A 115,343-nucleotide genomic window follows, 5' to 3' on the forward strand; every position below is an offset into this window, starting at 1 on the left:
CGTACCAGCCAGCCCCAGGGCGCCCACAGGGCACCCAGCAGCGCGGCGAGGACGAACGTGAAGACATGCAGGTTCGGCAGGAGCCAGTGGTGCATCGCCAGCATGAACCCGAACCCGCCCCACCAGCCGTCGTACACCGCCCGCTTCCCGTTCGGCGCGGAGCGCAGCAGCGCGATCCACGGCACCAGGGCGACATATGCGAACCACCACAGTGACGGGGCGGGGAAGGCGAGTACGGGCAGCGCACCGGCCAGCGTGGCGGCGGCACGGCGCCGCCACGGGGAGGCGAGCCAGTGGCTGATCGTCTTCATGCGGCGCCTCCCTGCCCGGTGGTGTTTCCAGTGTGCTCGCCGACACTGACAACGGGACAGAGCGCCTCGGCTCAGTCGATCATGCGTGTCGTGGCCGGGGCGGGTGCCCGGCGCCACTTCTCCTCGACGACCACCTCGCGCAGCCGCCAGCCGTCGTACGTCCGCAGCAGCCCGAAGGCGTACCGCCCGCCGCACACGAAGTCGGGAGCGCCACCCGAGCCACTGCCATCGCCGCCACTGCCACCGGCGAACCGCATGGGATTGACGTAGTCGGCCCTTACCCGGGCCGTGTCGCCCGTGTCCTGGTCCAGGATCCCGAAGCGCACCCGGCGGTTGACGATCAGATGCTGCCGCATCGGGAACTGCCGCATACTCTCCGCGAGCCACGCGACGACCGTCCCGGCGTCCCCCTCGATCCCGCCGGCCGAGCGGTAGTCCGCCCGTCCGTCGGGGGTGAACAGTCCTCGGTACGCCTCCCAGTCCCCGTCGTCCACCGCCACCGCGTAGTCGGTGATCAACTCGTCGACGGCCAGCCGGTCCATTACGGTGGCGAGCTCCACACGCTGCGTCATGGGTTCAGTGTTGGGCATGGGGTGGGCCGCGCCAAGCGGTGCGCGGGGATATTCGGTGGCCGGGGGCGGGACCGAGGACGGAACCTGTTCCGGTGAACGATCAAAACGAGCGGCGAGAACCCGAGTTCCGTGTCCGTGCCCGCCACACGGAGTCCACGGTCACGGTCTACCAGGCGTACCACCCCGGGATCGGCGGGCCCGCGGCCCGGAACGGCCGCTTCCCCTCCTCTTGGAAGCGTGACCGCATGACATGGATCAAGCCGTCGTTCCTGTGGATGATGTACCGCTGCGGCTGGGCCGAGAAGGAGGGCCAGGAGACCGTGCTGGCCGTCGAGATCAGCCGGGAGGGCTTCGTCTGGGCGCTGCGGAACGCGTGTCTGTCGCACTATGCGCGCGGTCTGCATGAGAACCAGGCCGCCTGGAAGCGGGAGCTGAGGCGTTCGCCCACACGCGTGCAGTGGGACCCGGAGCGCGATCTGCGCCTCAACCCGCTGCCGTACCGGTCGTTGCAGCTGGGGCTCGCGGGGGAGGCGGCGGAGCGGTACGCGGACGAGTGGATCGTCGGCATCGAGGACGTGACGCCGCTGGCGAGGGAGATCCACGCGCGCGTGAGGGCGGGTGAACCGGAGCGGGCGGCCGGGATGTTGCCGGAGGAGCGGCCGTATCCGCTGGACGAGGACGGGCTGGCGCAGTTGCGGGCCTAGAGTGATCGGTGATCTTCTTGGTGGGAGGCACTCATGACACGTCCCGTCACGGTCGTCACCGGCGGCAGCCGGGGTATCGGCGCCGCGACCTGTCTGCGGCTCGCGGCGGACGGGCACGACGTCGTCGTGGGCTACGTCCGGGACGCCGAGGCGGCGGAGGCGGTGGCGGACGGCGTGCGGAAGGCCGGGGCGCGCTGTGTGACCGTACGGGTGGACACCTCGGTCGAGGCGGACGTCGAGCGGCTCTTCGAGACGGCCGAGCGGCAACTGGGGCCGGTGACGGGCCTCGTGAACAACGCCGGCGTGACCGGGCCCCTGGGGCGGCTCGCCGACGCGGACACCGCGGATCTGCGCCGGGTCGTGGACGTCAATCTGCTCGGCACGCTGCTGTGTGCGCGGCGTGCGGCGCAGCTGATGACGGCCCGGGGGAGCGGCGTGATAGTGAACGTGTCGTCGGCCGCGGCCACCCTCGGCAGCCCCGGGGACTACGTCCACTACGCGGCGACCAAGGCGGCTGTCGACGCCCTGACGCTGGGCCTGGCCAAGGAGTTGGGCCCCGACGGCGTCCGGGTGAACGCGGTCGCGCCCGGCGTGATCGAGACCGAGATGCATGCCGCGATGGGCGACCCGGACCGGGCGAGGCGGATGGCAGGGACGACGCCGCTACGGCGGCCGGGGCAGGCCGAGGAGATCGCCGCGGCGGTGGCATGGCTGATGTCGCCGGACGCGTCCTACACGACGGGAGCGGTCCTCCGGGTGTCGGGCGGGCGCTGAGCCGGGTACCTCAGGCCGCCTCGATGACCTCGCCGCGGATCGCGGCCGCCCACTCGACCACCAACAGCTCGTACTCCGCGCGCTCTTGAGCCGACAGGGTGCCGCCCGCGCGCAGCCACAGCGCACGGATCTGCTCGTTCACCGCGGCAGCAGACCGCACGGAACCAGGGACCATGGAATCGGGGGACATGCGCACCAGCCTAGGGGCAAGAACTGACGGTGCGCTACCGGACGGCTACTCATCACGTATGCGATTGGTCACGGATTTTCGGGCGCGGCGCCCCTGCTGACGGCTGCTCAGTCGGTCCAGACGACCACGCACTGCCCGCGCCGCGCGGCTTCGCCGTAGAACTCCCGCATCGAGGCGAAGTGTTCCACGAGATGGCTCCGTACGTCCCCGTCGAACCCGCCGTCGAAGCCGCAGCCGGCGGCCGCGTCCAGGGTGTTGGTCGGCAGGTCTGCCAGTAGGCCGTCGAGATCGACGGCGTCGAGGGCGTGGGCGATCTCCGCGACGGCGGCAGGCGCGAGGAGTTGGGGCGGGGCATCGAAACCGTCGTACACCTCGTCGTGGTCGAGGAAGCCGACGTCCCCACCCGGGTCGCCGGAGATCGCCCGGTCGAGCAGCGCGATCACGTGCGCGTCGGCGCCCGTCGCGCGGCAGTACCGGACGAGGCCCCATACCGCCCATTTCGCGTCGAGGAGATCCTCGGCCGGTGGATGCCAGCCGGGGGCCGCACCGGGCGAGTCGAGAGCCGAGTCGCGGCAGTGGTCCAGGTACTCCGGGCTGACGCGGGCGAACTGCTGGGTGAGCGGCATGGGAGCACTTGGCGGTGCGTCAGCCCGCCGACTCCGCCGCATGCGGGCTGAGGGCGCCCGTCATCACCAGCACGATGATCACGATGCCCAGCGCGATGCGGTACCAGACGAACGGCATGAAGCTCTTGGTCGAGATGAACTTCATGAACGAAACTATGTCGACGTGTCCTGAGCGGCTTTGACCTGCTGGTTTCCACCACTTTTCAAGATCGAATGGTAGAGCAGTGGGAGATGGCACCTTCCAGTGCTCTCTTTCGCTGGCCACGAACGGCGCAGCCTCCTGCTTTGCAGCGAATCAGCAATCTCCTGCTCCATGGCCAGGGCAACATGCGAGTGGAGACCTTCCATGCCGGCGACCTCGTGGCCCATGCGGGTCTCCACGGCGATGCGACTGTGTCGATCTTCGTCCAGCCACTCCTTGCCGCCGTGACGAAGCAGGTACAGCCGCTTTCCGGCGTTCGTGGTCGCGGGGAACCGGCCCCTGACCCGCGGCCAAACTGTCCGACAAGGCACTGGCCGCAGTGCGCGCCTGGGTCGCTCATCAGCCCGGATGAGATTTTCGGCAAGGGCAGGATGTATGAGGCCGACTGGGACGATGAGGACGACAACGTGCCCCGGATGGGCTGATCGGCACGTGAAGAGCTGTGCGGCGGTGACCTGCATGCCCTGGCGGTCGCTGGAGGCGCTCCAGCGGTCACCGCACCCCAGCGGGCGCTGGCCGTGTTTCTGCGTCTGCCCGCCGGGTGATCCCGCGCCGGGGTACCGCTGCTGTGGCACTCGTGCCTGTACGGGGCGGTGTAGCCGGTGGTCGGGTGCACGGTCGCCTCAGGTTGTCGGTGCCGTCGGCTAGCGTGCGAGGTATGCGCTACTTCAATACGGCCGGGCCGTGCGTCTCCACGCGTCACTACATGGTGCCGGCCCAGGAGCGGCTGCCCAGGGCCCGCGGGTACATCGAGCAGGGCCAGTACTTCGTGGTGCATGCGCCACGGCAGACCGGGAAGACGACGGTGCTGGCGGCGATGGCCCGGGAACTGACGGCCTCGGGCCGGTACGCGGCGCTGCACTTCTCGTGCGAGAGCGGGGAGGTGGCCGGGGAGGACTACGGTCAGGCCGAGTTGCTGGTGCTGGAGGCGATTCGGCGGTCCGCGGAGTCCGCTGGGCTTGCTGATGGGCTCGCGCCCCCCGCATCCTGGCCCGACGCGGTGCCCGGGTCCCGGCTCACGCGGGGGCTGACTGAGTGGGTGCGGAGCTGTCCGCGTCCGCTGGTGCTGTTCTTCGACGAGATCGACGCGCTGCGGGGGGAGAGCCTGCGCAGTGTGCTGCGCCAGTTGCGCGATGGTTTCACTGTCAGCCGTGGCGGCTTCCCGCATGCGGTGGTGCTGTGCGGGCTGCGGGATGTGCGTGACTACAAGGCGGCCTCGGGCGGGGATCCGGGGCGCCTTGGTACGTCGAGTCCGTTCAACATCAAGGTGGCGTCGCTGCGGTTGGGCGACTTCACCGAGGCCGAGGTCGCCGAGCTGTACGGGCAGCACACCGCGCAGACGGGCCAGGATTTCACGGTGGATGCGCTGGAGTGTGCCTTCAGCTTTACCCAGGGGCAGCCGTGGCTGGTCAACGCGCTGGCCCGGGAGGTCGTCGAGGAGATGGGGGTGCCGTCGGACACGCCGATCACGGCCGGGCACATGGAGGAGGCGAAGGAGCGGCTGATCCTGGCGCGTGCGACGCATCTGGACTCGCTGGCCGCCAGGTTGGGCGAGGACCGGGTGCGGCGGGTGATCCAGCCGGTGATCGCGGGCGAGCTGCTCCTGCCGACGGACACGTACGACGACGATCTGGCGTACGTGCGCGACCTGGGGCTGGTCGCTCCGGACGCGCCGGTGCGGGTGGCCAATCCGATCTACCAGGAGGTCATTGTCCGGGTCCTGGGGAACAACACGGAGGGCCAGGTCGTCGCCGCCCCGAGCAGCTTCCGGCTGCCGGACGGCCGGATCGACATGGACAAGCTGCTGTGCTCCTTCGCCGAGTTCTGGCGGGAGAACGGCGAGATCCTGGCCACCGCCTCGACCTACCCGGAGGCCGCGGCACAGCTGGTGATGATGGCCTACCTGCACCGGATCGTGAACGGGGCGGGTTTCATCGACCGGGAGTACGGGGTCGGCCGGCGGCGCGTGGACCTGCTGATTCGCCAGCCGTACACCGCTGCCGACGGTTCGCGGGCGGTGCAGCGCGAGGCGCTGGAGCTGAAGGTGTGGCGCCAGGGCCGCACCGACCCCCTCGCCGAGGGGCTGGCACAGTTGGACGACTACCTGGACCGCATGGAGCTGTCCACGGGCACCCTCGTCGTCTTCGACACCCGCCCGCAAGCAGCCCCGGTCCACGAGCGCACCGCCTTCTCGCAGCAGACCACGCCCTCCGGGCGCACCGTCACCCTGCTGCGCGCCTGACGGCCGGGAGACCTCAGCCAGACCGTGGTGACTACGCCCTGGCACGGGCAGGCAGGGACAGATCGGCCGGGGAAGGACCAAGGAGAGCATCGGCAGGGGAGCTCGAGGTCTGAGCCGCAGGATGATCGGGAAAGCGACCTGACTGCCGACCAGGAAGCCGACAGGTTGACTGCAGCGCCTGGCCGCGCCACTCGTCCTGGACATCTTCACCGCATTCGACGTCGTCCTCGAAATCCACGCGGTCAGACCCACCGCCCGTGCGCTCACCAGCTTTCTCCCAGCCGTCTTCGACCAGCGCGGACACTTCGCCACGCGGAGCGAGGTACTACAGGCGGGTGCCGTCTGCCCGATTCCCGGACGGCAGCTGTTTCCCCACACCCACTTCGCCGCTTACGCCTGGCCTCCCGATAGAGCAGCCGCGGTGTGTGTGACGGGAGCATCCCACCGCCATGACCTGCCTACCACTGGCCCGGGGATCAGCGCATGCGACCGAAGTCACGAATCGAGCACGGCTGACCACCAAGTTTCGACAGGATCCTTGACGATACCTCGGTTCCTTCCTACGCTCCGTGGGAGCGTTCCCATGCTCGTCCGAGTGAATGATCATCTTCTGGCCCTCAGAGGCATTGGTTCGCTCGGCACCCCCACGCATCGGAGGCCATCGTGACCGACGTACGCCTCGGCATCACGCCATCACCGCGAAGAGCAGCGATCTGGTTCCCAGAGGTTGACTGTTCGACGGCATCCCCACCGTCGCACTGACCGCCACGAGGCCCCCCGCCGCTCCATGGCACCCAGTACCGCGCCGGCCTGGCAGAACACGGCCGACAACCAGCCCCGCAGCCTGGGTGCTTCATCGGCAACAGCACGCCCACTCCGCCACGCCCCGGCGTCTGCGCTGCCTGAACCCCGCACGCCTGACCAGTGGCGGGCACGAACCGGGCGCGCTGACGTCGCGGGCAGCTACGTCGGCGGCGAGGCAGGCAGTCACCTGACCGCACCTCTCGGAGCGCTCCCGGCTCACGAAGGAAGGGACTGGCATGCGCAGTGCCCCGCACTTACCGTTCTTCCGGATTCTTCTGACTCTGCTTCTGCTCGCCCTCGGCGTGACCTTCGCGCCCGCGGTTGCTGCCGCGCCCACGGCTGCCCCCGTACGCATCATGCCGCTGGGTGACTCGATCACCGGCTCGCCCGGCTGCTGGCGTTCGGTGCTGTGGAACCGTCTGCGCAGTGCCGGTCACTCGAACATCGATTTCGTCGGCACCCTCAGCCAGCAGGGCTGTGCCCAGGGGTTCGACGGCGACAACGAGGGTCACGGCGGTGAGCTCGTGACCAACGTGGCGAACCAGAATCTGCTTCCCGCTCGGCTCTCAGCCACGCGTCCCGACATCGTTGTCATGCATTTCGGCACGAACGACGTCTGGAGCGGCATCTCGCCCGACCGCATCCTCTTCGCCTATACCAGGCTGGTGACTCAGATGCGGGCGTCGAACCCGAACATGAGGATCCTCGTCGCGCAGATCATTCCGATGAACCCCGCCAACTGCACCGGCTGTGCCCGGCGCGTGGTCGACCTGAATGCGCGGATCCCCGGCTGGGCCCGGGCGACGAGCACCTTCCGCTCCCCGGTGACCGTGGTCGACCAGTGGACGGGCTCCAACACCTCAGGCGACACCTACGACGGGGTACACCCGTCCACCTCCGGCAACACGAAGATCGCCGCCCGCTGGTATCCCGCCCTGGCCGCCCTCCTCTGAAAGTGCCGAGCGGCCCGGACAACGGTGGTCCCGCCTACGTGGCCGCCCGCGCGGCGGTCTCCTCCTGGAAGGGCGGTCACCACGGCGAGAGGACGACGAGCAGCACGTCCGCGTCCCACGTCACGGCCGGCACCCGCACCGCCGCCGTCAGTTGCACGGCACAGCAACCGCCTCCTGAGCACACAGTCCTTCTCCTCTTGGAGCCGCCGCCATGAGATTCCGCACGCGAACCGCCCCACGAACGGCCGCCGCCCTGGCCGTTCTCCTGGGTCTCCTCGTCCCCCTGCTCGGTCTCGCCGCCCCGGCCCAGGCCGCGCCCAGCGGCTTCCGCGTCCAGAGCGGCCGACTGCTGGAAGCGTCGGGCAACGACTTCGTGATGCGGGGCGTCAACCACGCCCACACCTGGTATCCGGACCGGATCAGCACCCTGTCCCACATCAAGGCCAAGGGCGCCAATACCGTCCGCGTCGTCCTCGCCAGCGGTGACCGCTGGCCTCGCAACAGCGCCGCCGACGTGGCCAACGTCGTCGGCCAGTGCAAGCAGAACCGGCTCATCTGTGTTCTGGAAGTCCATGACACCACGGGCTACGGCGACCAGAGCAGCGCGATCACCCTGTCCCGCGCCGCCGACTACTGGATCAGCGTGAAGAGTGCCCTGACCGGCCAGGAGAAGTACGTCATCGTCAACATCGGCAACGAGCCGTACGGAAACAGCAACCACACCAGGTGGACGGCCGACACCAAGGCCGCCGTCCAGAAGCTGCGGAGCGCCGGGTTCAACCACACCTTGATGGTGGACGCGCCCAACTGGGGCCAGGACTGGGCGTTCACGATGCGCGACAACGCTGCGTCGGTGTTCGCCGCCGACCCGGACCGCAACACGGTGTTCTCGGTCCACATGTACGGCGTCTTCAACGCGGCCGCGAAGGTCAATGACTACCTGAACCGTTTCGTGGCAGCGAAACTCCCCCTCGTGGTCGGGGAGTTCGGCCACAACCACTCCGACGGCAACCCCGACGAGGACGCCATCCTGGCCGCCGCCCAGCGGCTCCGTCTCGGTTACCTGGGCTGGTCGTGGAGCGGTAACAGCAGCGATGTGCGGTACCTGGACCTGGTCACCAATTTCGATCCCAACCGGCTCACCAGTTGGGGCCGACGCCTCTTCAACGGAACGAACGGCATCGTCGCCACGGCCAAGGAGGCATCGGTCTTCTCCGCCAGCGTCACGAGCACCAACCCCGCCGTTTCCCGGCTCCATCACTGACACAACCCGATCCTGTGTATGTCATGGGCACGCCATACGCAACCGTTGCCCGTTCGGCGCGACGCCCGTAACCACGGCAAAGGCATGGAGGAACAGGACGATGTACTCGAGCATCACCGACGTCCCGGCGTCCGGCGACGCCCCCACCCGCCCGACGAGATCCGGCAGGAGGAGCAGGACGGTCACGCTGAAGGCCGCCGTGGTCGCGGCCGTGACCGGCCTGATCACCGCACTGGTGGGGATCCAGCCGGCGTCGGCGCAGTCGCCGTCGGCCGCGGCCAACCCATACGAGCGGGGCCCGGTTCCCACGGTGAGCAGCGTCGCGGCCCAGCGGGGCACGTTCGCGACCGCGGAGGTGACCGTGCCGCCCGGGAACGGCTTCAACGGCGGGAAGATCTACTACCCGACGGACACCTCGCTGGGCACGTGGGGTGCGGTCGCGGCCGTGCCCGGTTACACCGCCCGGTGGTCCGCCGAAGGCGCGTGGATGGGGCCGTGGCTCGCGTCCTTCGGGTTCGTCGTCATCGGCATCGACACCAACAGCCCCAACGACTACGACACGGCCCGCGGCACCCAGCTGCTCGCCGCGCTGGACTACCTCACCCAGAAGAGCCCGGTGCGCGATCGCGTCGACCCCAACCGGCTGGGCGTCATCGGTCATTCCATGGGCGGTGGCGGCGCCATCAGCGCAGCCGAACGCCGGCCGTCGCTGAAGGCAGCCGTCCCGCTCGCGCCCTTCTCACCCTCGCAGAACCTTTCCACCTTGCGGGTCCCGACGATGATCATGGGCGCACGGGACGACGGCACGATCACCCCGTCCTACCTCAACGGGCTCTACGGCGGCATGCCGGCCTCCACGCAGAGCGCCTACATCGAGTTCACCAGCGGCGGCCACGGCTTCCCCACCTGGGGCAACTCCAACGTGACGCGCCGCATGATCCCCTGGCTGAAGATCTTCCTCGACAACGACACCCGTTACACCCAGTTCCTGTGCCCGTCGCTGGCGGACAGCAGTGGTGTCTCCCGGTCCCAGACCAAGTGCCCGTACGTGCCGCCGGGCACGAGCAATCCTCCGAGCGGCGGGCAGATCGTCGGCGCCGGCTCCGGCCGCTGCCTGGACGTGGCGAACTCGTCGCAGGCCAACGGCGCCCAGGCCCAACTGTGGGACTGCGCAAATCGGCCCGGTCAGAAGTGGGCGCGCACCGACGCCGGTGAACTGCGCGTGTACGGCAACAAGTGCCTGGACGCCGAGGCCTCGGGAACGTCCGCCGACACACGGGTCATCATCTGGGACTGCCACGGCGGGCAGAACCAGCGCTGGAACGTCAACGCCAACGGCACCATCACCAGCGTCCCATCCGGCCTGTGTCTCGACACGAACAGCAGCGGCACCTGGAACGGCGCCCAGACCGTCCTGGGGAACTGCAACGGCGCGCCCACCCAGCGCTGGACCCTCCGATAGCCCTCCGGTAACCAGGACTGGACCCGACCCGAGGCAGAAGGAGACCGAAGTGCCGCTCAGCGCCCGGCACTTCAGCCGTTGCAGGCGCTGCCCTGCGGCCCGGATACCCGGCGGGCCGCAGGGGGACGGTTGCGACGGCGTCGCCGTACTCCAGCGGGCGGGCGCAGCCCTGGGCATGGTCGTTGCACCGTCGTGTGCGCGTTCTATGCGGGACGCTCGGTACAGCACTCGCTGTGCATGACCGGCCTCGGCCGCGTCTCGGCGACCGGTGGCCGGCAGCGTTCGCAGCGGCGACTGCCGACCCGGTCACATTCCCCTGGCTCGCGTCGCAGACGGCACGGGGCACCAGCCCTCGCAACTTGTCCTGACTGACCTCCCCGAGACATCCCCGCACCATCTGCCTCAACGGCCGGACACAGGGCCCCCGGGCAGGCGCGAACTGACGGGGTAGCCCTTCGGTACCAACCGCCCGGTTCGACCTGTCGGTCAGCGCAAAGAGCACAACCATCTGGGACGACATCGGCCATCGGCGCACAAAGGGCTCGGGCCCACGCTCGACGCCCTCGGATCCGCACGACCGATCGAGGAGAAGCCCATGCTCAGACTCATCCGCGCGGTGCTGTCCGCGGCCCTGGTCGCCGCCGCGGTACCTCTCGCTCTCTTACCCGCCCCCCAAGCGCTGGCGCTCGACAACGGCCTGGCCCGCACCCCACAGCTGGGCTGGAACAACTGGAACAGCTTCGGCTGCGAGGTGAGTGACCGTGTGATCCGGCAGACCGCCGACGCGATGGTCTCCAGCGGCATGGCCGCAGCCGGCTACCAGTACATCAACATCGACGACTGCTGGTCGACACGGAATCGAGACGCCGGCGGCAACCTGGTCGCGGACCCCGTCAAGTTCCCCAACGGCATGAAGGCGGTCGCCGACTACGTGCATGGCAAGGGGCTGAAGCTCGGCATCTACTCGTCGGCCGGCCTGACCACCTGCGCCGGCTACCCAGCCAGCCTCGGCAACGAGCAGCGCGACGCCAACCTGTGGGCGTCCTGGGGCATCGACTATCTCAAGTACGACAACTGCGGTGACCACCAGGGCCGCAGCGGCCAGGAACGCTACACCGCCATGCGCGACGCTCTCGCCAGGACAGGCCGCCCCATCCTGTACGCCCTCTGCAACTGGGGCCACGACCAGGTCGGCACCTGGGGCCCCGCCACCGGCAACTCCTGGCGCAACACCGGCGACATCCAGGCCAACTGGAACTCCGTGATGGGCATCCTGGACGCCCAGCCCGGCTGGGCGGGCTTCTCCCGCCCCGGTGCCTGGAACGACCCGGACATGCTGGAGGTCGGCAACGGTCTGTCCGACACCGAGTCCCGAGCCCACTTCAGCCTCTGGGCACTGCTGAATGCGCCTCTGATCGCCGGCAACGATCTGCGCACCATGAGCGCCACCACCAAGTCGATCCTGACCAACACCGAGGTCATCGGGGTCAACCAGGACTGGGGCGGCCGACAGGGCAACCGCATCGTCGACAACGGCAACACCGAGGTGTGGGCCAAACTGATGGCCAACGGCTCGGTCGCGGTGGTCCTCCTCAACCGCGGCGGCGGCACGGCCACCGTCTCCACGTCCGCTACGCAGCTCGGCCTCGGCTCGGCGTCCAGTTACTCGGTACGCGACCTGTGGGCGCACACCACCAGCACGACCGGCGGCTCCATCAGCGCCTCCGTCCCCGCCCACGGCGCCGCGATGTACGTGGTCTCCGGCGGCGGGACACCGCCCGGCAGCGGCACCTACTCGCTGAAGGGGCAGGGCTCCGGCCGCTGCCTGGACATCACCGGCGGCTCCCAGGCCAACGGAACGCTCGCCGGGATCTGGGACTGCAACAGCGCCGCCAACCAGCGGTTCACCAGCACCAGCGCGGGTGAGCTGCGGGTCTACGGCGGCGCGAAGTGCCTGGACGTAGCCGGCGCCGCCACCGCCAACGGCACCGCCGTGAACATCTGGGACTGCAACGGCCGGTCCAACCAGCAGTTCCGCCTCCAAACCGACGGCACCATCACCGCCGTCCACTCCGGGAAGTGCCTCGACGTCAACGGCGGGGCGACCGCCAACGGCACCAAGGTCCAGATCTGGGACTGCCACGGCGCAGCCCACCAGAAGTGGACCCGCGTCTGACCGATCGCTGCCGACCGAGACCGTCTGGGCCGAGACCACGTGTCCGGCCCGGGCGGCCGACCGCCCGAGACGGTCAACGCCTCTGCGCAGCGCGATGTCCAAGCTCGGTGCCCACACCCGCTTCGAAGCGGTCGTCGCCGCACGCCGCGCCCGCTTGCTTCCGTAGGGATCCACCTTTGGGTGAAGACCCGGAATGGAGCGAGAAGCCATGGAGGACGCCTCAAAGGCGCTCGGAGTCTCACGGGCAAAGGGGGACGACCTGAACCGCACCAGTTGGAAAACCTCACGCCGCCCGTCCGAACCCAGCGGCTCTGCGACGCGGCCAGCAGGCCCAGGACCTCGCCGAGTCGTCGGTGGAGTCCCGGGTCGGTGACGCGGCCGTTCTCGTCGATCGTGGCCCGGTCGCCAGGAGCCTTACGCAGGCCGGCTCGACGATGTGTGTCTCATAACCTTCTTGATCATGCTGCACGGGCGGGTGAAGCAAGGAGGGGGGTGTCTCAATGAGGTCGACGCCGCGCTGTCGCCGGGGGCGCCGACGCCATGGTCACGTGTCGGCGTTGGCCCCGCATCGTTCGCGGAGGATGTGAGCGGTCTGTCGGCACCAGTCAGCCGTCTCCTGCTCGAAGCGGAGGCCGCGCAGGCAGGTCAGGTATGGCCCGATCCGGTCGCCGGAGTTCAGGAATGCCTGCTCATCGGCGTCGCCGCGCTGGCGTTCCATGTACCTCTCGAAGATGTCGATCTTGGCTGTTGCGATGAGCGCCCGCTCTTCGAGCTGTTCGATCACGGCCTTCGCGGACGTGCTGTCCACGGCCCGCACCTTGACCAGAAGGTCGTCGCGGACAAAGGCCGGCTTGGCGCTGGATTCGGCGAACCGCTCCAGCTCGGCGAGGCCGGCGCTGGTGACCGAGAAGAGTCGCTTGGTCGGACGGGTCTCCTGGATCACGGCGCGACCCTGGATCAGGCCGTCCTTCTCCATTTTGGTCAGCTCCAGGTACAGCTGCTGGGGCAGTGCGTGCCAGAAGTTGGCCATGCCCGCGTCGAACGTCTTGGCCAGTTCGTAGCCGCTGGACTCGCCGTCCAGTAGTGCGGCCAGTACCGCGTGTCGCAGAGCCATGGTCGTCGGCCTCCTGTCCGTGTCGCGCCGTGGGGCCCGTGTGAGGCGTCGGCGAGGTGTCGACGCTCACATCATACTCTGTTTCGCTATTACTCATATTCTTGAGTATGGTGATCGTGCAGCGCGCCCCCGGAGCTCCCCGCCACCCGGGCCCGCTGCACAGAGCCCGGCTCGCCAGCGCCGGACGGCACGCCATCGTGAGAGGACCGCAATGAACCCCAACAACGGCTTCCAGGGCGCCTATACGCCGGTCACCGAGGAGGTCACCTCCTTTGACCTGCCGGTCACCGGCACCATCCCCGCCGAGCTCAACGGCCGCTACCTGCGCAACGGCCCCAACCCCATGGACCTCGACGAGCCCCGGCTCCACCTGTTCACCGGAAACGGCATGGTGCACGGCGTACGACTGCGCGAGGGCAAGGCCGAGTGGTACCGCAACCGCTGGGTGCGCTCGGCGCCCGTCGCCGAGGCACTCGGCGAACAGCCCCGCCCCGGCGCCTTCGTGCGCCGCGACGCCGGCCCCAACACCCACGTCATCGGCCACGCCAACCGCACCCTCGCCCTGATCGAAGGCGGCTCCCGGCCCTACGAACTCACCTACGACCTGGACACCGTGGGAGCCTGCGACTTCGACGGGACCCTGCGCGACGGCTTCGTCGCTCACCCCAAGCTGGACCCCGCCACCGGAGAACTGCACGCCGTCACCTACGCCATCGGCGGCGACACGCTGACCTACCTGGTCGTCTCCCCCCTCGGCAAGGTCGTGCGCAGCGTGCCCGTCCCCGCTCCGCACGCGCCGTTGATGCACGACTTCGCGCTGACCCGGAAGTACGCCGTGCTGTATGACCTCCCGGTCACCTTCAGCCAGGCTGCCGCAGATTCCGGCAACGCGTTCCCGATGAACTGGAACGAAACCCGCGGCGGCCGCATCGGCCTGCTGCCTCGCAGCGGCACCGAGGTGCGCTGGTTCGATGTCAATCCATGCTTCGTCTTCCACACCCTCAACGCCTACGACCAGGGCGACACCGTCGTGGTCGACGTCGTGCGCTACCCGAAGATGTTCGTCGGGGCCGACCTGAAGGGCAACAGCCTTCCCACGCTCGACCGCTGGGTCATCAACACGGTCACCGGGAAGGTCACAGAGACGCGCCTCGACGACCACCCGCAAGAGTTCCCCGTGGTCAGTCCGGCCGTCGTCACCGGCGCCTACCGCTATGGATACTCCGCGGTCACCCTGGACCTGATCCGCTACATGGGTCCGGCCGGCAACCTGGACGGCCTGCCCGTCGACGCGTTCACCGACTCGCTGATCAAGCACGACCTAGACCGGCAGACCGCCACGGTCCGCAGCTTCGGCACCGGTCACTACACCAGTGAGGCGTACTTCGTGCCCGCGCAGAACGCGCGGACGGAGGATGACGGCTACGTCCTCGCCTACGTCTTCGACCCCGAGCGGGGTGCCACCGATCTGGTCATCCTCTCCGGGCAGGACTTCACCGGCGCCCCGATCGCCACAGTGCACCTGCCGGTGCGCGTCCCGCTCGGCTTCCACGGCAGCTGGGTACCCGACCCCGCCTGACGGCGAGGATGTTCATGAGCGTCTCGCGGCGGGGTCTGCCCCACCGCCTGACTGACCCTGGGCCCTCAACAGAGTCTGCCGGCCTTGCCTGACCGGCTGTCGCAAGGTCCTGGCGTGGCTCCGCTCGCCCGCGGCTGGCAGGGCAGGTCCGACCCGGTCGACGCCGATGCGGGGGCCCGCCCCGCCCTCGCCCAGCGCCGCACCGGCATGCCCAAGCAGCGCGAGGCCGAGTGGAGGCCCTGCGGGATCCTGCGCGTCGTCCGCCGCAGCGCGATCCACCAACGTGCTGACGTGTCAAGGCAGATGAAGACGCTCATCATCACGGTCCGGAGGAACTACGCGGCGTTCTGCGGGACCTGGGAGACCGGCAGATGATCGCTACGTGCGCCGCCTCACGGCCGGACGCGAAGCGGACCGGCGAGCCGGTCGTCGCGGCCAGGCTCGCACTGCGGACGCAGCGGGGCGCCGATCCACAGGTCGGCCGTGTACCAGGCGCCGCCCGCGATCGGCAGCCTCGCCGCCACCGACAGCAGCACCCCGTACCCCACGGCACCGAGCAACGCCCCGGCCGCCCCCGTCAGCACCGCCTCGGCGGCCGTCAGCCCCGCTATACGGCCCGGCGTGGCGCCGATCAGGCGCAGCGCGGCGAGCCGCTGATCGCGGCGGGAGACCGACAGCCGCGCGGCGGAGGCCCCCAGCACCAGCAGCGGAACGACGACGAGGATCGTGGCGAGCCGGGCCACGGACGCGTACGTCCCGCCCATGCCGTCCGTCAGCGGCGCACCGGTGAAGGTTGCGACGTGGGTGGGGGAGGCGATGTCGTCGGCCCGGCGCGGATCGGCGTAGCGCTCGGTGGTGACCGCCGGGTCCATGGAGCGGTGCCCGACCACTGCGACGAGCTCGCCGGGATAGGCCAGCGCCGCGCGGCCCAGGGTTCCGGCGGGCGTGCCGGGGACCGGGTGGCGGTCGTCGGGCAGCCGGTCCAGCAGCGCGCCGAGTGCCGGGGAGACCCACAGTTCGCCGGGGGCGGGGAAGCGGTCGAGACCGGGCGGGGCGGGGGTGGTGCGCCCGGGCAGCCGTGCGACGTCCACGACGGTGACCGGTACTCCCTGGGAGAACGTCGTCCCGAGCGCCTCGACGGCCACCGGGTGGGAGGACTCCACCGGGTTGCGCCAGTCGGTGTGGTCCGGTGCTGGAAGCCCGGGTTCATCGCGAGGCTCAGCAGGAGCAGCGTGGTGGACACGGCCGCCGCCGCGATCGCGAGGCCGGTGGCGAGCAGGCCGGTGCGGCCGCCGGCTCGGGTGAGCCGCCAGGTCAGCGCCCAGGTGGTGCGGTCCAGTGCCCTCATCGCCGGCACCCCGCCTCCGCCTCGGCCCTGATTTCCGCCTCTGCCGGGATCCCGGCCAGCCGCCCGTCGCGGACATGCACCGTGCGGTCGCACCCGCGGGCCACGTTCGCGTCGTGTGTGACGACGACCAGGGCGGCGCCCTGGCTGCGGCTGACCTCCACCAGCAGGCGGATCACCTCCATGCCTGTGGACTGGTCCAGCGCGCCGGTCGGCTCGTACGCGAAGATCACTTTCGGGCGGCCGACCAGGGCCCGTGCGATGGCCACCCGCTGCGCCTGACCTCCGGACAGCTGCCCAGGACTCCGTTCCTCCAGGCCCTGCAGGCCCAGCGGCCCGAACCACTGCCGGGCCTGCTCGACGGCCGCCCGGCGTACCGTGCCGCCGAGCATCAGCGGCAGCGCCACGTTCTCGTCGGCGGGCAGCTCCGGCAGCAGCTGGCCGGACTGGAAGACGAAGCCGAAGGCGGTGCGGCGCAGCTCGCTGCGGGCCGGTTCGCGGAGCTGGTCGACCCTCCCCCAGACTTCGTCCGGGGGGACCCCCATCTCGCTTCGCTCGCCGTCCAGCAGGACCTCGCCGGAGTCAGGCCGTTCGATCCCGGCCAGGCAGTGCAGCAAGGCGGATTTTCCGGACCCGGACGGCCCATGACGGCCAGTGACTCGCCGGCCGCCACGCCGATGTCGACCCCGGCCAGGGCACGGGCCATGCCGTAGGACTTGAACAGGCCGGTGCCGGTCAGGACGGAGGAGGAGGTGCTCATCGGGCGGCCTCCCCGTTGGAAGCGATGATCATCAGATGCATGCCGTCCACGATCGGGGCGCCGGGCACCCGGTGGACTCGGCCGGATGGCCGGTTGTAGTGGCCGGGCATCGGCCATTCGGCAGAGTACGCCGGTCGTCTTCGCTTCCGTATCCTGCCGGGCGTGTACTCCGAGACTCCGTTGTTCCGCCGGGCCCGCCGGGTGCTGACCGCTGCCGGCTGCATCCTTCTCACCGGGCTGTGGCTACTGGACGTGTTCGCCGGCCGGGCACCCGACTACCGCTGGACGAGCTGGCTGCCGATGGTGTCCGGCCCCCTGGCCTGCGTGGCGCTGCTGTGGCCCGGCCGCCGGCCGAGCGCGCAGGTACGTGCCGCGCTCGTCGCCGGCGGCTCGCTGGCCCTGACGGTCGGGGTCGGCGCGTTCGCGGCCCCGGACGGTGCCGGCACCTGGGGGCTGCTGGAAAACGTCGCCTTGCTGGTGCTGCTGTCACGTGCGGTGCGGGCGGTACCGCGGCCTTGGACCGCGGCGGCCGTGTCGGCCGCGCTGACCGTGGCGGTCATCGTGATTCCACTGCGTCAGGTATTCACTGACAATGCGGCCGCCGTCGGCTGGTGCCTGCTGATGACGTTCGCCGCCGCCGCGGCTCTCGCCTGGGGCCTGCGCGCGCGGCTGCTGGAGGAGCGGCGGGTACGCGACATCACCGCCGTGCGCCAGCGGGAGCGCCTGGAACTCGCCCACGACCTGCACGACTTCGTCGCGCACCACGTCACCGGCATCATCGTCCAGGCCAATGCCGCACTGATCCTCCAGCACACCGCGCCCGAACAGGTCGGACCCCTGCTGGAGAACATCACCCGTTCCGGATCGGAGACCCTGGACTCGATGCGCCGCCTGGTGCGGGTGCTGCGCGAGGACGACCACGCCGGCGTCCGGCCCGGTGAGGTGTGGGCCGAACTCGACCGCCTGGTCTCCGCGTTCTCCGAGAACGAAACGGACGTCCAGCTCCACGTGGCCGCGGCGGCCCGCGAGGTGCGACTCGCCCCCGAGGTGGAAACCTCCGTGCACCGCGTCGCACAGGAGGCACTGACCAACGTGCGCCGGCACGCCCCCGGCGCCGCCGTGGCCGTACGGGCCGACATGGACGGCCGCCGGCTGCGGGTCGAGGTGCACAACACGGCACCGACGGCACGCCTCCCCGTCCCGGTCGGCGGATGCGGCGGCTTCGGGCTGGTCGGCCTGCATGAACGCGTCAAAGCGGTGGACGGCGCACTGACCGCCGCCCCCACCGACGACGGCGGCTGGCGGGTGACCGCCGACTTCCCTGTGCTGGCCGCTGTGGCAGGATCACCGGCGTGAATGATGCCGCGATCCGGGTACTGATCGCGGACGACCAGGAACTGGTCCGCATGGGCTTCCGGCTGATCCTCGGCGCCCAGGTCGGCATCGAGGTGGTCGGCGAGGCCGCCGACGGCGCCGCCTGCGTGGAACTCGCCCGCCGGCTCCGGCCGGACGTGTGCCTGGTCGACATCCGGATGCCGAAACTGGACGGCCTGGACGTCACCCGGGCCCTGGCGGGCCCGGGGGTGCACAACCCGATGCGGGTCGTCGTGATCACCACCTTCGACCAGGACGACTACGTGCACACCGCGCTGCGCAACGGGGCCTGCGGCTTCCTGCTCAAGGACGCCGCTCCTAGCCTGCTGATCGAAGCGGTGCGGGCCGCCGCCCGGGGCGACGCGCTGGTCTCCCCCGCCGTCACCGTCCGGCTGCTGAAAGAACTCGTCCCCACGCGGCCCGAGCCGGATGCCGCCTGCCCGCTGACCGAACGGGAACTGGACGTGGTCCGGCTCGTCGCAGTGGGTCGCACCAACCAGGAGATCTGCCAGCAGCTGGTGCTGTCGCTGTCCACCGTCAAGACGCACCTGGCCAACATCCAGCACAAGATCAACGCCCGCAACCGGGTCGAGATCGCCGCCTGGGCGTGGGAGCGCGGCATGATGCGGGCGCGATAGAGGCGGCCGCACACCGCATGAAGCCTTCACCACCGAGAGCCCGTCGCATGTCTCCGTGTGGCAGAAGGCACAGGCTCAGCAGGTCGTGCCCGGTTTCACCGGCTCCAGGTCGATGAGGTAGCCGTCCACCGCGTCGTCCACACAGCTGCCACCGCGCCCGTACGCGGTGTGGCCGAGTCCGTCGAAGGTGAGCAGCATGCCCTGGGGCAGCTGGTGGGCCAGGCTCTGTGCCTCGTGGTACGGAGTGGCCGGGTCACCGGTGGTGCCCACGACGAGGACCGGCGGAAGTCCGTCGGCCTTCACCCGGTGCGGGCCGGGCCCACGCTGCGGCCAGCCCTTGCAGTCGAGCGCGGCGACGACGCTCTCGGCCCCGAAGTCGCCGTCTGTCCGGAGTGCCTGGTCGAGGGCCTTCCAGTACTCCTGAGGGCTCTTGGGATGGGGAATGTCGACGCAGTTGACGGCGATGAGGGCCGCATCGGAGTTGTCGGACGAGTCTTCCTCCCCGGCTTCCTCGGAGGCGATTCCCGCGAGCTTCGTCCCGTCGCCGTCTGCGGCGTCGCTCAGCCCGCGCGAAAGGGCCTCCCACTGGTCCTCCGGCCAGTACATGGACATGGTGACGGCGGTGTGCAGGAGGTACGTGTCCAGGTCCCCCTCGCTGTCGTCGACGGGCAGCGGCTCCTTCGCGGTCTCCTCGTACAGCCTCTTGAGCAGCTCACGGATGCCGTCCGGACTGTCGGCGGGGCAGAGGTCCCCCGCCACCTCGGCGCAGTTTTCGGCATAGTCGTCGACCGCCGCGTGGAAGCCCTCGGCCTGACTGCGGGCCGCCTCGGACCAGTCGAGGGACGGGTCGACGGCCCCGTCCAGCACCATGGCACGGACCCGGTGCGCGAACAGCTCGCCGTACGCGGTACCGAGGGCGGTCCCGTACGACCAACCGAGATAACTTAGCCTGTCCTCGCCGAGCGCGGCGCGCAGCACGTCCATGTCCCGGGCGGCGTCGGCCGTTCCGACGTGCGGCAGGATCGCGCCGCTGTGTTCCTCGCAGGCCGCGAGGGTGCTCTCCGCGTCGGCCAGGGCGACCCGGCGCTGCTCGGCGGTCGCGGGGTAGAGCGGCTCCGGCTCGACGTCCCCCTCGCTGGTCTCCTCCTCGTCGGCACCGCACTCCAGGGCGGGCACGCTGCCCGCCACTCCGCGCGGGTCGAACCCGACGATGTCGAACCGGTCCTGCAGCCGGTCGCTGAACGCCACGACCCCGCCGTCCTGGAGAAAGGCGACGCCGGACTCGCCGGGCCCGCCCGGGTCGAACACCAGGGACCCGATCCGCCGCTCGGGATCCGCGGCGGTGACCCGGATGAGCGGCAGGGTGAAGGTTCTGCCGTCGCCGGGGTCCGCGTAGTCCATGGGGACCTTCAGCGTGGCGCACTCCTCCTCGCCGCAGGGCTTCCAGTGCGGCTTCTGCGTGTAGAAGGAGCGCAGGTCGACGCGGGTGGCAGGGTCGTTCACCGCGGCCTTCGGGGACGGGGGGTCCGGCGTACAGCCGCTCAGCGAGAGGGCGGTGGCGAGAACCGCCACCACGGCGGCGATACGGTCCGGCGTGGCGCCGATCAGCCGAAGCGTGGCGAGCCACTGGTCGCGTCGGGAGGACGGCCGCGCGGCGGACACGCCCAGCACCCGCGGCGGAATCACGACGAGGACGGAGGCGACCCAGGACTTGAACAGGCCGGTGCCGGTCAGGACGGAGGAGGAGGTGCTCATCGGGCGGCCTCCCCGTTGGAAGCGATGATCATCAGATGCATGCCGTCCACGATCGGGGCGCCGGGCACCCGGTGGACTCGGCCGGATGGCCGGTTGTAGTGGCCGGGCATCGGCCATTCGGCCGAGTGGGAGAGCTGGCTCTTCAAGCCCGGATCGGCGTTCTGCCCGCATGCCCGGCAGCCCGCAACATGGGCGGGTTCGTCGCCATGGCCCCTCACTTCCTTCGGATCACCCTCAGCGTGGAGGATGCCTGCGGAGCCCGCGCTGGCCCGACAGGTGCCCTCCGATGGCCTGGCCGTGCCGGTATTTCGAGACGCATTCCTACCGCCCGGTCTTGAAGGACTGCTTCCGGCGCGGTGCACGCTGGACGGCGGCACCGAAGCCGCAGCTCACGGACGAACTACATATCAGGAACGGTGTCCAGCACGTTGCCGTCCTGGTCGACAGCCCGCCACAGGTAGCGGACCTATCCGTTGATCTTGAGGAGAACCTCGTCCAGGTGCCACTTGTCGCCGGGCCCCGGCTGCCTGCGCTGCAGCGCGTTGGCACTGGACGATCAAGCTGGCCCTGCGCGGGATGGTCGACGCCGCGGTGAGCAACGGCGGGCTCATCGACACCGCCTTCGCTCCCGAGGCCGTCACCCGGCTCCGGTACGGCATGCTCGGCATCTTCGGCAACTCTCTGCGGCTGGACGCCGCGCCGCGCCTGGCTGAACTCCAGGCCGCTTTGGGCGAGTTCTCCCTGCGCGCACAGGGACTGCTGGACGACTGGGGCAGCGACCCGGTGCCACTGCTGTATGTCAACGGAGACAACGACCAGCACGTCCCCGCCGACGAATCCAGGCCGCTGGAAGCCCGCCCGGCTCTTCCAATTCTCTGCGTCCCTCAGCGGCGCACGGGCTGCGCCTGCGACTCGGCCCGGAGGTTCACCGGGTGTCGACGCGGGCTGCCGGGAGTACGGCGACGACCTGCCAGCCGTGGGCGTTCTCGCGCGGGCGGGCCTGGATACGGCCGCCGAGCGCGGTGACGCGTTCGTTGAGGCCGACGAGTCCGAAGCCACCGCCCCGGGCCGCCTCGGGGAGACCGGCGCCGCCGCGGCCGTTGTCGCGTACCGAGACTTCCAGCTCGCCGTGGGCGTGGCGCAGGGTGACGGTGACCTCGGTGGCGTCGGCGGCGTGGCGGCGGATGTTGGTCAGGGCCTCCTGTACGACGCGGAAGGCGGCGGCCTGGATCTCGTGCGGCAGGTCGTCGGGGACCGAGGGGTCGCGGTGCAGTACGGCCCGGTGTCCGTCGACACCGCCGACTCCGTCGAAGCCGTCGACCAGGTCGGTGAGAGCTGCCAGGTCACCGGGCGGGCGCTGGTCGGCGATCTCGGCCGGGTCGTCGTGGTTGCGCAGTACGCCGACTGTGCGCCGCATCGACGCCAGCGCCTGGGTCGCGGCGCCCTCGATGCTGGCGAGCACCGGGTCGAGGCGCTCGGGTCCGGTGGTGGCCATCATTCGTGCGACCTGCGTCTGCACCAGGATCCCGGTGACGTGGTGGGCCACGAAGTCGTGCAGGTCGGCGGCCATGGCGAGCCGCTCGGCGCGGCGGGTGTCGGTGACGGCCCGGGCGCGGCGGTGGTCCAGGGTACGCAGGTAGGCGGCCATGCCCGCCATGCAGCCGGCCAGCAGCACAAGCACCGTAATCAGGCCGATGATGCCGTCGTCCGGTTCGACGATGTAGTACGGCACCGGGAGCGCGAGCAGCACGACGCCGTCGAGCAGGCCGCAGATCAGCGCCCAGGCGGGCGGGCAGGTGCGGACCGCGGTCATCAGCAGGCACAGCAGCACGGCGGCCTGGCCGGGACCGAAGCCGCCCGTCCGTCCGGCCACGATCAGGATCAGGACGTGCACGCCGGCGGTGAGGGCGGGTACGCCGGTACGCACCTGCGGGGTGAGCCAACCCGGCCGACGGCGCTCGGGCCACAGCAGCGCCGCCAGCCCTATGACCAAAGAGAACAGGAGCAGCCAGGGGCTACCGGGGTGTTCCGCCAGGGCCAGGTAGAGGAAATCGCCCCAGCATGCCACGAAGAGGACCCCGACGGCGCCGATGCGGACGCAACCCGGCCTCCTCCGACGCACCGGCCGGCCGGTGCCGCCGCTTGCGGAGTCCTTGATGTCGATCGCGAGGTTCACGCGGATCACAGTAGGCAGCCCCGGTGCCACCGGTATCAGCCGAATGGCCGAGGAAGGGTCCTCAGCCGACGTGAACCCTGGCTGTTCGGCCGATACGGCCGCCCGGGCCCACCGGAGAGATTGGGGTCGCACGCCTTCCCAGTCGACCCGCGCCGCGAGGACGACGGGGACAGGAGCGCCTCCGTCCTGGTGGCCGTGGTGAAAGCCCGGAGACCTCCATCATCTGGAAGTTCGAGCGCTGGAAAGGGGCCGCTGCGCATCATGAGCATCGTCCTGGCCGGTTACGGCCTCATCAAGAAGTACGGCTCCACCAACGCCCTGGCCGGCGTGGACGTGGAGGTCGGCGAGCGCGACTCGCTGGCGATCATGGGCCCGTCCGGGTCCGGCAAGTCGACCCTGCTGCACACCCTGGCCGGGATCATCCGCCCTGACGGCGGCCAGGTACTGCTGCGGGGCGAGCGCATCGACAACCTCGGCGAGAATCGGCTCAGCGCGCTGCGCCGCAAGCGGTTCGGGTTCGTCTTCCAGTCCGGCCAGCTGCTGCCCGAGCTGCCCGCCGAGGAGAACGTCGCCCTGCCGCTGATGCTGGAGGGAGTGCCCCGCAAGCAGGCAGTCCAGCGCGCCCGCCGCTGGTTCGCGCCGCTCGGCCTGGCCGGGCTGGAGCGGCGCCGCCCCGGGCAGCTCTCCGGCGGGCAGGCGCAGCGCGTCGCGATCGCCCGCGCGCTGGCAAGCGAGCCGGACGTGGTCTTCGCCGACGAGCCTACCGGCGCCCTCGACCAGACCACCAGCACGGAGGTCATCCAGCTGCTGACCTCCGTCACCCGTGAGCAGGGCGCGGCCCTGGTGATGGTCACTCACGACGCCGACGTGGCCGCCCACTGCGGCCGGATCCTCCAGGTCCGGGACGGCCGGATCAGCAGCCACGGCCAGTACACGATCGCCTGACCGCACCACGCCGCACCGTCCACGTCCCGGAGACTTTCATGCCTTCCCCCGTCCTGCCCCTGACCTGGCATCTCGCCAAGTCCTCCGGCCGCCGCGGCCGGCAGAGCCAGCTGCTGGCCGTCGTGGTCGCCGCCGTCAGCACGCTCGTGCTGCTACTGATGATCGCGGTGAGCCTCGGCTCCGGCGAGCGCGCCGACCGAACCGCCTGGCACACGCCTGCCGCCGCCTCCGCCGGACAGGGCACCGCGATCCAGGCGCTCACCACGACGTACGCCCGCCACGAGCCCGTCACCGTGGTGTCCCTGGCGCAGCTCCCCGGCCGTAAGACCACGCCCGCCCCACCCGGCCTGAGCACCTTCCCGAAGAAGGGCGAGGTGTACGTTTCCCCCGCACTGGCCGCCCTGATGCGCGAGCTGCCCGCGGACCAGTTGGCCGACCGCCTCCCCAAGCCGGCGTCGTACGGCACGATCGGCGCGGCCGGCCTCGCCTCCCCCGACGAGCTGGTCGCCGTCGTGGGACGGGCGCCGTCCAACCCGGCGGTGTCCAAGGCGGCCCAGGGCGACAACTTCTACGACGAGGGGCAGACCGCACGCGCCGTGGTCGCCGGCTTCACCTCCGCCAAGGCGAGCCTGTCCACCGGCGCCGACCAGCAGATGGCGGTGCTGGGCGTGGCGCTGCTGGTGGTGCCCGTGATCGTGCTGGCCTCGGCGGCCGGACGGCTGGGGGCGGCCCGGCGCGAGCTGCGGCTCGCCGCGCTGCGGCTGGCGGGGGCGACCCCACGGCAGATCATCGCGATGACGGCCGCCGAGGCGGCGGCCGTGGGCGGGGCCGGAGCGCTCACGGGCGCCCTCGCGTACGCGGCGCTGCTGCCCGCCCTCGCCGAGATCCCCTACGGCGTCGGCACCTGGTACACCGGGCAGTTGTGGGTGGGCCTTCCCTGGTTCGCGGCCGTGGTGCTGACGGTCACCGCGCTCATCACAGTCAGCGCCGTGACGATGCTGCGCCGGGTCGCCACCTCTCCACTGGGCGTCGCCCAGCAGGCCAACCCGCGCCGTACCCGCATGATCCGGCTCGCGCTGTTCGTGGCGGTACTGGGCTACGTCATAGTTTCCACACAGGGCGGCCAACTCGGACCCCGGCAACTGGTCGCCCTGCTGGCGCTGTTCTACGGCGCGTTCTGGCTGCTCGGTCCCTGGGCCGTGGACCGGCTGGGCCGGATCGTGGGCCGTTTCGCCCGCCGGCCGGCGACCCTGCTGGCGGCCCGCCGGCTCAGCGACGACCCCAGCGGCGCCTGGCGCACCGTCAGCGGCCTGGTCCTGGCCGGCTTCGTCGCCGGGTTCTTCTCCGTCAGCCAGCTGTCCATCGGCTTCCCCGACCAGCCGGGCCAGGTCGCCGTGCTGACCGCAGACTCCGCGGCCACCCAGCGCGCCGCCGCCGAAGCCCGCACGCTCCTACGCGACGCGGGCGTCACCGCCACCGTCACCGTTTCCTCCGAGGACGACTTCGACAACCCGCTGCACGGCAGCCCGGGCCTGATCGCCCACGTCACCGGCGGCCAGGACCAGCTCGACACCGCCGTCACCGCGCTGACCCCCCTGGGAGCGGGCAGACTGCCGTTCACCCAGGCCTACCCCAATGCCGGGGACGACGTACCCATGGACCGCCTCGGCGTGGTCAGCACCGCCACCCTGGCCATGAGCTTCCTCGTCGCGGCCGCCTCCGCCGGCCTGACCGCCGCCGCCAACATCCTCGACCGGCGCCGCGTCTACGCTCTGCTGCGGCTGGCCGGCACCCCCCTGAAGATGCTGGACCGCGCCCGCACCCGCGAAACGGCCCTCCCCCTGGCCGTCCTGGCCGGCGGCACCACCGCCATGGGCGTCTACGGCGCCTACCAGCTCAACAAGTTGGCCGACAGCACGATGAACACCTCCGGCGCCCTGCAACTGGCCCTCTGCGTGGCCCTCGGCACGCTCGCGATGCTCGCCGCCATCAGCGCCAGCAGGCCACTGCTGCGCAAAGTGACGGCAGGGCCGGTCCAGACCGCGGACTGACAACCGCCGGGTCGGCTGCACCCCGCGAGGTGCAGCGAACCCGGCATCACTGCCCGGGTTCGGACGGGACGGCGACACCGCGCTGGAAATCGGCGCGGGAGGGGCCGGTCCGTCCGCCGGGGTTCAGCGGCTGCCCCTGCAAGACGCCGACGGCAGTGGTGCCCCATCGCGTCGGTGCCCGCGCATTAATCTGATGAAGCTCCCGAAGGAGACCTGATGGCCACGACCACGGGGGAACGACGCATCCCGCCGCCGCCCCGGACACGGTGGGATACGGACACATCGGAGTGACCGATGACCGTGCCACACACCCCTGACGCGGACACCCACGCGGAAGGCTGCGCCTGCCCACGACCTCGCACGCGCCGGCTCGGTAGTGACCGCACAGGGAACATGCCTCCCCCTGCTGCCGCTCGCGATCTGTGCCGGCACGTTCACCCTCCTGTTGGGCGTCATGGCTTCGGGCGTCGCGGCTCCGCACCGTAGGGGACATCTGCTGCCCCCCGTTTTGCCGCCTCGGGGCAGGCCGTGGACACCTACGAGCCCACGCTGGAACCCATGCTGCACACCCTCGGCGCGCTGACGATGTCCGGCGCGATCGGAGGACTGAGAGCAGCCACTCACCCGCCGCGACGGTCTCCGCACGTGAGGCATGATCGAGCCATGACCAGCCCCGCCCTGAGTGCCCCGCCCATCCGGGTCCTGATCGCCGACGACCAGGCGATGGTGCGCACCGGTTTCCGGTTCTTCCTTGACGCCCAGCCGGACATCACCGTCGTCGCCGAGGCCGCCGACGGGGAGGAGGCGGTGGCGCTGGCGCGACGCCTGCGGCCGGACGTGTGCCTGCTGGACATCCGGATGCCGAGACTTGACGGCCTGGCGGCGACTCGGCTGCTGGCCGGGCCCGATGTGGTCGACCCGCTGCGGGTGGTCGTGGTCACCACCTTCGACCTGGACGAATACGTGTACGGTGCGCTGCGCGGCGGCGCCTGCGGTTTCCTCCTGAAGGACTCCGGGCCGACCCTCCTCGCGGAGGCGGTCCGCGCCGCGGCGAACGGCGACTCCCTGGTCTCGCCCTCCGTCACGGTCCGGCTGCTGCGGCACCTGACCGCGCCGGAGCGCAAAGTACCCGCCGAGCCGTCGGCAGCGCTGACCGACCGCGAGCTGGATGTCGTCCGGCTGGTCGCGATCGGCCGGACCAACGCAGAGATCGCAGCCGAACTGTACGTCTCCCTGTCCACCGTCAAGACGCACATTTCCAGCGCCCAGTTCAAGCTGGGCGTCCGTAACCGCGTGGAGATCGCCGCCTGGGTGTGGCAGCACGGGCAGCTGCGTCCGGAACCCGGGACCTGACGTGCGCAGCCTGCGCCGGCGGGGCGGCTGCCACGGCCGGCAGGGGTGTCCGTCTCCTCCGAAGCCGCCGCGGCTGTTCGTCTCACCGGGATGCCATGGCCCGCAGTACCAGGGATGACAGCGGTGCGGGCAGGATGCGAGTCCCGTCGCGGGAAGCAGTCCGCGACCTGCGCCATCGCGTTCCCGAAGGCGGCCGTCCACTCCTGCTGGGCTATCGTGGCCTCCACGGCCACCACGTCTTGCGTTGTCTTCACAAACGACCATGATCGCGGTGGCCGTTCCCATGCCCGCGCCACCCCTGACCTGCACAGACACGTCAACGATCAAGACTTACAGCTGTCGTGTCAGTCCCCGAGACCGACTGCGCGCCGGTTACGGTCGGTGATCGCAGCGCAACAAGATGGGTCAGATCCGAATCGGTAGGCCGCTGGCGGAGAGATCTAATGGCAGCCGTCAGGAACAAGGAACTGGCCGTTGACATTCGGAGGTAGACCGTGCTGCACTGACTCGCCAGGCTCCCTGGGAAGTGGCCGGAAGGCAAAAGCAACCACCACCGCCCATCCGAAACGGTCGGACATCCATCTCGAGCGGTGGGTGAAATCGGCGACGAATCCCGCTGTGCCTGATAACAGGCGGTCATGGTTGAGTGCGGAATTGGTCCCGGAGGGCAGACATTCGGCCGCTGCATTCGAGCGGGTAGGCGCGTGATCAAAGGTTTGGACCCAGATGCACACCGACGAAATCCAGCAGATCGTCGATGGGCTGGCAGAGAGGCTCGGCCGTTCCGTTGCCGTCGATGACCCGACCCTGCGCCTGATCGTGGCAAGTCGGCATTTCGGGGATGAGGACGCAAGCCGTGTGCAAGTCGTCATGCTGCGTCAACTGGACCGCCGGATCACAGAATGGGTGCTGGATCATGGTATCGCGGATTTCAAGGGGCCCGGTTACGTGCCGGGCAACCCAGAGGTCGGCAGCAGCAGACGTCTGTGCGTGCCCTTGCGCTGTCATGGACTCCTCGTCGGCTACCTGTGGCTGATCGACGACGACGAGACGCTGAGCAAAGAAGAGATCGATGACGCCGAGTCGGCAGCCGAGGCGGTGGCCACAGCGCTGTACCGGCGGGAGCTTCTGAACCAGCGGGAGCGGAGTCGGCGGCAGGAACTCGTGTGGGCTCTGGTGTCCACGGACCCCGCCGTGCGTGCACGGGCATGGCAGGAAGCCGTCGACGAGCAGAGGCTGTGCTCCACCGAGTACATGGTCGCTGCTGTCATCGAGGCTGCCGGGCCTCCCCGGGAAGCTGGGCCGCATGACATGGAAGCGGCACTCGAAGTCGCCGTGGAGAACGCGGTTCGCACGCAGCCGGCTGCTTCCGCGCTGTCGACCGCACAGGGACGGCGCGCGTTGTTGATCTTGGCAGGCGTCCGCCGGCCAAGCCCGGAGGCACGGGCGGCACTGGCAGCCCGGGTGCTACGTGAGCTCGACGCCCGGAAGGCTCCGGGCATCCGTTGGACCATCGGCCTCGGCACCGTCGTTTCCCGCGCCGACGATGCCGCCCAGTCCTACGAGCAAGCCCGGCTTGCTGCCAAAGCCGCCGTTCTCCTGCCGGAGCTGGGTGACATCGTGCACTGGGGCGCCCTCGGGCCGTACTCCATGCTGCTCAAATTGCCGCCAGGGGAACTGAAGCCGTCGAGTTGTCCCGTGCCGCTGCTCCGGCTCGTTGAGCAGGATCCCGGCGGTGCGTTGTTTTCGACACTTGAGTCGTATCTCGACTGTGCAGGGGACGCCGCGCGGACCGCGGAGACGCTCCATGTGCACAGGAGCACGCTGTACTACCGGCTCAGCCGGATCGAAGCGATCTGCGGCGTGGACCTGCGGGACGGGACGGCACGACTGACGCTTCACATGGGCACCAAGCTGGCCCGGCTCACGTCGCTCCGTTCGCAGGGAATGTCTGAACAGTAGCGCTTTGAACAGCTGTCGCAACGGCTCCCCGATGCGTTCGACATCCGCACGTGGTCGCTGGCACCGCGATGGACGCACTCTTACTGGCATCCAAGCGTGAGGTCAGGCGTGAAGCTGAGGTTCTCAGGCGGTAGTGGCAATCGGCGCCGGTGCTCCGATGCCGTTCACCGGAACCGGCAGTGGCATGCCGCCAACCCTCGACTCCATCCTGACGGCCGCGTGCGGTAGACCCGTATCACCATCGAACTGTGTTCTAGACCGCGCGACGAAATTCGCGCTCCTGCTCGGCAGGTTTTCCGGGGCTTGGTAACCGGGGGCTATCGAATCCTGATCGGGACTTGGATCGACGCCTTGCTCCGATCAGTTGTGAGACCAGCAGGTGACGTGAACATGTACGAAGGAAACGAGACCTGGTGAAGACATTCAACGAATCCGTGAACACTGGCGGCGATTCGGTCGATAATTCCCTTGCCCGGACGGAGCCCGCGAGTGCGAGGACACCTCTGCTGCGGCTCGAGGGCGTCAGTGTGCGCTATCGCAACCATCAGGTCGTACATGACATCTCGCTGGACGTCCATTCCGGCCAGGTTGTCGCCCTCATCGGCCCCAGCGGTGCCGGCAAGAGCAGCCTTCTGCGATGTATCAACTTCCTCGAGATACCTGCCGAGGGAACCGTACACCTGGCCGGACATCGGGTCGGTTTCGTACAGCGCGGTGACCGTTTCGTAGCAGCCGGTGCCCAGAAACTGGCCGAACACCGACGCGAAGTCGGCATGGTTTTCCAGCAGTTCAACCTCTTTCCCCACCTGTCCGCTGTCGAGAACGTGATGCTTGCCCAGGTGCACGCGCTGAAGCGATCGCAGGGTGAGGCGAGGAAACGAGCCCTGGAGGAGCTCGCACATGTCGGCCTCGCGGACAAGGCGGACGTGCTGCCCGCGAAGTGCTCGGGTGGACAGCAGCAGCGCATCGCCATCGCCAGGGCTCTGGCGATGGACCCGAAGCTGATGCTTTTCGACGAGGCGACGTCAGCGCTCGATCCGGAACTTGCCGTCGAGGTGCTGGGCACCATGCGGCGGCTCGCGTCCGAGGGAATGACCATGATCGTCGTGACGCATGAGATGCACTTCGCCGAAGAGGTGGCCGACCGGGTCGTTTTCATGGCGGATGGAAGGATCGTCGAAGAGGGGTCCGCCCATCAGGTCATGAGGCAGCCGCAGCACGAGAGGACCAGAAAGTTCCTGTCCGCGGTTCGGGGGCGATGACCTCGTGCTGCACTATCTCTCCGTTCTCGCGAACGGTATCGGCCAGACCGTCGCCATCACCGTGACGTCGTTCGTCGTTGGCGCTGTACTAGGGCTTCCTCTCGCGCTGATGCGCTATGCCGGGCCGCTTCCGGTGCGAGTGATTGGTGGGGCAGTCGTCGAAACCGTCAGGGCGATCCCGCCGATCGTGTGGCTGTTCATCGTCTTCTACGGGATCGGCTCCGGAAGTGTTCAGTTGAGCACCTTCGCGGCAGCAGTCATCGGGCTGGGGATCATCGCGGCGGCCTACCTGTCCGAGATCTACCGCGCCGGGTTGAAGGCGGTGGCCCAAGGCCAGTGGGAGGCAGCCCAAGCGTTGGGCCTGCCACGCCTTGCCATCTATCGCAAGGTGATCTTCCCTCAGATGCTGGGCGTCGTCATCCCGCCCTCTGCCACCTATGCCATTGGTCTGCTCAAAGACAGCGCGATCGCCTCGATCATCGGAGCGACGGATATCACCTTCTATGCGACCCAGGAGACGCAGGCGACGTTGCAGGGGCTCTCCATCTTCGGTCTCGCCGCACTCCTCTACATCGCTTTGAGTATCCCCATCGCCGCGACTTCCCGGATCACCGACCGGAAGCTCACCGAGAGGCTGGCGCGCTGATGTCTTCCTGGAACGAATTCTTTCCCCAGTTTCTCCCGGGCTTGTGGGTGACCCTGAAGCTGACATGTGGCGGCCTGCTTTTCGGACTTCCGCTCGGCGTCGTACTGGCCGTCGTCACCACCTCTTCTTGGCGACTCGCCAAGTGGGCGGGGATCGCGATTGTCGAACTCGGACGCGGGACCCCGGGCCTCATCGTCCTGTATCTCGTCTATTACGGCCTGCCGCAGGCAGGACTGACACTGCGCGACGTCACCGCGGCCACCGTCGCCCTGAGCTTCACCACCAGCGCGTACACCAGTGAAATCTTCCGCGCCGGTCTCGTCGCTGTCCCGCAGGGCCAGCGGGAAGCCAGCCGCGCACTCGGGCTGACCCCTTGGAAGGAACTGCGCCTGGTCGTCCTGCCGCAGGCGCTGCGCATCGTGATCCCGCCCCTGATCGGTTTCGCGATCATCCTCTACCAGGGGACCTCGCTGGCCTTCGCCATCTCCGTACCCGAGCTTCTCAGCCGGGCTTACAACGCCGGGTCGATCACTTTCCAGTACGGCTCCGCCCTGGCCCTTGCCGGTCTGATGTACGCCGTCGTCTCACTCTCCGCAACGGGCCTGGCCGGCTGGACTCGCTCTCGCGCCATCACCTCTCACTAACAGTCCGCTCCACTCTCCTCCACCCTCACCACCCCGTAGGAGTAAGAATGTCCGCCAGCATCAGACAGACGGCCGCCGCGGTCGCCCTTCCCCTCGCCCTCGGCATGACGCTGACCGCCTGCGGCGCCGACACTGGCAGCAGTGGCGCCGCGGTCAAGGCCGGCTGCAAGCCGATACACACCTTCTCCACAGTCCAGGACAAGCAGCTCACCGTCGCCGTCTACGTCTCGCCTCCCTACAGCGTGCAGAAGCCCGGCGGCGTCTTCGGCGGTGTGGACGGTGACATCATCCAGCGGATCGCGCAGATGGAATGCCTCAAGCTCGTCGAGAAGCCCGTTGCGGGGGCAGCACTGATCGAGAGCGTGAAGTCCAAGCGTGCCGACGTTGCCCTCGGTGGTATTTACCGCACCCCTGAACGTGCTCAAATCCTCGGGCTCACCAGCACTCTCTACCGGGACGGCATGGCCTTCATCGGAAAGAACAAGGCGACTACCATCGAGGACGTCAAGGGGAAGACCGTCGGGGTCATCCAGGGGTACCTGTGGAACGCCGATCTGCAAAAGGTGCTCGGCAGCAGCCACGTCAAGATCTACCAGAGCTCGGACGGCCTGGTGTCCGACCTCAAGAACGGCCGTCTGGACCAAGGCGTGCTCACCACCTCGGAGGCGGGCTACCGAGCACAGCAGAACCCGGCAGCGAAGCTGCAGGTGGGTCAAGTCGCCCCCGACGCACGTGTAGCAGCGTCGACTGCGCCCGGCGAAGTGGTCTTCGCACTCACCAAGGGCAACACGAAAATGCTGGAGGCGTTCGACGAGGACATTCAGGCGCTGCTGAAGAACGGCGCCGTCGCCAAGGCCCTGACCGGAAACGGTATCTCCGCGTCCTCCGCCGGCAGTTGAGGCGACGAGGCATCCCGGGCAGGCAGCAAGGCCACTGCGGCGTGAGCGACCACTGTGTCGCTCACGCCGCTGGCTTTTCCCACGCTTCCAACCCGCCCGGCACCAGAGCCTTGTTGTCCGACCGCGCAGTTCGGCTTCGACTTGCGGCCAACCAGTGTCTGCCCCGACGCAGCGCCCGCGTCGCCCAAAGGACCGAGATCCGGAGCGGCCGCGCCGACGTACCCATCAGCGCCTGGACAGCATCGAGCACCTGCCAACTCGCCCATGAACATGGGCTTTGAAGGATTGTCGAAACAGGTACCGCACTTTTAGAACATCGGGCTGTCGAGTTCGGGTGGTGGACTGACGACCATGAGGAGTGGAACCTAGCGACAGGAGCTCAAAAGTGACTGGGTACTCTCACATCGTCATCGGAGCGGGAGCGATCGGCTCGGCCACCGCCTACCGGCTTGCCGCCCAGGGAGCCCGGAAGGTCTTGGTGGTCGAGCAGTTCGATCTCATCAACACACTCAACTCCTCGGGCGACCACTCACGTATCATCCGCCGTGCCTATCACGACGATGCCTACGTCAACCTGACCTCGGCGATGTTCTCGGCGTGGGAAGAGATCGAGCACCTCAGCGGCCTGACCATCTACACCAGGACAGGCGGTCTCGACATGGCGCCGGCCGAAGGTCGGGGCGCTGCGGAACTGGAGGCCTTCAAGCAGCCTCTCCGTAACGCAGGTGTCCCCTTCGACGAGTTGAGTGCCGAGGACATCCGGGCAGAATATCCGCAGTGGACCATAAGTGATGACACCGTAGGGTTCTTTCAACAGGACGCAGGAATCGTCGATATTCGAAGGTCCGTCTCGGCGCACACCTCGCTTGCTTTGTCGGCCGGCGTGGAGTTCCTCGCCCGGACGAGAGTCGAAGGCATCACCGTTCGGGACGACTCCGTGACCGTGAGGACCGCCCAGGGTGACTTCGATGCGGATCACCTCCTGGTCGCCGCGGGATCCTGGACGGAGGAACTTCAGCCAGACCTCCTGGACTTCCCGCTCGTGCTGTCCCAGGAGCAGGTCAGCTACATCGCCGCGCCACATCTACGGGACTTCCTCGCAGACCGGTTTCCCGTCTGGAGCTACCACGGGTCCGAGTTGTACTACGGTTTCCCGGTGTACGGCGAGGCGGCCATCAAACTGGCTCGCGACATGCGGGGCCATTTCATCGAGAGCAAGGACCGCGTGTTCGAGGGCGACGAGAAGGAAGCCGACGTGCTGCGTGCCTTCCTCTCCCAGCACCTGCCGCGAGCTGTCGGCCCCACCCTGGTCAACAGGACGTGTGTCTACGACATGGCACCCGACCGGGAATTCATCCTCGACACCCTCCCCGGACGTCCGCACGTCGCCGTTTTCAACGGCGCGGGTCACGCAGGCAAGTTCGCCGCACTGATCGGGAAGATCCTTGCGGACCTTCTCACCGACGGCACCACCAAGCACGACATCGGCGCGTTCAGCCTGCAGCGGCCGGCGCTGACCGATCCGGGTTTCCAGTCCGTCTTCCGCCATGGGGCGTCGTGACGACACCGCGCGGCCACGTTCTCCTTCACCAAGCCGTTCACCGCGACCACGCGCAGGGACATGCCGCATGGGCAAGAATGATTTCCAAACCGTCGTCGTCGGTGGCGGTGCGATCGGCAGTGCCACCGCATACTGGCTTGCCGTCAGAGGCCAGACCGATGTGCTCGTACTTGAGCAGCACACCACCGGACATGGACTCGGCTCATCCGGCGACCACTCCCGCATCATCAGGCACAGTTACCACGACACCATCTACGGTCGTCTGACACATCGTATGTACGACAACTGGGCGAGGTTGGAGCGGGAGAGCGCACAGGGCGTCTTCGTGCGGACGGGCGGCCTCGATATCGCGATCGACGGGACTCCCGGGGCCGACATCATCGACAACTACCGTCGCGTCATGGCGTCGAACGAGATCCCTTTCGACACACTTGACAAGAAGCAACTCGGTGAGCGTTTTCCGCAGTGGAACATCCTGGAAGAGGAAGTCCGGGCCACCTATCAGGAGGACTCCGGCCTCATCGACATCCGCCGTGCCACACTCACCCACCTGGCACTGGCCGAAAGCCTAGGCGTGATCGTGAAGGAGAACACGGCGGTCCAGGTCATCGAGAGCTTCCACGGAGGTGTGCGTATCGTCACCGGGGACGCTTCCTACACCGCGGACAAGGTGGTCGTGGCCATTGGGTCCTGGGTCGACCAGATTCTCGGACCACTCGGCCAGACCTGGAACACAACCATCGCCGAGGAGCAGATCGTCTACGTCCGGACGCCCCATGTGAAGGACTTTTCCGTCGGGAGATTCCCCGTCTGGGGATGGCACGGGGACGATCTCTTCTACGGCTTTCCCACCTACGGTGAGGTCGCTGTCAAGATCGGCCGTGAAAACCTTCGCCGTTTCGTGACGCAGGAGACACGCAGCCCGGACCCGCACGAAGACGAGACCGCGGTATTGCTCGACTTCCTCAAGGAACGCCTGCCCACCGCGGTCGGGCCCGTCCTCTACGCGAAGACTTGCCCGTACGACCTGCCCCCGGACCGCCACTTCATCCTGGATTTCCTGCCGGGTCATCCCGGCGTTGTGGTGGGGAACGGGGCGGCCCACGCCGGCAAGTTCGCCGGCCTGCTGGGCGAGATTCTCTCTGAACTCGCCGTCGACGGCAGGTCGTCGTTTCCCATCGAGCCGTTCCGCGCTGACCGCCCGGCGCTCAAAGACCCGGGCTGCATCCCGGACTTCACGCTGAAGGGCTGATCATGGCACCGAGGAACCCAGAGCTCGGCACGCCGGTTCACCATGACCCGTGCATCGGGCCCGCGCCGAAGGCGGTACGGGCCCGAGCCGGAACTCGTCCGGACCGATGCCTGACGTGTCGGCGCCGAACGAGAGGAGCCTCAGGAAGACGGTCCCGGGCGGAGTTGTCAGCCAGAGGTGGAAGCGCCGCTCTCGAGGGCTGTGTAGACGACGAATATCTTGCGCAGCCGTTCGTGGACGATCCAGACTCCGGTCCAGCCCAGCGGGAAGTAGGCCGTGTCACCTGCGCTCAGCACGACGGGCTCCCCATCATCTTCGGTGACGGTCATGCGCCCCTCGACAACGGTGATTACCTCGCCTCGGTTCAGGAATTCCCAACGTGACGTGCCGGGTTCGGATTCCCAAGTACCAGAGATGATGTGATTGTCGTCGCTCTTGTAAGCGACACGGCTCCTGACGGTGATAGGGCCTGACAGAGGCGTGGCGCTAGGAGGCGCGAGAAGTGCTTCGTCGAGTTGTTCGGACGAGAGATCCGCTGCGCGGAATACCGTGGTCATGAGGGTGTCCTCTCCGTGAAGAAAAATCGAGCACCAGATGCCTTACTCCGGGCCAGTTGAGGCCCCTTCCGTCGGTAATTCAGAGGCGCGACGGTGTATTGAAGGCAGCCCGGATCATCGTTGCAAGTGATCCGTCCTGCGCGCGAGCAGCAAATGTTGGAATCTCAGGCCAGTCAGTTCGACATACGTCGAAGACGTTGGGCCGCCCGTCCGGCGGTGTGCGGGGCGTTCGGCTGGCTGACCAGACCACAGGAGTCGCCTCGGGCGGACACCTTCAACCGGCCGCACACGGGAGACGCGGCACCCCAAGAGTTCAAGAGTCGGAAGCGCAAAGAAATGGAGCCAGACCAATGTCCCAAGAAGTACGCGGCGTCATCGCATTCGGAAAGAAGGAGCCGGTGCGTGTAGAGACGATCGTTGTCCCGGACCCTGGGCCCGGTGAGGTCGTGGTGAAGATACAGGCGTGCGGGGTCTGCCACACCGACCTGCACTACCGCGAGGGAGGTATCAGCGACGACTTCCCCTTCCTGCTCGGCCACGAGGCAGCGGGGATCGTGGAGTCGGTCGGGAATGGCGTGACCCAGGTGATGCCCGGCGATTTCGTGATCCTCAACTGGCGTGCGGTGTGCGGGCAGTGCCGCGCATGCCTCCGCGGCCGGCCGTGGTATTGCTTTGACACCCATAACGCCAGGCAGAAGATGACACTCACCGATGGCAGGGAACTGTCCCCGGCGCTGGGCATCGGAGCGTTCGCCGAGAAGACCCTTGTGTCGGCCGGTCAGTGCACCCGGGTCGACCCTGCGGCATCGCCTGCGGTTGCCGGGCTGCTGGGCTGTGGCGTCATGGCCGGTATCGGGGCGGCCATCAACACCGGCAACGTCGGCCGGGGCGACAGTGTCGCCGTGATCGGGTGCGGCGGCGTGGGCGACGCCGCCATCGCCGGCTCCCGGCTGGCGGGTGCGGCGAAGATCATCGCCGTCGACATCAATGAGAACAAGCTCCTCAGCGCCCTGAAGATGGGTGCCACCCACATCGTGAACTCCGGCACGACCGACCCAGTCGAGGCGATCCGCGAGCTCACCGCCGGTAACGGCGCGGATGTCGTCATCGACGCCGTCGGCCGCCCCGAGACGTACAAGCAGGCCTTCTACGCCCGTGATCTGGCCGGGACGGTCGTGCTCGTAGGTGTGCCCACACCTGAAATGATGCTCGAACTGCCCCTGCTCGAGGTCTTCGGACGCGGCGGCGCGCTCAAATCGTCGTGGTACGGAGACTGCTTGCCCTCTCGTGACTTTCCGATGCTGATCGACTTGCACCTGCAGGGCCGACTGGATCTGGCCTCCTTCGTCACGGAGACGATCGCACTCGACGACGTGGAGAAGGCGTTCGAGCGGATGCACCACGGCGATGTGCTGCGCTCGGTGGTGGTGCTCTGATGGCAGCCCGCATCGAACGTCTCGTTACCAGCGGTCAGTTCAGCCTGGACGGCGGCACCTGGGCTGTCGACAACAACGTGTGGATCATCGGCGACGATGCCGAGGTGATCGTCATTGACGCGGCCCATGACGCCGACGTGATCGCCGCCGCACTGGGCGACCGCAGGCTGCGCGCGATTGTGTGCACGCACGCGCACAACGATCACATTGACGCCGCCCCCGCTCTGGCTGCCCGAACGGGAGCCCCGGTCTACTTGCATCCGGACGACCAGATCCTGTGGAAGCAGACGCACCCCGAGCGGGACCCCGACGGCTTTCTCACCGACCGATCCCGCCTCCGGGTGGCCGGTATCGAGCTGACCGTGCTGCACACCCCCGGCCACACGCCTGGAGGTATCTGCTTGTACGCGCCCGATCTCGACACCGTCTTCACCGGCGACACCCTCTTCGCCAGTGGCCCTGGCGCCACGGGACGGTCCTTCTCGGACTTCCCTACGATCATCCGGTCGATTCGCGACGTATTGCTGGCACTGCCGCGGGACACGGTGGTGCGCACCGGACACGGCGAGTGCACAACGATCGGTGAGGAGGCTCCGAACCTCCAGACGTGGATCGCACGCGGTCACTGAGCCTTTTCCGTCCGCCAGCACGAACAGGGCGCGCAGGAGCTGGGTCTCGGCCACCCTCGAGTGCGTCTACCTGGCCGTGGACCGAGTTCACCGTTCGCCACACAGACCAGCTCTTCCGCCACCAGAGATGGCATCCGCGGCGGCGGCCGTATAGCGAGGTCCGGGACCACCAGCGCCTCAGATTCAGCGCGTTCGTAGCGAGTCGACCAAGTCGTCGATGTAGGCGCGGAAGTCGGCGGCCATGTCGATGCTTTCAGGGTCGAGCAGCCATTGCAGCTGGAGCCCGTCCATGACGGCGATGACCTGGCGGGCGATCCGGTCCGCGTCGATATCGGGGCGGAGTTCACCGGATGCCACGCCTCCGCGCAGGCTGTCGGCCGTGGTGCGGCGCAGATCGCGGTAACGCCGAACCGCCCAGGGAGCGGCTGGGTGGCCGTCGGTGACGGCCTCGCCCGTGAGGACGGTGAACAGGCGTGTCAGCTCCGTCGTGCGGGAGTTGTGGTCCACGATCCGGACAGTGTCCTCGAGGCCGGCAACGCCCTGCGGGCTGCCCTCGGACTCCCGGCGCTCGTTCTCGATGCGGTCACGCTCGCGAAGGATCTCGACGAGCAACTCGTCCTTGGTCCCGAAGTGGTGCCGCAGGCCGGTCTCCGAGATCTCGCAGCGCTCGGCGATCCGCGCCATCGAGGTGCCGCGGTAACCGCGTTCAGCGAACTCCAGCAGGGCGGCGTTGAGGATGCGCTCGCGTCGCACCTGCCCGACCGCGTACGACCCGCGGCGATTTTGAGGCTTACGGGTACCGGTGGCTGCTGCGGAATCCATGGTGAGCAGCATAGCCATCAGAATATAACGCAATGGTAACAATCAGTGGACACCCACTGTTTTGACGAGCTGGCCCGCCTCTACCGTCACCGCATCCGTTCACGAAAGGGCCCCACGTCAATGACCCTCGTCTCGTCCGAAGCCGAGCTGCACCGGCGGATCGCCCACCTCACACTGGAACGGCGGGTCGCCGTGCTCACCGGAGCCGCTGACGGCTGGAGCACCCTGCCGCAGCCGGACGCCGGGCTTCGGCGGCTCGTGCTCTCCGATGGCCCGCGGGCGTCCGCGGTGGGGGCTTCGGCGGGGACACGGTCTCGCCGCTGTTCCCGAACCCGACCGCGCTCGCCGCTGCCTGGGACGAGGAATCAGCTCACCGGGCCGGTGAGCTGATGGGCACGCAGGCACGGGCCATGGGCGTGGACTGGCTGCTGGCCCCGGTCCTCAACCTGCACCGGTCGCCCTTCGGCGGGCGGCACTTCGAGTGCTTCTCGGAGGACCCTCGACCCTCTGCTGACCGCACAGATCGCGGCGGCCTACGTACGCGGTGTGCAGTCGGCCGGGGTCGTGGCCACGGCCAAGCACTTCGTCGGCAACAAGTCGGAGACCGAGCGGCTGACCTACGACTCGCGGATCGACGAGAGAACGCTGCGCGAGGTGTACCTGGCACCGTTCGAGACCGTCGTCCGGGCCGGGGTCGGGGCGGTCATGGCCGCGTACAACTCCCTCGACGGCACGCTCGCCACCGAGCACCGCCGACTGCTGACCGAGCTGCTGAAGCAGGAGTGGGGCTTCGACGGCGTCGTGGTGTCCGACTGGCACGCCGCCCGCTCCACCGAGGCGACCGCACTGGCCGGTCTCGACCTCGTCATGCCCGGCCCGGACGGGCCGTGGGGGAACGCGCTGGTCGAAGCGGTGCGGGATGGCCGGGTACCCGAGGAACTGATCGACGACAAGGTGCTGCGTCTGCTGCGTCTGCTGCGGCTCGCCGACCGGGTTGCCGCGAAGCCGCCGGCAGCCGTGCGCGCGGACGCCAGGCGAACGCTGCGTGATCTCGCCGCCCGGGGCATGGTGCTGCTGCACGACCGCGGGCTGCTGCCCCTGGACGAGGCGTCGATCGGCCGCGTCGCCCTGATCGGCCCCAATGCCGTCCGGCTCACTGCGCAGGGCGGCGGCAGTGCCCAGGTCCTCCCTGAGCGCGTCGTCCAGCCGCTCGACGGACTGCGCCGCGTTCTCGGCGAGGAGGCCCGCATCGACCTGCAGCCGGGGGTCCTGACCCACCGCAACCTGCCCCGGCTGCCCAGCGAGTCGACCCCCGACGGCGTATGTCTGGAGTTCCTGGACCGAGCCGGGAACCTGCTGCGTTCCGAGCACCGGTCCAAGGCCCACGTCGTGCTGGAGGACGACACCCCCGCGGGCACCGAAACCGTGGTGCTGCGCACCCGCGTCGTACTCCCCGAAGACCCCGAAGACGGCCCCCACCGGCTGTCCGTCTACGGCGGCGGCGCCTTCACCTGGCACGTCGGCGACCGTGAGCCGCTCACCTTCGACCTGCCCGTGCCCGAGCGCGACCCGCTCTCACCGCTGGTCGAGCCCGCCGAGTTCCGTACGCACACGCAGGGCGCGGCCCAGGAGGTGCAGGTGCGGCTGGAGTACACGTACGACGAACGCGCCCACTGGCACATTTTCGGCCTCGGTCACCTCGCACCCCACCCGCCCGAGGACGAGCTGCTCGACCGGGCGGTGGCCGCCGCGCGGGACGCCGACACGGTCGTCCTGGTCATCGGCACCACCGAGGAGTACGAGAGCGAGGGCTTCGACCGCGACACCCTCGCCCTTCCCGGTCGTCAGGATGAACTCGTCCGCCGCGTCTGCGCGGCCAACCCGCGCACCGTCCTCGTCGTCAACGCGGGCGCCCCGGTACTCATGCCGTGGGCCGACCTGCCCGCCGCTCTGCTGTGGGCCTGGCTGCCCGGCCAGGAGGGCGGCGACGCACTCGCCGACATCCTGACCGGCCTGGCGGAGCCGGGAGGCCGGCTGCCCACCACGTTCCCGGCCGGGGAAAGCGGCCTGCCCCGCGTCCGCCCGGAGGACGGAGTCCTCTCCTACGACGAGCGGCACTTCATCGGTTACCGGTCCCGGAACAAGCCGCTCTTCCCCTTCGGCCACGGCCTCGGCTACACGACATGGGAGTACGAGACGCTCGCTGCCAGGACACTGGACGACGGCGCCCTCGCGGTCGACGTGACGTTGCGCAACACCGGCGCCCGACCGGGCCGCGAGGTCGTCCAGGTCTATCTCGAGTCGCCCGCCGAACCCCCTCGGCTGATCGGCTTCGCCGCCGGCGAGGTCCGGCCGGGCGAAACCGCCCCGGTCCGCGTCCGCACCGGCCCGCAGGTGCTGCGTCGCTGGACGGACCGAGGCTGGGCGCCCCCCACCGGCGCCCACCGCATACTCGTCGGCAGGTCGAGCGGTGACATCCGCCTGACGGCCGACGTGACCCTCACCACCGCTCGCGCCATCCCTGAAAGGCACCACCATGACAATCGACGGTGAGACCGCCACCGCTCCGGAGACCGTCAGACCCTCCTCGCCCCGCTCCTTCCGCCTCGGACCGCTGTATGCGACTGTGCCCCTGGCCAACCTCGTGGTCTATGCCGTCTGGACCGTCGTCCCGGGCTTCCTGCTCCCGGTCACGGTGCAGCACCTGACCGGTTCCACCGACGTGACGTCCCTCGGTATCGCCAGCACGCTCGGCACCATCGCGGCGACCCTGGGAAACCCGGTCTTCGGTCAGCTGTCGGACCGCACCCGCTCCCGGTTCGGCCGCCGTACGCCGTGGATGGTGGCGTGCGCCCTGGCCGGCGCGATCATGCTGCTGCTGCAGTCCGCCGCCTCCAGCATCACCATGCTCGGCATCACGTATGCCGGGACCAGCCTGATCATCAACGGCTTCCAGGCCGCCATGACCGCCGTCGTCCCCGACCGTTTCCCCTCGGCGAAGCTCAACGTGGCCTCCGCGCTCATGGGTGTCGGCCTCAATGCCGGCGTGCTCACCGGATCGCTGCTCTTCACCTTCTTCCCGGGCTTCGCCGGCCCCAGCGGCTACTACCTGATGGCCGGACTGATCGCCGTGACCGCCTTCGTGTTCGCGGTGGCGAGCCCGGACGCCGACTCGCGGGACCTGCCTCGTGAGCCGTTCCGCCTCGGCCAGTTCCTGCGGAACTTCTGGATCAGCCCGCGCAAGCACCCCGACTTCGCTTGGGTGTTCCTGGCCCGCGTGCTGCTCATGCTCGGCTACTTCATGCTCTTCTCCTTCTTCTTCTTCGCCCTCCAGGACTGGGTGGGTCTGTCCCCTGAACAGGCTGTCACCGCCGGCGGGACCTTGTTCGCAGTCAACGGTGCCGCGTCCGTCGTCGGTGGCCTGGTCACCGTTCCGCTGGCCCACCGCTACGGGCGTCTCAAGATTTTCGTGACAGCATCCGGCATCGGGCTGGCGCTGTCGTTGCTGATCCCGCTGCTCATGCCCAGCTACTCCGGCATGGTGATCTACGCCTTGGTCGGCGGACTCGCCTTCGGCGTCTACATGGCCGTCGACACCGCGCTGATCAACAAGGTCCTGCCGCATGCCGAGGACGCCGCCAAGGATCTCGGCATCATGAACATGGCCAGCGCGTTCCCGCAGGTCCTCGCCGCCTCGCTCGGAGCAGTCCTGGTCAACACGGTGGGTTACGGCGGCCTGTTCGCGGCCTCCGCCCTGATCGCCGCCGCCGGCGCCCTCGCCGTCCTCCCCGTACGGAAGATCCGCTAGCCGCCCCGAGACGCCGGGGATGTCACCCCGACACGGGCCGACATCCCCGGGCTCTTCATCGCTCCTACGGAAGGCATTGCCCGGCCAGGATCATGCCGACGCGGCAGCGGGCAGCCTGACCACGCACCTCACCCGACCCCACCAGGAACGAGCCGACCATGAGCACCGCCTTCGTCGGGCACATCATCGTCCGCACCGACCGCGGTCCCGTCCGCGGCGAGGCCCGAGGTACCGGCATCCGCTTCCTCGGCATCCCCTACGCAAAGCCCCCGGTCGGCGAGCTCCGCTTCGCCGCGCCCGAACCGCCCGAACCCTGGACCGAGCCGCTGGACGCCACCGCGTACGGCCCTACCGCGCAACGGCGCCCCTTCGCCGAGGTCACGACCATCCCGGAACCGACGATCCCCGGCGCGAGCACGCTGAACCTCAACGTCTTCACCCCCGACGCTTCCCCCGATGCGCGACTGCCGGTGCTCGTGTGGATCCACGGCGGTGGCTTCGTCGCCGGGTCCGCCGCCAGCCCCTGGTACGACGGCGCAGCCTTCAACCGGGATGGCGTCGTGCTCGTCTCTCTCGGCTACCGGCTCGGCATCGAGGGCTTCCTGCACCTCGCGGACGCCCCCGACAACCGAGGTGTCCTCGACTGGATCGCCGCCCTCAGCTGGGTACGCGACAACATCACCGCCTTCGGCGGCGACCCGGCGAAGGTCACCGTCGGAGGGCAGTCCGCGGGCGGCGGCGCCGCCCAGACACTGCTCGCCACGCCCTCCGCCAAGGGTCTTTTCCGCGGTGCGATCTCGGCCTCCGGCGCCGTGATGCAGCCGCAGGACCCGTCGGTGGCGCGTGCCGCCGGCCGACTGTTCACCACGCGCACCGGGCTGCCGGCCAGCACCGCCGCGCTGCGCGACAGGACCGACGACGAGATGCTCGCTTTCCAGGATGCTCTGAATGCTTCCGGCCCGGACCGGGATGAACTGCCCATGCTGGTGCTGGCACCCTTCGCCGATGGCGAGTTGATCCCCGAACCGGTCATGGACGCACTCGTCGCCGGCGATGCGGGCGCGGAAATCCCGCTGCTGCTCGGCTTCACGCGGCACGAGTTCAACGGTGTGACCTTCCCCGACGCTTCCGAGGAAGCGGTACGCGGAATGCTCGCCGCCATGGGGCTGGACGAGGCCCGCACCCGTGCCTTCATCGAGCTCCGGCACGGGATGACCCCGCCCCAGCTGATGGCCCAGGCTGTGACTGACGCCACCTTCCGCGCCCCCGCGCTGGCCATCGCCGAAGCGCGGGCCCGACGTGGACTTCCCACCTGGCTCTACGAGTTCGCCTGGAAGTCCACCGCACCAGGCGTGGAGGGGCTGGCCTTCCACTGTCTGGACCTGCCGTTCGCCTTCGACTTGCTACACGCCGAGGCCGTTCCCGCGGCCGCGGGCGACAACCCGCCGCAGCGCCTGGCCGACGCGGCGCACAGCGCTTGGGTCTCCTTCGTCCGCGACCTCGACCCAGGCACGGCCTGGCCGGGCTACACCTGCGAGCGACGGGAGACGATGGTGTGGGACGCGGAGCCTCGGGTGGAACGCGACCGGCTGCGCCCGGTGCGCGAGATCTGGCCGACCGCAACGTCGGGGTCATGACCGTCAGGGGGATCCGGCGCAGTGTCGGCCGTCGGTGCGGTGCCGAGTCCGGAAGACGTCAGGCCCGCGGCCTCCAACTCTGCCGTGTCGAGACGCCGTACCAGTGAGCGGTGGCATAGTCCCTGAGCTCTGGCCGAACGCCCTTGAGGCCCTGGGCTCAGGCGGGGCGAGGGTCGGCAGTGTTGTGGTGCTGCGCCGACCGGAACGCTACTCCGCGTAGTAGGTGGCGTCCTGTCGGTCGAGCGTGGTGCTGACCGACTGGACCGTCGGCGGAGTTGGCGAGGCCGGCGTATCGCAGCGATCCACCGATGCCCGACCGCTGCCGGAGTCGAGGATCACCGGACGAGAAGCCGACGCAGCTGGAACCACCCGCTCCGCGATGTCAGAGGCCGATGTGTCGTTCCAGTAGCGGCCGGACGCTGAATGGCTGCACCTCGAGCAGGACGATGGCCGTGTTGGAGCGGACAACCCCCGGCGCTTCGAGCAAGAGGTTCGTGATGCGGTGCAGGTCCTCGGTGTTCCGGGCGACAACGCGCGCGAGCAGGTCGCCGTCGCCGGTGGTGACGAGCAGCTCGACCACCTCGGGAATGCGCAGGATCGCCTCACGGGTGGGCTGCCCCACGCGCTGGCTGATCGAGATCGTGATCAAGGCCAGCAGGGGATAGCCCAGGCCCGCGGGGTCCACGCGCCGACTGGGCTCCCTCAGTTGGCCGCTCTCCTCCAGTCGCTTCAGACGTGCCTGAACGGTGTTGCGGGCCAGACCAAGCCGATCGGCCAGGGCAACCGTCGTGGCCCGTGGGTCTGCGTCGACCGCCAGGAGGATCCGGGCGTCGAGGGCGTCAACGTTTCGCATGGTGCTCAGTATGACAGGGCTCGGTCGCATCGGATTGAGCATTCTGCGCATGAAATCTACTGAATGTTGTGCATTCTGGTGTGTCCTTTTAGGTTGCCGCCATGCAAAAAGCTCAATGCGGTAACACGCCAGCTAACAAGGTGCCTCACGTCGGCAATCGGGTGTGGGGTGATGAGGACGAGGTCGTGAGGGCTGTCATGGACTACGCCCGGCGGCGCATCCTGCGCGCTCCGGATCCGGTCGCGGGGGCACGCTCCGCCACCGAGCTCGCCCTCGCGGCCGGTACGGCCATCACCCCGTGGGGAATCGGCGCTGCCACGGCCCTCAAACTGTTCGACCAAGTCCTGGCACCCGCCACCCGTGCCCAGAGCGGGTCGGCGAACCTGGCGTACATCCCGGCGGCTCCCACCCGTGCCGCACTCGCCTTCGACGCGGTCACCGGCGCGGCGAACATCTTCGCGGGCACCTGGGAGTCCGGAGCCGGCGCCATCCACGCCGAGAACGAGGCGTTGACCTGGCTCACCCAGCTCCTCGGCTGGCCCAGCACCGCAGCGGGATGCTTCGTCAGCGGCGGCACCATGGGCAACATCTCCGCTCTCATCACGGCTCGCGCCGCTGCCGCCACATCTGGCCCCCGGCCGGCGGACGGCTGGAAGATCGTGTGCGCCGACAGCGCCCACTCCTCGATCAGGTCCGCAGCGCAGGCCATGGACGTCGAGGTCGTCACCGCACCCGTGGACCAGCGGGGACACCTCACCGGAGCCGCCGTGAACACGGTCCTGCGTTCCACACCCGGCGTGTTCGCCGTGGTGGCGACCGCCGGGACCACCAATGCCGGCCTGATCGACGACCTCGATGACATCGCCGACGCATGCGAACGCCACCACGTGTGGCTGCACGTCGACGGCGCCTACGGCGGAGCAGGACTGGCCGCACCCAGCGTTCGGCACCTCTACACCGGCATCGAACGCGCCGACAGCTTCATCGTCGACCCCCACAAGTGGCTCTTCGCGCCGTACGACTGCTGCGCCCTGCTCTACCGGGATCCCGCCGCGGCACGCGTAGCGCACAGTCAGTCGGCGCACTACCTCGACGCCATCGACCGAGACGTCCACAACCCGGCGGATCTGGCCCTCCACCTCAGCCGCCGTGCCCGCGGTCTGCCGCTCTGGTTCAGCCTGGCCGTCCACGGAACCGAGCGGTACACGAAAGCCGTGGAACAGACACTCACCACCAGCCGACTGGTAGCCGATGCCATACGCGCCAGTGACCATCTCCGCCTGACGATCGATCCCGAGTTGTCCGTCGTCCTCTTCGAACGCCCTGGCTGGGGCCCACAGGACTATGCGTCATGGTCCGCCTGGGCCGCCGAGACGGGCACCATGCTGTGTGTGCCGACACAGTGGGACGACGCAACAGTTCTGCGCATGGCCTTCGTCAACCCGGACACCCGTGCCGACGAAGTCATCGACGCACTCCTCACGCTCCGCTAGTGCTCTGACTGTGTAGATTCGCTGGGTCCTTCAACGCGACAGGGCCGCCCCCATGCGCTGATCGCCCCGGCCTGGAGCCCGCGTCGTGGCGCCGCCTCAGCAGGCGGCGGCGCCACGCGTCCGGGGCAGTGTGCCGGGAGTCCGCCAGGGGCGGGTCAGAAACACCAGCGCCAGTGCGGCGCAGAGCATGGCGCTCAGCATGATGACCGCCATCGGCAGGGGACTGTCGGTACCGAACACGCCGACGAGGGGGGAGGCCAGGGCGCCCAGCAGGAACTCCACCCCGCCGAGCAGTGCGGATGTGGTTCCGGATGCCTCCCGGCCCAGTGACTGCCCGAGGGTCATACTGGCCGGGAAGATGCTCCCTATGCCGAACAGGGTGACGAACAGACAGGCCCACGTGCCGGCCAGGCCGCCGACGTCCGCGGCGAGCAGGGCCACCTGCAACAGTGTGCCGGCGAGTGCCACCGCGACCCCGGCCGCCAGCAAGGTGCCCACCGGTAGCCGCCGGGAGAGAGCCCCGAAGGTCCAGACGGCGAGCAGCATGCCCGCCGCGTTGGTCGCGAAGATCAGGCTGTACTGCGACGCGGACACCCGGTACAGATTCTGGAATATGAAACTGGAGCCGGCGATGTACGAGAACATCGCCGCGGCGCTGAACGCCAAAGTGAGCATGCAGCCGACGAACGCGCGGTGCCCTAGCATCCGCCCCATGGCCCGGAACGTGATGGCCACCCCGCCCTGATGGCGCCGCTCGAGTGGCAGGGACTCATGGACGGCGAACAGCGCGCCCAGAAAGAGCAGTACCCCCAAGAACGCGAGCACGACGAAAACGGCCCGCCAGCTCGCGACCGACAGGATCGCACCGCCCAGCACCGGCGCCGCGACGGGCGCCACGCCCGGCACCATGGAGAGCATCGAGACGTACCGCGGCAGTTCGGGGCCGTGGAACCAGTCGGTGACCACCGCCTGCGCCAGCACCATCCCGGCCGCCCCGGCGGCGCCCTCCAGGAACCGCGCGGCAATCAGCACCTGAATGTTGGGGGCGAGCGCGCACACCAGGGACAGCGCGGCGAACAGCACGGTGCCGGGCAGGAGCAGGCGGCGGCGTCCGAGACCGTCGCTGAGCGGCCCGATGACCATCTGGCCCAGGACGAGCCCAGCCAGGAAGGCGGTCATGGAAAGCTGTACGGCCGACTCCCTCGCATGCAGGGTCCGTCCCAGCTCGGGAAACCCCGGCACGTACATGTCCGTTGCCAAGGGGGCCACGGACGTAAGCGCACCGAGAACTCCGATCAGGGCACCGACCCTCCGGGGCGGGCCGGTGCCAGTCGAACCCAGGGAGCGGTGCAGTGATACTCGCCACGGCCGGCGTCCCGCCGGTCGGCGAACGCGGCGGCCCCGTGCCGTGCCCGCCTCACTGAGGCCTGGTGGAGCCTCTGTCTTGGCGGCGAGATCCCGCACCGCGCCTTGGACATCCCGACGTGGCGGTGGGTTGCTGGAGCGCCAACCGGGGTGCTCAGCCGGAGTGGGCATGTCGCACCAGGGTGTCGAACAGGTTCTGCTGGGCGGGGTCGCTGTGCGCTGTGTCCTCCGGATGCCACTGCACCGCCGTGAACCAGCTTCGGGCACCGGGTAGTTCCAGGGCTTCGATCGTGCCGTCCACGGCGGTGGCCGTCACACTGAGGCCATGGCCCAGGCGGTCCACCTGCTGGTGGTGGTAGCAGGATGCTTCGGCCTTCTCCGCGCCCACCGCCTGCGCCGTCCGCGAGCCGGGAGCGATGGTCACCGGGTGCAGCAGATGGCGGTGTGCGCCGTCGGGGCCGCCCATGTCCTGATGGAGGCTGCCGCCGAGGGCGACGTTGACGACCTGAAGACCGCGGCAGATCGCCAGTAGCGGAATTCCCGACTCCAGCGCTCGCCGGGCGACTTCGATGTCGAAGGCGTCCTGGAGGTCGTCGACGTCGTAGACACGGTCGTGGGTGCCGGTGGCCCCGTAGCGGTACGGGGCGATGTCGCCGCCGCCGGGCAGGAGGACGCCGTCGAAGCGGGCGAGCCGGGCGGCGACATCGGCTTCGTCGGGGTCCGACGGGTGGATGCTCACCGGTTCACCCCCGGCCCGCCAGACTGCCTCGACGAGTGCGCGGGCGTTGACCTCGGCGGCGTACCGCAGCGCGGAGGCGGTGGCGGAGAAGCGGGCCGGGATGGCGATCAACGGTCGCGTCACAGCTGGATCCAGGTGGTCTTCAGCTCGGTGTACTTCTCCAGGGCGTGCACGGACTTGTCGCGGCCGTTGCCCGACTGCTTCATCCCCCCGAAGGGGACGGACAGGTCGCCCTCCTCATAGCAGTTGACCCAGACGGTGCCGGCCTTCAACGCACGGGAGACCCTGTGGGCGGTGGACAGGTCGGAGGTCCACAGGCCGGCGGCGAGGCCGTACTCGGTGGAGTTCGCGAGCCGTACGGCCTCGTCGATGTCGTCGAAGGTGAGAACGGACAGCACGGGGCCGAAGATCTCCTCGCGGGCCAGCCGCATTCCTGGGTCGACGCGGTCGAAAACGGTGGGCTGGAGGAAGCCACCGCCGGTGGCGGTCAGGGTGCGTTCCCCGCCGGTCAGCAGGCGGGCGCCCTGCGCCTGGCCGGTGGCGATATGGTCGAGGACCCGGTCCAGGTGAGCCTGCGAGACCAGGGCTCCCATGTCGGTGACCGGGTCCAGGGGGTCGCCGACCTTCAGTTCCCTCGCCCGCCGGAGCACTGCTTCGGTGACCTGTTCGGCGATGGAGGAGTGCACGAGGAGCCGGGACGGGGCGGTGCACATCTCGCCCTGGTTGAAGAAGATGCCCCAGGCGGCGGTGGCGGCGGCCTTCTCCAGGTCGGGCGCGTCCGGGAGGACGATGTTGGGGGACTTGCCGCCCAGTTCCAGCCAGACGCGCTTGAGGTTGGAGTCGGCGGCGTAGTGCAGGAAGTTGCGGCCGACGGCGGTGGAGCCGGTGAAGGACAGGACGTCGACGGCCGGGTGCAGGCCGATCGCGCGTCCGGCGGTCGGGCCGTCTCCGGTGACGACGTTGAGGACGCCGGGGGGCAGTCCGGCTTCGCTGCCGATGCGGCCCAGCAGCAGAGCGGACAGCGGTGACGATTCGGACGGCTTCAGGACGACGGCGCAGCCCGCGGCGAGGGCCGGGGCGACCTTCCAGCCGGCCAGGGTGAGCGGGAAGTTCCACGGTACGACCGCCCCGACCACGCCGGCCGGCTCGCGTGTGACGAGAGCGAGGGCATCGGCGGCGGTGTGTGGGGAGGAGTCGGTGAGCTTGTCGGTCAGTTGCCCGTACCAGCGGAAGGTGTTGATCGCGGCGCGCAGCTCGATGTCGTAGGCGTCGGTGATGGGCTTGCCCATCTCCAGGCTGATGGTGAGGGCGAGCTGCTCACGGTGCTCTTCGAGCAGTTCGGCGATCCGCAGCAGGATCCGGCCGCGGTCGGCAGGGGACAGCCGCGGCCAGGGGCCGGAGTCGACGGCGCGGCGTGCGGCCGCGACCGCGAGGTCGACCTCCGCCTCGCGTGCGTCGGCGACGTGGGTGAGGACTTGCCCGTTGCGGGGTGCGACGACGGCGAATGTGGCGCCGCTGCCGGCTTCGGCCCGGCCGTCGATGTGGTGCTGGGTGGGCAGGTCGAGTTCCTTGGCCCGGGTCAGCAGTTCCTCGTGGGTGATGTTGCGCATGGTGTCTCCGTGGGCCCTCTACTCGGCGCCGGAGGTGCCGGACTCCAGGAGTCGGCCGCCGTCCCAGACCACGCCGACCTGCCGGTAGTACGCGGCGATCGGCTCGCGGATCTCCAGCCGGGCCAGTTCCTCGGTGGGCGAGGCGAACAGTTCCAGCTCGGCGTCGCCGATCCACGGCTGACCGCCCTCGAAGGAGGCGGCTCCGGACTCGATCAGCTCGTCCAGCGCGAGCCCCTTGCCCTTCTCGATCGACGGCAGCCAGCGGTGGTGGGCCATCGGGTGGGCGTTGACGAAGCCGTTCGTCTTCGCCGGTTCGCGCAGCGTCACCACGGCCTGCGCGAGGCGGCGGTCGGCGGCGGCAAGGGTCGCGCCGAACTGCGCCCCGGCCTCGATCCGGGGCGCCGGTCCGTAGGGGTGCGGGCGGGTCTGGTGGATGGAGCCGAGCTTCTTCGGGTAGCCCTGGTGCAGTCCGCGGGCGATCGCGAAGTCCTTGTCGACCCAGATGTAGACGCAGCGGGTGTAAGTCTGGCCCTTGTACTTGCAGCGGACGACGGCGAACGCCTCCTTGTACTGGGAGAGCACCGGGTCCAGCAGTTCCTCGCCGAAGGCCGAGCAGGACTGCCAGTCGGCCCAGATCAGAGCCACCGCGCCGGGGTCCTCGTCGGCGAGTTCCAGCGGCTCGGGCAGCAGTTCGCGCACGCGGGCGGGGTCGGTGCGGTACTCGACGGTGAGCAGGTCACCGGAGTAGTGCCAGGGTGGGGAGGGGACCAGCGACGAGCCGTCGGTCGCTGTCTTGGGGTGGAAGTAGCCACGGACCATGGCCATGTCGTCACGCTCCAAAGAGATCAGCAGGGACGGGGCACGCCACCTGCACAAGACATGGCGAACGGAGAAGGGATGGATTCGCCGTCGCCTGAGGTAGGGGTTGAGCGCCCGGCGCAGGGCTCAACGCCGGCCGGGTTGCGGTGAGCCGGTGACGCCCTGGGCGGTCATGAGCGGGCGAGCCGCTCCAGACGGTGGTGCAGGTGATCGACGTAGGTCTCGGACTCGGGCTTCATCAGTACGCTGCGCAGGATTCGCGCGTCGTCGGCGTCCGCGGTGATCTTCGGGTGGCGGGCGGTGAAGCGCTGTGCGCCGACGCGGAGGGTGCTGAGGAAGACAGGATCCTCGCTGTCGGTCATGCCCTCCTGCAGGATCCGGTTGCTGGCCGCGTCGATCTCCGAAAGGGTGTGGCCGGCAGTCACCGGGAAGTAGCTGACGATGTCCAGCTGCGGGGGCTGGTAGAGCTCCAAGTGCTCCGAATTCTCGATCAGCTCCGCCCAGCGCAGCGCCGCCCGCCTACCGGCCGACAGCACCTGGCCCAGCCCCTCGCGGGTGGGCGGCAGCAACTGGAAGGTGAGCCACAGGGCGGCGGCCGCCGCACCGGCGCGGGAGCACTCCAGGCTGATCTCACCCAGGTGCATCTCCTCGGAGGTGAAGTACGTGTACGGCGAGTCGTGCAGGTAGAACCGGCCGACGGAGGGGGCGCGGAAGAGGACCGCGCCGCAGCCGTACGGCTGCAGGCCGTGCTTGTGCGGATCCACCACGATGGAATCGGCCTGGGCGACGGCCTGCCAGGGCTCGGTCGGCAGGCCCTCGGGGCCGTCCGCGCCGGCCAGCAGCGTGAAGAAGCCGCCGTATGCGGCGTCGACGTGGATTCGTACGCCGTACCGCTCACGCAGCGCCAGCGCCTCGTGGACCGGCTCGATGGCGCCGAGCCCGGTCGTACCGGTCGTCAGTACGACCGTGCCGACCCGCCCGCTGCCCAGCAGTTCCTCCAGCGCGGCCATGTCCATGCGGCCCAGGTCGTCCGTGGGGACGGGGAAGCCCTCCACCCCCAGGACCCCGCACATGCGGCCGTGCGTGTAGTGGGCCTCGGTGCTGTAGGCGACGCCCTTGCCCGGATGCAGCTCGCGCGCGACGAAGAGGGCCTCGAGGTTGGCTATGGTGCCACTGGTGGTCAGGTGTCCCAGGTGCGTTTCGTAGCCGAACATGGTGGCCAACTGCTGGACCACCTCGCGCTCCATCGTGGCGGTGGCCGGTCCGCCGTCCAGGGCGTGGTTGTTGGGGTTGATCAGCATCGCGGTCAGGTAGCCGACCACGGCTGCCGGGTGCGGCGGCTTGAGCATCTGGCCCGCGTAGTGGGGGTGGAAGAAGGGGTAATTGTCCTTGAGTCGCTCGGTGAAGGTCTCGAAGGCGGCGGCGAACCGGCCGTCGTCGACGGCCAGCGCCGGGTGCGGTTCATAGGGGCCGAAGGTCTTCGCCCAGTCGGTGTTCGATACGACAGCCGCGGCGAGCCACTTGCTCAGGTCCATCCCGTCACTCCTCTTCGGTCTCGCATGTTTGGCGTGGTGCGTGCTCAGCGCCGGGGCGGGCGGATGCCGCGGAACTCCCAGTCGCCGCCCAGCGCGGTCGACAGCACTTCCTCGGACTCGGTCGGTTGCGCGCCGACGTCGGCCCGAACAGGGGTGGGCCCCACGACGATGTGGTTGGTGAGCCGCCCGAGGCCCTCGACCTCCACCTCGACGACGTCGCCGGGCTGTACGGGGCGGGAGTTGGCGGGAGTGCCGGACAGGAGCACGTCGCCGGGGTACAGGGTGATGGTGCGGGCGATGTCGGCGACGAGGTAGTGCATGTCCCACGTCATCTCGTCCGTAGAACCGTCCTGGACGACCTTGCCGTTGACGTAGGTGCGCAGCGCCTTGCCGTGGAAGTCCCAGTCGGTGACCACTCCGGGGCCGAGCGGGCAGAGGGTGTCGGAGCCCTTGACGCGGAGCATGGAGCCGGCGTCGGTGTCACGGAAGTCGTGCAGGCCGTAGTCGTTGGCGATGGTGTAGCCCGCGATGTACTGCCCCGCCTCGGCCGGGGCGATGTTGCGGGCCGTCCTGCCGATGACGATGGCGACCTCGCCCTCGTAGTTGAGCCACTTGCAGCCCTCGGGCCGGACGATGGCGCCCTTGTGGGAGTTCAGGGCCGAGGTGGGCTTGTGGAAGTACGTGGGCGTGGTGGGCAGGCCGATCTGGAACTCGTCGACGCGGCTGCGGTGGTTGAGGTGGACGGCGATCACCTTGGACGGGACCACCGGGGGAAGATGCCGGGCATCCTCGATCTTGACGCGGCGCCCGTCCCCGGCGACGAGTTCGTCCCCGTCGACAGTGACCTGGACGTCTGCGCCGTCGAGCAGGACGCGGCGGAATTCGGACATGGTGGGGCTCCTGAATGCGGGGGAGGGGGTGCTTAGGTGGCGCGATGGCGCGAGATGTGTGGCGTGGCAGGGTGAGGTAGTCCCCGGCCGGTCCAGCCGTCGGCCGGGCGGTCGAACCAGAGGTGGGCCTGGCCGGTGCCGACGGAGTTCTCGTACTCGCCGTACTGGCGTGCCTTCGCCACGCACGCCTGCTCGCCGAGGGCGCCCGCCATCATCAGATAGTGGAAGAACTTGGCCTCGGGCTTGTATCGCCAGAACTCGTCCATGGTGTCGAGGACCTTGTCGTGGCGGCCCTCCTTGAACCAGGCGATTCGCTCTTCGTCGGCCGCACGGGCCTCGGGGGTGAAGATGTGGGCGGGGTCGCTGGCCTCATGGTCGCGGATCTCGCGCAGCGGCCAGAAGGTGTGCGACATCGCGCCGGAGGCGATCAGCAGCACCCGGCGGCCCGGGGTCGCGGCGATACCGTCGGCCAGGGCGCGACCGAGGCGGAGGTGATCCTCCATGTCACCGGTCTGGCACACGCCGATGGTGACCCACCGCTTGTCCGGCAGGCCCTCACCGAGGAACTTCCAGAGGTTGATGGTGGCGTAGTAGATCGGCAGGTACGCGTCGTCGATCGCGGTGATCCAGGTGCCGTGCTTGCCGGCGAACTTTGCCACAGTGTCGGCGAGTTCGGGGTCGCCCGGGAAGTCGTACGGCATCCGGCACATGCCGCGCGGCAGTTCCTCGGAGGTGAACAGCCCCGCCCGCCGGTCCTGCGCCGTCATCACGAACTCCACCGTGGTAGCCCAGTGGGAGTCGAGGACGACGACGGTGTCGTAGTCGTCACGCTCGAAGACGTCCTTGCGAAGCTGGTGGAGGCCGGTGACGAGGGTGATCTCCTTGCCCTCGTTCAACGCCAGCCGCTCCTCCTTCGGGAGCACGATGGTGGGCACGTGGGCGAGCATGCCCGCCCCGACGATTTCACCCATGGTCCTGCCATCCCTTCGGGGCGGTGACGGTGTTCTTCACGTCGCAGTAGAAGTCGAAGCTCCAGGTGCCGCCTTCACGCCCGACCCCGGACTCGCGGGAGCCGCCGAACGGGGCCTGGAGGTCGCGGACGAAGAAGCAGTTGATCCACACCGTGCCCGCGACCAGCTGTCCGCTGACGCGCTCGGCGCGCTCCGGGTCGCCGGTGGCGACGGTGGCGGCGAGCCCGAAGCGGGTGCCGTTGGCCAGCCGGACGGCCTCGTCCTCGTCGGCAAAGGTCTGCAGGGTCAGGACCGGGCCGAAGACCTCCTCCTGCACGATCTCCGAGTCCTGGTCGATGTCCGTGAGCAGAGTCGGCGCGTAGAACTGGCCGCCATTGCGGTGCCCGCCGATGACAACACGCGCCCCGGCCGCGAGCGCCCGCTGCACGAAACCGTCGATCTTCTCCAGTTGGCGGGGGTGGATGTTGGGGCCGATATCGGTGGCCTCGTCGCGCGGATCACCCTGCTTCAAGGCGCTCGCCTTCTCCACGAAGCGGCGCGTGAACTCCTCGACGACTGGTTCCTCGACGAGCAGCCGGGTGGCGGCCAGGCACACCTGGCCGGCGTTGTCGTACTGCTCCACCGCCAGGTCGACCGCGAGGTCCAGGTCTGCGTCCGCGAACACCAGGAGCGGGGACTTGCCGCCCAGTTCCAGGCTCAAAGGTGTCAGGCCGGCGGCGGCCGACGCCGCGATCCGCTTGGCCGTGGGCACCGAACCGGTGAAGCTGATGCGGCGTACGTCCGGGTGCGAGGTCAGCGCGTCGCCGACTTCCGAGCCGTAGCCCTGCACGACATTCAGCACACCGGCCGGGAGCCCGGCCTCGGCGGCGATGTCAGCCAGCAGGGACGCGGTCAGCGGGGACCACTCGGCGGGCTTGAGGACGACGGTGTTGCCGGCGGCGAGGGCCGGGGCGACCTTCCAGGTGGCCAGCATGAGCGGGGCGTTCCACGGGGTGATCAGGACACAGGGGCCGGCCGGGTCCCAGCTGACGTGGTTCGTGTGGCCGCGGGTCTCGAAGTCCTCGTGCTCCAGCTGCAGCAGCCAGTCCGCGAAGAAGCGGAAGTTGTGCGCGACACGGGGCATCACACCGCGCCGGTGGGAGCGCAGCAGGGCGCCGTTGTCGTATGTCTCGACGATTGCCAGGTCTTCCAACCGCTTCTCCACGCCATCGGCGATCGCGTGCAGGATTCGGGCGCGCTCGGCGCGCGGGGTGGCGGCCCAGCCGGGGAAAGCGGCCTTCGCGGCGGCCACCGCGGCCGCAGCCTCCATCGCGGTGCCGCGGGCGATCTCGCCCAGAGCGCCGCCGTCGATCGGTGAGATGTCGGTGAACGTCTCGGTGGAGGCGACACGCTCGCCGTCGATCCAGTGCCGGGTGTCAACGGTCACCCCGGCGATGACAGCTGCTTGGGGCTCGCGGGTCATGTCCCAACCTTTCTTTCGTTTGGGCCCAAATAAACAGTCGGCTCGTGAGGGTGTCAAGGGCTGCCAAGATATTTATTTGGGGCCAAACGTTTGAGGCAGGGGTCATCTCTTCAGTGGCTGGGCGCTCGGGGGATGCGCACGCCCCCTGACAGCCGGGGGTTCGTGGTGGCCGAGCCTCGACGTGTGACTACGGACGCGGGCGACGGCCCGAGCGCCGCGGGGCAAGGTCCTCGTCGGCGAGCAGCTTCCGCCGGCGCTGCTCGCCGCGCTCCTCGAGCCGGCCGACGATGACGCGCAGGCTGTCGGCGAGCTGGAGGCATTGCTCGGGGCTCAGTGGGGCGGAGACGAACGCCTCCTCCGCATTGAAGGCCGGGAACAGTTCCTCCATGAGCTTCTCCCCTGCAGGGGTCAGGGAGAGCAGGACCCGGCGACGGTCTTCGGGGTGGGGGGAGCGGGCCACGAGGCCGCGTGACTCGAGGGTGCGTGAAACGCCGGTCAGCGTCCCCTTGGAGATGCCCGCCTCCTCGGCGACCGACCAGGTCTCCGCCTCGCCCCAGATCCACAGCACCCACAGCACGACGAAGCTGGTCCACGTCAGCTCGTGCGGACGCAGCACCGAGTTCTCCAGGTGATTGCGGACGGCCGCGGCGGCGCGGTGGATGTTGCCCACGGCGGCCATGGCCTCGCGCTGCAGCGTCAGGCCGCCCAGCCGCTGCTGTATGGCCTGCTCCGTCTCGGTGATGGATCGGCGAGGCCCGGGCACAGGCTCCTCCTTCGCGTAGGGGGCGACGCGGGGTCGCCGACAGGTTCGTTTGCGGTCAAATGTATCCCGCAGTCACCCGGTCCGGTGGCCTTCGGTCATGGCCGGAAGCGGGCAGAATCTGCCCGACCCTCTTGTGGGCGGTGCACTCGGGCTTTATCGTTTGGCCTCAAATGATTACCTGGCGCCACCGGCCGGGCACTAGGCCGCCGGAAACTGCCCGGGCACGTCAGACAGAATGCAACTCATCGCCGCACCACTGGAGCATCCCTTGAGCGCCCACACAGACCCCCAGGTCCGACAGACGATGGAAGCGCTGGACGCCAAGGGGATCGATGTCCTCCGCGTCGCCTACCCGGACCTGATGGGGTCCGACCGTAGCCGGGACATCCTGCTGCACCATCTGCCGCACGCCGCCGGACATGGCCTGGCTTTCAGCCGCGCCGTCTACCACACCGGCGCCCTCGGCGATCACTCCGACATTGCCGGCGGTCTCGACGCGGGTATGCCGGACATCCTGGCGCGCCCGGACCTGGACACCGTAATCCCGCTGCCCTGGGAGCCGAACGTAGCCTGGTGCATCGGCGACGTCATCGATCCGGCCACCGGCCAGAGCGTTCCCGAATCACCCAGGGACCTGTTGCGTCGGGTTCTCGCCCGTCTGAATCGGGAGGGCCTGACCGCGATCGTCGGCCCGGAACTGGAATACGTCCTGCTCGAGCCGGACACCGACGCACCCACCGCGTGGCGTCGCTATGCCCCCGAACCAGGCAATGTCTACACCACCGGCCGCAAGTCCGACCCCGATGGCCACCTCCTGCGGACGGTACGGGCCCTGCATGCACTTGGCCTGGACGTCAGCGGCGGCAACCGCGAGTTCGACGGCGGCCAGTTCGAGATCAACCTCAACCACTCCGAAGCACTGAACGCCGCTGACCGCGCATTCCGGTTCAAGGCCGCGGTCAAGGAACTCGCCCGCGCCGAGGGCCGGCTGGCGACGTTCATGGCCAAGCCGTTCAACGATGGCGGCGGGTCAGGATTTCACCTGCACGTCTCCGTCGTCGACGGCGACGGAACCAATGTCTTCGACGCCCCGAACGAGGCTCACGGCCTCTCGGCCATGGCCCGTCACGCGCTGGCCGGCGTCCTCGCACATGCACCCGCTCTGTCCGCGCTGCTCAACCCCACTGTCAACTCCTACAAGCGGTTCGGCCCCGACACCACCGCACCCTGGCTGATCAACTGGGGCCTGGACAACCGCAACGCGATGGTGCGCATCCCGCCGGAGCGCGGTGCCGCCTCCCGGCTGGAGGTCCGCCTCGGCGACGCCACGGCCAACCCCTACCTCGCCATCGCCGGCCTCCTGGCCGCCGTCCACCTCGGCATCACCGCCGCAGCCGAGCCCCCCGCACCGGCGACCGGCCACGCCGCCGACACCAACACCGCGGCCAAACTGCCCGCCGACCTGGGCCAGGCCCTGGACGCCCTCCAGGCCGACGACCAGCTCACCGACGCCCTCGGCAAGTCCTTCGTCGACGCCTTCCTCACCTTCAAGCGGGACGAACTCGCCCGCTTCCACAAGTACGTCACCGACTGGGAGTTCAGGGAGTACGCCCAGATCAACTGACACCGCCCACTTTCCGACCGGCCACCTGGTCCAACCACCTGCTCGGCGCGCGGGCCGACATCCTCGCCACGCCCGGCGGAGCGGACTGCTCTGTCCGTACGTCATCCCAACCTCGTGCGAAGGGTTTCTCCGACGGCATTGCACAGGTCGAGCGACAGCAGCCCACATGGGTCGGGACACACCAGGGCTGCGCGAAAACCCCCTCGGACTACGGAGAAAGGAGAGCCCGTCGTGCGCGCACTCGTCATCCGACACGACCCCGTGACGGAGCCCGGACTGGTAGGAGACCGGCTCATCGAGCGCGGGTACGAGCTCACGCTCCTCACGGTCGTCCCGGAGGAACAGCACCACACTCCCAACGTACGATTCGACTTCCCCGACGCCGACGGCTGGGATCTCGTCGTGTCGCTCGGCGCCCCCTGGTCGGTGTACGACGAGACGACGGTCGGCAGGTGGATCGGCGGCGAACTCGCCCTGCTGCGCAAGGCCCATCACCTCGGCATCCCCGTACTGGGTATCTGTTTCGGTGCCCAGGCCCTGACCACAGCCCTGGGCGGTACCGTCGAGGCAGCGCCGCGCCCCGAGATCGGCTGGGTCCGCATCGACACGGACGACCCCTCCCTCATACCCCCAGGCCCCTGGATGCAGTGGCACTACGATCGCTGCGTGCCGCCGCCTGACGCCCGCGAGACAGCCCGCAACACCGTGTGCACGCAGGCGTTCCGGATGGGAAACTCGCTCGGGGTCCAGTTCCACCCCGAGGCGATCCCGGCTGTCGTACGGCGCTGGGTGGAGTTCGGCGGCGCGGAACAGTGCGCACGGCTCGGCATCGATCCTGAGGAACCGGTCGCACGCAGCCGCGCCATGGAACCGGTGGCACGTGAGAACGCGCACCGCCTGGTCGACGCGTTCCTCGACTCCTTGGATTGAGACACGGGGCGGCAATCGAGTAGGAGGGCCGGATCGTCCGGCCCTCCTCTCACACCACCGGGCATGCAGGCCCGCATCCGGCGGTTCACCAAGCTGATGGGCGGAATCCGCGCCACTCAGCAGATGCTCGACTTCTGCGTCGAGCACGGTATTGGTGTCGAAACCGAGGTCATCCCTGTGGAGAAGATCAACGAGGCGTACGATCGCGTGGCCCCGCCATCAGCGACTCGGCGAGGAGCTTCCGGGGCGTGCGGATTCCTGGGACGCAACGGCTGGCCCTGCCAGGTCCCGGCCTGCGTCCACGACGCTGCCGAGGACGAGCCAGCGCTCGTCCCGCTGAGCTGCCCCGAGTTCGTCCGGGTCCTGCGAGCCCTCGTGCTGCATCCGTACGCGACCGCGAGCACGTCCTGCACCGGACCGCCTGGCGGCGCCGTCACCAAGCCGTCGCGGCCCCCCGCCACCAGCAACGACACCACCCGTCACGACCAACCATGATCAAGAACTACAGATGCCGTGACAGTGCCTCCTCCGCGATTCCGATGGGACTGTCGACCACGTATCGCCATTCGCCGTCGGCACCACGGCGGGCCACCTCCACAGTAGTGCCCGACAACGACAGCGCAGACCCGTCCGGGCCTGTTCCCTCCAACGCCCAGTCCGCGTGCATGAGTGCCACACCGTCTACCTCGAAGGCGACCGTCGGGTTCAGCACGAACGACTTGCTCGCCGCGGTCAGCAAGCCAGTGAGCTGCTCGCGAATCGCATCCAGTCCGACAACAACTTGCTCGGCAGAAGCCACAAACACCGCATTCCGCTCATACAAAGCCAGTAGTCCTTCGATGTCCTGAGCGAGGAACTTCTCCAAGAACCTTTCCTGAAGAGCCCGGGGAGTAGAGGTGAGCATTGCAATATCCTTCCTTTAAGGCGCTTATGCGTGGACGCCGATCCTGAGCTCTGTCTTCTCCGACATTGCTGCGAAAGTCGGTGAAGACAGCGACGTCGTCAGTGATGCGGTGAAAGAATCCACCGTTGCCTCAGCGATCCGGTGGCGGTGTCGAGTGGGTCAATGAACGGGGTGGTGCTGGTGCCGCAGCGTGACTACAAGCGACGTCCCGGGTCGAGATCGCGGCGACGAGACCGTACTGGGTGACACTGGCAATCCGGGCGGCCACGGCCAGGCCACCGAACGGGACGATCATCGATGTCGTCCTGCTCATACCCTGCCCGAGCCCCGCCTCACGGTCTTGCTCCCTGACGTACCGGGCTTGTTCATATGCGTACATCTGCAAGGCCATATCTCCGAACTTGTACCAGTACTCGCGCCCTGGTAGGCCGGGGATGTATCGCCACTGCCACCGAGGCGACTCGCCGCCTGCCTCAGATGCGGTCACGGCGGCGTACGACCACCGCCCCGTTGTGAACGCCTGCGGCGGGGCCACCGTCATCGGCTGAGACGACCGGGACCCCAGGGAAACCACTGCCGGATCGCTGAGATCGCGGTCGCCAGGCTCTCCCGGACGGAAAGACCACCGACACCTCGTCGACCCTGGCGAACTCCAGCGTGACCTCGGCCCGCAGGCCATGCACAGCGTCCCGCGCCGCCGAAGCCCGCCAGGCGCCGACGTCCGAAACGATTGCCGACGGCCTCATCGACCGCATCATCGGCCGGATTCTCGTCGCCCACGACTGGGCGTTCGAGGTCGCGTCCCGCGTCGTGGTGTAGGGGATCAAGCGTTGGGCGTTCCAGTACGAGGCTCCAGGTGATCTTCGCCGAGCCAGCGGTCCACGAGGTGTCCTGCTGGGGCGAGTTGAGCGACCGGTCGTGCGGAGCCACCGCCGCCGACCTGCGGATTCCGGCGACTTGATCGGCTACACCACCCGGCGGGACGCCATCGCGTTCGACGCCCAGCACCCGCACGCAGAGCGGGCGTTCACCGTCAATCCCCGTGCGGCGATCGGCAACTCGTCCGCGTCTCGACTTGTCACGGTGGACCGCACAGATCCAATCGAGGAGGAAGCAATGACCACGACCGCTGAGTCGGTGACGGCCTTCACCACCGGTCTCTACATCGATGGGGTATGGGCCACGGCGGCCGAGACCTTCGACAACCTGAACCCGGCCACCGGCGAGCTGCTGGTGAAGGTCTCCAGCGGCAGCGCCGAGGACATCGACCGCGCTGTCCGGGCTGCTCGCACCGCTCTCGAAGGGGTCTGGGCGGAAACGACCGGCGTGGCCCGGGGCCGGCTGCTCAACCGACTCGCCGACCTGATCGAGCGCGACGCGGCCGAGTTCGCTCGGCTGGAGGCCCTCGACGTGGGCAAGCCGGTCGGCCAGCCCAGCATGCTGGACGTCCCCAACGCGGTGGCCACGTTCCGCCACTTCGCCGGCTGGGCCGACAAGATCCAGGGTGCGACGATCCCGACTGCCGGCTACCTCGGTATGGCGAAGACGCACTCCTACACCGTCCGCGAGCCCGTCGGCGTGATCGGTGCGATCGTGTCGTGGAACACGCCGCTGATGATCGCGGGCTGGAAGCTCGGCCCGGCGCTCGCTGCGGGCAACACCATCGTCGTCAAGCCGCCGGAGGACGCTCCGTTGTCGATCCTGCACCTCGGCCAGCTCATCGAGGAGGCCGGGTTCCCGGCCGGAGTGGTCAACATCGTCCCCGGTCTCGGTCGCACCGCGGGCGCGGCGCTCGTGGCCCACCCCGGCGTCGACAAGATCAGCTTCACCGGGTCTCCGGAGGTCGGTCGGCAGATCCAGAAGGTGGCCGCGGACACCTTCAAGCGCGTCACCCTCGAGCTCGGCGGGAAGACGCCGCAGATCGTCTGTGAGGACGCCGACGTCGAGGCGGCCATCCAGGGCATCGCGATGGGCCTCTTCTTCAACCAGGGCGAGACGTGCGCGGCCGGAACCAGGATCCTCGTCCACCGCTCGCACTACGACACCGTCGTCAACGCACTCGCACAGGCGGCCGAGGCCCAGATCCTTGGCGACCCCTTCGCCGAGTCCACCACGATGGGGGCCCTCGTCAACGAGCGCCAGCAACAGCGTGTGCTCGACTACATCGAGAAGGGCAAGGCCGAGGGTGCGCGACTCGTCGCCGGCGGCGCTCGGCCCGACCAGCCCGGCTTCTTCGTGCGTCCGACGATCTTCGCCGACGTCGACAACAGCTCGACCATCGCCCGCGAAGAGATCTTCGGCCCGGTCGGCGCCGTGATCCCGTTCGACACCGTCGACGAGGCGATCGCCATCGCCAACGACACGGACTACGGTCTCGCCGCGACGATCTGGACCCGGAACGTGTCGCTCGCCCACACGCTGGCCGCCAAGGTGCGGGCCGGTGCGGTGTGGGTCAACGGCTGGGGCGCCCTCGACCCGGCGCTGCCGTGGGGTGGCATGAAGACCAGCGGGATCGGTCGCGAACTCGGCTGGGCCGGGATCGTGGCCAACACCGAGGAGAAGGTCGTCACCGTCGTCCTCTGAGGACGGGGAAAGGGGCGGGTGCCAGACGCCCGCCCCTTTCGCTCCCCTGCATCAGGCAGCGCACCCCTTGCGGAGTTCCCGTGGGGACTGCCCGTAGGTACTGCGGAACAGGCGCGAGAAGTGCGCGGCGTCGGGGAAACCCCAGCGGTGGCCGATCTGGGCGATGGAGAGATGCCCGCATCCGGGGTCGACGAGATCGCGGCGGCACTGTTCGAGACGGCGAGTACGGATGAGGGCCGAGACGGAAGTGCCTTCCGACTCGAAGACCTTCTGCAGGTAGCGGACAGAGACGAAGTGGGCTTCGGCCACCGCCTTCGAGGTGAGACCCGGGTCCTGGAGCCGCTCGTCGACGAATTTGCGGACCTGCGCGATCAAGGTGCGATGGCCCGAGGGCGATCCCGGATCCAGGGGACGCTGGAGCTGCTGGGCGAATGCTGCGGTGACCAGTTCGACCACAGCGTCTCCCAAATGCGTGGCGACGACGGGCCGGGCTGCGGTGAGGTGCGCGCCCAGTTCTCTCATCAGGGGGGCGATCAGCGCGCCCAGCCCGTGGTCGCCGGCCAGTCGAACTGCTGTCAGTGAGGCCATCTGCTGTTCCGGGAGGCGGATGAGTGACCGCGGGAACATGGCCACGGTCATCCGGAAGTCGTTGCTGGACGAGACCCGGTAGGGGCGGGAGGTGTCGTAGAGCGTGAGATCCCCCGGGTGGAGGTGCGCCTGGCGGTCACCCTGCTCGATGATGCTGGAGCCACTGATCTGGAGCCCGAACTTGTAGAACTCGGGATCATCGGCCTTGATCAGCCGCGGGGTCCGCTCCACTTGGGTGTGGGATGCGGAGACCTCGGCGAAAACCACCGCACCCAGCGTGGCCGAACCGACGTCGCCGGAGAAGTGCGACGTGTCGCGGGAGCACCGGGCGCGCAGGGGTACGAAGGTGTGGCAGATCCGGTCTTCCCATGCCTCGAAGCTGCCGTCGAGGCCGGGATCCTGGGTGGTCGGTGCGCCCATGTCGTGTCCTCCTGTAGGCGGTGACCCGAGCACAGGGTACGGCACCGAATGTTTCGGCCGGTAAAGATCTGTGCGGCGCCGTCCACGTACGGGGACAGCTTCGGCGGCAGTCTGGACGGCGAACGCTCCTTCACGTTCAAAAACAGGACGTACCAGCACCCTCCGCACGCAGCTGCCGGGATCGGCACGCCGTGTACTACCGCACGAACCTCACCATGCGGCAGCTTGCGTCGCTGTTCGGCGTCTCGCTCACTCCCTTTGCTTGGCCGCGAAGTGGACAGAGTGGGCGGTGAGCTTCTCCAACAGGGCGATCAGCGTCTGCTGTTCGTCCGCGCTGAGGGAGCCCGCCCACTGCTGTTCGCGTTCGTTGTGCGCCTGGAATGCGGTGGCGATCGCCCGCAGACCGCTGTCGGTGAGGCTGAGGTTGACCGCGCGTCCGTCGTGTGGGGCACGCGCCTTGATGACAAGACCGTCGCGTTCCAGCGTGCTCACCAGCGCTGACACGGCAGCGCGGCTCATACCGGACAGCTCCGCGACCCTCTTTGCCTCGGCGGGGCCCGACAGCCAGATCGCGAACAACACCCGAAAGCCAGGCCAGGACCACCCGCGGGGCCGGTGGACGGTCGATTCGAGGTCGTAGACCAGCATGTTCGCGGCCCGGTGGAGGGTGAGCACCAGCCGCATGGCAAGCGGATCGATACCGGGCAGCTCGCGGCTCGCGCGGTCGATCGCGTAATCAATGAACGACCAAAAATGCAGGTGATCGCCGTCCGGCTGTTCGTGGGTCACACCCCGAGTGTAGGCCGGACGAGTGCACGGTCTCCGGCTTGCCGGATCCGGCTGGTGTCATGAACCCGTCGTAGAGGGATCTGGGCACGGTCCTGCGACCAATTCACCGTGGGCCAGGCTGTGCTGGGCCGGACGCAAGGGTCCGGTGGCGGAAATCGGCGAACGGCTTGGCTCGTCTGGTGAACTTCGCGCGGGCGGGCCCGGCGAGCAGCACGGGCATCTCCGCCGCGACGAACTCCTGACGCTACCTCCCGAGACGGTGATGTGTACCGGACACGGTGAGAACACCACCGTCGCGGCCGGGGCTCCGCGTCTCGCAGAGTGGATCGCCCGAGGACACTGAGCGAGCCCGGGGCGCCGGACACCAGCCGACGCCTGGGGCTGCCTGCCGTCAGGGGTTGTCGCCGACCGCCGTCCGGGGCAGCCGCTCCGCCTCCGCGGCGCTGGCCGAGTCACGGGGCAGAAGCCATACGCACACGAGGCTTACGCCGCAGATGCCCACCAGCAGGAAGTTCGCCAGGAATGGAGGCGCCAGCCCCCCCCGTCGGCGAACCGGTCCGCGCCGAGTCCGTTCGAGGCGGACAGGAAGACCAGGTTGGCAAGGATGAGTCCGGCCGGCACGCCCATCTGCGGGAAGCTGCCGTAGAAGCCTCTCTTGCCGGGCGGAGCGTGCTCGACGGCCATGAGTGCGGCGCCGCCCCGCTCTCCACTGACGCCAAGGCCCTGGACGAGCCGCAGTAACACAAGGAGCAGCAGGGCCCAGACACCGATGGCATCGTATGTCGGCAGAAGACCGATGAGGGTGGTGGCCAGTCCCATGGTCAGAGACAGCACGAGCATGGCTTTGCCTCCGATGCGGTCGCCGAAGTGGCCCATAAGGCCCCTCAGGGGCGCGCCAGGAAGCCGACCGAGTACGTGGCGAATGCGGCCAGCGTGCCTGCCGTGGGCGAGAAGTGCGAGAAGAACTGCCTGCTGAACACCAGGGCTGTGCCGTAGATGAAGTAGTCGTACCACTCGACGGCGGTGCCGGACACGGGGGGCTCCTGCTGAGAAGCGGGGGCTCGGCACGAGAGAGCGCGTGCCGACGCGAGAGGAATGCGGGCCGTTCCGCCCACGGTCCGGAGCTGTGGCCCGGACCATCAATGGCCGGTCCCACGGCGCCGCGTGCCGCACTGTAAGGGGCTGGGCTGGCTTCCCTCCTGCAAGACTTCCGGCGGGTATTCAAAAGTTCGCTCCCTGGGGTTCCCAACAACGCCAGTTCCCAGTACCGTCCAATTAATCAAAGCTTTGATTGTATGCTCCTGAGCGGTATCCCCCTGATTCGTCCCCTTGGTAGGGACGGGTATGCCCGGAGGGGTATCCCGCCCGGTGTTCCTCCGGGCCCCCGACCGCGTACCCATCCACTCATGCGTCACCATGCCCCGTGAGAGGCGGCTTCCTTGTCCAATGTGTCGTCGGGGCGGCCCGCGCCGCCCCCTTCCGATCCCCCTGCCGGCCAGACCATCGGCGGTCGTCGCCGCTCCATGCGGTTCCTGCGGGGTGCCGCTGCCACCGCTGCCGCCACTGCCGCTCTGGCGGTGCTGGCAGTCCTACTGTCCGGCGCGTCCGGGTCGTCGGGCACTGCAGCGCAGACAGCCGGTTCCGGCGACCTCGCCACGCTGGACTCCCAGGTCGCGAAGCCTGTCGGCGTCGACCCCGTTCGCGGCTGTGGCCAGCTCGCCAAGGAGAACCTGGCAGTTGACGACGAAGCCCCTGCGTGGGTGGGCAGTGCCAAGGTTGTCGCGGCCTCGGACGGCATCGCTGAGCATTGTCGGGTCGTCGGTTACATCGAGCCTGCCATTCGATTCGAGGTCAACCTGCCGACGGACACATGGAATGGCCGTTACTTCCAGACCGGCTGCGGCGCCTTCTGTGGCTGGGTCCCGGCCGAGAGCTGCATTGACGCCCAGCGGCTCAACTTCGCGACGGCGGCGCAGAACATGGGTCATGACCTCACGGGAGTGGGCATGTTCAGCGCCCTGTGGGCCCGCGACCCGGGGCTGCGAGAAGACTTCGCGCATCGCTCGACCCACGTCACCGCGGTGGCCACCAAGCGACTGATCGAGCTGTACTACGGCCAGCGCCCCGAGCGCTCGTACTTCGGCGGCTGCTCCTCCGGCGGCCGTGAGGGCCAGATGGAGGCGTCGCGCTACCCCGATGACTTCGACGGGATCGTCTCCGGTGACCCGGCGCACCCCCAGCGCCTGGGTGGTGTTTACAACAACTGGATCGCCCGGCACAGCCTGCGCCCAGACGGCTCGCCGATCTTCAGCCAGGCCAAGGCGACCTGGCTGCACAAGCAGGTCATCGCGGCGTGTGATGATGCCGACGGGCTGACCGACGGACTGATCGAGGACCCACGCAACTGCACGTTCGATTTCGCCGACCTGGCCTGCGCAAGCGGCGAGGACGCGGCAGGTTGCCTCACTGGCAAGGAGCTCGCCGCGGTAAAGAAGTTGTACGGCTTCCCGCGAAACAGTAAAGGCCGGATCCTCTACCCTGGGCGGGTCGAGCTCGGCCAGGAGATGCAGCTCGCCGACGCCAAATCGCTCGGTGAAATGGGGCAGTTGTCCATGGAGTGGCTCCGCCACGCCGCCTTCCGGAAAAACCCGCCCGGCGACTTCGACTTCCGTGACCTCGACTACGACCGTGACCCGGCCAAGCTGCGCAAGATGCTGCCGCTCTACGAGGCCAAGCCAGACTTTCGCAAATTCCAACGTGCCGGCGGCAAGATGCTCGTCTACCACGGCTGGGCTGACATCGGCGTGGCGCCGCGGGAACAGCTCGACTATCTCGCCGAGGTCCGCAAGCGGATCGGATCGCAGACTGACGACACCGTCCGGCTGTTCTTGATACCCGGCATGAAGCATTGCGGTGGTGGCGTTTACCCCGTCGATGGCCGCGATGTGGGGACACAGAGCCTGCTGCGGATGGTGAATTGGGTCGAGAACGGCGTGGCGCCCGACCGGCTCGAGGTCGGCTACGGCGCCAAGGGGACTCAGGGTGGATTCCCTGGTCCGATCGAGGGGCCGGTCGTCCGCAACCGCCCTGTCTTCTCCTATCCGCAGGTCGCACGTTACGACGGCTCAGGCAGCACCGACGACGCAGCGAACTTCGTGCCCGCAGCGCCGCCGGTCGACCACACCGGCAGCGAGGACATCGCCTGGAAGTGGTGAGCCACCCACCCCTGTCGGGAGTCGCTGGGTGGCTACCGGACAGGTGTCGAGGTTCAGGGTCACGTGTCCGGGTAGATACGGGCTCATGTGCCCACCTGACTGACCGTCAGGCGACGCTGGGGGCTGCTTCGAGGGCGGCGAGACGGTTCTTCAGGCGGTAGCTGGGGCCGTCGATGGAGATGGCGTCGCAGTGGTGGGGGAGGCGGTCGAGGATGACGGTGGCCAGTACCTCGTCAGAGCCCGTGAGCTGCGCGAACTCCTCGGCATGCCCACCGACGAGGCAACCGTCAACATCACCCGCAGCCACCTCGGACGCCTCACCCGCCAAGGCTTCCTCACCCAACCCGGACGAGGCCGCTACCAGAAACGGACTCAACGTCCACTGACTTCTCGAACTTGCGGCAAAGCTGCCGCGGAGCGGCAGCCCTCAAGTTGACCACCAAGGCGGCGAGGATCACATCGCGCAGCGCCATTCGCCTCAGCATGGTGAACATCTTGATCGGGTCGTGTCCCGCGACGTGGTGTAGGGGATCAAGCGCTGCGCGTTCCGATTCGAGGCACAGGGCGATCTGTGCCGAGACGGTAGTCCACGAGACCTCCTGGCAGGGCGAGTTGGACACCCGATCGGGCCGAGCCACCGTCCCTGGCCTGCGGATTCCGGCGCCTTGATCCCCTACACCACCTGGCGGGACGCCACCCTTGATCGATCCTTGTCGTTCGGTGACGAGCAGCTCAACCGCACCCCTGTGGCGTACACCACACCATGTTGGCATCACCAGCCATTTCCGTGGTTAACTGCAGAGGTGCAGATGTCCAACATTTGGAGGTTTGATGGAAGGCTTGCGGCAGCCTCGCCGCGCGTCGACCCTGGCCGCCCAGGTTTCCGACCAGTTGCGGGAGCAGCTGGCGTCCGGGCGATGGCCGGTGGGCACGCGCATCCCGGGCGAGATGGAGCTGGCCGAGATGCTGGGGGTCAGTCGGAACACCATCCGGGAGGCGTTGCGGGCGCTGATTCACCTCGGCCTACTGGAGGCTCGGGTCGGGGACGGCACCTACGTCCGGGTGACCAGCGAGCTGGAGGCGGTCCTGCTCCGGCGGGCGGCCACCACGCGGCCTGCGGACGTTCTGGAGCTGCGGGCGGTGCTGGAGGAACACGCCGCGGGCCTGGCTGCCGAGCGGCGGTCGGCGGCGGATACCGCCCGGCTGCGTGAGCTCTTGGCGGCGGCTCGCGAGAGCAACCGCTCCGGATCGATGGCGCGGGTCGCGGCGGCGGACGGCGCCTTTCACCTCGCTGTCGTGCGGGCCGGTGGCAACGAGCTGCTCGTGGAGCTCTACGAATACCTGGGTAATGCCCTGTCGGCGCTGTTGGCCGCGCTGCCGTGGGACGCCGAGGTCACTGCCGAGCACGAACACTGGCATGGTGCGCTGGTCGACGCGATCGCTGCCGGCGACGCGGTCGCTGCCCGGAACGCGGCGTCCACGCTGGTCGGGGTAACCATCCGGCTGAGCGCAGCTGCCACCGCCAAGCAGGACGGCACGGCGGGAACTGGTCGTTATGCGGATGAATGACTCGGACGGCTCTTCGCACCGGACGATCGATGCTGCGTCGGGACGGCGGCGGTCCATGGTGTGGCTGCTCGTGGGCATCGTGCTCGTCGCGGCGAACCTCCGTGCCGCGCTGACCGGGGTGGGTTCGCTGCTTCCCCGCATCGAGGTATCGACCGGCCTGTCCAGCACCTGGACCGGGCTGCTCAGCACGCTGCCACTGCTCACCTTCGCCGCCACCTCGCCGTTGGTTGGCCGGACCGCACACCGCTACGGCGCGCCCCGCGCCCTGGTCGTTTCGCTGGCCGTGCTGGCAGCCGGACTGGTCATGCGGTCCCTGCCCGGGGTGTTCTTCCTGTTCGCCGGCACAGTGGTGATCGCGGCCGCGATCGCCTACGGCAACGTCCTGATGCCGTCGGTCATCAAAAGGACCGTGCCGGAAAACCGGATCGGGCAGGCGACCGGCCTCTACGTCACGGCGATGAGCCTGCTCGCCGCGCTCTCCTCCGGGGTGTCGGTGCCACTGGCCGAACACCTGCCGGGCGGCTGGCGCACCGCACTGGGAATCTGGGCGGTGCTCGCCGTGCTCGCCCTCGCGATCTGGCTCCCGCGATACCGGCGCACCGGCCCCATGGCGGCACCACCCGTCGCGCGAGCGCGCATCCCCTGGCGTTCTCCCCTGGCTTGGCAGGTCAGCGTGTTCATGGGCCTGCAGTCCCTCGGCTTCTACACCATGATCGCCTGGCTGCCCAGCATCCTCCATGACCATCGGGTGGGCGAGGCCGCTGCCGGGTGGCAGCTGTTCCTCTTCCAGATGGTCGGCATGGTCTCGAGCAGCGCCCTTCCCATCCTGGCCCGCAGAGTCAAGGACCAACGGATCCAGGCCGCGGCCGGCTCGGTGATCGTCGCGCTGGGCTACGTGCTACTGGCCGTGGCCCCGCAGCTGGCCGTCGTGTCCAGCGTGCTCATCGGCCTGGGCGGCGGAGCCTGCCTTGTCCTCGCCCTGTCCTTCCAAGGCCAACGGGCGGCCGATCCTGAGCAGGCGGCAGCACTGGCCTCGATGGCCCAGTCCGTCGGCTACCTGGTGGCCGCCGCCGGGCCGCTCCTGCTCGGGACACTGCGCGACCTCACCGGCAGCTGGACACTCCCACTCCTGCTGCTGGTCGCCCTGACGCTCACCCAGGCCGCCGTCGGCGCCCGCGCCGGCCGCGACCTGCACCTGAACTCCCCGTCCCCCGCTCCCGTACCCATCGGAGACTGACCGCCATGACCACGACCGCCCCCTTCAGCTACCTGGACACGCCGACAGCGGCGCCGCTGGAGAGGTGCTGATCCTGGCCGAGCACGGCACCGATCCGGTGGTCATCCAGGCCATCGCCGTGGCAGCCGCCTACCGCAACGCCGAGGTGAACATCCTGTCACACCGCCGTTCCACAGGGGGTGCAGGCCAGTTCCTGCATGGGAACACGGTCGGCTCTGTTCGCTGGTGTACGTCAATCCCTTCGCCTCGGCTGAGTGAGCTGCGGAAGCACCACGACCAGCTGTTGCCGGTCGAGAACATGACCAGGGCATCCAGAAGGACAGGGCGGCTATTCCTTCCGGGCTACCACCGGACAGAGCCTCATCAGGCACATCCATCGCCCTGGTCATCCCACCCCGAACACCACCAAGCTTAGGAGAGCAACATGAGCAACCTCGCGTTCGCGTCGGCGACGCGCCTCGTCGCGGCGCTGGCACGTAAGGAGCTGTCGAGCAGCGAACTGCTCGACTACTACCTGGAGCGCGTCGCGCGCCTGAACCCCACGATCAACGCGGTCGTGGTGCTGGACGAGGAGCGGGCGCGCGAGGCAGCCCGCGCCGCAGACGCGGCGATCGCGGCCGGCCGCTCGCTCGGCCCCCTGCACGGGCTCCCGATGACTGTCAAGGAGTGCTTCGAGACGGCCGGCATGCACACGACCTGCGGCGCTCCCGCGTTCGCCGACAACGTGTCCAGTCACGATGCTGTCGCGGTCGCACGGCTGCGCGCAGCGGGCGCCGTCGTGTTCGGCAAGACGAACCTGCCGATCTGGTGCGGCGAGGGTCAAGCGTTCAACGAGGTCTACGGCACGACAAACAACCCCTGGGACCTGTCGCGCGGGCCAGGCGGCTCGTCGGGCGGTTCCGCCGCCGCAGTAGCGGCGGGCCTGACCGGGCTCGAGCTCGGCAGCGACATCGCCGGCTCAATCCGCAACCCCGCCCACACGTGCGGCGTCTACGGCCTCAAGCCGTCCCAGAGCGTCGTGTCGCTGCGCGGCCACATGACGGGACAGCCGGGCGCGCTCGCGCCCCGGGATCTGGCCGCCGCCGGCCCACTCGCGCGCAGCGCCGACGACCTCGAACTGGCGCTCGACGTGCTCGCAGGGCCGATCGAGGAGGAGCGCACGGCCTGGCGGCTCGAGCTGCCGCCTCCACGCAGGCGAGAGCTCGCGGACTTCCGTGTCGCCGCGTGGCTGGACGACCCGTGGGCACCCGTCGACGCCACGGTGCTCGAGCTGCTCCAGGACGCAACCGGCGTGCTCGAACGCGCGGGGGCTCGCGTGGAACGGCGGCCAGGCCCGGTCGCGCTGGAGGCGTCGGACCGCATCTACCGGCGGATGCTGATGGGGGCTGTCTCGATCGGACTGGGCGACGAGGAGGTGGCAGGGATCGACGCAGGACTGGCACGGGTCCCAACTGCGGCCGACGACGTCGGCACACGCCACATGCGTGGCCTTGTCCAGCGTCATCGCGACTGGCTGCGTGCCGACGAGGAGCGCTGGCAGATGCGCCGCCGATGGGCCGACTTCTTCCGAGACTACGACGTGCTCGTGTGCCCGGTGCTGTCGCTGCCGGCGATGCCGCACGACCAGTCGCCAGACTTGGATGCGCGCGTGATCGAGGTCAACGGGATTACGCGACCGCAATGGGACCTCGTGACGTGGGTCGGCCTCGCCAATCTGCTCGGCCTGCCCGCCGCGTCAGTGCCGATCGGCCGCACGCGCGGCGACGGCCTACCCGTCGGCTTGCAGATCATCGGTCCGTACCTTGAGGACCGAACTGTGATCGAGCTCGCCCGCCACGTCGCCGAGCACGTGTCCGGCTTCGAGGCACCGCCCCGCTCCCGCGCCTGACGTCCGCACACCAGCAGACGAAAGAGCCATGAGTGCGCTGTGGTTGACACATCTCGATGCGCCAGCGGATCTTTGCCAGGCGGACCAGGTCGGCCGGCGGAGGTGAGACGCTCTCGCCGTGGTCACGTGGGTGGCGCCCTGAAGACTGGCTTTGCCGAGAGTTCCCTAAAGCTGATCATGTGCGATCCCTTGCGGCCGGCCCTACCGGTCCGGCCGCAAGGGCCCGGCGGCAGAAGTCGGCGAAAGCCTTGGCTCGTCTGGTGAGGCTTGCGTGGGCGGGCCAGGCGAGTAGTACGGGCATGTCCGGCACCTCCTCCCGGATCTCGCATTCGGCCAGTGGCGCGCCCTCGTGGCTGATACCGGAGGCGGGCCGCTGGATCAGAAGTGAGTAGCCGAGGCCCCGCGCCACCAGTGACCGCACTGTCTCGAAGCTGCTCGTCGTGTGTCGGATCACAGGCCGAATACCGTGCGAAGCGAGCAGCTCCGTGAAGTAGTGCCGACTCGGCGGGCTGTCGAGCATGACCATCGGTTCGTCCGCGAGGTCGTGCAGGCTCACCGGCGCCTGTCCGGTCAGGGGGTGCGCGCGGGGCAGGAGCGCATGCGGCCGGGTGATGTAGAGCGTCTCCTGCCGGATCCCCGGCTGCAGGTCGAGGTCGTACAGCAGGGCCATCTCGCAGCTGCCGTCGAGAAGTTTCTCCTGCAGTTCCACCTGAGTGCCCTCCGTGAAGCTCAACCGCACCGTCGGATGTTCGGTGGCGAAGCCCTCCAGCACGCCGGGCATCAAGAACGGGGCCAAGGTCGTGTAGCAGCCGACCGTCAGGTTCCCGGAGAGCTCCCCGCCCAGGTTGCGCGCACTGGAGACCAGCTCGTCCGCGTGGGCGAGCAGGGGGCGCGCGTCGGCGAGCACGGAAAGGCCGGCCTGGGTGATCGTCAGCCCTTTTGCCTGGCGGCGCAGGAACAGTTGGACGCCGAGGGTGCGCTCGAGCTCGCTGACGGCCAGGGCGATCGTCGACTGGGAGATGTGCTCGCGTGCCGCGGCGCCCGCGATGGTTCCGGCCTCAGCCGCCGTCACGAAGAACCGGAGCTGGCGCAGTGAGAGCGTCATGGTCCATACCTCAGGATTCCTGTGGTTGTTGTCGGCGCATTACTCGATTCCAGAGTATTCCGTGCTCAGGCGGTGTACCGCACAGTCGTTGCAACCCGATGCGGCCGACATCCCCTGTCCGGATGTCGCCGACACCTGAGGAGCCGCCATGCCCATCGCACGCGATCTCACCAGCAAGGACCTCTACGCCAACCCGTATCCCGTCTACCGCGCGCTCAGGGACGACGAGCCCTGGGCTTGGTCGGACGGGCTGGGTATGTGGCTCGTCAGCCGCTATGAAGACGTCGTCTTCGTCGATGAGCACCCCGAGATCTTCACCGCGCACCAGGAGAACTCCCTCGCCGAGCGCACCATGGGTCTGGTCATGATCCGTACCGATGGCGACGCCCACCGCAGGCTGCGCTCCGCTGTGGACGGCCCGCTGAAGCGTCGCAACGTGCGTCAGCAATGGTCGGCAGGGCTCACCTCGCACGCCACGGAACTCGCCGGGCGGTTGGCCGAGAAGCCGGAGTTCGACCTGGTGTCGGACTTCGCGGCGCCGTTCGCCGCTCAGGCGCTGATGCGGACGGCGGGGCTGCCCGACGTGACCACCGGGCAGGTGGTCGAGTGGTCGCGTGCCTTCATCGCGGGTCTGGCCAACCACGACGACGACCCGGCGGTCTGGGAGCGGGCCGGACGCGCCAGGACCGAGGTGGGGGAGCTGGTCCGCGAGGCCGTCGCCCGGGTAGCGGCCGCACCGGACCACACCGTGATCTCCGCGATGGTGCACGCCGAGCTCGCCGAACCGCTGACGGCCGAGGAGATCGCCACTCAGGTGCGCCTGATGATCTCCGGCGGCTTCAACGAGCCCTGGCACGCGCTGGCCACCCTGGTCTGGCAGCTGTGTGAACAGCCTCAGCTGCGCGACCGCGTGCTGGCCGACTCCGAGGCCCTCGACGCGGCCATCGAGGAGACGATGCGCTGGCTCACGCCCGTCGGAGCCTTTCCGCGCCAGCTCGCCGTCGACCACACGGTGGGGGATGTGACCCTGCGGGCCGGGGACAAGCTGCTCGCGCTCGCCGCGTCGGCCAACCGGGACGACCGGAAGTTCGCCGCCCCCGACGCCTTCGACATCGACCGTCCCGAACTGTCGGACCACCTCGCCTTCTCGCTCGGCGCCCACTACTGCCTCGGCACCTATCTGGCGCGGGAGCAACTCCGTACCGCGGTGCCCGCACTGTTCAACTCGCTCACCGGGCTGCGCGTCAGCAGCACTCCGACCCTGGTCGGATGGATGTTCCGCGGACCGGAATCGGTCCTCATGCGTCACGACGCCCAGGGCGTGAAGGGAGCGGCACAGTGATCCAGCTCTGTCCGATCGCGGACCTCACCCCCGGTGCGGTCACCCGGATCGCCAGGCCCGACGTGCCGGTTCCCCTGGCACTCGTCAAGGTCGGCGAACGTGTCTTCTGCGTCGACGACACCTGCTCCCACGAGACCGCCTCGCTGTCCGACGGCTGGCTCGACGGCCATGAGATCGAATGCCCGCTGCACGAGTCCCGTTTCGACCTGCGCACCGGCAGGCCCGACTGCCCGCCCGCGCGGCGGCCCATCCGTACACACGTCGTGCAGGTCGTCGACGGCATGGTGTGCGTCGAGGAGGCGTCGTTGGCGTTGACCGCGGAGACCGCGCGATGACCACGATCGCCGTCGTCGGCACCGGACTGGCCGGTGTAAGAGCTGCCGAGGCCTTGCGCGCCGAAGGCTACGACGGGCGTCTCGTGCTGGTCGGCGAGGAGGCCGCGCAGCCCTATGACCGGCCTCCGTTGTCCAAGCAGGTGCTGCTGGGCAAGTGCGAGAGCCAGGACATCGCTCTGACGGACGAAGACCTGCGTGCCGTGCTCGACGCCGAATGGCTGCTCGGTACCCGCGCCACCGCCCTCGATCCGGCCTCCCGGGCGCTCACCCTCGTCGGCGGGCGAAGCCTGCACGCGGACGGTGTGGTCATCGCGACGGGAGCCCGCGCTCGCACACTTCCCGGAATGCCGCAGCTGCACGGGGTGCACACCCTCCGCACGCTCGATGACGCACACCGATTGCGCGAGGACCTGTCCCGTCCCGGCCGGGTCGTCGTAGTGGGAGGCGGGTTCATCGGCGCGGAGGTCGCCTCCTCGGCGCGTGCCCTCGGACACGAGGTGACCATCGTGGAGTACGAACAGAAGCCGCTGCTACGTCAGTTGGGGCCCGAGGCCGCCGGCATCCTGGGCCGCCTGCACACGGACCACGGGGTCGCTCTGGTGACCGGCGTGGGTGTCACGGGCCTCGTCGGCGAGGAGGGGGTGCGAGAGGTGGAGTTGTCCGACGGCCGCCTCCTTCCCGCGGAGGTGGTGGTCGTCGGCGTGGGAGCCGTGCCCAACACCGAGTGGCTGACGGGTTCCGGCGTCGCCTGCGACAACGGCGTCCTCACGGACGAGCGGTGCCGGACCACCGAGCCCGGTATCGTCGCGGCGGGCGACGTGGCCGCGTACCGCTGCCGCGGGGGGCGGCTGCGCATCGAGCACTGGACCAACGCGCGGGACATGCCAGTCATCGCAGCCGGATCGCTGCTGGCCACGTTGCGAGGGCAGGACCCTATGGCCCAACCGGTCCACGACCCGCTGCCCTATGTGTGGTCGGACCAGTACGGCGTCCACCTCCAGATCGCCGGCCGACCTGGCGTCGACGACATGCTCGAACTCGTCTCGGGCTCGTTCGACGACAGCTTCGCGGCCGTGTACCGACGCGACGGCGAGATCTCCGGCGTCCTCGCCATCGACAGCCCAAGGGAGTTCGGACGCTTGCGGCGGGATCTCCGCAGCGCCTGGAGCATCCGGTAGCCCAGCCGACGCGTCGCCGGCTCACTCAACTTTCCAGAGGAACACAGACATGTCTCATGCAGTCCGCGCTGTCGTGGCCCGCGACCCAGCGCGAGCGCAACGTCCTTGGCCGTCACCGGCCCCGACGCCTTCGCGACGATCTCCATGATCGGCCGACACTCCGGCGTGAGCACCTCCACCCCAATGCCTTCCTCGGCCCCCGCTTCTGGGAGTCTGTGCGGATCCACCGCCGAGAGGTCGCTCACCGTGGGCCGTAGCCCGAGCTCGCCCGCCAGGGCGGTGGCGATGTCGGTGGCCAGCTCGTCGGAGAAGAAGGTGCCGGGCACGCTCTGTGCGATGGCCCGCCGGAACAGGCCTCGTGCGCTCGGCATCGCCGACAGAGCGGCGACGGACCCGGCGCCGGCTGATTCGCCGAACACGGTGACCTGCCGGGGTCGCCGCCGAAGGCGGTGATGTTCTCCCGCACCCATGTCAGGGCCGCAACGTGGTCGAGCAGTCCGCGGTTCGCCGGCGCGCCCTCGATGCGGGCGAACCCCTCCATGCCGACTCGGTGGTTGAAGGTCACCACGACGAGATTCCCGTCACGGGCCAGCCGGCCGGCATCGTAGGCGGGGTCGTCGACGGAACCGAACGTGTAGGCCCTGCCGTAGATCCACACCATCACCGGGCGCCTCGTCGCCGGGTCCGGATCCGGTGTCCGGACATTGACGGTGAGCCAGTCCTCTCCTCCGGGCGCGGGAGTGGGTATGGCAGGGCTCAACGGCTCCTGCGGTGGCGGGGGACCGAACACGAACGTTACACGTGTGCCCTCCCATCGACGCACCGGCGGCGGCGCGGCGAAGCGCAAGCTCCCCACCGGGGGTTCGGCGAACGGGATGCCCCAAAAGACCGTGAGACCGTTCTCGTGGCGGCCGCGCACGATGCCCCCACGGTGGTGACGTCGGGAATCGGTTCTGTGGCCACGACACTCCTCACTGAGCTCTGCCGACCGCCATACGGTCGCTGTACGAAGACCAGGCGTCGGCTGCATGGTTCTTCAGGGTCCCGGACGGCCGCGCGGGTTTGATCGGGAAGCCGGGCGACGACGAGATCCTCGTCCGCCCACCCGCCCGCGGACGAGGGGATGGGCGGACGGGCGGACAGGCCGCGCATCATCCTCAGGATCGTGCGGTCCGAACCCGCGGGGGCTGCCTGTCCGCGACGGGCGGGCACCTCAGGCGAGCGAGGTCCACACGCTCTTGACCTCCGTGTACGCGTCGATGGCTCCGCTGCCCATCTCCCGGCCCCAGCCGCTGGCCTTGAACCCGCCCCAGGGGGCCGAGGCGTCCACCGGGTTGGGCATGTTGATGAACACCGTGCCCGCCCGGATGGAGCCCGCCACGCGGTGCGCCGCGCCCACGTCGCGGGTCCATACGGCCGCCGCCAGGCCGTACTCGCTGTCGTTGGCGCGGGCGACGGCCTCGTCCTCGTCGTCGTACGGCAGGACGGACAGCACCGGGCCGAAGATCTCCTCGCGGGCGATACGCATGTCGTCCCGTACACCCGTGAACACGGTCGGCTGGTAGAAGAAGCCCGGCAGGCCGTCGACGGGGGCCCCGCCGGCGAGCAGCTGGGCGCCTTCCTGGACCCCGCTGCGCACCAGCGCGTGGACGTGGGCACGGTGTTCGCCGGTGACCAGGGGGCCGAGCTCGGTGTCGGGCGCGCTGCCCGCGCCGAGGCGCATCCCGCTGACGGCCTTGGCGCAGCGTTCGGCGAACTCGTCGGCCAGGGAGCGGTGGACGAGGAACCTTGTGTAGGCGGCGCATACCTGGCCGCTGTTGAGGAGCGCGCCCTGAAGACAGCCCGTCACGGCCGCGTCCAGGTCGGCGCCGGGCAGGACGAGGCTCGGTGCCTTCCCGCCGAGTTCGAGCGAGACACGCTTGAGGTTGCCCGCGGAAGCCCGGACGATCTCCCTGCCGGTCTCGGTCGAACCGGTGAAGGAGACCTTGTCCACGCCGGGGTGCTCGACCAGGGCCCGGCCGGCCTCGGGACCTCCGGTCAGCAGGTTGATGGCGCCGTCCGGCACACCGGCGGCCCGGCACAGCTCGACGAGCCGCACCGTGGTCATCGGGGTCTGTTCCGCGGGTTTGACGATCACGGTGTTCCCGCAGGCGAGGGCCGGTGCGATCTTCCAACTCGCGATCATGAGCGGGAAGTTCCACGGCGTGATCAGCGCGCACACTCCCACCGGCTCGCGCTTGGTGTACTGCAGCACGCCGGGGATGGACAGCGGCGCCGTCTCGCCGTAGATCTTGGTGACCCAGCCGGCGTAGTGGCGGAAGTGCTCGGCAGCGGTGGCGACGCTGACCGCCATGGAGACGCCGAGCGGCTGGCCCTGGTCGCGTGTCTCCAACTCGGCCAGTTCCTCGGCGTGTTCCTCGATGAGGTCGCCGATGCGCCACAGGATCCGGGCGCGGGCGGCCGGGGTGAGTCCCGCCCACTCCGGGTTCTCGAAGGCGGCGCGGGCGGCGCGTACGGCCGCGTCGGCGTCCGCCGCTCCGGCGTCGGACACGGTGGCGTGCGGGCGGCCCGTGGCCGGGTCCAGGGTCTCGAACTCCGCTCCGGAGGCCGCGGCTTGCCACTCGCCACCGATGAGAAGGGTATTGGTCACAGCTGTGCTCCCAGGATGAGGTCGGCGCAGCGCTCGCCGATCATGACGGCAGGTGCGTGGGTGTTGCCGGAGGTGACGGAGGGCATGACGGAGGCGTCCGCGACGCGCAGGCCGGCCACGCCGTGTACGCGCAGCTGCGGATCGACGACCGCCATGCGGTCGATGCCCATACGGCAGGTGCCCACCTGGTGGTGATAGCTGAGGAGGGTCCGCTTGATGTACGCGGCGACCTCCGCGTCGTTACGCACGTACGGTCCGGGTGCGACCTCGCGGGCCCGCCAGTCGCCCAGCGACTTCTCCTCGCCGATCTCCCGCACCTGCTGCACGGCCCGCACCATGGCCGCGAGGTCCGACGGCTCGGAGAAGTAGCCGGGGTCCAGGGCAGGAGCCTGGGTGAGGTCGGCCGAGCGCAGCCACAGGCGGCCCCGGCTGAGCGGACGGATCGTCCCGGCGAGGACCGAGAAGCCGTGGCCCTCTTCCGGAACGTTCATGTCGGGCACCGGCAGTGGCAGGTGGGACATCAGCGGCTGCAGGTCCGGCACGGACAGCGCCGGGTCGGACTTGGCGAAGTAGTGGGCCTCCAGTTTGTTGGCCGTACCGTGCGGCACCGGCCGTGCCGACTCCCACACCACCGGAGCGAGGGTGTGGTCGTGCAGGTTCGCGCCCACTCCCGGCAGGTCCGCGGTCGCCCCGATCCCGAGGGCCCGCAGCTCGTCCGCCGGCCCGACACCGCTGAGCAGGAGCAGCTGGGCCGACCCGATGGTGCCGCCGGACAGGATCACGTCCCCTTCGCAGCGGATCTGCGTCGTACCGCCTTCGCGCAGCAGCTCGACGCCCCGCGCCCGGCCACCGTCCACCAGGACACGCGTGACCGCCGCGCCCGTCATCACCGTCAGCAGCGCACTGTCGAGCACCGGCTCCACGAAGGCGGTCCACGCGCTGACGCGCCTGCCGTCGCGGATGGTGCGGTGCAGCAGGTTCACACCGAGCTGGTCCTGGCCGTTGCAGTCGTCGTTGTACGGGATCCCGTAGTCCTGGCATGCCTCGATGAAGGCGGTGGTGACCGGGTTGGGGGAGTGGTTCCGGCTGACGGGCAGCGGACCGCCGGCCCCGTGGTAGTACGACGCGCCGTCCTCGAAGTCCTCCGAGCGTTTGAAGTACGGCAGCACCTCGTCGTACGACCAGCCCGCCGCTCCCTGGTAGGCCCAGCTGTCGTAGTCGGCCCGGTTGCCGCGGACGTAGATCATGCCGTTCAGGGCGCTGGAGCCGCCGAGGACCTTGCCGCGCGGCCAGAACACCTGGGTGCCGGAGGCGTGCCACTGGGGTTCGGTGGTGTACGCGTGGTCCTGCGGGGAGTTCCACAGCTCCCACAGGCGCCCGGGGTCGTGGATGGCCGGGTTGTCGTCCCGGCCGCCCATCTCGATCAGCAGGACGGTCCGGCCGGCGTCCACGAGTCTGCGCGCGAGCGCACAGCCCGCGGAACCGGCGCCCACCACGATGTGGTCGTAAACGGTGTGTGTTGCTCGCATGACGGGAGGGTCACAGGCGGACGGGGTACCGGCTTGTGCGGCGGTGCACGGGCTGTTGCGGAGGCGGGCACGAACGGCTGTGCACGGGCGGGCGGACCGGCCCTGTGGCCGGGCGCACATTGCCCCTGCTGGCCTGGGGGCGACCTGGCAGCTGCGGTGGGTGACCGGGCCGGACCGCGAGGGTGAACGGCCGCTTGCTGGGGCGGGCACGATCGGCAGATCCGCCGTGTTCGGGATGTACTACGACAGGCAGCGAAAGGGCAGCGGTCGCGTGACCGCCGCTGAGCGCTCGCTAAGCGCCCAGCCCCGTGGGCCCGGCCCCGCGTGCCTCCGACGGGCTCATGCCGTAGGCGCTCCTGAAGGCGTGGCTGAAGTGGGCGGGGTCGGGAAAGCCCCAGCGGCTTCCGACGGTGGCGACGGGCATATGGGCGAGCCCGGGGTCCGCGAGGTCGCGCAGGCACTCGGCGAGGCGACGCTCCCGGAGCCAGCCCGAGACCGTGTATCCCCGCTCGGCCAGCAGCTTGTAGAGGAAGCGCCGCGAGATGTGGTGGGCGGCCGCGATCCGGTCGGGGCCGAGCCCCGGGTCGGAGAGCCGCTGCTCCATGTACGTGAGGATCCTCCGGGCCAGCAGCTCCCGCCCGTCGTCCTGCTGCGTCACGTGCACGGCGCACCGGTCCGAGAGCATCGCGCCGACCAGGTCGACCGTGCTGTCCGCGAGCCGCTGCGTGCCGAGAGCGTCCAGTTGCCGCACATGCCCGGCCAGTCCGCGCAGGAACGGGTGCACCACGGGCCCCAGTCCGTCGCTGCACGACACGGTGGTGGCGATCACGCGGGTCAGGTCGCGCTCGGGCAACCGGAGCATGACCCGCGGGAACATCAGCACGAGTGTGCGATACCGCTGGTCGAAGTCGAGTGTGTACGGGTGCCGGGTGTCGTAAATGGCCAACTCGCCCGGCTTCAGCAGGGCCTGGCGGTCCGCCTGGGTCAACATGCATTGCCCGGCCAGCTGAAGACTCACCTTGACGAAATCGGCAGGGTCGGAGGCGATGTGCCGACGGGTGTGGGCGACGCCGTGCGGATCCGCGGCCACCACAGAGACCTGCACCGCGCCGAGCTGGGTGGTGTGCAGGGAGGCGCGGAAGTCGGGAACCTCGCGCGGCAGCGCTTCCAGCGGTACGAAACTCTGGCCGACCACTTCCCGCCAGAACTCGAAGCGTCCTGCGGAGGTGTCGTGCGACGGAGTCGTCATCGAGGGCATGGGTCTCCTCTGCGGGCCCTTCGGCAAGCCGGCCGGTAGGCGTGCCGCCGGATACTAACTGTCGTAGCCGGTTTTCACACAGTGCGATGAATGGGGTGTATGGGAACGTCTCGTGTCTGTCGAGGGCGCGGCGAGGGGGCCCGGAAAGGCGCGAAGCACCTCCGGGTCCCCCCCACCGCCCGGAGCATCAGCCGAGGCCGTCCGCACCCACCTGAACCGCGGACTCGTCGAGGACGGTGTCGGTCACGGGCTGCGGGTACCCGTCGAGGTCGAGGACGGGGGCGGCTTCCTTGTACCAGGATTCGATGACGGCGTTGCCCCAGAAGTCGCGGCGGCGGTCGTCGTGGACGTTCCAGCGGTACGTCTCGTGGTCGGGGTCGCCGGTGTAGTAGTCGGAGGTGTAGATCTCCACGCGGTGGCCGTCGGGGTCGCGCAGGTAGAGGTAGAAGGCGTTGGAGACGCCGTGCCGGCCGGGGCCTCGTTCGATGTGGTGCTCTTTGTGCAGCGAGCCGAAGATGTCGGCCGCGCGCAGTACCTGGTGGGACTCGTGGGTGGCCACCCCGAGGTGGTGCAGGCGCGGCCCGGCGCCGCCCGTGAAGGCGACGTCGTGGACGGTCTGCTTGCGGTACATCCAGGCCGCGTACAGCTCGTGCTCGTCACCCTCGATGGTCTCCGAGCAACCGAAGCCGAGGGACTGGTAGTGGGCGTAGGCGGCCGGGATGTCGGGGGTGCAGATGTTGAAGTGGTCCAGGCGGGCGATCTCGGCGCCGTGGCGGATGTCGTAGCGCTGGATGAGGCGCTCGGCGCGGGCGATCTCGTGGAAGAACTCCACGGGGAAGCCGAGCGGGTCGATGACGCGGACCGCGTCGCCGATACCGTGCGTTCCCTCGCCCTTCTTCAAACGCTTGACCGGGCAGCCGAGTTCGGCGAAGAACTTCTCCGCTTTGTCGACGTCCTCGGGGGTGCGGACGCGATAGGAGATGTGGTCGAGGGCCGCCAGGTCGCCCTTGCGCAGCACCAGCGAGTGGTGGGTGAGTTCGTCCGTGCCGCGCAGGTACAGCGACTCGGCGTCCTCGTACTGCACGTAGAAGCCGAGCATGTCGACCCAGAACCAGCGGGCGGCACCGAGGTCGGTGACGGCGAGCTGGGCGTAGGCGGACCGGACGACGTCGGGGGCGTTCGAGGCGGTCATGAGGTGGCTCCGAAGCGGGGGGTGTGCACCTCGCCGAGGGCGACGTGGACGATCTTCGATTCGGTGTAGAAGTCGATGGAGTGCGCGCCGCCCTCGCGGCCTACACCCGACGCCTTGACCCCGCCGAAGGGAGTGCGCAGGTCGCGGACGTTGTGGGAGTTGATCCAGACCATGCCGGATTCGACGGCGTGCGCGATGCGGTGGCCGCGCTTGAGGTCCGAGGTCCAGACGTAGGCGGCCAGCCCGAACTGCGTGGCGTTGGCGAGCTCCACGGCCTCGGTCTCGTCGTCGAAGGGAGCGACGGCGACGACGGGGCCGAAGATCTCCTCCTGGAAGATGCGGGCGTCGCGTTCGACGTCGGCGAAGACGGTGGGCTGGAGGTAGTTGCCGTCGGCGAGGTGGTCGGGGCGGCTGCCACCGGCGACCAGACGGCCCTCCTTCCTGCCGATCTCCACGTAGTTCAGGACACGCTCGTAGTGTTCGGGGTGTACCAGTGCGCCGACCTCGGTGGCCGGGTCGGAAGGGAGCCCGACGCGTACGTTGGCGGCCCGCTCCGCCAGTCGCCGGGTGAACTCCTCGTACAGCGGGCGCTCGACGAGTACGCGTGAACCTGCCGTGCAGCGCTCCCCGTTGAGGGAGAACACGCCGAACACGACCGAGTCCAGCGCGGCCTCGACGTCGGCGTCGGCGAAGACGACGACCGGGGACTTGCCGCCCAGCTCCATCGACACCGTCTTCAGGTGCTCGGCGGAGGACCGGATGATGTGCCGGCCGGTGTCGGTGGAGCCGGTGAAGGAGATCAGCGGCACGTCCGGGTGGTCGACGAGGGCCTGGCCGGCCTCCTCGCCGATGCCGTGGACGATGTTCACCACCCCGGCCGGGACACCCGCCTCTTCGAAGATCTCCGGCCACAGCGACGCGGACAGCGGAGTCCACTCGGCCGGCTTCAGCACCAGCGTGCAGCCGGACGCCAGCGCGGGTGCCAGCTTCCAGCTCTCCAGCATGAACGGGGTGTTCCAGGGAGTGATCAGCCCGGCGACTCCCACCGGTGTGCGCACCACATAGCTGAACTGGTCGTCGCCCTGCCGGAACGCCTCCTCGCCGAGGGCCACGGTGACATCCGCGAAGTAGCGGAAGTTCTCGGCGGCGCGCCGCGCCTGGCCGCGGGCCTGTGTGATCGGCAGCCCGGAGTCGTACGACTCGAAGGCGGCGAGCCGGTCATGACGGGCCTCGACGGCGTCGGCGATCCGGTACAGGACACCCGCGCGTGCCCGGTTGGACAGCCCGGCCCACTCCGGGGACGCGACCCGGGCGGCCGTCACCGCCCGGTCCACGTCGGCCGCGGAGCCACGCGCGGCCTGTGCGTAGGCCGTGTTGGAGATCGGGTCGGCGACGTCGAACGTGCGGCTGTCGGCCGCGTCCACCAGTTCGCCGCCGATCCAGTGCCGGATCACGGAGGGAAGGTGCTCAGGGGTGGGGCTCACTGCGCGGCTCCGATCTGCTGGGTGAGGTCGCCGCCCTCGGCGAGGAGCGCCCGGATCGTCGTCAGGCCCGCGTCGGTGGGGGTGATCAGCGGCGGGCGGACATGGGGTGACGCGATACGTCCCTGCTGGTGCAGCACCCACTTCGCCGGCGCCGGGTTCGTCTCGACGAACAGGAGGTCGACGAGCGGGTGCAGGCGGTAGTGGATATCGCGGGCACCGTCGAAATCGCCCGCCTCCCACAGCTCGTACATCCGCGCAACCGCGCCGGGCGCGAGATTGGCGACGGCTGAGACGAACCCCGCACCGCCGAGCGCCAGCAGCGGCAGACACAGCAGCTCGATGCCCGACCACACCAGCAGCGAGCGCCCGCAGGCGTGCAGGACGCGCGAGAAGTGCTCGAAGTCCTTCGTCGTCTCCTTCACCCCGACGAAGTTCTCGAAGTCGGTGAACAGCCGCTTCACTGTCTCCGGCGCGATGTCGACGGCCGTGCGCGAGGGCACGTTGTAGGCGACGATCGGCAGGTCCGGGAACTCCCGGGCCACCGTGGCGTACCACTGGTACAGCGCCTCCTGCGTGGGGCGCGCGTAGTACGGCGTGATGACGAGCGCTGCGTCGGCGCCCAACTCCGCTGCGGCGGCGGTGAGTTGGAGGGTCTCGTCGAGCTTGTGGGATCCGGTCCCGGGCAGGAACGGGACGCGGTCGCCGATCTCCTCGACCGCCGTCCGCATCCCCGCGATCCGCTCGCCGACGCTCTGCGCACTGGGCTCGCCGGTGGAGCCGCCCAGCGAGATGCCGTGCGAACCGGACTCCAGCTGGAAGCGGATCAGCGCGCGCAGGCTGTCGTGGTCGACGGCTCCGTCCGAGGTGAAGGGGGTGACGGCGGGAGCGATGGATCCGCGGATGGCGGACGGGTCGCTGCGGAATTTCATGTGTGCTCTCCTTGCGTGCTGTGCTGCTTGCGCCACCGCTCGTACATCTCGTGCCAGTCGGGACCGAGGGGATACAGGCCGTCGATGCCGTGTCCGGCGCGCACCTGCTCGGTGATGAAGCGCTCCCGCTGTTCCTGCTCCCGGCAGTCGGTGATCAGGTCCTCGGCCAGCTCGGGCGGCACGACGACCACGCCGTCCGCGTCCCCCACCAGCAGGTCGCCGGGCTGCACCAGGGCTCCGCCGCAGGCGATGGGCACCCCCGTGTCCCACGGCACATGGCGGCGGCCGAGGACCGAGGGGTGGGCTCCGCCGTGGTAGACGGGCAGCCCCAGTTCGGTGACGGCGACGCTGTCGCGCAGGCCCCCGTCGGTGACCACCCCGGCCGCGCCGCGCTGCTGGGCGCGCAGGGCGAGGATGTCGCCGAGGGTGCCGGCGGATGTGTCCCGGCGGGCGTCCATGACCAGCACATGACCGGGTCGCAGCTGCTCGACGGCACGCTTCTGCGCGTTCATGCCGTTGCCGTACCGCTTGAACAGGTCCTCGCGCAGCGGCAGGTAGCGCAGCGTGTGGGCGACGCCGACCATCTTCGTGTCCGGCCGTGTGGGACGTACCCCGTCGATGGACATGTGCGGCAGTCCGCGCCCCCGCAACTGTGCGCTGAGTGTGGCGACCGCGACCGAACGCAGTCCGTCCTCGATGCGTTCGTCGAGCTGGGGGCACCTCCCAGCGGTAGCTGGGGGAGGCTCGGGGGTGAACGCGGCTCCGTGGGCGGCCTCGCGTTCGGCCGCGTCCGTCCTCGGCATCGCTCCGTACGTCTCCAGGGCGGGCCCGGAGGCGATGGGGTTGCGCAGCCGCCCGGTGGACTGGCCGCTGCCGGTGACCTCGACCTCCACCGTGTCGCCGGGGGAGACGACGGACGCGCCGGCCGGCGTGCCCGTCAGGATGACGTCCCCGGGCTCCAGGGTGACCAGTCTCGACAGGTCGGCGACGAGCTGTCCGAAGGGGAAGAGGAGCGTGTCGGTGGTGTCGTCCTGCACGAGTTCGCCGTTGACCCAGGTACGCAGCTGGAGCGCGGCCGGGTCGAGTCGGCGGGCGTCCAGCAGGCGCGGCCCGATCGGGGTGAAGCCGTCCGCGCCCTTGGAGCGGAGGTTCGAGCCGCGGTCGGCATACCGCAGGTCGTAGACCCCGGCGTCGTTCGCGGCGGTCACCCACCGTACGTGGGACCAGCCGTCCTCCGGCCGCACCCGCTGGGCCCGGCTGCCGACGATCAGGGCGATCTCGCCCTCGAAGCCCAGGAGTTCACACCCCTGAGGGCGGACGATGGCCTCCTTGGTGCCTGCCAGCGACGAGGGGGGCTTGAGGAAGTAGGAGGGCTGGGACGGGATACGGCCGCGCTCCTTGGCCCGGCTGGGGTAGTTGAGATGGACAGCGATGATCTTCGACGGGGGGTTCCCCAGGGGGTGCGTCATCAGGAGCGCTCCAGGCTGCGCTGATCCAGGCTGTGCTGGTTCAGGAAGTCCTGGACCTTCGCCTTGTACGGCTCGCGGTCGTACGACTTCACGTACGCGCCGGCCATGCGGACGGGGTCGCCGAAGAAGTAGTACTCGTACAGGGCTTGGCGGCTGGAGAAGGCGGAGATGCAGGTGTCCCAGATGAGACGGAACAGCTTCACGCGCTCGGGGCCGGTGAGAGTGGCCGACTGGAGGTAGGCCTCGATGTCGGCGGCCGCCGGGCCGGTGATGTCGAGTTCGGTCGGGGTGGCCATCAGGCCGGAGGCGCCGAGCTTGCGCAGGATCTGCGGGAAGCGCTGGTAGAGCTTGGGGTAGAGGTTGCGGGCGGCGTTGAGGGGGGCCCAGGCCGGGGTCAGCACCCCGTACTCGTTGACCTCGGCGTCGGCTTCCGCCGCGCGCAGGAAGGCGCGCAGCGTCTCCAGGGTGGTGATGATCTCGGCGATGTCCTCCTGGACGTGCTGGAACTGCTCGATGCCGATGGCCTCCGTGAGCAGTGTCACCAGTCCGAGGATGTACTCGGTCTTGGCGGTGGTGCGGGTGACGACCTGGTGGGTCATGTGCACCACGGAGGCGGTCTGGGAGTAGAAGCCGTTGCACAGCTCGGCGTCACCGAGCGCGAAGCAGCGCTCGAAGGGCACGTGCACGTCGTCGAAGACGACCACACAGTCCGACTCCTCGAAGCGGGAGGCGAGGGGGTGGTCGTGGCGCGGGCGGTCGTAGTCGAGGGGCTCGCGGGCGATGTAGCGCAGGCCGGGGGTGTCGTTGGGGATGGCGAAGGCGTACGAGTACGGCTTGTCCTCGGGCGTGCCGCGGAGCACGGTCGAGGGGAAGACGAGCATCTCGTCGGCGAAGGGGGCGATGGTGGCGAGCATGCGCGCACCGCGGATCACCACGCCGTTGTCGTCCTCCTTCACGATGCGTGCCGCGAGCTTGCCGCCCGCCTGCTGGGTACCGGCCACGGCCCGGTTGACCTGCGGCGGGATCAGCGTGTGCGTGCACAGCAGATCTTCTTCGCGGGCCTTCTCGTAGTAGCGGCGGATGTTCTCGCCGAAGGCGGGGTCGGCCTGGGCGAACCAGTCGGCGGCCGAGGCGAGCGCCATCAGGGAGCTGTTCATGTAGTCGCCGGTGCGGCCCAGCATGCCGTTGCTGTGGTCGGCCCACACCTTGAACGCCTCACGGCGCTTGACGAGATCGTCGGGTGTGCGCGGAGTGAGGAAGGACGTGCCGACCGGCTCACCGGAGGTGGGGGAGGCGTATGTGAGGACGTCCTTGTGTTCGTCGCTGTGCTGGAGGTCGTACAGCTCGGCGTAGGTCCGCACCACGTTGCGGAAAGCGGGGTGTTCCTGGATTCCTCCGGTGAGCGTCTCGCCCTGGATGTGCACCGTGGGGCGGGACTGGGAGAGGCGCTCGAGGAATTCCTTGCCGGTGCGTGCGGCCATGGTGGTTCTCCTGGGGGAGTGGGCGTGGGGCGGGGCTTGAGAGGGGGGCGGGACGGGCGGAAGGCTTCAGAAGAGGTGCTCGATGCCGTCGGTCGACTCGGTCGTGGACGCGAAACGGCTCCAGGCGTAGGTCAGGGCGTCGCCGTCGCGGTGACCGAGGTCGGTGACGCGGCCGAGGACCAGGGTGTGGTCGCCGCCGTCGTACGCGCGCCAGGGCTCGCACTCCACCCAGGCGAGCGGGTCGGCCAGCCGGGGGACGCGCGCGCCCTCCGCCCAGCGGGGCTCCGCGGTGCTCCGGGCCCCGGCGAACAGCCGGGCCAACTGCTCCTGTTCGGCACCGAGGATGTTCACGCAGAAGGGCCCGTCGGCCAGCTGGTCGTGGCAGCGGGCCCGGCGGGCGACGCTGACCAGGACCAGCGGCGGTTCGGCGGACACGGACGTGAAGGAGTTCATGGTGGCGCCCCGCGGACCGCTGTCGGTCGTGTACGACACCACCGTGACGCCGGTGGCGAAACGGGACATGCAGGCACGCAGCGCGCCGGGACTGGGGGGAGCGAGTGCTTCGGGCATACGAGGTTCCTTGGGATCGATCGCCCGCCGGACCGTCCCCGTCGACGGAGAAGGAGGAACGGCCGGGGCTACCCGGCCGCGCATCGGAACGCACGGCCGGGAGGAGACCTGTCCCCTGACAGACCCAGGGGACAAAACAGAACACCTACTGCTCAGGGCATGTAATCAATACTTTGATTAATTGGACCGTACCCCGGTCGGCACTTGAGGGGAAGCCCTCGGGCGAAGGTTTTTCACGGTCCGGAAACCTGGACGGGGTGCCGACGTGTGCCCGCTTCCCGAGTGCGGTCCGTGACGCTCGCGGGAACTCCCCGGCATCGACCCGCTCGCCATGCGGCTGGTGCTCACCCTCCACCGCGCGGCCAACATGCTCGTCCACGACCTCGAATCCGCCGTACATCGCACAGCACCTCGGCCTCGCTACCTCGGGACTCCCCTTCAGCCGGCTCAATGCGCAACTCTGCTACTGGGCCCGCAACGGCCGACCCATCCGCACGGCGCCGAGCACTTACAAGATCACCTTCCCCGATGCATTGACACCGCCAACAGGCCCTTAACTTCGTGGCATTGGTCGATCATCTGACGGTGGCAGTAGCCCTCCGGGCGGCGCCCCGGCCGTTCATCCACGCTGGCACCGGCAGCGCGGCCCGCACCACCACCCGCTCGGCGTCGGTCATGTCTGTCCCTGGACGGCTTCTCAAACGCTGAGGAACTGGCCGGACTTCCACGGATGTTGCCGTACTACCGCCAGGCCGTGGTCTTCCCTTCACTACGCCGCCTGTGCGAACAACGGCGTCGAACCGAGACCGCGGATCACGACCGAGGAGACTTAGGCGGCGGTGGTGCACCGAGCTCCGGTGGCTACTCTCGTCTCTCCGTCGATCTGGAGTACAGGGGAGCAGACTGTGCGCAATGCCGCCGTGACGCCCGAGGGCGACCAGATCCGCTGGGTTGGGCTGCCGGGACAGGAGCCGTCACGCGTCTACGTCCATGGTCTGGGCGCCACTTCGCCTGCCTACTTCACAGAGGCTGCGGTCCATCCTCTGCTGGCCGACCGCCGTTCGCTGCTGATCGACCTGCTCGGGCACGGCATCAGCGACCGGCCGACGGGCTTCGACTACACCCTGGAATCGCACGCCGATGCCCTCGCCGCAGCCCTGACCTGCGCGGGTGTTACCGGCGCCGAGCTGATCGCGCACAGCATGGGCGGCTCGGTGGCCATCGTCCTGGCCGCCCGGCACCCCCAGCTGGTTTCCCGGCTGGTCCTGGTCGACGCCAACCTTGACCCGATCCCGCCCAGGCCCGCCTCTGCAGGCAGCAGCGGCACCGCCGCGTATTCCGAGCAGGAGTTCCTGGCGGGCGGCTGGGAGGAGATCCGGGACCGGGCCGGTTCCCACTGGTGGTCCACAATGCGTCTGGCCGGCCGGGAAGCCCTGCATCGCAGCGCGGTCCACCTCACCCGCGGCACCGTGCCCACCATGCGTGAGCTTCTGCTGGACCTGAAGATTCCCCGCACCTACCTGCTGCCCGAGGCTGACGGCCTGCTCCCGGGCACGGGTGCGCTCACCGAGGCCGGAGTGGCCGTGGTCCCGATCCCGGACTGCGGGCACAACATCATGCTGGACAATCCGGAAGGCTTCGCCCGCGCCACCGCGGCGGCGCTCGCGGACCGAGACCAGCAATAGCCAGCCATCCGTGAAGGCGGAGCGTGACGTGGAGAGGGCCGCACGGGTTCCTCATGTGTGATGACGAAGGAATGGGCCCGTGTGACCTTGTCCCATCCTGCCTTCACGGGCATCTCCCGTGCACATCTCGGCAGTTTGATCGAGGAGTTGGCCAGCCCGTGGAGCGCCTGGTGTGAGTCCGCGCTGCACAAGCGACGCGGCGGCAGCGCAAGCAGCAGCCGGGGGCCGGACCGAAGCACGACCTGGTCTTCACCGACCGGGTACTGGTCACCCTGGTCTACCTGCGTACCCAGCTCCCGCACGCCGCGCTCGCGGAGCTGTACGGCCTGGAGCGGTCCACCATCACCCGGGCGATCGGCGAGATCCGGCCGCTGCTGGCCAAGCGGGGCTTCGCCGTTCCCGGCCAGCCCGGGGTGCGGTTGCGGACCCTGGCGGATGTGTTCGCCTACGCCGAAGCCGAGAACGTGAAGCTGCGCATCGACGGCACCGAGACCCAGGTCCGCCGTCCCCGGGCCCACCGTCCGGGCCGCTGCGCGTTCGTCGCCGGCAAGAAGAAGCAGAACACCTGCAAGACCACCACGATCAGCGACGGCCAGGGCCGCACCCTGTGGTCCGGAGCCGACCGGCCCGGACGGATGCATGACCAGACCGCCGTACGCACCGAGGGCATCGCCGAGCAGTTCCGCCTCCATCCCGATGTGAAAGCCGAAGTCGACGAGGGCTACCGCGGTCTCGAGTTCCCCGGACATCAACCGGTGGATCCGGGCTGAAACAACGTCCTACGCGTCAAGCTCCACGTCTGTGATCGGGTACGCGACGCAGGAGTGGGTGTAGCCGAAGCGGGTGTCGGACAGGCGCAGTTTGGCCTCTTCGGCGGTGTGCACGGTGCCCTTGAGGAGGCGGACGCGGCACAGGCTGCACTCGCCGGAGCGGCAGGCGGCCTCGGGGCGGATGCCTTCGTCTTCCAGGGCGTCCAGGAGCGGGCGGCACCTGCGGGTGCGGAACGTGTGTCCGGCGACAGTGACGCTGACTTCGCCGTCGGGGGGCGCGTCGGCGGGCCAGTGTGTCTGGCGGGTGGGATCGGCGGGCGCGCCGTTGGCCTCGAAGCGGATGCGGCGGCGGGGGTGGCCGAGGTCGAGGAGCTGCTGGAGGGCGTACGGGTAGAGGGCCTGCGGGCCGCATACGTAGACCGTGCGTGCGTTCAGCGGTCCGGCGAGCGTCTTGATGAGGGACGAGGACAGGAACCCGGTGTGGCCTGTCCAGCCGGAGCCGGGCTCGGCGACGACATGGTCGATGCGGACATGGGGGTGCTGGTCTGGGGCGAGGGAGTCCAGTTCGTCGCGGAAGATGATGTCGTCGTCGGTACGGGAGCCGTAGATGAGGTGGAAGCGGCGGTCGAGTCCGTGCTCGACGATGTCGCGGATCATGCTCATCGCCGGAACGACGCCGGAGCCACCGGCGAGGAAGACGACGTCCTCGCCGTGGAAGAGCGGGTTGTGATGGAAGGTGCCCATGGGGCCGGTCGTGGTGAGGGTGTCACCCGGCCTGAGGGTGTCGATGAGGTGGTTGCTGATGCGGCCGCCGGGGACCCGGCGGACCGTCAGGTCCCAGTGGTCCAGGCTCGCGGGGCTGGAGGAGAGTGCGTAGGGGCGGTTGGTGCCGTCCGCGAACACGCCCACGTACTGGCCTGCCAGGAAGGGCGGCAGGTCGGCTCCGTCGGGGTGGCGCAGCCGGAAGGTCTTCGTCGTGGCGGTCTCCGTGATGACCTCGGTGACCGAGAGGGTGAGCCGTCTGGGGTGGTACGTGTCCACCGTGCGGCGGACCTCGGCGGCGTGGTCGGTGGTGTCGGCGGGGCGGCTGTCGATGTCGGCCTGGACGGTGTCGTGGTCGTCGAAGAGTGGGGCGAGAGGGTGTTTCACGACTTCTCCTTGTCGGATTCAGGCGGCTTTGGTACGCAGCAGTCGACGGGCGACGCGGTGGCCGGCTTCGAGGGTCGGCTGGAAGCCGCCGGGGCCTGCCCAGGAGCCCGCCAGGTGCAGGCCGGGCACGTGCGTTTCGCGTTCGCTGTCGCGGAACAGCCAGCTCTCGGTGCGGTCCTGGTCGTAGCCGTAGATCGCGCCGCCGGGGTGGCCGAGGTAGCGGGCGACGGTCAGCGGGGTGGCGACGTCGACCTCCTCGATGGCGTCCCGGATACCGGGAATGGCCTTCTCCGCCAGGTCGAGCAAGGTTTCTGCGTAGGCGAACTTGGTACGCGCGTACTCGGCGGGCGGAACCTTTTCCCAGACCTCGCCGTACTGCAGCGTCAGCAGGCTGACGTGGCTCGCGCCCGACGGGGCGAAGCCGATCGGCGCGACATCGTAGGAGGAGACGCAGATGTTGCGGGCGGGCTCCAGCGAGCGCCACGACGCGTAAGTGCGGTCATCGTCCAGGTCCACGCCGACGAAGGTGGTGCTGGTGGTGAAGCCCAGGTCGGCGGGGGTGCCATCGAGGCCCATGTGAAGGGCGAAGGCCGAGACGCCGACGCGCCGGGTGGCGAGATCGTCGCGGACGGCCGTCGGCACGGCGTCGTCGCCGAGCATCGCGTAGGTGACGGGGAGTGAGGTGTTGGAGACCACGTCGCGGGCGGACACCTCCTGGCCGTCGTCGAAACGGACGCCCACCGCACGGCCGCGCTCGGTCAGGATCGCCTCGACCGCCGTGTTGAAGCGGACCTGGCCGCCTGCCGCGCTGAAGGAGTCCAGCAGCGCGCTCGACATGGCCTGCGAGCCGCCCCTGATGTGCCAGGGTTTGAACTCGATGTAGCCGTAGAGCATCAGCGCCATTTCGTGAAAGGCGAGCCGGGAGGGCGGCTGGCCGATGTACGGCCAGTAGGCGCCGAGGACCGACTTGAGGCCTGGATCGTCGAAATGGTCGTCCAGGACATCCTTCAGCGGGCGCAGCGCCTGATGGAAGAACACGGGGTCGATGTCGGCGGCCGGTGTCTTGCGCAGCGCGGCGGTGTACCAGTACGTCACCTCCCGTACGAGCGCGAAGAACTGCTCGACGCGGGTGCGGTTGCCGGGGAAAGCGAGTTCCAGCGCGTCCACGGCACCGGCCCAGTCGGCGGGCAGCGTCACGTCGTACTGACCGGGGACCACGGCCCGGTAGAGGTCGTGCTCCTGAACGAACTCCAGTGAGTCGGCGACACCCAGCTTGTCGAACAGTGAGCGCAACGTGTACTGCTGGCCCTCCGTTCCGACTCCGGACAACTGGTGCAGCGCCGTCTCGAACTCGAAGCGACCGCGCCGGAATGATGTGGCGCAACCGCCGGGGATGTTGTGGCGCTCCACCAGGAGGGTGCGCACTCCCGCGCGCTGCAGGGTGGCGGCGGCGGTCAGTCCGGCGTTGCCCGCGCCGATGACCACCGCGTCGAAGTCGGTCGTCGTGGTCACTGTTCGGCGGCCTCTCGTGCGATCTGCTCGAACTGGGCGCCCATGGCTTCGGACAGCGCCTGGGCGGCGGAGAGCGGGCGCACCATCACCGTGAAGTCGTCGATCCTGCCGTTCTCGTCGAAGTGCAGGAAGTCGCACCCCTGGAGCTTCTTGCCGGCGACGGTGGCGGTGAAGACGAAGGCGTGGTCGCGACCATCGGGACCCGCGAGCTCACGGATGTAGGTGAAGTCCTCGAAGACGCGGGACACGCCACGCAGGATCGCGGCCGTGATCGCCTTGCCGGGGTACGGAGTGAAGGCGACCGGGCTGGTGAAGACGACGTCGTCGGCCAGCAGGGCGGCCACGGCGTCCATGTCACCGCTCTCGACGGCCTCGCGGAACGGGTGCATGAGCCAACCTCTCATACTCAATAATTTGAATAGGTTGGTTGGAGGATAGGAGGCGATACTCTTCTTGTCCATAGACCTAGGCGCCGAACTAGATAGTCACTTCCTTGACTAGTCGCAGTTGTGTAGTCTTGCGGAACCCATCGGGGCGGCCGATGCCACCGGAAGGGTGATGGCCGCCGCGGCGGCGACTGCCATGTGCGGTCATGGCATGGGCCTGCTCTTGTCTGACTGGGCCGGCCGGAAGCCCTCGTCGCGCTCGTCGTCGGCAGCCGCACGTCATCGTCACTCTGTGCGGTATCGGGTCGCCTTCCCGGCCGGCCTGATTCAGTACGCGGATCGCTTCGGCTGTGCTGTTGCCGGTCGGGGAGTGGATCACGCAGAGGACGGCCGACAGGGTGAGGGGGCGTCTGGCAAGCCGCGGGGCGGCATGACGTCCGGGCGGTGACCGGGGACGGCCGTGAGATGCCTCCGCCGCGCGTACCGCTGCTGCTCTACCGGGACGCCAGGCTGCGGAGAATTGCTGAGGAGACCGAAGTGGGCAGGGCACGCAGCGTACGGACCAGCGCGGATGTCGCCCAGGGGAAGTACGCCTGCGGCGGTTCTTTTTCCAGTGCACGTATGACATGGCGTGCCGCGCGCTCCGTGCTGACCTGGAAGGGTTTGGGCAGGCTGTCGGCATTGACCCGGTCGGTCGCCACAAAGCCGGGGTGGATGCTGGTGAACCGGATCCCCCTGGGCGCCAGTTCGACGCGCGCGGCGTCGATGAGGGTGCGGGCGGCCGCCTTCGCGGCGGAGTAGGGGCCTTGGCGGGGAATGCCCATGAGCCCCGCCAGCGAGTTGGTGTGGGCGATCAGACCGCCGTGCGCCTGGTCTCCCATCTGCGCAATCAGCGGGACGAGGTAGTTGACGACGACGTCGTAGTTCAACGCCATCACTCGTGACACGTCCGCCACGCTGACGTCGTCCATCGACATGTCCGGTCCCTGGCCGGCGTTGAGCAGAGCGACGTCGACGGACCCGTACTCGGCGACAGCGGACGCCACCACCTGGGCGGCCGCCTGCGGGTCCATGGCGTCGGCGGGAAGCTCCAGACAGGCGCTGCCGGAGGCTCGTATGTCCTTTGCCAGGACTGCCAGTTCGGGGGCCCGTCGTGCCGTGACGACCAAACGGTTACCACCCTGGCCGAGCCGACGCGCGACCTCCGCGCCGATCCCCGATGAGGCGCCGACGATCAGAACCGTCCTGCCTGTGATGCCTGCCATGGTGATCCTTTACATGCTGACGTGGTGGACAGACTGCGCACCGGCACTGCCGTGAAACTGGCATTGCTCGGGGCATTCGCCTGACTCGGCGAGGGGCTCGCCCTTGGCGCTGGTTCGGGTGTCGGGGCCGGGGTGCGGTCGGGGACGGTCGCGTCGCAGGACGGGCCGGCCGGTGGAGTGCCGAGTGGGCTCAGCAGGGGGGCCGGCGTCGGTTCGTAGGTGTCGGCAGCCTGTTGGGGGCGGCAGGAAGAGGGCAGCGGATGCCCCGTCCGGTGGTGGACCGCGGCGCCGGAGGCCGTTACGCCTGCCAGGAGGGTGAACGTGCCGACACAGATCGCGAGTGGTCGGAGCCGCCTGTGCGGGGCAGACACATCCCTCTTGCGGTCATCGCTGAGCTGGTACGTCCCACGTCGTGGGGGAGGGCTTCCTTCCGTAGCGGTATACGTATCACGGGCGTGTGGCATGGTCCTCGTTCCCTGGGTCGCTGCGGGGCAACGCGTCAGTGGTCGGCTTCTCGCGCGAGCTGCTCGAACTGGGCGCCCATGGCTTCGGACAGTGCCTGGGCGGCGGAGAGCGGGCGCACCATCACCGTGAAGTCGTCGATCCTGCCGTCTTCGTCGAAGTGCCGGATGTCGCACCCCTGGAGCTTCTTGCCGGCGACGGCGACGGCGACGGCGACGGCGACGGTGGCGGTGGCGGTGAAGACGAAGGCGTGGTCGCGGCCGTGATCACCTTGACCGGGTACGGCGTGAAGGCGACCGGGCTGGTGAAGACGACATCGTCGGCCGGCAGGGCGGCCACGGCGTCCATGTCACCGCTCTCGACGACCTCGCGGAACGGGTGCATGAGACACCTCTTTCGTGCACAACAAATTGAATAGGCTCGCTGAAGAGTAGAGGGGAGAGTTACGCCCTGTCCATGAGGTGGAAGCGATCATTGGGCCCCTCGTTGACTAGTCAACATGGTGCTAGCGTGTGTCCATGGCTTTGCGGAACGCGGTGATGGCCGCGCTACTGGAGGGTGAGGCGTCCGGGTACGACCTCGCGAAGGGGTTTGACGCGACGGTCGCCAACTTCTGGATGTCGACGCCCCAGCAGCTCTACCGGGAGCTGGAACGCATGGAGGCCGAAGGACTGATCACGGCCCGCGTCGTCGAGCAGGAGCGCCGCCCCAACAAGCGGCTGTTCTCCCTGACGGAGACCGGGCGGGAGGCCGTCCGCGCCTACACGGCCGAGCCTTTGGGCAAGCCGGCGGTGATCCGGGACGAGTTGATGGTCAAGGTGCAGTGCCTGGACGCGGGCGACATCGACGCGGTCCGCAAGGCCATCACCGAGCGCACGGAGTGGGCCACCGCCAAGCTCGCCCGTTACGAGAGGCTCCGGCAACGCCTGCTCGACGGACGCTCGGAGGAGGCATACTTCGCCGAGGCCGAACGCATCGGCCCGTACCTCACCCTGCTGCGCGGAATGTCCTTCGAACGGGAGAACCTCCAGTGGGGGGACATGGCGCTCCGCAGAATCGACCAGCGTTCGGCTGCCGATACTCAATAGAGTGACTGTATTGGTTGCGTCTCCTGGTCGCTCGAAGCAGCCGCCGCCGTACGGGGGGCTCGGCGGGCAGGTCCACGCGGAACAGCTGGCTGCGGCGCTCGCCTTTGCGGCCGGAGCTCGCTACGTCGTGGCACGTGTCGTCGACGTATCGCGCCCCCACTTGGAGCCTGGCGAGGGGAGTGGCGCGTCGCGCCCGCATCTTCCCCGACGCAGCGCGCTTCGCCCCCCTCGGCCGTCCGCTCGGCCCGCGTCCCGCGGCACTGAACCAGTGGGTCCGTGAGGCGGCGTACCGGCATGGTGGCGACGTCACCGTTTAACTCGGGGTCACCGATTCGCGCTTGTGGAGCCCAGACCGCCCGCACTGGTCCGCTCGGCCATCGGCGGATTGCCGCCGCGCTTGCCCACGCCCTCGATCTGCGGGACGCAGACGACTCCTGGACACACCCGGTGGCCGCCTGCGGCCTCCCCGGCCGATGCTCCGGGCGCTCATGCCGTCAGTTCCCTCTTCAGTATCTTGCCCGTCGCGTTCATCGGCAGCGAGTCGCGGAACTCCACGATGCGTGGGTACTTGTACGCCGCGAACTGCGCCTTTCCCCAGGCGACCAGTTCCTCTTCCGTGGTGGGGTCACCGGGGATTTTTTGGACGAGCGCTTTGACCTCCTCGCCCAGGGTCTCGTGGGGCACTCCGATCACCGCGACCAGCGACACGGCGGGGTGGGCCATCAGGACCTCTTCGAGCTCCCTCGGGTAAATGTTGTATCCGCCGCGGATGATCACGTCTTTGGCGCGGTCGGCGATGTAGTAGTAACCGTCGGCATCCCTGCGGGCGAGATCGCCGGTGCGGAACCAGCCGTTGTGGATTGCCTCGGCGGTGGCCTCGGGGCGGTTGTAGTAGCCCTTCATGACCGGGTGTCCCTTGACGGCGATCTCGCCGACCGCGTCGGGGTCGTCGGGGATTTCGCTCCAGTCACTGTCGACGAGTTTCATCTCCACACCCCAGATCGGCTTGCCGATCGAGCCGGGACGGTTCTCGCCGTCGCGCGGGGTGAAGCACACCGCGGGGGAGGTCTCCGAGAGCCCGTATCCCTCCACGATCTTGACGCCGAGCTTCTGCTCGACCCGGCGCAGCAGTTCTACCGGCATCGCCGCACCGCCGGACAGGACAAGCCTCAGGTCGCCGGCGATGTCGGTCACTTCGGCAGCAGTACCGGTGAGGGCCGTGAGCAGGCCGTGGAACATTGTCGGGACCCCGGCGAAGTGCGTGATGGCCTCGGACCGCAGGACCTCGATCGCCTGGGCCGGATCGAACCGTGGCATCAGGACAATGGTGTTGCCACCGGCGAACGCGGTGTGCATCTGCAGCGTCTGACCGAAGGAGTGGAACAACGGGAGTGCCACGAGATGCCTGTCGGTCCCCTCGCCGCCGATGAAGCGGTGGGCTGTGAGCGCGTTCAGGATCAGGTTGGCATGCGTGAGCTCAGCTCCTTTGGGCTGTCCGGTGGTGCCGGACGTGTAGAGGAGCACCGCGGTGTCGGTCGCCTCGGTCGCGACCGGATCGTGGGACGGCTTCTGTCCACATAGGGCGGCGTACAGCGTCTCCGTGCCCGGGAGCGGTGATACCGAACCCGGCTCGGCGGTGATCGTGAAGAAGTGCTCGCAGCCGTCGGTCTCGTCGAACCCGGCGTGTCCGTCGGCGCCGGTCGGCAGGACGGAGGTGCCCTCGAAGCAGAAGTAGGCTCGGGCGCCACTGTCGCGCAGGTGGTAGGCGACCTCACGCGCCTTCAGCAGCACATTGAGTGGGACGACGACGGCTCCGGCCTTGAGGATGCCGTAGTAGACGATCGGGTACCACGGCAGGTTCGGGCAGGTCAGTGCGACCTTGTCACCGGGCTTGATGCCCCGCGACACCAGCAGGTTGGCGACCTGGTTGGCCGCGGTGTCGACCTGCCGGTAAGTCAGCCGGGTCGATCCCAGGACCACGGCCTCGCGCTCGGGGCAGAAGCGGGCGGAATCCTCAAGCAGGACGGACAGGTTCAACATCGGATTCAACCTCCGGTACGACGTCGGACAGGGGTAGGCGGCTCAGGAGTGCACGTGGCGGGACGGCCGGCGCAGTGATCGTCAGGTACACGCGGCTCGGCGTGGGGGCCTGTGCATCCTGCTGGACCGGGGCGACGTCGCCTGCAGGGGATCCGGGTGCAGGCGGACGCGTTGGAGCGAGGCGGCCGAGAGCCCGGCCCCTGTCGGCACCGACCCGGCGTCGAGGTTCCGCATCGCTCCGCCCGCGAGAGACGAGAGCACGCCGCGGTCGGTGAAGTGGCAGCTGGCGTCCAGATCTCCCGCACGGGGGCGGAGGCCCAGTGGATCTAGCTGACGGCCTGGAGTGCGGCCGGTATGACTGCCCTTCGGGCGGGAGGCTTGATGAGGGGTCGGCCGCGGAACGCCACGTCGTCGGCCGCCAACACCTCCACCGCCTTCGCTTCCGGGAGGGTCCACCCCCGCGCGCAAGGTCGCCATGACCACCCTTATTAAATTTGTTGAATAGATGTGTCAGTGAGTATGCTCAGGGAATCGACGGCTGTCCAGGGGCACGCGCAGCCAATTCCGCGATAATGGCGATGCCCCTGGATCGCCTACGCGGTGGCCATGGCTCTGCGCAACGCGATCTGGCCTCCCTGCTTGGGGCATGGGCATACGGTTGCGACCTGGCCGCTGATGACAACTTGCGCCAGACGGTCCAGGGAGAACGCATATCGCAACGCCGTGTATTGCTGGACGCCGTCGTCGATGAACTGGAACGCCTGGCAAGCCAGGGCCCACCGGGCAGGGTGAACTTCCCCCGTGATTCTGGACATTCTTCTTCTACGCTGCGAGCGTTTGGTCGTTGCGGAGCCGCTGACGTGTCTCGTGGGGTGTGAGGTACCCGAAGACTGCATGTGTGCGCAGGCGGCGCCGGTTGTAGAAGGTCTCGATGAACGCGAACACCTCGGCGCGGGCGGTTGCCCGGTCGGGCCAGATCCGGGTGCCGATCTCTTCCTTGAGCACGGCCCAGAAGCTCTCCGCCGCGGCGTTGCCGAACAGGCCCCAGTCCTGCCGGTGCTCTGACGCAGCCCCAACACGCGTATTTCCGCGCGGAATTCAGCTTTGTGTGATGAAGCCGTCTTCCAGGCCGCCACGGCCGTGGGCCATCCGCAGTGCATCGACCACCAGCTCGGCACGGTGGTGGTCGGCCATCGCGTAGCCGATGACCTCGCGAGTGGCGAGCAATGCTCAGGACTTGTGGATCAGCTCCTCTGGAGGACGCGCGAAGGGCGTACCTTCCCGAGTGAGTGATCGTCAAGTCACCGAGTAGGCCCGCGCTGCGAACGCGGGTCGGGAAGGCACGCCCGTGCTCAGCGTAGTCAATGAAGACGGCACCACCGAGGCCGGTTCCCTGATCGACGAGATCGTCCGCGAGGGTGCTCGGCGGATGCTGGCCGCCGCCCTGGAGGCGGAGGTGGACCAGTACATAGCCGAGCTCGCCGGGCAGCGTGACGAGGCCGGTCGCCGGCTGGTGGTCCGCAACGGCCGGCACCGGCCGCGGACCGTGACCACGGCTGCCGGGCCCATCGAGGTGGCCGCCCCGCGCGTGAACGACAAGCGGGTCGACGAGACGACGGGTGAACGTCAGCGGTTCTCCTCGAAGATCCTGGCGCCGTGGTGCCGGAAGTCCCCGAAGATCAGCGAGGTGCTGCCGCTGCTCTGTCTCCACGGCCTGTCGTCGGGCGACTTCGTGCCCGCGATGGAACAGTTCCTGGGCTCCCCGGCCGGGCTGTCGCCGGCCACGGTGACCCGGCTGACGCAGCAGTGGACCGCCGACCACACCGCCTTCCAGCGCCGTGACCTGGCCGAATCCGACTACGTCTACGTCTGGGCCGACGGCGTCCATCCCAAGATCCGCTTGTCCCAGACGCACTCCTGCCTCCTGGTCCTGATGGGCGTCCGCGTCGACGGCACCAAGGAACTCATCGCGATCACCGAGGGTCTGCGCGAGTCCACCGAGTCCTGGGCGGACCTGCTGCGCGACTGTCGGCGGCGCGGGATGCGCGACCCGATGCTCGTGGTCGGCGACGGGGCGATGGGCCTGTGGAGGGCGCTGGCGGAGGTGTTTCCGCAGGCCAGGCGCCAGAGGTGTTGGGTTCAGAAAACAAGGAACGTCTCGAACGCGCTGCCGAAGTCCGCGCAGCCCGGCGCGAAGAAGGCTCTGCAGGAGATCTACAACGCCGAGGACCGTGCGCACGCCGAGAAGGCGGTCACCGCGTTCGAGAAGGCGTACGGGGCGAAGTTCCCCAAGGCCGTCAAGAAGATCACCGGCGAGGTCGACGAGCTGCTGGCGTTCTACGACTTCCCCGCCGAGCACTGGGTCCATCTGAGGACGACGAATCCGATCGAGTCGACCTTCTCCACCGTGAAGCTTCGGACCAAGGTCACCCGCGGCGCCGGCAGCCCGGCCGCGGCCCTCGCGATGGTCTTCAAACTCGTTGAGTCCGCCCAGGCCCGCTGGCGAGCGGTCACCGCACCGCACCTCGTCGCCCTCGTCCGAGCCGGCGCCCGCTTCGAGAACGGCCTCCTCGTCGAACGAGACGAGACCCTCGCAGCGTGATCCACCTCAACTGATCCACAGGTCTTGACAATTACTCCGAGTGGCCAGGTCCAGCCAGCAGGCGAGATGCAGCCAGCCTTCGTGCGTGGGCAGGTCGGTGATGTCCCCGACCAGCCGGGTGCCGGGCCGGGCAGCGGTGAAGTCCCGGCCGAGCAGATCCGGAGCAGGCCGCGCCTGCTTGTCGGGACGGGTCAGTGAGCGGCGTCTTCGGCGCGTGACGCCGGCGAACTGGCGTTCGCGCATGACCCGCTCCGCCCGCTTGCGGTTGACTTTCCGGCCCAGCCGCCGCAGCTCGGCTTGCACCCGCGGGACACCGTAGGCACCCTTCGAGGCCACGTGGATCACGGTGATCTCGTGGGCAAGTGAGTCATCCGCCCGGGCCCGGACCTGCCGGGTCTCCTCCGCCTCCAGCCAGGCGTAGAACGAGGAGCGGACCACGCCCAGGACACGGCACAGCAGGGCCACTGAGGTTCCCCCGAGATGCGTTGCACCAGGTCAGGGGCGAGATCGGCGTCCGGGCTTCGGCCACTCAATTGCGCTGCGGTCACTCACTCCTCAGCCCTTCATCCCCATTGAGCCGGTCGCGCCCCCGCGTGGTGTGCGTTCAGCGGCGTGACCAACGATCCGACCACAGGGTCGGATACCGGCATCCAACCACCGGAGCCGCCGTCCGCAAGACCTTTCAGTCATCCGTAAATAGAACGCGCGTATCTATTCCCCTGTGGGAGCGTCCGTCTGCCGGACGCGGGCTTGTGGTTTTCGGGGCCTATGAGCCGAAGTCGATCATTGCTGTGCTCACGGTGCTTCTGCCTGAGGCGGATTGCGGTCGGGCGGGTAGCCCTTGGCGTGGAGCCAGGTGTCGAGGGCAGCTGTCCGCGTTTGGTGTGTCGGTTGTTCACGACGCCCACGGTGTCCGGGTGCGGGGCGAACGCGTCGTCGGTCGCTTCTGACTGGGCTTCGAGCGTGTCAGCCAGGTTCCGCAACTGGCTTACGTGAGAGGAGAGATCGGGCACGAGAGTCACTCCAGCGCGAGCCGCTGAGCGGCAGAAGCTCGCGGTGTCCCTGCGGGCACTGTACGAGGCCGGCGCCACGGTCCCGGAACTGGCCCAGGAGTGCAACTACTCGGTCGCCACGGTCTACCGGCTCCTGCACCAGGCCGGCACCCGGATGCGTCCCCAGCCCAACCACGGCCCAGTCCGTGACCCGAGGAAGGGGTCATGAGCGCCCTCGCCTTGTCGGGTCTCCTCCGCCACCCCGATTCGAACCGAGCTGCTCGGAGCCAATCAGAGGCAATCGCCCTCTGTTTTGGTCCGAGACGGCCCAGGTCAGACGGCGTTGATCAGGCTGTGAACCCGCTGATGGCACTCGGAATCGATCTCGGTTGAGCCGCGATGGGGACGCCTGCCTCCGGCATCGGAGCCAGGCATACGAATGCCTCCAGGATGGCCAGTGAAAAGCGGCACGTACACGGCCCCGCGGCGCCAGATGCCCAGCAGGGCCAGGGCCAGATCGGCTGACTTGCCCATCAGGGTGGCGACCGCGTCGCCGGGCCCGATCCCCAGGTCGGCGAGTGCGGCGGCGAAACGGGCCGAGTCGCGGCGCAGCTTCCCATACGTGAGGTCAGTGGCCGACAGTTCGGTCTCGACCCACCGTGAAGGCGATCGCGTCGGCGGGATGGCGGTCGCAGAGCAGTTCGGCGGGGGAGGCGTCCGGAGCACCGAAGAGGCCGAGCAACTCCCGCACCCGGTCTTCCGGTTGTCCGCCGGCGGTCGCGGTCACCACCGAAGCCGATCGTTCGTTCATGGTCACGTCATCCCTTCGCCGATTCCGCCGCTGCTCCATGGCGGGGGTGTTACGGCGGTTTATGCTCCGCATCACGACGACGGCGCACTACCCCCGGAAAGGGGTACGGGTGATGCACTCCCATGCCGACACCCTCCTGCGGCCCGACGACGGCGACGCGCTCCGGCAGGTGCTCCGCCAGCTCCACGGCCGCTCCGGCATCCCCGTCCTGTTCGGCGGACAGGTGGAGAACACACTGCTGAGCCTGTCGCAGTACATCGGCGTGCGGACGGCGGGTCTGCGCGGCCTCAGGGTGCGCGCCGAGACCGGGCTGGGCGGGCGGGTCCTCACCACGGGGCGGCCGGCCAAGGTGACCGACTACAGATCGGCCCGCTCGATCACCCACGACTACGACCGCCCCGTGCTGACGGAGGGGATCCGCTCCGTCGTCGCCGTGCCCGTCGTGGTGTCCGGTACGGTGCGCGCAGTGCTCTACGGGGCCAGCCGCGGCCTGACCCCCCTCGGAGACCGGGCGGCCGACGCGGTCACTGACGCCTCCCGGCAACTGGCCGCCGAACTGGTCATCCGTGACGAGGTCGACCACCGCCTGCGCCTACTGGACGCCGCGCAGGGCAGCGCCACCGACGGGCAACAGGGCGTGGCACCGGAAGAACTCCGCCAGATTCACGCTGAGTTGCGGCGCATAGCCCAGCAGATGCCCGACGATGACCTGCGCGGCCGGCTGCTCGACGCGGCCCAACGGCTGGCCCGGCCGTCTGCCGCCCACTCCGCGCCGGGCACGCCACTGGCGCCCCGGGAACTCGATGTCCTGGCGCAGGTGGCGCTGGGCTGCAGCAATGCCGAAGCCGGTCGCCGGCTGGCGCTGCTACCCGAAACAGTCAAATCGTATCTGCGCAGTGCTATGCGCAAGCTGGGAACCAGCACCCGCTTCGAGGCGGTGGTCGCCGCACGTCGACAGGGTCTACTTCCCTAGTCTTCCCGTCCAGGCACGCATAGCGAGTGGTGGGGCGCGGCGGACTCGAACCCGCCCACGATTATGGGCCGTTTAGCGCGGTGAGGCGGGTGGCGGGGGAGCGCGGGCTCTGTGCCGGGACCGGTGGCAGGGTCGGCCGTGTCGAAGGCGGCGACGTGCTCGCCCTACAGGGCCACCGGATGCGGCTCGGCCCGATCGTCCTCGCCGCCAGTCTCCCACTCGGCTTGACGATCCCCAACTTCCTCATCCTTGAACTGGCCCTGGCCTCTTGGTAGTCCGCAGTGCGTCCTCTCTCCGAGCACACAGGCGCCTCACACCAGTCAATGGCCAAGATCGAGAGACGGGCGCTTACCGCCGAGAAACCGATCGATGTACGAGCGGAGGTGAGCTGTTCGTTGTAGCGCAGGAACTGCCAGCCGGTCTCGGTCCATGTCTGGTCGCCGATTGCTTCGCGGACGGCTTCGACGTGTGTCGCCTCCTTGACACCGCCTCGTGCGGCTTCATACAGTCGTCGTTGTAGAACGTTATACACGATGGCCCAGGGATCTGGGCTGCTCCGCCCCGGGCTCGCGGGTGCCCGCGAGCTGAGCAGCGGGCGACCGCCTTTGGGGTCGGGCACTGCACGGTCGAGATGACTGGAGAAGTGAATGACCGCAGCTGCCGCCCCCCAACTCCGCCTGCCCACGGCAGCAGGTGGCTGACGATGCTGGCCACCACCTATACCGAACTGCTTCGTGCGCCTTCTTTTGCCTGGATGCTTGCCACCTCGGTCGTTGGCCGTTTTCACCAGGGCATGTCCGGACTGGCCGTCATGATGCTCACGACCGAGCGCTCGACCTACGCGGTCTACAGCGTGGTGTCGGCTGCTGCCGTTGCCGGAGGGCTCGTCGCCGGACCGCTGTGGAGCAGGCTCGCCGACGTTCACGGGCGCCGACGGGTCCTGGTGCTTACCTCGCTGGCACACACGGTCACCATGGGGGCGCTGATCCTGGTGCCCGCATGGCCCGCGCTGTTCGTTGCGCTGTCCCTGCTCACCGGGCTTTGCACGCCGCCGATGACGGCAGCCGTCAGGGTCGCGCTGCCGTCACTCATCCGTAGTGACCAGCGACGCGGTTTCTTTGCGCTCGAAGCGACCGCCCAGGAAGTGATCTTCGTGGCCGGGCCGGTGATCACGGCATTGCTCGCCGCGCTCGGCGGGCCGCGTCTCGCGCTGGGCGGATGCGCCGGGCTCGTCCTTGCCGGAACGCTCGCATACGCATGCGACCGCAATGTGGAAGCAGGCCGTGTCCTGGCGGAGCGCAAGCCCAGCGGGCGGGTTCTGCGCGAGCGGCGTCTGCTCCCGCTGTTTGCGGCCGCGTTGCTGCTGACCGCCGCGCTGGCCGGCCAGGTCCTCGGCACGGTCGCCCTCGTCAGCGGCCGACACGCGTCGTCGGAGGCGGGATTTGTCCTCGCGTGCGGCAGCCTCGGGTCGCTTGTCGGCGGGCTGATCCATGGAGTGCGTGGACGCAGCCATGCTGGGCTGCGGCGCTTGCTGTTGAGCCTCGCCGCGGGGCTGGCCGTCCTGCCGCTGGCCCCCGGGCCGGTCACGCTGAGCGGGCTCCTCTTCCTGTGGGGCATGACGGTCGCCCCAGTGATGTCTGTGCTGTTTGAACGGCTGTCCTCGCAGGCCCGCGCCGGTTCCGCAGCCGAGGCGTTTGGCTGGATGGGTAGTGCGTTCGCCATCGGCAACGTCCTCGGCTCCGTACTCGGAGGACTACTGATCCCGGCCTACGGGGCACGAGCCCCGATCGTCGCCGCCTGCGCACTCGCCGTACTGGCGGCCCTGGTTTGCGAGCCTTGGCATCGATCCGCCGGCGGTGTGAACAAGGAGCGGGCCCAGGACGCTTGTCGAGAAGGGAAACATGCATGACCCCCCAGGACGCCCATTCAGCGTTCCCCAATCCCCTCATCGCGGGCTTCAACCCCGATCCGAGCTGCGTCCTTGTCGACGGGGCCTACTACCTGGTCACCTCGTCGTTCGAGTACCTGCCTGCGCTTCCCGTCTACCGCAGCACCGACTTCGCCGCCTGGGAGCACATCGGCAACGTCGCGACCCGTGAGGAGCAGGTCGGAATTGCCGAGGTCGCCTCGGCCGCAGGTGTGTGGGCCCCGACCATCCGCTATCACAACGGGCTCTTCCACGTGATCGTCACGGTGGCGGCCAGCCCCCGGGGCTGTGTCGTCTTCACCGCGGCCGACCCGGCGGGCCCGTGGAGCGACGGTGTCGCCCTCGACGGAATCCTCGGCATCGACCCCGACCTTGCATGGGACGACGAGGGCACCGCCTACGTCACCTACAGCGGCCTGCACCTGGACGGGCCGACGCGCGTCGTCGCCCACCGGGGCATCCTTCAGGCCCGTGTCGACATCGGAACGGGCAAGGTACTCGAGGAGCCACGGGAGCTGTGGTCCGGCACGGGCCTGGTCGCTCCCGAAGCGCCACATGTCTTTCGGCGCGGCGACCACTGGTACCTGCTGATCGCGGAAGGCGGCACGGGTTCCGGGCACGCGGTGAGCATCGCCCGCGGCGACAGCATCGAGGGGCCCTTCGAAGGAGCCCCGCACAACCCCATACTGACCGCGGCCGGGAAGGATCTCCCCGTCCAGTGCACCGGACACGCCGATCTTGTTCCGGGTCCCCATGGAGGGGATGTCCTGGTGCTGCTCGGCACCCGGCAGGCCGGCAAGAATTCTCCGCTGGGACGAGAGACGTATGTCACCACGGTGGAGTGGACCGACGACGGCTGGCCGAACGCGGCCATGGTTGATCTCAACTCGCGCCCGGAAGCGCTGGATGAGTACTTCGACTTCGCGGAGGAAGCCGCTCTGGCCGACCCGGGCTGGCTTGCGGTAGGACGTCCCCCGGTGGATGTGGCATCGCACTCGGAGCGACCGGGGTACGTCACGCTGCACGCCCGTTCCGGCGGTCTCGACTCGTTTCGCCCCGACTTCGTCGGGCGTCGGCAGCGTCACATCGACAGCGTCACCGAGACCCGTATCAACCCCGCCGACGGTCGGGGAGGGCTCGGCCTGCGTTTCGACGAGGAGTTCACGATCGCCCTGACCGCCGAACGTGCGCCCTCCGGAGCGACGCTCGTCACGGCGCGTGCGGGCCTGCCGTCGGTGACGCAGACCTGGAGCACCGAAGTGCCGGCGGACAGCGAGGTACTTCTGCGGATCGTGACTCAGACCCCGCCGCCCGGCAGGGCGCTGTGGCTGCCGCCGGGCGACCGCATCCGGCTGAGCGTCGTGGACAGCGACGGTGTCGAGTCGCAGCTGGTGGAACTCGACGGCCGGATGTGGTCCGTCGAACTGGCCGCGCCCTTCACCGGTCGGGTCATCGGCATGTTCGCCGAGGCAGGCACCGTCCACTTCGCTGACTTCCGCTACCACGGAGAGGGAAACTCGTGATCAACCTGCCCCCGCGCGTTCTGTTCGGCGCCGCGTACTACCACGAGTACCAGCCCTACGAGCGCCTGGAGAACGACCTCGATCTGATGGCCGAGGCCCGGTTCACGGTCATCCGTGTCGGCGAATCGGTGTGGTCCACCTGGGAACCCGAGAACGGCCGCTTCGACCTCGACTGGCTCCAGCCGGTCCTCGACGGCGCCCATGCGCGCGGCATCTCCGTCATCCTCGGCACGCCGACCTACGCCGTTCCACCGTGGCTGGCCCGTCAGTACCCGGAGATCGCCGGCGAGCGGCGCACCGGCGAACGCATCGGCTGGGGCGCCCGCCAGGAAGCCGACTTCACCCACCCGGCGTTCCGGTTCCACGCCGAGCGGATCATCCGCAGGATCGTCAGCCGATACGCTTCCCACCCAGCAGTGATCGGCTTCCAGGTCGACAACGAACCGGGCAACGAACTCCTGCACAACCATGGGGTGTTCGAGCGCTTCCGGGACCACCTGCGTGAGACCTACGGCGACGTGGAGACCCTCAACCGCGAGTGGGGCCTGGTCTACTGGTCCCACCAGCTGTCGACGTGGGACGACCTGTGGCGACCGGACGGCAACGCGCAGCCGCAGTACGACCTGGCCTGGCGGCGCTTCCAGGCTCGGCAGACCACGGAGTTCATCGCCTGGCAGGCCGACATCGTGCGCGAGTACGCGCGCGGGGACCAGTTCGTCACGACGTGCATCGATCACGGCCGCCCCGCGGTCGACGACGACGAGCTGACCGACGCGCTCGACGTCACCGCGGCCAACTGCTACTACGAAACCCAGGACCGGCTTGCGCTGCCCGTCCGCACCGACGGGCCGGAACCGTGGCGCAATACCGGACCGTGGCCGCTGTACCTGCGCGGCGACCGTATGTACTCGGCCCGGCAGGAGCCCTTTCTCGTCACCGAGACCAACGCGAACAACATCGGCGGCCCGTGCAACATCCGGCCTCCCTACGACGGTCAGCTGCGGCAGGCCGCCTGGGCGCTGGTCTCCCGGGGGGCGCGGATGGTCGAGTACTGGCACTGGCACACGCTGCACTTCGGTTCGGAGACCTACTGGGGCGGGGTGCTGCCGCACAGCGGCCGCCCCGGACGGACCTATCAGAACATCGCCCGGATCGGTGAGGAACTCGCGGCGGCGGGAGACCTCGTCACCGACCTGATCCCGGACGCCGACGTCACCCTGGTCTACGACCGGCCCACGAAGTGGCTGATGCAGCGGCACGGACCCCTGACGAGCGCGGACGGAAGCCCGGACGCCGACTCGTACAGCGGCCTGTTCGACCCGTTCCACCGGGGTGCGTTCGATGCCGGACTGCAGGCGCGAATCGTTCATACCCGCGGGCTCGCGGACGAGCCGCCGAAACAGGCGGTAGGCAGGCATCCCGTACTGGTCGTGCCTGGGCTCTATCTGGCCGACGACCGGACGCTCGACTGGCTCCGGTCCTACGCAGAAGCGGGTGGTCATCTTGTCCTGGGACCGCGGACGGCTTACGGCGACGAGGAGGCCCGCGCCCGTACCGAGGTCGCGCCGGCGCGTCTCGCCGAGTCGGCGGGCGCCTGGTACGAGGAGTTCAACAGTCTGAACGAGGACATGCCAGTGGTGACAAAGGACCCCGGGTTCGCCCTCGACGACACGGCGGCGGCCACCCGATGGGTCGATGGGCTCACCATGGATGGCGCCACCGTTCTCGCCGGATACGATCACCCGCATTTCGGCCGGTGGGCCGCCGTCACCACGCGTGAGGCCGGAGAGGGCCGCATCACGTGCGTCGGCACGCTCCCCAACCGGAGCTTCGCCGCCGCCTTGATGAACTGGGCATGCCCGGAAGACCGCACGAGTCTGCAGGATCTTCCCGCGACGGTGACCGCGGCCAGCGCGCGGACCCGCGACGGGCGCCGACTCCACTTCCTCCACAACTGGTCGTGGGAGCCGACGACCGTGCGCCTGCCGCTCGCACTGGCCGACGTGATCGGTTCCGGCGCCTACGAGGCCGGGGACGAGCTGGAGCTTGGTCCGTGGGACGTCGGCGTCCTCCGGAGCCAGTCATGACCCATGGCCCTTCTTCTGTCCTGCGTGACGTACTGAGCGACCGTCAGGCCGCGGCGCTGATCCGCAAGCACCTGCCCGGTCTCGACGAGAATCCCTGCCGTGTACAGATGATGTACGGCACGCTCGACCAAGTGACAACGATCATGGAAGGGATCCGTACGGACCCCGCCGCCCGGGAGGCCCTCTTCGCAGGCCTGGCCTCTGTTGAGGAGACGGCGTACGAGCCGGTTGCCGACGAAGAGATCGATGTGGTTCCGGCGACGGACTATGAGTCGGCGGGCGTGCCCGTCGGCAGTGCCCGCCTCGTCTCGCCGCGAACTGTCGGCCGATGGCGGACCTTTGAGGCGGAGCTGCACGGACCCGCGCACGGTAACCCCTTCGCCGAGGTGGCGCTGCGGGCGGAGTTCCACCGCGGTGAGCGCACCTTGACAGCCCACGGGTTCTACGACGGCGAGGGCGTGTACCGCATCCGGTTCCTGCCCGAAGAGGAGGGCGAGTGGTCGTTCCGTGTGTTCAGCAACGCCCGTTCCCTGGACGGCATCAGCGGCGTCTTCCACTGCGGTGCCGCCGGACCCAGCGATCATGGTCCGGTGCGCGTTCACGGCGGTTTTCACTTCCGCCACGCGGACGGCACACGCCACCTCCCCGTCGGCACCACCGCGTACGCCTGGACCCACCAGGGCGACAACGTGGAGGACGGGACGCTCAAGTCCCTTTCCGGCAGTCCGTTCAACAAGATCCGGATGTGCGTCTTTCCCAAGTCGTACGTCCATAACATGAACGAACCGCCCCTTTACCCCTTTGCCGGTTCGCCGGGCGGCGGTTGGGACTTCCAGCGGCCCCACCCCGCCTACTTCCGCCACTTGGAGCAGCGGATCACCCAGCTCGGCGCGCTCGGCATCCAGGCCGATCTCATCCTCTTCCACCCCTATGACCGCTGGGGCTTCTCCGCCATGACCCCGGCCGACGACGACCGCTATCTGCGGTACGTGGTCTCCCGGCTCGCCGCACATCCCAACGTGTGGTGGTCCCTGGCCAACGAGTACGACCTGCTGTGGTCCAAGACCACCGACGACTGGCATCGCATCGCGGCCGTGATCCGCGCTCACGACCCCCACGGCCACCTGATCAGTGTGCACAACTGGGTCGAGTTGTGGGACAACAGCGCCGACTGGGTCACCCACGCCAGCATCCAGCGCCTGCCCGACGGCACCGGTGAGTGGCGCGAGCGCTGGGGCAAGCCCGTGGCGGTCGACGAACTGGGTTACGAGGGCGACATCGAGTGGGGCTGGGGCAACCTCAACCCGCAGGAGCTTGTCCGCCGATGCTGGGAGGGGGTCGTGCGCGGCGGTTACGTCACACACGGCGAATGCTTCCTCTCCGACGACGACGTGCTGTGGTGGTCGAAGGGCGGCCTACTCAAGGGCCAGAGCGTGCCCCGCATCGCCTTCCTGCGGACCATCCTGGAGCAGATCCCGCCCGCCGTCGCCGGCATCGACCCGCTGCCGTCCGACTTCGACGTCCCCGTCGGCGGCGTTCCCGGGCGCTACTACCTGGCCTACTTCGGCGTCATGCAGCCGCGCCTGCGCACGTTCACCCTCCCCCCGGGGGCCCGCTTCCGGGCCGAGGTCATCGACACCTGGAACATGACCATGACCGAACTTCCGGATGTCCATGAGGACAGGGTCACTGTGCCCCTCCCCGGTCGCCCGTACCTCGCGGTCCGTCTGCGGGCCGTGGAGGAGGGAGGCGACACGTCCACCCCGTGTCCGGCGAGGGGGCCTCAGCGCCGCTCAGCCTAGTACTGCAACGGTGCTTGCCGTGACTGCTGGCCAGCTTGGTCGTTGGTGTGGTTATGGGTGGGGACCTTGCCGATGTCAGGTCGTGGGCCGGTGAACTGGACGCTCTGCATGAGCGGTTCGTGCACCGGTTCAACCGGGAGGAGCCGCGTCAGTCGGCGCTGGCTTACATGCGGGGGCTGGTTGCTCCGCTGGAGCGGAAGAACGGCTGGACGCTGGCGGAGGAGGCCGGGCACGCGGGTCCCGATCGCATCCACCGGTTGCTGAACCGGATCGAGTGGGACGCCGATGAGGTCCTGGATGACGTACGCGGTTACGTCGTCGAGCACCTCGGAGACCGGGATGCCGTTCTGATCGTCGATGACACCGGCTTTCTGAAGAAGGGCGTCCGTTCGGCCGGCGTGCAGCGGCAGTACTCCGGCACCGCAGGACGCACCGAGAACTGTCAGATCGGTGTGTTCCTCGCCTACGCCACTGGCCGCGGACGCACGCTGATCGACCGGCGGCTGTGTCTGCCCACGTCCTGGACGGACGACCGGGAGCGGTGCCGGCGGGCCGGCATCGACGACACGGTCTGCTTCGAGACGAAGGTGGCCATGGCCAAGGCGATGGTCCGCCGGGCCATCGTGGAGAAGATCCCGTTCGGGTGGGTGACGGCGGATGCCGCCTACGGCTACAGCAAGGGCTGGCGGTTCGAGCTGGAGCAGGCGGATGTCTTCCACGTCATGGCCATCACCCGGCACGACACGGTCGTCACCCGCTGGTCCATCGATCACCCGGTCCACGAGCTGTTTCCCGGCCTGCCGCGGCAGAAGTGGAAGCGCCGTTCCTGCGGTGAAGGAGCTCACGGACGGCGGATCTTCGACTGGGCGCGTGTCGAGGTGCGGCCCTGGCACCGCGAGGACCGCCGGCACTGGGTTCTCGCCCGCCGCAGTGTCAGCAGGCCCGAGGAGATCTCCTACTACATCGCCTACTGCCCGGCCCAGACCACGCTGGACGAGCTGATCCGTATCGCGGGTAGCCGATGGGCTGTTGAGGAATGCTTCCAGACCGCGAAGCAGGAATGCGGCCTGGACGACTACCAGGTCCGCCGCTATCCCGGCTGGCACCGCCACATGACCCTGGCCATGGCCGCCCACGCCTGCCTCACCGTCCTGCGCGCACGAGAGCTGGACACAGAGAAAGCAGAAACGGATCCTCCCAGCTCATCCACCTCAGCCTCGCCGAAATCAGACGCCTGATCACCCGCCTCACCGACCGCCGCCCTACCCCGGTGGACGACATTCTGCACTGGTCACACTGACGACGACGCCAGCACCAAGCCCGCATCAGCCACTACAAACGACGCGGACACAGCCCCTGAAACTGCCCAGCAATCAGAACAAGCACCGTTGCAGTACTAGGCCGTCACGCGAGGCAGGAAGCCGCGGGCCCCGTGGTGCCCTATGCCTCCGCACCGCCGGGCGGCGGGCCGCTGGTGCGCCGCGTCACGAGCTTCGGAGCCACGACGAACTGCTTCGGCTCAGTCCGGCCGCCGATGCGCTCCAGCAGGAGGCGGGCGCATTTCTCCCCTGTGCGGTGACCGGACTGGTCGACCGTGGTGAGAGAGACGCGCCTGATGGTGGAGATGTAGATGTTGTCGTAGCCGGCCACCGACACGTCCTCGGGGACGCGCAGGCCCTGCTCCTCGGCGGCTCGCAATACCCCGAGCGCGGCGACGTCCGCGCCAGCGAAGATCGCCGTGGGAGGTTCCGGCCGGGCGAACGCCTCAAGGGCAGCGCGGTGGCCACCCTCCTCCGAGTACCAGGTCTCGATGATGTCGGGTTCCAGGCCGTGGTGGCGCATGGCCTGCTCGAAGCCCTGCCGTCGTGCCGTGTGCGAGAGGACGAAGACGCCCTCGGACTCGCCGGGCGGCATGCTGGTGTGGACGATCCGACGGTGGCCCGCCGTGACCAGGTGGTCGACCATCAACCGGGCGCCGAGGCGTTCGTCGTCGACAACGGAATCGAATGTCGTCGGCGAGCCGTGAAGGGCCACGGTGACGACGGGGACTGTCTTGGCGATCTCCTCGATCCAGGTGGTGTCGAGCCAGGGTGCGACCAGGACGAGTCCGTCCACCTGCCGGTCCAGCAGGGCCTCGATGCTCGCCTTCTGACGCTTGGGCGAGGTGCCCGCGGTCACGATGATGTCCTGGTACGGCGTGTTGTCGAGCTCGTCGCTGATCCCTTGCGCGACCTCTGTCTGGAACGGCGACGCCAGCTCCACGAGCACGACGCCGATCGTGTAGGTGCGGCCGCGCATCGCGCGGGCTCCGGTATGGGGGCGGTAACCGAGTTCCTCGATGGCCGCAGTGACGCGGTTCCGCATCTGCGGGCTCACCCCGTACGCCCCGCGTAGGACCTTCGAGACCGCGGAGACCGAGACGCCGGCCGCTGCCGCGACATCCTGGATCCTCACCCGTTCGGAGCCTGCGTTCCCACCACCACGTTGCGTCACGCCCCTGAGCGTACCGACAGGCTGACGTCGGGCGAACGGGATTGAGTGAGAAGACGATCACCTGACTTGATCGTTTCAGGAAAGTGACTCGCAGATTTCGCGCACCCCTTGACGGGTGGCGAGACCCGTCTCTAGCGTTCGCCTGTAGAACGTTGCACAAACCCCGGAGTGGTCTGCGGAGACGGCTGCCCGGACCATCTTTGGCCTGAGTGCTGACATCCACGGCACGTCCGAAGGAGTTGCTCATGCGACGCAGCACGAGAGCAGTCGTCCCGGTAGCCGCGCTCGGCATTCTGCTGGCGGGATGCACCGGGGAATCGACCGCCGGTTCCGGAAACACGGGGCCCGGCGGCAAGGGCACGCTCACGCTCGGCATGTCGGCCGACATCCAGGGCTGGGACCCGTCGAACCAGCCTGGCTACCAGGGCTGGGCCGGTGAGGCCGTGTGGGACACGCTCGTCCAGTGCGACGAGTTCGGGAAGCCGCAGCCGGACATCGCCGACAAGTGGTCGATCAGCAAGG

At 69.0% G+C, this 115,343-nt stretch carries 96 protein-coding genes and 13 pseudogenes (2 of these 109 running past the window's edge); 56 read left to right on the forward strand and 53 right to left on the reverse strand.

The features are described from left to right. Positions 1-311 carry the beginning of an apolipoprotein N-acyltransferase gene (gene lnt, locus AQJ91_RS27025; protein WP_067026665.1) on the reverse strand. Its footprint begins 1,255 nt before the window's first position, so the window shows 311 of its 1,566 coding nt (coding positions 1-311); the start codon lies at positions 309-311; its stop codon lies off the left edge, out of view. 71 nt (positions 312-382) lie between these two features. Further along, positions 383-883: a nuclear transport factor 2 family protein gene (locus AQJ91_RS27030; RefSeq protein WP_067026667.1), complete on the reverse strand. Its 501-nt coding sequence runs from the start codon at positions 881-883 to the stop codon at positions 383-385. Between the two features lie 92 nt (positions 884-975). Between AQJ91_RS27030 and AQJ91_RS27035 the strand changes: the two genes are divergently transcribed. Together AQJ91_RS27035 and AQJ91_RS27040 are read left to right on the forward strand one after the other, a co-directional pair. Further along, entirely contained in the window at positions 976-1,587 is a 612-nt protein-coding gene (locus AQJ91_RS27035; protein ID WP_067026669.1) for a DUF4291 domain-containing protein, read from the forward strand. Positions 1,588-1,620: 33 nt separating this feature from the next. Next, the gene (locus AQJ91_RS27040) at positions 1,621-2,361 is read left to right on the forward strand and encodes an SDR family NAD(P)-dependent oxidoreductase (protein ID WP_067026670.1); all 741 of its coding nucleotides are present in this window, start codon (positions 1,621-1,623) and stop codon (positions 2,359-2,361) included. A gap of 10 nt (positions 2,362-2,371) precedes the next feature. On the opposite strand, the gene AQJ91_RS27045 is transcribed toward AQJ91_RS27040, so the two are convergent. The 3 genes and pseudogenes from AQJ91_RS27045 to AQJ91_RS50040 all read right to left on the reverse strand — a co-directional run. Next, the gene (locus AQJ91_RS27045; protein ID WP_067026672.1) at positions 2,372-2,551 is read right to left on the reverse strand and encodes a hypothetical protein; all 180 of its coding nucleotides are present in this window, start codon (positions 2,549-2,551) and stop codon (positions 2,372-2,374) included. 107 nt (positions 2,552-2,658) lie between these two features. Next, positions 2,659-3,177 (reverse strand): DUF1877 family protein, encoded by a 519-nt coding sequence (locus tag AQJ91_RS27050; protein ID WP_067026674.1) that lies wholly within the window; start codon positions 3,175-3,177, stop codon positions 2,659-2,661. A 19-nt stretch (positions 3,178-3,196) separates the two neighbouring features. Then, a pseudogene (locus tag AQJ91_RS50040) lies at positions 3,197-3,334 on the reverse strand (undecaprenyl-diphosphatase); the annotation flags it as partial. Between the two features lie 128 nt (positions 3,335-3,462). Here AQJ91_RS50040 and AQJ91_RS27055 point away from each other — a divergent pair. From AQJ91_RS27055 to AQJ91_RS27080, 6 genes and pseudogenes are all read left to right on the forward strand, one after another. Then, on the forward strand, positions 3,463-3,804 hold the full coding sequence (locus AQJ91_RS27055) for a hypothetical protein (RefSeq protein WP_067026676.1): 342 nt from the start codon (positions 3,463-3,465) through the stop codon (positions 3,802-3,804). 233 nt (positions 3,805-4,037) lie between these two features. Beyond that, entirely contained in the window at positions 4,038-5,621 is a 1,584-nt protein-coding gene (locus AQJ91_RS27060) for an ATP-binding protein (RefSeq protein WP_234382958.1), read from the forward strand. Positions 5,622-6,661: 1,040 nt separating this feature from the next. Continuing rightward, positions 6,662-7,518, forward strand: a pseudogene (locus AQJ91_RS27065) (SGNH/GDSL hydrolase family protein); the annotation flags it as partial. A 71-nt stretch (positions 7,519-7,589) separates the two neighbouring features. Beyond that, positions 7,590-8,642 carry a glycoside hydrolase family 5 protein gene (locus tag AQJ91_RS27070; RefSeq protein ID WP_067026678.1) on the forward strand — a complete coding sequence of 351 codons (1,053 nt, stop codon included), beginning with the start codon at positions 7,590-7,592 and terminating at the stop codon, positions 8,640-8,642. Positions 8,643-8,742: 100 nt separating this feature from the next. Then, a complete protein-coding gene (locus AQJ91_RS27075; protein ID WP_079085207.1) occupies positions 8,743-10,104 on the forward strand; it encodes a poly(ethylene terephthalate) hydrolase family protein in 1,362 nt (453 codons plus the stop codon). A gap of 595 nt (positions 10,105-10,699) precedes the next feature. Next, complete coding sequence (locus tag AQJ91_RS27080) at positions 10,700-12,280, forward strand: lectin (RefSeq protein WP_067026680.1); 1,581 nt, start codon at positions 10,700-10,702, stop codon at positions 12,278-12,280. A gap of 544 nt (positions 12,281-12,824) precedes the next feature. On the opposite strand, the gene AQJ91_RS27085 is transcribed toward AQJ91_RS27080, so the two are convergent. Beyond that, complete coding sequence (locus tag AQJ91_RS27085; RefSeq protein ID WP_067026683.1) at positions 12,825-13,394, reverse strand: PadR family transcriptional regulator; 570 nt, start codon at positions 13,392-13,394, stop codon at positions 12,825-12,827. Between the two features lie 211 nt (positions 13,395-13,605). Here AQJ91_RS27085 and AQJ91_RS27090 point away from each other — a divergent pair, with 211 nt between their 5' ends. Together AQJ91_RS27090 and AQJ91_RS27095 are read left to right on the forward strand one after the other, a co-directional pair. Continuing rightward, a complete protein-coding gene (locus AQJ91_RS27090) occupies positions 13,606-14,973 on the forward strand; it encodes a carotenoid oxygenase family protein (protein WP_067026685.1) in 1,368 nt (455 codons plus the stop codon). Positions 14,974-15,087: 114 nt separating this feature from the next. Continuing rightward, the gene (locus tag AQJ91_RS27095) at positions 15,088-15,348 is read left to right on the forward strand and encodes a hypothetical protein (RefSeq protein WP_067026687.1); all 261 of its coding nucleotides are present in this window, start codon (positions 15,088-15,090) and stop codon (positions 15,346-15,348) included. 17 nt (positions 15,349-15,365) lie between these two features. Here AQJ91_RS27095 and AQJ91_RS27100 read toward each other — a convergent pair whose 3' ends face one another. Beyond that, positions 15,366-16,136: an ABC transporter permease family protein gene (locus tag AQJ91_RS27100; RefSeq protein WP_199848033.1), complete on the reverse strand. Its 771-nt coding sequence runs from the start codon at positions 16,134-16,136 to the stop codon at positions 15,366-15,368. A gap of 181 nt (positions 16,137-16,317) precedes the next feature. Next, a pseudogene (locus AQJ91_RS27110) lies at positions 16,318-17,078 on the reverse strand (ABC transporter ATP-binding protein). Positions 17,079-17,240: 162 nt separating this feature from the next. Between AQJ91_RS27110 and AQJ91_RS27115 the strand changes: the two are divergent. Together AQJ91_RS27115 and AQJ91_RS27120 are read left to right on the forward strand one after the other, a co-directional pair. Beyond that, positions 17,241-18,434 (forward strand): sensor histidine kinase, encoded by a 1,194-nt coding sequence (locus tag AQJ91_RS27115; RefSeq protein ID WP_067026693.1) that lies wholly within the window; start codon positions 17,241-17,243, stop codon positions 18,432-18,434. After that, positions 18,431-19,090 carry a response regulator gene (locus tag AQJ91_RS27120; RefSeq protein ID WP_067026695.1) on the forward strand — a complete coding sequence of 220 codons (660 nt, stop codon included), beginning with the start codon at positions 18,431-18,433 and terminating at the stop codon, positions 19,088-19,090. Before AQJ91_RS27115 ends, AQJ91_RS27120 begins: the two co-directional genes overlap by 4 nt. Before the next feature lie 75 nt (positions 19,091-19,165). Here AQJ91_RS27120 and AQJ91_RS27125 read toward each other — a convergent pair whose 3' ends face one another. Further along, the gene (locus AQJ91_RS27125) at positions 19,166-20,845 is read right to left on the reverse strand and encodes an alpha/beta hydrolase (protein WP_079085208.1); all 1,680 of its coding nucleotides are present in this window, start codon (positions 20,843-20,845) and stop codon (positions 19,166-19,168) included. Then, on the reverse strand, positions 20,842-20,991 hold the full coding sequence (locus AQJ91_RS53830) for a hypothetical protein (protein ID WP_159054671.1): 150 nt from the start codon (positions 20,989-20,991) through the stop codon (positions 20,842-20,844). The genes AQJ91_RS27125 and AQJ91_RS53830 overlap by 4 nt, the downstream gene beginning before the upstream one ends. An 80-nt stretch (positions 20,992-21,071) precedes the next feature. On the opposite strand from AQJ91_RS53830, the pseudogene AQJ91_RS56020 reads away from it, so the two are divergent. Next, positions 21,072-21,248: pseudogene (locus AQJ91_RS56020) on the forward strand (amidinotransferase); the annotation flags it as partial. A 66-nt stretch (positions 21,249-21,314) separates the two neighbouring features. On the opposite strand, the pseudogene AQJ91_RS56025 reads toward AQJ91_RS56020, so the two are convergent. Continuing rightward, positions 21,315-21,392: pseudogene (locus tag AQJ91_RS56025) on the reverse strand (IS6 family transposase); the annotation flags it as partial. Positions 21,393-21,770: 378 nt separating this feature from the next. Beyond that, on the reverse strand, positions 21,771-23,021 hold the full coding sequence (locus tag AQJ91_RS27135) for a sensor histidine kinase (protein WP_067026868.1): 1,251 nt from the start codon (positions 23,019-23,021) through the stop codon (positions 21,771-21,773). Positions 23,022-23,282: 261 nt separating this feature from the next. On the opposite strand from AQJ91_RS27135, the gene AQJ91_RS27140 reads away from it, so the two are divergent. The 10 genes from AQJ91_RS27140 to solA (AQJ91_RS27185) all read left to right on the forward strand — a co-directional run bounded on the left by AQJ91_RS27140 (position 23,283) and on the right by solA (AQJ91_RS27185) (position 35,596). After that, positions 23,283-23,966, forward strand: a complete 684-nt coding sequence (locus tag AQJ91_RS27140) for an ABC transporter ATP-binding protein (protein ID WP_067026698.1) — start codon at positions 23,283-23,285, stop codon at positions 23,964-23,966. A gap of 38 nt (positions 23,967-24,004) precedes the next feature. Then, a complete protein-coding gene (locus tag AQJ91_RS27145) occupies positions 24,005-26,017 on the forward strand; it encodes an FtsX-like permease family protein (RefSeq protein WP_067026700.1) in 2,013 nt (670 codons plus the stop codon). Between the two features lie 663 nt (positions 26,018-26,680). Next, positions 26,681-27,370: a response regulator gene (locus AQJ91_RS27150; RefSeq protein ID WP_067026702.1), complete on the forward strand. Its 690-nt coding sequence runs from the start codon at positions 26,681-26,683 to the stop codon at positions 27,368-27,370. Between the two features lie 726 nt (positions 27,371-28,096). Next, positions 28,097-29,332: a helix-turn-helix domain-containing protein gene (locus AQJ91_RS27155; protein WP_067026704.1), complete on the forward strand. Its 1,236-nt coding sequence runs from the start codon at positions 28,097-28,099 to the stop codon at positions 29,330-29,332. A gap of 413 nt (positions 29,333-29,745) precedes the next feature. Beyond that, on the forward strand, positions 29,746-30,594 hold the full coding sequence (locus tag AQJ91_RS27160; RefSeq protein WP_324618031.1) for an amino acid ABC transporter ATP-binding protein: 849 nt from the start codon (positions 29,746-29,748) through the stop codon (positions 30,592-30,594). 4 nt (positions 30,595-30,598) lie between these two features. After that, complete coding sequence (locus AQJ91_RS27165; protein ID WP_067026706.1) at positions 30,599-31,240, forward strand: amino acid ABC transporter permease; 642 nt, start codon at positions 30,599-30,601, stop codon at positions 31,238-31,240. Beyond that, positions 31,240-31,884, forward strand: coding sequence for an amino acid ABC transporter permease (locus AQJ91_RS27170; RefSeq protein WP_067026708.1), 645 nt, complete (start codon positions 31,240-31,242; stop codon positions 31,882-31,884). Before AQJ91_RS27165 ends, AQJ91_RS27170 begins: the two co-directional genes overlap by 1 nt. 104 nt (positions 31,885-31,988) lie before the next feature. Next, positions 31,989-32,783, forward strand: coding sequence for a substrate-binding periplasmic protein (locus AQJ91_RS27175; protein ID WP_067026872.1), 795 nt, complete (start codon positions 31,989-31,991; stop codon positions 32,781-32,783). A gap of 385 nt (positions 32,784-33,168) precedes the next feature. Continuing rightward, complete coding sequence (gene solA / locus AQJ91_RS27180; protein WP_067026710.1) at positions 33,169-34,344, forward strand: N-methyl-L-tryptophan oxidase; 1,176 nt, start codon at positions 33,169-33,171, stop codon at positions 34,342-34,344. Between the two features lie 67 nt (positions 34,345-34,411). Beyond that, positions 34,412-35,596, forward strand: coding sequence for an N-methyl-L-tryptophan oxidase (gene solA, locus AQJ91_RS27185; protein WP_067026712.1), 1,185 nt, complete (start codon positions 34,412-34,414; stop codon positions 35,594-35,596). A gap of 167 nt (positions 35,597-35,763) precedes the next feature. Here the strand turns inward: solA (AQJ91_RS27185) and AQJ91_RS27190 are convergent, their stop codons facing one another. Continuing rightward, entirely contained in the window at positions 35,764-36,153 is a 390-nt protein-coding gene (locus AQJ91_RS27190) for a cupin domain-containing protein (RefSeq protein WP_067026714.1), read from the reverse strand. Between the two features lie 350 nt (positions 36,154-36,503). On the opposite strand from AQJ91_RS27190, the gene AQJ91_RS27195 reads away from it, so the two are divergent. Together AQJ91_RS27195 and AQJ91_RS27200 are read left to right on the forward strand one after the other, a co-directional pair. Continuing rightward, positions 36,504-37,589 (forward strand): S-(hydroxymethyl)mycothiol dehydrogenase, encoded by a 1,086-nt coding sequence (locus AQJ91_RS27195; protein WP_067026716.1) that lies wholly within the window; start codon positions 36,504-36,506, stop codon positions 37,587-37,589. Further along, the gene (locus AQJ91_RS27200) at positions 37,589-38,218 is read left to right on the forward strand and encodes an MBL fold metallo-hydrolase (RefSeq protein WP_067026718.1); all 630 of its coding nucleotides are present in this window, start codon (positions 37,589-37,591) and stop codon (positions 38,216-38,218) included. The genes AQJ91_RS27195 and AQJ91_RS27200 overlap by 1 nt, the downstream gene beginning before the upstream one ends. Positions 38,219-38,401: 183 nt before the next feature. Here the strand turns inward: AQJ91_RS27200 and AQJ91_RS27205 are convergent, their stop codons facing one another. Further along, complete coding sequence (locus AQJ91_RS27205) at positions 38,402-39,040, reverse strand: TetR/AcrR family transcriptional regulator (RefSeq protein ID WP_067026874.1); 639 nt, start codon at positions 39,038-39,040, stop codon at positions 38,402-38,404. A 320-nt stretch (positions 39,041-39,360) separates the two neighbouring features. Between AQJ91_RS27205 and AQJ91_RS57435 the strand changes: the two are divergent. The 4 genes and pseudogenes from AQJ91_RS57435 to AQJ91_RS27220 form a co-directional block, all read left to right on the forward strand. Continuing rightward, positions 39,361-39,474 (forward strand): annotated as a pseudogene (locus tag AQJ91_RS57435) (hypothetical protein); the annotation flags it as partial. Positions 39,475-39,550: 76 nt separating this feature from the next. Continuing rightward, entirely contained in the window at positions 39,551-41,593 is a 2,043-nt protein-coding gene (locus tag AQJ91_RS56035) for a beta-glucosidase (RefSeq protein WP_267891241.1), read from the forward strand. Then, entirely contained in the window at positions 41,577-42,848 is a 1,272-nt protein-coding gene (locus tag AQJ91_RS27215; RefSeq protein WP_067026720.1) for an MFS transporter, read from the forward strand. Before AQJ91_RS56035 ends, AQJ91_RS27215 begins: the two co-directional genes overlap by 17 nt. Before the next feature lie 158 nt (positions 42,849-43,006). Continuing rightward, on the forward strand, positions 43,007-44,485 hold the full coding sequence (locus tag AQJ91_RS27220; protein WP_067026722.1) for a carboxylesterase/lipase family protein: 1,479 nt from the start codon (positions 43,007-43,009) through the stop codon (positions 44,483-44,485). Between the two features lie 382 nt (positions 44,486-44,867). Here the strand turns inward: AQJ91_RS27220 and AQJ91_RS27225 are convergent, their stop codons facing one another. Continuing rightward, positions 44,868-45,389 carry an Lrp/AsnC family transcriptional regulator gene (locus AQJ91_RS27225; RefSeq protein ID WP_234382961.1) on the reverse strand — a complete coding sequence of 174 codons (522 nt, stop codon included), beginning with the start codon at positions 45,387-45,389 and terminating at the stop codon, positions 44,868-44,870. A gap of 134 nt (positions 45,390-45,523) precedes the next feature. Here AQJ91_RS27225 and AQJ91_RS27230 point away from each other — a divergent pair, with 134 nt between their 5' ends. Further along, on the forward strand, positions 45,524-46,831 hold the full coding sequence (locus tag AQJ91_RS27230) for a pyridoxal phosphate-dependent decarboxylase family protein (protein WP_234382965.1): 1,308 nt from the start codon (positions 45,524-45,526) through the stop codon (positions 46,829-46,831). Between the two features lie 96 nt (positions 46,832-46,927). Here the strand turns inward: AQJ91_RS27230 and AQJ91_RS27235 are convergent, their stop codons facing one another. The 9 genes from AQJ91_RS27235 to AQJ91_RS27275 all read right to left on the reverse strand — a co-directional run bounded on the left by AQJ91_RS27235 (position 46,928) and on the right by AQJ91_RS27275 (position 56,985). Then, positions 46,928-48,100: a multidrug effflux MFS transporter gene (locus tag AQJ91_RS27235; protein ID WP_234382968.1), complete on the reverse strand. Its 1,173-nt coding sequence runs from the start codon at positions 48,098-48,100 to the stop codon at positions 46,928-46,930. Between the two features lie 250 nt (positions 48,101-48,350). Then, positions 48,351-49,058 carry a gamma-glutamyl-gamma-aminobutyrate hydrolase family protein gene (locus AQJ91_RS27240; RefSeq protein WP_067026726.1) on the reverse strand — a complete coding sequence of 236 codons (708 nt, stop codon included), beginning with the start codon at positions 49,056-49,058 and terminating at the stop codon, positions 48,351-48,353. Next, positions 49,055-50,545 (reverse strand): aldehyde dehydrogenase, encoded by a 1,491-nt coding sequence (locus tag AQJ91_RS27245; protein ID WP_067026728.1) that lies wholly within the window; start codon positions 50,543-50,545, stop codon positions 49,055-49,057. Before AQJ91_RS27245 ends, AQJ91_RS27240 begins: the two co-directional genes overlap by 4 nt. A gap of 18 nt (positions 50,546-50,563) precedes the next feature. Further along, entirely contained in the window at positions 50,564-51,370 is an 807-nt protein-coding gene (locus AQJ91_RS27250; RefSeq protein ID WP_067026730.1) for an acetoacetate decarboxylase family protein, read from the reverse strand. Between the two features lie 164 nt (positions 51,371-51,534). Continuing rightward, positions 51,535-52,899, reverse strand: coding sequence for a pyridoxal phosphate-dependent decarboxylase family protein (locus AQJ91_RS27255; RefSeq protein WP_067026732.1), 1,365 nt, complete (start codon positions 52,897-52,899; stop codon positions 51,535-51,537). A gap of 44 nt (positions 52,900-52,943) precedes the next feature. Continuing rightward, positions 52,944-53,789 carry a fumarylacetoacetate hydrolase family protein gene (locus tag AQJ91_RS27260; RefSeq protein WP_067026734.1) on the reverse strand — a complete coding sequence of 282 codons (846 nt, stop codon included), beginning with the start codon at positions 53,787-53,789 and terminating at the stop codon, positions 52,944-52,946. A gap of 32 nt (positions 53,790-53,821) precedes the next feature. Continuing rightward, on the reverse strand, positions 53,822-54,760 hold the full coding sequence (locus AQJ91_RS27265) for a 3,4-dihydroxyphenylacetate 2,3-dioxygenase (RefSeq protein ID WP_067026736.1): 939 nt from the start codon (positions 54,758-54,760) through the stop codon (positions 53,822-53,824). Then, positions 54,753-56,222 (reverse strand): aldehyde dehydrogenase, encoded by a 1,470-nt coding sequence (locus AQJ91_RS27270; protein WP_067026738.1) that lies wholly within the window; start codon positions 56,220-56,222, stop codon positions 54,753-54,755. The genes AQJ91_RS27265 and AQJ91_RS27270 overlap by 8 nt, the downstream gene beginning before the upstream one ends. A 187-nt stretch (positions 56,223-56,409) precedes the next feature. Next, positions 56,410-56,985: a MarR family winged helix-turn-helix transcriptional regulator gene (locus AQJ91_RS27275; RefSeq protein WP_067026740.1), complete on the reverse strand. Its 576-nt coding sequence runs from the start codon at positions 56,983-56,985 to the stop codon at positions 56,410-56,412. Between the two features lie 268 nt (positions 56,986-57,253). On the opposite strand from AQJ91_RS27275, the gene AQJ91_RS27280 reads away from it, so the two are divergent. From AQJ91_RS27280 to AQJ91_RS58760, 4 genes and pseudogenes are all read left to right on the forward strand, one after another. Then, positions 57,254-58,609 carry a glutamine synthetase family protein gene (locus AQJ91_RS27280; RefSeq protein ID WP_234382971.1) on the forward strand — a complete coding sequence of 452 codons (1,356 nt, stop codon included), beginning with the start codon at positions 57,254-57,256 and terminating at the stop codon, positions 58,607-58,609. A gap of 231 nt (positions 58,610-58,840) precedes the next feature. After that, the gene (locus AQJ91_RS27285; protein WP_067026744.1) at positions 58,841-59,539 is read left to right on the forward strand and encodes a type 1 glutamine amidotransferase; all 699 of its coding nucleotides are present in this window, start codon (positions 58,841-58,843) and stop codon (positions 59,537-59,539) included. A gap of 93 nt (positions 59,540-59,632) precedes the next feature. Next, positions 59,633-59,749: pseudogene (locus AQJ91_RS56040) on the forward strand (alcohol dehydrogenase); the annotation flags it as partial. Positions 59,750-59,836: 87 nt separating this feature from the next. Then, a pseudogene (locus AQJ91_RS58760) lies at positions 59,837-60,034 on the forward strand (IS701 family transposase); the annotation flags it as partial. Between the two features lie 7 nt (positions 60,035-60,041). Here AQJ91_RS58760 and AQJ91_RS27295 read toward each other — a convergent pair. Then, positions 60,042-60,443, reverse strand: coding sequence for a YybH family protein (locus AQJ91_RS27295; protein ID WP_079085216.1), 402 nt, complete (start codon positions 60,441-60,443; stop codon positions 60,042-60,044). 657 nt (positions 60,444-61,100) lie between these two features. Between AQJ91_RS27295 and AQJ91_RS53835 the strand changes: the two genes are divergently transcribed. After that, a complete protein-coding gene (locus tag AQJ91_RS53835) occupies positions 61,101-61,262 on the forward strand; it encodes a hypothetical protein (protein WP_159054673.1) in 162 nt (53 codons plus the stop codon). Between the two features lie 297 nt (positions 61,263-61,559). Beyond that, on the forward strand, positions 61,560-63,026 hold the full coding sequence (gene styD / locus AQJ91_RS27300) for a phenylacetaldehyde dehydrogenase StyD (protein ID WP_067026880.1): 1,467 nt from the start codon (positions 61,560-61,562) through the stop codon (positions 63,024-63,026). A 51-nt stretch (positions 63,027-63,077) separates the two neighbouring features. On the opposite strand, the gene AQJ91_RS27305 is transcribed toward styD, so the two are convergent. The 4 genes from AQJ91_RS27305 to AQJ91_RS58400 form a co-directional block, all read right to left on the reverse strand. Further along, entirely contained in the window at positions 63,078-64,034 is a 957-nt protein-coding gene (locus AQJ91_RS27305; protein WP_067026750.1) for an AraC-like ligand-binding domain-containing protein, read from the reverse strand. 249 nt (positions 64,035-64,283) lie between these two features. After that, positions 64,284-64,823, reverse strand: a complete 540-nt coding sequence (locus AQJ91_RS27310; protein WP_067026752.1) for a MarR family winged helix-turn-helix transcriptional regulator — start codon at positions 64,821-64,823, stop codon at positions 64,284-64,286. Positions 64,824-65,306: 483 nt separating this feature from the next. Beyond that, positions 65,307-65,663 carry an MFS transporter gene (locus AQJ91_RS58395; RefSeq protein ID WP_407696926.1) on the reverse strand — a complete coding sequence of 119 codons (357 nt, stop codon included), beginning with the start codon at positions 65,661-65,663 and terminating at the stop codon, positions 65,307-65,309. A gap of 44 nt (positions 65,664-65,707) precedes the next feature. After that, positions 65,708-65,857: a hypothetical protein gene (locus AQJ91_RS58400; protein WP_407696927.1), complete on the reverse strand. Its 150-nt coding sequence runs from the start codon at positions 65,855-65,857 to the stop codon at positions 65,708-65,710. 414 nt (positions 65,858-66,271) lie between these two features. Here AQJ91_RS58400 and AQJ91_RS27320 point away from each other — a divergent pair, with 414 nt between their 5' ends. Next, a complete protein-coding gene (locus AQJ91_RS27320; RefSeq protein ID WP_234383014.1) occupies positions 66,272-68,038 on the forward strand; it encodes a tannase/feruloyl esterase family alpha/beta hydrolase in 1,767 nt (588 codons plus the stop codon). A 106-nt stretch (positions 68,039-68,144) separates the two neighbouring features. On the opposite strand, the pseudogene AQJ91_RS27325 reads toward AQJ91_RS27320, so the two are convergent. Beyond that, positions 68,145-68,297: pseudogene (locus AQJ91_RS27325) on the reverse strand (ATP-binding protein); the annotation flags it as partial. A 572-nt stretch (positions 68,298-68,869) separates the two neighbouring features. On the opposite strand from AQJ91_RS27325, the gene AQJ91_RS27335 reads away from it, so the two are divergent. The 3 genes from AQJ91_RS27335 (at position 68,870) to AQJ91_RS27345 (ending at position 72,732) form a co-directional block, all read left to right on the forward strand. Further along, positions 68,870-69,607 (forward strand): FadR/GntR family transcriptional regulator, encoded by a 738-nt coding sequence (locus AQJ91_RS27335; protein WP_067026760.1) that lies wholly within the window; start codon positions 68,870-68,872, stop codon positions 69,605-69,607. A 55-nt stretch (positions 69,608-69,662) separates the two neighbouring features. After that, entirely contained in the window at positions 69,663-70,844 is a 1,182-nt protein-coding gene (locus AQJ91_RS27340; protein ID WP_234382974.1) for a CynX/NimT family MFS transporter, read from the forward strand. 424 nt (positions 70,845-71,268) lie between these two features. After that, on the forward strand, positions 71,269-72,732 hold the full coding sequence (locus tag AQJ91_RS27345; protein ID WP_067026764.1) for an amidase: 1,464 nt from the start codon (positions 71,269-71,271) through the stop codon (positions 72,730-72,732). 175 nt (positions 72,733-72,907) lie between these two features. On the opposite strand, the gene AQJ91_RS27350 is transcribed toward AQJ91_RS27345, so the two are convergent. Continuing rightward, positions 72,908-73,837 (reverse strand): LysR family transcriptional regulator, encoded by a 930-nt coding sequence (locus tag AQJ91_RS27350; RefSeq protein WP_067026766.1) that lies wholly within the window; start codon positions 73,835-73,837, stop codon positions 72,908-72,910. Positions 73,838-73,985: 148 nt separating this feature from the next. Between AQJ91_RS27350 and AQJ91_RS27355 the strand changes: the two genes are divergently transcribed. The 3 genes from AQJ91_RS27355 to AQJ91_RS27365 are packed head-to-tail and all read left to right on the forward strand — an operon-like array spanning position 73,986 to position 76,692. Then, positions 73,986-75,179 carry a cytochrome P450 gene (locus tag AQJ91_RS27355; protein WP_067026768.1) on the forward strand — a complete coding sequence of 398 codons (1,194 nt, stop codon included), beginning with the start codon at positions 73,986-73,988 and terminating at the stop codon, positions 75,177-75,179. Continuing rightward, positions 75,176-75,514, forward strand: a complete 339-nt coding sequence (locus tag AQJ91_RS27360; protein ID WP_067026770.1) for a bifunctional 3-phenylpropionate/cinnamic acid dioxygenase ferredoxin subunit — start codon at positions 75,176-75,178, stop codon at positions 75,512-75,514. The genes AQJ91_RS27355 and AQJ91_RS27360 overlap by 4 nt, the downstream gene beginning before the upstream one ends. After that, positions 75,511-76,692, forward strand: a complete 1,182-nt coding sequence (locus AQJ91_RS27365) for an NAD(P)/FAD-dependent oxidoreductase (protein ID WP_067026772.1) — start codon at positions 75,511-75,513, stop codon at positions 76,690-76,692. The genes AQJ91_RS27360 and AQJ91_RS27365 overlap by 4 nt, the downstream gene beginning before the upstream one ends. A gap of 197 nt (positions 76,693-76,889) precedes the next feature. Here the strand turns inward: AQJ91_RS27365 and AQJ91_RS50055 are convergent. The 10 genes and pseudogenes from AQJ91_RS50055 to AQJ91_RS27410 form a co-directional block, all read right to left on the reverse strand. Then, positions 76,890-77,611: pseudogene (locus AQJ91_RS50055) on the reverse strand (carboxylesterase family protein); the annotation flags it as partial. A 294-nt stretch (positions 77,612-77,905) separates the two neighbouring features. Next, positions 77,906-79,342: an aldehyde dehydrogenase family protein gene (locus AQJ91_RS27370; RefSeq protein WP_067026774.1), complete on the reverse strand. Its 1,437-nt coding sequence runs from the start codon at positions 79,340-79,342 to the stop codon at positions 77,906-77,908. Further along, complete coding sequence (locus AQJ91_RS27375; RefSeq protein WP_067026776.1) at positions 79,339-80,871, reverse strand: GMC family oxidoreductase; 1,533 nt, start codon at positions 80,869-80,871, stop codon at positions 79,339-79,341. The genes AQJ91_RS27370 and AQJ91_RS27375 overlap by 4 nt, the downstream gene beginning before the upstream one ends. Before the next feature lie 292 nt (positions 80,872-81,163). Continuing rightward, on the reverse strand, positions 81,164-82,129 hold the full coding sequence (locus AQJ91_RS27380) for an AraC-like ligand-binding domain-containing protein (protein WP_067026778.1): 966 nt from the start codon (positions 82,127-82,129) through the stop codon (positions 81,164-81,166). Positions 82,130-82,316: 187 nt separating this feature from the next. Next, positions 82,317-83,321, reverse strand: a complete 1,005-nt coding sequence (hpaD, locus tag AQJ91_RS27385; protein ID WP_067026780.1) for a 3,4-dihydroxyphenylacetate 2,3-dioxygenase — start codon at positions 83,319-83,321, stop codon at positions 82,317-82,319. Next, a complete protein-coding gene (gene hpaE, locus AQJ91_RS27390) occupies positions 83,318-84,805 on the reverse strand; it encodes a 5-carboxymethyl-2-hydroxymuconate semialdehyde dehydrogenase (protein ID WP_067026781.1) in 1,488 nt (495 codons plus the stop codon). The genes hpaD and hpaE overlap by 4 nt, the downstream gene beginning before the upstream one ends. Next, positions 84,802-85,734 (reverse strand): 4-hydroxy-tetrahydrodipicolinate synthase, encoded by a 933-nt coding sequence (gene dapA / locus AQJ91_RS27395; RefSeq protein WP_067026783.1) that lies wholly within the window; start codon positions 85,732-85,734, stop codon positions 84,802-84,804. Before dapA ends, hpaE begins: the two co-directional genes overlap by 4 nt. After that, on the reverse strand, positions 85,731-87,203 hold the full coding sequence (locus tag AQJ91_RS27400; RefSeq protein ID WP_067026785.1) for a fumarylacetoacetate hydrolase family protein: 1,473 nt from the start codon (positions 87,201-87,203) through the stop codon (positions 85,731-85,733). Before AQJ91_RS27400 ends, dapA begins: the two co-directional genes overlap by 4 nt. Further along, positions 87,203-88,684 (reverse strand): 4-hydroxyphenylacetate 3-monooxygenase, oxygenase component, encoded by a 1,482-nt coding sequence (gene hpaB / locus AQJ91_RS27405; protein ID WP_067026787.1) that lies wholly within the window; start codon positions 88,682-88,684, stop codon positions 87,203-87,205. Before hpaB ends, AQJ91_RS27400 begins: the two co-directional genes overlap by 1 nt. A gap of 66 nt (positions 88,685-88,750) precedes the next feature. Continuing rightward, a complete protein-coding gene (locus tag AQJ91_RS27410; RefSeq protein ID WP_067026789.1) occupies positions 88,751-89,254 on the reverse strand; it encodes a flavin reductase family protein in 504 nt (167 codons plus the stop codon). Positions 89,255-90,159: 905 nt separating this feature from the next. On the opposite strand from AQJ91_RS27410, the gene AQJ91_RS27415 reads away from it, so the two are divergent. From AQJ91_RS27415 to AQJ91_RS58410, 3 genes and pseudogenes are all read left to right on the forward strand, one after another. Next, positions 90,160-90,939 (forward strand): alpha/beta fold hydrolase, encoded by a 780-nt coding sequence (locus AQJ91_RS27415; RefSeq protein ID WP_067026791.1) that lies wholly within the window; start codon positions 90,160-90,162, stop codon positions 90,937-90,939. Positions 90,940-91,220: 281 nt separating this feature from the next. After that, a pseudogene (locus AQJ91_RS58405) lies at positions 91,221-91,268 on the forward strand (hypothetical protein); the annotation flags it as partial. 108 nt (positions 91,269-91,376) lie between these two features. Continuing rightward, positions 91,377-91,709: a transposase family protein gene (locus AQJ91_RS58410; protein ID WP_407696928.1), complete on the forward strand. Its 333-nt coding sequence runs from the start codon at positions 91,377-91,379 to the stop codon at positions 91,707-91,709. A 9-nt stretch (positions 91,710-91,718) separates the two neighbouring features. Here the strand turns inward: AQJ91_RS58410 and AQJ91_RS27425 are convergent, their stop codons facing one another. The 5 genes and pseudogenes from AQJ91_RS27425 to AQJ91_RS56050 form a co-directional block, all read right to left on the reverse strand. Then, positions 91,719-92,858, reverse strand: a complete 1,140-nt coding sequence (locus AQJ91_RS27425; protein ID WP_067026793.1) for an FAD-binding oxidoreductase — start codon at positions 92,856-92,858, stop codon at positions 91,719-91,721. An 18-nt stretch (positions 92,859-92,876) separates the two neighbouring features. Next, the gene (locus AQJ91_RS27430) at positions 92,877-94,370 is read right to left on the reverse strand and encodes a phytoene desaturase family protein (RefSeq protein WP_067026795.1); all 1,494 of its coding nucleotides are present in this window, start codon (positions 94,368-94,370) and stop codon (positions 92,877-92,879) included. Next, positions 94,367-94,759, reverse strand: a complete 393-nt coding sequence (locus tag AQJ91_RS27435; RefSeq protein WP_067026797.1) for a nuclear transport factor 2 family protein — start codon at positions 94,757-94,759, stop codon at positions 94,367-94,369. Before AQJ91_RS27435 ends, AQJ91_RS27430 begins: the two co-directional genes overlap by 4 nt. A 491-nt stretch (positions 94,760-95,250) precedes the next feature. After that, complete coding sequence (locus tag AQJ91_RS27440) at positions 95,251-96,021, reverse strand: SDR family NAD(P)-dependent oxidoreductase (protein ID WP_067026800.1); 771 nt, start codon at positions 96,019-96,021, stop codon at positions 95,251-95,253. 499 nt (positions 96,022-96,520) lie between these two features. After that, positions 96,521-96,867: pseudogene (locus tag AQJ91_RS56050) on the reverse strand (nuclear transport factor 2 family protein). A gap of 134 nt (positions 96,868-97,001) precedes the next feature. On the opposite strand from AQJ91_RS56050, the gene AQJ91_RS27450 reads away from it, so the two are divergent. Further along, positions 97,002-97,571 (forward strand): PadR family transcriptional regulator, encoded by a 570-nt coding sequence (locus AQJ91_RS27450; protein WP_067026884.1) that lies wholly within the window; start codon positions 97,002-97,004, stop codon positions 97,569-97,571. 486 nt (positions 97,572-98,057) lie between these two features. On the opposite strand, the gene AQJ91_RS27455 is transcribed toward AQJ91_RS27450, so the two are convergent. The 3 genes from AQJ91_RS27455 to AQJ91_RS57440 form a co-directional block, all read right to left on the reverse strand. Further along, the gene (locus AQJ91_RS27455; RefSeq protein WP_067026804.1) at positions 98,058-99,611 is read right to left on the reverse strand and encodes a long-chain-fatty-acid--CoA ligase; all 1,554 of its coding nucleotides are present in this window, start codon (positions 99,609-99,611) and stop codon (positions 98,058-98,060) included. An 822-nt stretch (positions 99,612-100,433) separates the two neighbouring features. Continuing rightward, a complete protein-coding gene (locus AQJ91_RS50075) occupies positions 100,434-100,616 on the reverse strand; it encodes a hypothetical protein (RefSeq protein WP_079085221.1) in 183 nt (60 codons plus the stop codon). 93 nt (positions 100,617-100,709) lie between these two features. Further along, a complete protein-coding gene (locus tag AQJ91_RS57440; protein ID WP_267891239.1) occupies positions 100,710-100,838 on the reverse strand; it encodes a hypothetical protein in 129 nt (42 codons plus the stop codon). Between the two features lie 121 nt (positions 100,839-100,959). Between AQJ91_RS57440 and AQJ91_RS27470 the strand changes: the two genes are divergently transcribed. Further along, complete coding sequence (locus tag AQJ91_RS27470) at positions 100,960-102,213, forward strand: IS256 family transposase (RefSeq protein WP_079085222.1); 1,254 nt, start codon at positions 100,960-100,962, stop codon at positions 102,211-102,213. Positions 102,214-102,219: 6 nt separating this feature from the next. On the opposite strand, the gene AQJ91_RS27475 is transcribed toward AQJ91_RS27470, so the two are convergent. After that, positions 102,220-102,678 carry an IS3 family transposase gene (locus AQJ91_RS27475; RefSeq protein ID WP_079085223.1) on the reverse strand — a complete coding sequence of 153 codons (459 nt, stop codon included), beginning with the start codon at positions 102,676-102,678 and terminating at the stop codon, positions 102,220-102,222. A gap of 585 nt (positions 102,679-103,263) precedes the next feature. On the opposite strand from AQJ91_RS27475, the pseudogene AQJ91_RS27480 reads away from it, so the two are divergent. Further along, a pseudogene (locus AQJ91_RS27480) lies at positions 103,264-103,434 on the forward strand (helix-turn-helix domain-containing protein); the annotation flags it as partial. Between the two features lie 104 nt (positions 103,435-103,538). Here the strand turns inward: AQJ91_RS27480 and AQJ91_RS50085 are convergent. Both AQJ91_RS50085 and AQJ91_RS56055 read right to left on the reverse strand, forming a co-directional pair. Beyond that, positions 103,539-103,889, reverse strand: coding sequence for an AMP-binding protein (locus tag AQJ91_RS50085; RefSeq protein ID WP_234383020.1), 351 nt, complete (start codon positions 103,887-103,889; stop codon positions 103,539-103,541). Then, on the reverse strand, positions 103,834-104,016 hold the full coding sequence (locus AQJ91_RS56055) for a hypothetical protein (protein WP_067026807.1): 183 nt from the start codon (positions 104,014-104,016) through the stop codon (positions 103,834-103,836). The genes AQJ91_RS50085 and AQJ91_RS56055 overlap by 56 nt, the downstream gene beginning before the upstream one ends. A gap of 112 nt (positions 104,017-104,128) precedes the next feature. On the opposite strand from AQJ91_RS56055, the gene AQJ91_RS27490 reads away from it, so the two are divergent. From AQJ91_RS27490 to AQJ91_RS27520, 6 genes are all read left to right on the forward strand, one after another. Further along, positions 104,129-104,989 carry a response regulator transcription factor gene (locus AQJ91_RS27490; RefSeq protein WP_067026889.1) on the forward strand — a complete coding sequence of 287 codons (861 nt, stop codon included), beginning with the start codon at positions 104,129-104,131 and terminating at the stop codon, positions 104,987-104,989. A 703-nt stretch (positions 104,990-105,692) separates the two neighbouring features. Beyond that, complete coding sequence (locus tag AQJ91_RS27500; protein ID WP_067026811.1) at positions 105,693-106,898, forward strand: MFS transporter; 1,206 nt, start codon at positions 105,693-105,695, stop codon at positions 106,896-106,898. Beyond that, the gene (locus AQJ91_RS27505; protein WP_067026813.1) at positions 106,895-108,439 is read left to right on the forward strand and encodes a glycoside hydrolase family 43 protein; all 1,545 of its coding nucleotides are present in this window, start codon (positions 106,895-106,897) and stop codon (positions 108,437-108,439) included. Before AQJ91_RS27500 ends, AQJ91_RS27505 begins: the two co-directional genes overlap by 4 nt. After that, positions 108,436-110,526, forward strand: coding sequence for a beta-galactosidase (locus AQJ91_RS27510; protein ID WP_067026815.1), 2,091 nt, complete (start codon positions 108,436-108,438; stop codon positions 110,524-110,526). The genes AQJ91_RS27505 and AQJ91_RS27510 overlap by 4 nt, the downstream gene beginning before the upstream one ends. After that, the gene (locus AQJ91_RS27515; RefSeq protein ID WP_067026816.1) at positions 110,523-112,328 is read left to right on the forward strand and encodes a DUF5605 domain-containing protein; all 1,806 of its coding nucleotides are present in this window, start codon (positions 110,523-110,525) and stop codon (positions 112,326-112,328) included. The genes AQJ91_RS27510 and AQJ91_RS27515 overlap by 4 nt, the downstream gene beginning before the upstream one ends. Before the next feature lie 53 nt (positions 112,329-112,381). Then, positions 112,382-113,566, forward strand: a complete 1,185-nt coding sequence (locus AQJ91_RS27520; RefSeq protein ID WP_067026819.1) for an IS701 family transposase — start codon at positions 112,382-112,384, stop codon at positions 113,564-113,566. A gap of 202 nt (positions 113,567-113,768) precedes the next feature. Here AQJ91_RS27520 and AQJ91_RS27525 read toward each other — a convergent pair whose 3' ends face one another. Continuing rightward, on the reverse strand, positions 113,769-114,782 hold the full coding sequence (locus AQJ91_RS27525) for a LacI family DNA-binding transcriptional regulator (protein WP_067026821.1): 1,014 nt from the start codon (positions 114,780-114,782) through the stop codon (positions 113,769-113,771). A gap of 284 nt (positions 114,783-115,066) precedes the next feature. Here AQJ91_RS27525 and AQJ91_RS27530 point away from each other — a divergent pair, with 284 nt between their 5' ends. Beyond that, on the forward strand, positions 115,067-115,343 hold the start of the coding sequence (locus AQJ91_RS27530) for an ABC transporter substrate-binding protein (RefSeq protein ID WP_067026824.1). 1,244 nt of this gene lie beyond the right edge of the window; 277 of the gene's 1,521 nt are visible here — the first part of the coding sequence; the start codon lies at positions 115,067-115,069; its stop codon lies beyond the right edge, outside the window.

This window comes from Streptomyces dysideae, assembly GCF_001514305.1.
GTDB classification, from domain to species: Bacteria; Actinomycetota; Actinomycetes; order Streptomycetales; family Streptomycetaceae; genus Streptomyces; species Streptomyces dysideae.

Excerpts from the sequence above, each read along its gene's own strand:
- AQJ91_RS27030 (WP_067026667.1), bottom strand. The coding sequence starts at position 883 with ATGACGCAGCGTGTGGAGCTCGCCACCGTAATGGACCGGCTGGCCGTC.
- AQJ91_RS27040 (WP_067026670.1), top strand. The coding sequence starts at position 1,621 with ATGACACGTCCCGTCACGGTCGTCACCGGCGGCAGCCGGGGTATCGGC.
- AQJ91_RS27045 (WP_067026672.1), bottom strand. The coding sequence starts at position 2,551 with ATGTCCCCCGATTCCATGGTCCCTGGTTCCGTGCGGTCTGCTGCCGCG.
- AQJ91_RS27050 (WP_067026674.1), bottom strand. The coding sequence starts at position 3,177 with ATGCCGCTCACCCAGCAGTTCGCCCGCGTCAGCCCGGAGTACCTGGAC.
- AQJ91_RS27060 (WP_234382958.1), top strand. The coding sequence starts at position 4,038 with ATGCGCTACTTCAATACGGCCGGGCCGTGCGTCTCCACGCGTCACTAC.
- AQJ91_RS27070 (WP_067026678.1), top strand. The coding sequence starts at position 7,590 with ATGAGATTCCGCACGCGAACCGCCCCACGAACGGCCGCCGCCCTGGCC.
- AQJ91_RS27075 (WP_079085207.1), top strand. The coding sequence starts at position 8,743 with ATGTACTCGAGCATCACCGACGTCCCGGCGTCCGGCGACGCCCCCACC.
- AQJ91_RS27080 (WP_067026680.1), top strand. The coding sequence starts at position 10,700 with ATGCTCAGACTCATCCGCGCGGTGCTGTCCGCGGCCCTGGTCGCCGCC.
- AQJ91_RS27085 (WP_067026683.1), bottom strand. The coding sequence starts at position 13,394 with ATGGCTCTGCGACACGCGGTACTGGCCGCACTACTGGACGGCGAGTCC.
- AQJ91_RS27090 (WP_067026685.1), top strand. The coding sequence starts at position 13,606 with ATGAACCCCAACAACGGCTTCCAGGGCGCCTATACGCCGGTCACCGAG.
- AQJ91_RS27125 (WP_079085208.1), bottom strand. The coding sequence starts at position 20,845 with ATGAGCACCTCCTCCTCCGTCCTGACCGGCACCGGCCTGTTCAAGTCC.
- AQJ91_RS27140 (WP_067026698.1), top strand. The coding sequence starts at position 23,283 with ATGAGCATCGTCCTGGCCGGTTACGGCCTCATCAAGAAGTACGGCTCC.
- AQJ91_RS27145 (WP_067026700.1), top strand. The coding sequence starts at position 24,005 with ATGCCTTCCCCCGTCCTGCCCCTGACCTGGCATCTCGCCAAGTCCTCC.
- AQJ91_RS27150 (WP_067026702.1), top strand. The coding sequence starts at position 26,681 with ATGACCAGCCCCGCCCTGAGTGCCCCGCCCATCCGGGTCCTGATCGCC.
- AQJ91_RS27155 (WP_067026704.1), top strand. The coding sequence starts at position 28,097 with ATGCACACCGACGAAATCCAGCAGATCGTCGATGGGCTGGCAGAGAGG.
- AQJ91_RS27170 (WP_067026708.1), top strand. The coding sequence starts at position 31,240 with ATGTCTTCCTGGAACGAATTCTTTCCCCAGTTTCTCCCGGGCTTGTGG.
- AQJ91_RS27175 (WP_067026872.1), top strand. The coding sequence starts at position 31,989 with ATGACGCTGACCGCCTGCGGCGCCGACACTGGCAGCAGTGGCGCCGCG.
- solA (WP_067026712.1), top strand. The coding sequence starts at position 34,412 with ATGGGCAAGAATGATTTCCAAACCGTCGTCGTCGGTGGCGGTGCGATC.
- AQJ91_RS27190 (WP_067026714.1), bottom strand. The coding sequence starts at position 36,153 with ATGACCACGGTATTCCGCGCAGCGGATCTCTCGTCCGAACAACTCGAC.
- AQJ91_RS27195 (WP_067026716.1), top strand. The coding sequence starts at position 36,504 with ATGTCCCAAGAAGTACGCGGCGTCATCGCATTCGGAAAGAAGGAGCCG.
- AQJ91_RS27200 (WP_067026718.1), top strand. The coding sequence starts at position 37,589 with ATGGCAGCCCGCATCGAACGTCTCGTTACCAGCGGTCAGTTCAGCCTG.
- AQJ91_RS27205 (WP_067026874.1), bottom strand. The coding sequence starts at position 39,040 with ATGGATTCCGCAGCAGCCACCGGTACCCGTAAGCCTCAAAATCGCCGC.
- AQJ91_RS27215 (WP_067026720.1), top strand. The coding sequence starts at position 41,577 with ATGACAATCGACGGTGAGACCGCCACCGCTCCGGAGACCGTCAGACCC.
- AQJ91_RS27220 (WP_067026722.1), top strand. The coding sequence starts at position 43,007 with ATGAGCACCGCCTTCGTCGGGCACATCATCGTCCGCACCGACCGCGGT.
- AQJ91_RS27225 (WP_234382961.1), bottom strand. The coding sequence starts at position 45,389 with ATGCGCAGAATGCTCAATCCGATGCGACCGAGCCCTGTCATACTGAGC.
- AQJ91_RS27245 (WP_067026728.1), bottom strand. The coding sequence starts at position 50,545 with ATGCGCAACATCACCCACGAGGAACTGCTGACCCGGGCCAAGGAACTC.
- AQJ91_RS27250 (WP_067026730.1), bottom strand. The coding sequence starts at position 51,370 with ATGGCCATGGTCCGTGGCTACTTCCACCCCAAGACAGCGACCGACGGC.
- AQJ91_RS27255 (WP_067026732.1), bottom strand. The coding sequence starts at position 52,899 with ATGGACCTGAGCAAGTGGCTCGCCGCGGCTGTCGTATCGAACACCGAC.
- AQJ91_RS27260 (WP_067026734.1), bottom strand. The coding sequence starts at position 53,789 with ATGTCCGAATTCCGCCGCGTCCTGCTCGACGGCGCAGACGTCCAGGTC.
- AQJ91_RS27265 (WP_067026736.1), bottom strand. The coding sequence starts at position 54,760 with ATGGGTGAAATCGTCGGGGCGGGCATGCTCGCCCACGTGCCCACCATC.
- AQJ91_RS27270 (WP_067026738.1), bottom strand. The coding sequence starts at position 56,222 with ATGACCCGCGAGCCCCAAGCAGCTGTCATCGCCGGGGTGACCGTTGAC.
- AQJ91_RS27295 (WP_079085216.1), bottom strand. The coding sequence starts at position 60,443 with ATGCTCACCTCTACTCCCCGGGCTCTTCAGGAAAGGTTCTTGGAGAAG.
- styD (WP_067026880.1), top strand. The coding sequence starts at position 61,560 with ATGACCACGACCGCTGAGTCGGTGACGGCCTTCACCACCGGTCTCTAC.
- AQJ91_RS27305 (WP_067026750.1), bottom strand. The coding sequence starts at position 64,034 with ATGGGCGCACCGACCACCCAGGATCCCGGCCTCGACGGCAGCTTCGAG.
- AQJ91_RS58395 (WP_407696926.1), bottom strand. The coding sequence starts at position 65,663 with ATGCTCGTGCTGTCTCTGACCATGGGACTGGCCACCACCCTCATCGGT.
- AQJ91_RS27335 (WP_067026760.1), top strand. The coding sequence starts at position 68,870 with ATGGAAGGCTTGCGGCAGCCTCGCCGCGCGTCGACCCTGGCCGCCCAG.
- AQJ91_RS27340 (WP_234382974.1), top strand. The coding sequence starts at position 69,663 with ATGGTGTGGCTGCTCGTGGGCATCGTGCTCGTCGCGGCGAACCTCCGT.
- AQJ91_RS27345 (WP_067026764.1), top strand. The coding sequence starts at position 71,269 with ATGAGCAACCTCGCGTTCGCGTCGGCGACGCGCCTCGTCGCGGCGCTG.
- AQJ91_RS27350 (WP_067026766.1), bottom strand. The coding sequence starts at position 73,837 with ATGACGCTCTCACTGCGCCAGCTCCGGTTCTTCGTGACGGCGGCTGAG.
- AQJ91_RS27355 (WP_067026768.1), top strand. The coding sequence starts at position 73,986 with ATGCCCATCGCACGCGATCTCACCAGCAAGGACCTCTACGCCAACCCG.
- AQJ91_RS27365 (WP_067026772.1), top strand. The coding sequence starts at position 75,511 with ATGACCACGATCGCCGTCGTCGGCACCGGACTGGCCGGTGTAAGAGCT.
- AQJ91_RS27375 (WP_067026776.1), bottom strand. The coding sequence starts at position 80,871 with ATGCGAGCAACACACACCGTTTACGACCACATCGTGGTGGGCGCCGGT.
- AQJ91_RS27380 (WP_067026778.1), bottom strand. The coding sequence starts at position 82,129 with ATGCCCTCGATGACGACTCCGTCGCACGACACCTCCGCAGGACGCTTC.
- hpaD (WP_067026780.1), bottom strand. The coding sequence starts at position 83,321 with ATGACCGCCTCGAACGCCCCCGACGTCGTCCGGTCCGCCTACGCCCAG.
- dapA (WP_067026783.1), bottom strand. The coding sequence starts at position 85,734 with ATGAAATTCCGCAGCGACCCGTCCGCCATCCGCGGATCCATCGCTCCC.
- AQJ91_RS27400 (WP_067026785.1), bottom strand. The coding sequence starts at position 87,203 with ATGACGCACCCCCTGGGGAACCCCCCGTCGAAGATCATCGCTGTCCAT.
- hpaB (WP_067026787.1), bottom strand. The coding sequence starts at position 88,684 with ATGGCCGCACGCACCGGCAAGGAATTCCTCGAGCGCCTCTCCCAGTCC.
- AQJ91_RS27410 (WP_067026789.1), bottom strand. The coding sequence starts at position 89,254 with ATGCCCGAAGCACTCGCTCCCCCCAGTCCCGGCGCGCTGCGTGCCTGC.
- AQJ91_RS27435 (WP_067026797.1), bottom strand. The coding sequence starts at position 94,759 with ATGCACCCGTTCCGCGAGGCCGTCGAGAGCGGTGACATGGACGCCGTG.
- AQJ91_RS27440 (WP_067026800.1), bottom strand. The coding sequence starts at position 96,021 with ATGGCAGGCATCACAGGCAGGACGGTTCTGATCGTCGGCGCCTCATCG.
- AQJ91_RS27450 (WP_067026884.1), top strand. The coding sequence starts at position 97,002 with ATGGCTTTGCGGAACGCGGTGATGGCCGCGCTACTGGAGGGTGAGGCG.
- AQJ91_RS27455 (WP_067026804.1), bottom strand. The coding sequence starts at position 99,611 with ATGTTGAACCTGTCCGTCCTGCTTGAGGATTCCGCCCGCTTCTGCCCC.
- AQJ91_RS56055 (WP_067026807.1), bottom strand. The coding sequence starts at position 104,016 with ATGAACGAACGATCGGCTTCGGTGGTGACCGCGACCGCCGGCGGACAA.
- AQJ91_RS27490 (WP_067026889.1), top strand. The coding sequence starts at position 104,129 with ATGCACTCCCATGCCGACACCCTCCTGCGGCCCGACGACGGCGACGCG.
- AQJ91_RS27500 (WP_067026811.1), top strand. The coding sequence starts at position 105,693 with ATGCTGGCCACCACCTATACCGAACTGCTTCGTGCGCCTTCTTTTGCC.
- AQJ91_RS27505 (WP_067026813.1), top strand. The coding sequence starts at position 106,895 with ATGACCCCCCAGGACGCCCATTCAGCGTTCCCCAATCCCCTCATCGCG.
- AQJ91_RS27515 (WP_067026816.1), top strand. The coding sequence starts at position 110,523 with ATGACCCATGGCCCTTCTTCTGTCCTGCGTGACGTACTGAGCGACCGT.
- AQJ91_RS27520 (WP_067026819.1), top strand. The coding sequence starts at position 112,382 with ATGGGTGGGGACCTTGCCGATGTCAGGTCGTGGGCCGGTGAACTGGAC.